Genomic DNA, 108,504 nt, shown 5'->3' on the forward strand with positions numbered 1-108,504 from the left:
GGCTTGCTCGCGAATGCGGTGTGTCAGTCGCCAGAAATATTGACTGATCTACCGCATTCGCGAGCAAGCCCGCTCCCACTTTTGATCGGAGTGATCTTAAGGGAGATGTTCTACTTTTGCGTCCCGTCATCATGCTGCAGATTCGCCTGGGTCAGGTTCGCCCCCGCCGGCACACTGCGCGTCAGCCACACGTTGCCGCCAATGGTCGAACCCTTGCCGATCGTAATCCTCCCCAGAATCGTCGCCCCGGCGTAGATCACCACATCATCCTCGACAATCGGGTGCCGTGGATGGCCCTTCTGCAACTGCCCATCCTCATCCGCCGGGAAGCGCTTGGCGCCAAGCGTCACGGCCTGATAGATACGCACCCGCTCGCCGATGATCGCCGTCTCGCCAATCACCACACCCGTCCCGTGGTCGATAAAGAAGCTCGGCCCGATCTGCGCACCCGGGTGAATATCGATCCCGGTCGCCGAATGAGCGATTTCCGCGCTGATGCGCGCCAGCAACGGCAGGCCCGCACGATACAAGTGGTGAGCCAGGCGATGGTGAATCACCGCCAGAATCCCCGGGTAGCACAACAGCACTTCATCCACACTGCGCGCCGCCGGGTCGCCGTGGTAGGCGGCGAGCACGTCGGTGTCCAGCAGGCCGCGCAACGTTGGCAACGCCAGGGCGAAATCCTGGATCAGGTGGATGGCATGGGCGTCCACCTCACTGTCATCCTGGCCGCCTTGCCGCGCGGCATACCGCAGCTCCAGCCGCGCCTGGGCGAGCAACGCATTCAGCGCCACATCCAGGGTGTGGCCGACGTAAAAATCTTCACTTTCTTCACGCAGGTCCACCGGGCCCAAACGCATGGGGAACAGCGCACCGCACAACGCCTCAAGAATCTGCGCCACGGCTTCCCGTGAAGGCAGCTCACGGCCGCCCTGCTCGCCGCTGACCCGACCGTTGCGGGTGCGCCACTGGTCCCGGGCGCTGCGCAGCTGGCTGACGATGGTCTGTAATTGCCAATGACTGGAACGCTCACTCACGGTCTTCACTCCTGACGAAATGCCCATCACTTTACGGCAAGGCACGTGAGCGGCCTTAAGAACCAATAGTGCAATGCTAATAACCCACCGACATAAGCGATTGCCGGTTGCCCACGCAAAAGTGCCTGCCTATAGTCCCTGCATCTCTGACCACCCGTGCGTAGCCATGATCAAACAACAGCTCGACCGCTTTAACCGTCTGGAACTGCTGGGCGGCGCCACCGCCCTGGAAAAACTCGAGCGGCTGTCGGCCTGGCTGGGCCGTGACATCTACGTCAAACGCGACGACACCACACCGCTGGCCATGGGTGGCAACAAGCTGCGCAAACTCGAATACCTCGCCGCCGATGCCCTCGCCCAAGGCGCCGACACCCTGGTGACCGCCGGCGCGATCCAGTCCAACCACGTGCGCCAAACCGCAGCCCTGGCCGCCAAGCTGGGCCTGGGCTGCGTCGCCCTGCTGGAAAACCCGACCGGCACCGAAGACCCCAACTACCTGGCCAACGGCAACCGCCTGTTGCTGGAACTGTTCGACGCCAAGGTTGAGCTGGTAGAGAACCTGGACAACGTCGACGCCCAACTCGACGCCCTCGCCGACCGCCTGCGCAGCAACGGCAAGAAGCCCTACCTGGTGCCCATCGGCGGCTCCAACGCGCTGGGCGCCCTGGGCTATGTGCGCGCCGGGCTGGAGCTGGCCGGGCAGATTGAAGACAGCGGTATCAAGTTCTCCACCGTGGTGCTGGCCTCCGGCAGCGCCGGTACCCACAGCGGCCTGGCATTGGCGTTGAGCGAAGTGCTGCCCGACCTGCAGGTGATTGGCGTCACGGTGTCACGTACCGACGAAGCCCAGCGACCCAAGGTGCAAGGCCTGGCCGAACGCACCGCCGAATTGCTCGGCGTGCCGGTGCCGGACGCGTTCAAGGTGATCCTGTGGGATGAATACTTCGCCCCCCGTTATGGCGAGCCGAGTGCCGGCACGCTGGCGGCGATCAAGCTGGTGGCCAGCCAGGAAGGCCTGCTGCTGGACCCGGTCTACACGGGCAAGGCCATGGCCGGCTTGCTGGATGGCATTGGTCGCCAGCGCTTTGAAGACGGGCCGATCATCTTCCTGCATACCGGTGGCGCACCGGCGTTGTTTGCTTATGATTCGAGCTTTTGATATTCATAAAGGAAATATCAATCAGATTTTATATTATTTTCAAGTCTTAAAACCCGGCTTTATAGTCGCGCCGTAGGCGAATTTGCTGGCGATGCCCACAACTCGGTAAAACTTCACCACCGAGTTGATGCATTCGCGAGCAAGCCCGCTCCCACATACCGCGCTTTTAAGGCAGGATACGACTACCGCGTCACCTGCATCGCTCAACATAAAAAACACAGGGGCTCTTCATGACTATTTCCGTATTGCGTCGCACGTTACTGGTTGGCACGTTGGGGCTGGCGCTTGGCGCCGGGTGGCTCGGTCAGGCAGTTGCCGGCGAGCAGTTGGCTAACATCAAGAAAGCCGGCGAAATCAAGATTGGCCTGGAAGGCACCTACCCGCCGTTCAGCTTCGTCGACGAAAGCGGCAAGCTCAGCGGTTTCGAGGTCGAGTTGTCTGAGGCGCTGGCCAAGAAGCTGGGCGTCAAGGTCAAGCTGCAAGCCACTCCGTGGGATGGCATCCTCGCCGCCCTGGAATCCAAGCGCCTGGACGCGGTCGTCAACCAGGTGACCATCTCCGACGCGCGCAAGGAAAAGTACGACTTCTCCAAGCCTTACACCGTTTCCGGGATCCAGGCGCTGACCCTGGCGAAAAACGTCGACACCATCAAGACCGCCGACGACCTGGCCGGCAAGAAAATCGGTGTGGGCCTGGGCACCAACTACGAACAATGGCTTAAGGAAAACCAACCGAAGGCCATCGTCAAAACCTACAACGATGACCCTACCAAGTTCCAGGACCTGCGCATCGGCCGTGTCGACGCCATCCTGATCGACCGCCTGGCAGCGCTGGAATACGCCAAGAAAGCCAAGGACACCGCCGCCGCAGGTGCTGCTTTCTCCCGTCAGGAAGCCGGTATTGCCCTGCGCAAAGGCGAGCCTGAACTGCTGGCCGCGGTGAACAAGGCTCTCGACGAACTGCGCGCCGACGGTACCTTGAAGAAGCTGTCCGAGAAGTACTTCAACGCTGACGTTACTCAATAATGGAAGCAGGTTTCCAACTCGCGCTGGACTCCGCGCCCTTTCTGCTCAAGGGCGCGTACTTCACAGTAATTCTTAGCCTTGGCGGGATGTTTTTCGGCTTGCTGCTGGGCTTCGGCCTGGCCTTGATGCGCCTGTCGCGCTTCAAGTTGTTGAGCTGGACCGCCCGAGTCTACGTGTCGTTCTTTCGCGGCACGCCCTTGCTGGTACAGCTGTTCCTGATCTACTACGGCTTGCCGCAAGTGGGCATCGAGCTGGATCCGATCCCGGCGGCCATGATCGGCTTCTCGCTGAACATGGCCGCTTACGCCTGTGAAATCCTGCGTGCCGCCATCGGTTCCATCGAGCGCGGCCAGTGGGAAGCTGCAGCCAGTATCGGCATGACCCGTGCGCAAACCCTGCGCCGGGCCATCCTGCCGCAGGCCATGCGCACGGCCTTGCCGCCGTTGGGCAACAGCTTTATTTCCCTGGTCAAGGACACCGCGCTGGCAGCCACCATCCAGGTGCCGGAGCTGTTCCGCCAGGCGCAATTGGTCTCGGCCCGTACCTTCGAAATTTTCACCATGTACCTGTCCGCCGCCTTGATCTACTGGGTTCTTGCCAGCGTTCTGGCGCACGTGCAAAACCGCCTGGAAGCACGAGTCAACCGGCATGACCTGGAGTCTTGAAGCATGATCGTGGTTGAAAAACTGACCAAACAATTCAAGGGCCAGGTGGTGCTTAACGGGATCGACCTTGAGGTCAAGGCAGGCGAAGTCGTCGCCATCATCGGCCCCAGCGGTTCCGGCAAGACCACCTTCCTGCGCTGCCTGAATTTCCTCGAAGAACCCACCAGTGGCCGGATCAAGGTCGGTGACATCGAGATCGACAGCAGCCGCCCGCTCAACCAGCAGCAAAGCCTGGTGCGGCGCCTGCGCCAGCACGTGGGTTTTGTGTTCCAGAACTTCAACCTGTTCCCGCACCGCACCGCCCTGGAGAACGTCATCGAAGGCCCGATCGTGGTCAAGAAGATGCCCCGGGCCGCCGCAGATGCTCTCGGTCGCAAGCTATTGGCCAGGGTTGGCCTGGCGGGCAAGGAAGACGCCTACCCACGGCGCCTGTCCGGTGGCCAGCAGCAACGGGTCGCGATTGCCCGGGCACTGGCGATGGAGCCGGAGGTGATCCTGTTCGATGAACCCACCTCGGCCCTGGACCCGGAGCTGGTAGGCGAAGTGCTGGCGACTATCCGCAGCCTGGCGGAAGAAAACCGCACCATGGTCATCGTGACCCACGAGATGAGTTTTGCGCGGGATGTGGCTAACCGGGTGATCTTCTTCGACAAGGGCGTAATCGTTGAACAAGGCGAAGCGAAGGCGCTGTTTGCCAATCCTCGGGAAGAACGTACCCGGCAGTTTCTCAGCAAGTTCATCAACAACTAACTTGCCCCCATCGTTTGTAAGAAACTTCGCCTTATAGAGTTGCCGAAAGGCAACTCACCTCTTCAGTGTTTTTTGGGAAAAGCCCTTTATTCATTGAGTAAAATTCACCTTGAAACTCGCACTTTCAGCGCCCCTCCAGTAAGACCCTTCTGAATAATCCATAACGCCCCGTTTGCCCCGCCCAGCCTCTTGACGCCAACTAACCAAGCCTCTTATCTAACGCCCAGAGGATTGGATCCATTCTGGTTTTTCATTACATCGTTCCTTTCGGACTACGCCGCCTGCCCGCGACTAATGCCCGGAACGATTGCTGCTGGCTGCATCAAGGAGATTATTTATGAAGCGTATTTCCATCCAGGCGCTGCTCACTGCCCCGACGTTGCCCCAGGCTCATCGAGAAGGCGTCAATGCCCTCGCCGCAACAAACTTGCAAGTCGATATCGCGCCCTACTGCGGCATGGACGAGGGCGACCTGATCGAGTTGTTCTGGAACAACTGCTTTGCCGCCTCCCGGCGCGTCACCGCCGGCAAAATCGGCCTGTACACCCGCCTGCGGGTGCCGGAAAGCTTTGTGCAAAACGGCCCGGCGCGGGTTCATTACCGGGTCATGCAGGTCGGCCACGGCCCGGCGCGTTCGGCCATCACCCGGGTGCAGGTCAAGACCGAGTACCCCGGCGGCATGCCCTCGCCACTGAGCGTTGATGAAAACCAGAACCTGGCCACCGTCGGCCTGCCCGAGACCATTCGCCGCCACGGCGTCAACAGCAGCCAGATCCGTCGCGGCGTGCCGCTGACCATCGAGCCGTACCTGAACATGGAGACCGATGACGAGATCACCCTGCGCTGGGGTGACGTGCGCCTGGACCTGCCAAGAATCCAGGCCTGCGATGTCGGCAAGGCAGTGCAGGTGTGGGTGCCGTCGGCGATCATCGTCGAGGCCGGGGACGACCATCGCCTCGAAGTGACCTACTGCATTCTCGACCGGGTCGGCAACAATTCACGCTGGGCGCCAGCCCGCACCCTACGCATCGCCGCGCTCGTTCCTCAGGAACCGACCAGCCCCGACAAGGCCCCGCCGGTCTACCAACCCCGCCGCCCCGGTTCACCGTGTGAACCCGGGTGACAGACCTTCTATGCATATTCCTAAAAGTTAGTTTATTAAAAAATTTAACACGCTTAGGGTATATGCACCGGACCACCGGACATTCCTGATTTTTTTATCTTTTCAACGGATGTGAGGTAGGTATGGTCAAAATTACCCCGGTGCGTAACGCCAGGGCATTGCGTGCAGCCAAGGAGCGGCGCTGATGTCTAACTTGGCACAAACACCCCCCCAGAGTGATCTGGACGTCGCCCCGCTGTTGTTGCCCGCCAAAGTGCTGCGCAATGACGCCGAGGCCCTGAGCGCAGCTCATGAGTTGGCACAGGTCGCGCGCCTGCAAGCGGCCAAGCGTGATCAACAACGCAAACTGCCTTGGGCTGAAATCGAACACTTCACCCGCAGCGGCCTGGGCAGTATTTCCATTCCCCGTGTGTACGGCGGCCCGCAAGTGTCCTTCGTGACCCTGGCCGAAGTGTTCGCGATCATCAGCGCGGCCGACCCGGCGCTGGGGCAAATCCCGCAGAACCATTTCGGCATCCTGCACGTGCTGCAAGGTGCGGCCAGCGAGCGCCAGAAAAAACAGCTGTTCCAGAGTGTGCTGGACGGTTGGCGCATCGGTAACGGCGGCCCGGAACGCGGCACCAAGAACACCCTGGACCTCAAGGCACGCATCACCGCCAAGGACGACGGCTACGTCATCAGCGGCCAGAAGTTCTACTCCACCGGCGCGCTGTTCGCCCACTGGGTGGCGGTCAAGGCGCTGAACGATGACGGCAAAGTCGTCATGGCGTTCGTGCGGCGTGGCACCGAAGGGCTGCGTATCGTCGATGACTGGTCCGGCTTTGGCCAACGCACCACGGCCAGTGGCACGGTACTGCTCGATCAGGTGGCGGTAGACGCCGAACTGGTGGTGGAGACCTGGCGCCTCGGCGAATCGCCGGGTATCCAGGGTGCGGTTTCGCAATTGATCCAGGCGGCCATCGACGCCGGCATCGCCCGTGGCGCAATCGACGACACCATCAGCTTTGTACGCGAACGCTCACGGCCATGGATCGACGCCAAGGTCGAACGGGCCAGCGATGACCTGTATGTGATCGCCGACATCGGCAAGCTGAAAATCGAACTGCACGCTGCCGAAGCGCTGTTGCGCAAGGCTGGCCAGGTGCTGGATCAAGTCAGTGCCGCGCCGATCACCGCGCAGTCCGCCGCACGTGCCTCGATTGCCGTGGCCGAAGCCAAAGTGCTGACCACCGAAATTTCATTGCTCGCCAGCGAAAAGCTGTTCGAACTGGCCGGCAGCCGCGCGACCCTCGCCGAATTCAACCTCGACCGTCACTGGCGCAACGCCCGGGTGCACACCCTGCACGACCCGGTGCGCTGGAAGTATCACGCGGTGGGCGCCTATCACCTGAACGGCACTTTGCCTTCTCGTCACTCCTGGATTTAACCGACCAGAACACTTTTTCTACAAGCTTCTGGAGAATACGCATGACCCTTTCTCACCACGTCGCGGTTATCACCAGCGATGAACAAGCCCTCATTGTCGCCAGTGACCTGGCCGAAGACTTGCGCCGCGACAGCGCCCTGCGCGACCGCGAACGCCGCCTGCCCCTGCCTGAACTGGACGTGTTTTCGCGCTCCGGCCTGTGGGGCATCAGCGTACCCAAGGAGTTCGGCGGCGCCGGCGTTTCCAACGTCACCCTGGCCAAGGTCACGGCACTGATTGCCCAGGCGGATGCATCCCTGGGCCAGATCCCGCAAAACCATTTTTATGCCCTCGAAGTACTGCGCGTGAACGGCAGCCCGGCGCAGCAAAAGCGCCTGTACGCCGAAGTGCTCGCCGGCCAGCGCTTCGGCAATGCCCTGGCAGAACTGGGCACCAAGACTGCCCACGACCGCATCACCAAGATCACTCGCGACGGTGACGGCTTCCGTATCACCGGCCGCAAGTTCTATTCGACCGGTGCGATCTACGCCCAACGCATCCCTACTTCTGTGGTGGATGAAAACGGCGTCCAGCAACTGGCCTTTGTCACGCGTGACAGCCAGGGCCTGACCGTGATCGACGACTGGAGCGGCTTCGGCCAGCGCACCACCGGCAGCGGTTCGGTGGTGTTCGATAACGTGTGGGTCGCGGCCCAGGACGTGATCCCGTTCCAGAGCGCCTTCGAACGCCCGACCACCGTCGGCCCTCTGGCGCAGATTCTTCACGCCGCCATCGACACCGGCATCGCCCGCGCCGCCTATGAAGATGCGCTGCATTTTGTGCGCACCAAGACCCGGCCATGGATCGACGCCACCAGCGATAAGGCCACCGAAGATCCGCTGACCCTGAAAAGCTTCGGCCACTTGAGCATCCGCCTGCACGCCACCGAGGCATTGCTGGAACGCTCCGGTGAGTTCCTCGACCGCGCCCAGGCCGACAGCAATGCCGACACCGTGGCGGCCGCGTCCATCGCGGTCGCAGAAGTACGCGCCCTGAGCACCGAGATTTCCCTGGCTGCCGGCAGCACCTTGTTCGAACTCGCCGGCAGCCAGGCGAGCCTCGCCGAACACGGCCTGGACCGCCACTGGCGCAACGCCCGCGTGCACACCCTGCACGACCCGGTGCGCTGGAAGTACCACGCGGTCGGCAATTACTACCTCAACGATGAAAACCCGCCACTGCGGGGGACTATTTGATGGCGAAGAAAAAAATCCTGCTCAATGCCTTCAACATGAACTGCATTGGGCACATCAACCATGGCCTGTGGACCCATCCACGGGACAACTCGACCCAATACAAGACCATCGAATACTGGACCGACCTGGCGCAGTTGCTGGAGCGCGGGCTGTTCGACGGGCTGTTCATCGCCGACATAGTCGGCGTGTATGACGTCTACCAGAACTCGGTGGACGTGCCGCTCAAAGAGGCGATCCAACTGCCAGTCAACGACCCGTTGCTGCTGGTCTCGGCCATGGCTGCGGTCACCAAGAACCTCGGCTTCGGCCTCACCGCCAACCTCACCTACGAGCCGCCGTATCTGTTCGCCCGGCGCATGTCCACACTGGATCACCTGAGCCGCGGCCGGGTGGGCTGGAACATCGTCACCGGCTACCTCGACAGCGCCGCCAAGGCCATGGGCCTGACCGAGCAAGTCGAGCATGACCGGCGCTACGACCAGGCCGACGAATACCTGCAAGTGCTCTACAAGCTCTGGGAAGGCAGCTGGGAAAACGACGCGGTGATCAACGATCCGCAAGCGCGGGTGTATGCCCAGCCGGAGAAGGTGCACAAGGTCGAGCACAAGGGCGAGTTCTATCAGGTGGAGGGTTATCACCTGTGTGAGCCGTCTCCACAACGCACGCCGGTGCTGTTCCAGGCGGGCAGCTCGGACCGTGGCTTGCTGTTTGCCGGGCGCCACGCCGAGTGCGTGTTCATCAGCGGGCAGAACAAGGCGTCGACCAAAATCCAGGTGGACAAGGTACGCGCCAGCGCCGTGGAAGCCGGGCGCAACCCGGATGACATCAAGGTGTTCATGGGGCTGAACGTGATCGTCGGCGCCACCGAAGACGCCGCGTGGGCCAAGCACGCCGAGTACCTGAGCTACGCCAGTGCGGAAGCCGGCGTGGCGCATTTCTCGGCCTCCACGGCGATTGATTTTTCCCAATACGAACTGGATGAACCGATCCAGTACGTGAAGAGCAACGCCATCCAGTCTGCGACCAAAAACCTGCAAAACAACGACTGGACCCGGCGCAAATTGCTTGAGCAACACGCCCTCGGCGGCCGCTATATCACCCTGGTGGGTTCGCCTGCACAGGTGGCTGACGAGCTGGAGTCATGGATCAGCGAAACCGGCCTGGATGGCTTCAACCTGACGCGCATCGTCACCCCGGAAAGCTACGTCGACTTTATCGAACTGGTGGTGCCGGAGCTGCAGCGCCGGGGCTCGTACAAGACCGCGTATGAGACCGGAACGCTGCGGGAAAAAGTGTTCCACCGCTCAGCGCACTTACCTGAACAACACACCGGTTCCACCTACCGCCACTGACCCCTGTAGGAGCGAGCTTGCTCGCGAAAATCGTTAACGATAACGCGGGGCCCCTGACACCCCGTGGCGCCCTCAAGTTTTTCGCGAGCAAGCTCGCTCCTACAATTGGAAACCCATTATGAAAAAAACATTGCTCAGCCACCCAGTCAAAGCATTGGCCCTCGCCCTCGGGCTGTTCAGCTCGGCCGTATTCGCCGCTGACGCGCCGTTGAAAGTCGGCACCACCGCCGCCTTCGCGATTCCCCTGGAAGCCGCCGTCGAAGAGGCCAGCAAGCAGGGTTTGAAAGTTGAACTGATAGAGTTCACCGACTGGATCGCGCCCAACGTCAGCCTGGCCGCCGGCGATATCGACGTGAACTACTTCCAGCACATCCCGTTCCTGGAAAACGCCAAGGCCGCCGCAGGCTTTGACCTGGTGCCATTCGCCCCAGGGATCATCAATAACGTCGGCCTCTACTCGAAGAAGTACAAAAACTTCAACGACCTGCCCCAAGGCGCCACGGTCGCCATTGCCAACGACCCGATCAACAGCGGTCGCGGCCTGCAGTTGCTGGCCAAGGCGGGCTTGATCACCCTCAAGCCGGGCGTGGGCTACAAGGCCACCGAAGAAGACATCGTCGCCAACCCGAAAAAGATCAAGATCCTGCAAGTGGAAGCCGTGCAACTGGTACGCGCCTATGACGACGCCGATCTGGTGCAGGGCTACCCAGCCTATATTCGCCTGTCCAAGACCTTCGATCCTGAGTCTGCATTGCTGTTCGACGGCATCGACCACAAGGAATACGTAATTCAGTTCGTGATCCAGCCGAAAAGCAAAACCGACCCGCGCCTGATCAAGTTCATCGACATCTACCAGCACTCGCCGGTAGTACGCGCCGCCCTGGATAAATCCCTCGGCAAGCTCTACCAAGTCGGCTGGGAAGGCTGATCATGAGCGCCGCCACAGCACAACGACGCGAGTCGCAACCACCGCAGCTGGACGCGCAGCAGACCGAGCTGCATCCGGCGCTGAACCATGCCCATGTGCGTTTTATCAACCTGGGCAAGACCTATGACGGGCAACCAGTGCCTGCGCTGCAAGGTATCGACCTGGCGATCCAGCGCGGCGAGGTGTTCGGCATCATCGGCCGTAGCGGCGCCGGCAAGTCGTCGCTGATCCGTACCATCAACCGCCTGGAACAACCGAGCAGCGGCCGGGTGTTGATTGACCAGGTGGACATCGGCGACTTCGACGAAGACCGCCTGGTCGCGCTGCGTCGGCGCATCGGCATGATCTTCCAGCACTTCAACCTGCTGTCGGCCAAGACTGTGTGGCAGAACGTCGAACTGCCGCTGAGAGTCGCGGGCGTGCCCAAGGAGCAGCGCGAGAAAAAGGTTCGCGAGCTGCTGGAATTGGTCGGCTTGCAGGATAAGCACAAGGCCTACCCGGCGCAGCTGTCCGGCGGGCAGAAACAGCGGGTGGGCATTGCCCGTTCGCTGGTGCATGACCCACAAATTCTGTTGTGCGACGAGGCCACTTCGGCGCTCGACCCGGAGACCACCCAATCGATCCTCGGCCTGCTGCGCGAGATCAACAAGCGCCTGGGCCTGACCATCGTTTTGATCACCCACGAAATGGCCGTGATTCGCGAGATTTGCGACCGCGTGGTGGTGCTGGAGCACGGCCATGTGGTCGAGCAAGGCCCGGTATGGGAAGTGTTCGGCAACCCGCAGCATGAGGTCAGCAAAACCCTGCTGGCACCGCTGCAACATGGCCTGCCCGAAGAGCTGCAAAGCCGTTTGCACGCCACTCCTACATCAAAGGACGACGCAGTGGTGCTGCGTTTGCAATTGACCGGCAGTGCCGAAGACGAACCGGATTTGGCCGCGCTGTTCAGCGCCCTCGGTGGCCGCGTGCGCTTGCTGCAAGGCGGCGTGGAACGCATCCAGGGCCATGCCTTGGGGCAATTGCTGCTGGCGGTAAGTGGCTCGTCCCTGACCGCCGAAGAACTGCGTACCCGCGCCGGGCGCTGGGCACAACAGGTGGAGGTGCTGGGCTATGTGGTTTGATCGTTTATTGCAGGGCGCCATCGACACGCTGTTGATGGTCGGTGTGTCGTCGCTGATCGCGTTGCTGGTGGGGGTCCCGCTGGCGGTGTTCCTGGTGACCAGCGACAAGGGCGGCATCTATCAGGCGCCCGCGTTGAATCGGGCGCTGGGGGCGTTCGTTAACCTGTTTCGTTCGATTCCGTTTTTGATTCTGATGGTGGCGTTGATTCCGTTCACCCGGCTGATCGTCGGCACCACCTATGGCGTGTGGGCGGCAGTGGTGCCGCTCACCATTGCAGCCACGCCGTTTTTTGCGCGGATCGCCGAGGTCAGCTTGCGCGAAGTCGATCACGGCTTGATCGAGGCGGCGCAGGCCATGGGTTGCCGGCGCTGGCATATTATCTGGCATGTGCTGTTGCCGGAGGCGCTGCCGGGGATTGTCGGGGGCTTCACGATTACCATCGTGACCATGATCAACTCCTCGGCCATGGCCGGGGCGATTGGCGCCGGCGGGTTGGGGGACATTGCCTATCGCTATGGCTATCAGCGTTTTGATACGCAGATCATGCTCACGGTGATTGTGCTGCTGGTGATCCTGGTGGCGGTGATTCAGTTGGGCGGCGATCGGTTGGCCAGGGTTCTGAACAAGAGGTGAGGTATAGTCGGGCCCTCTCAGCGCCCGGTATTGCCCGCCATGAAACTCGCCCCCGACGACCTCGACCAAATCACGTCCACCACCCTCGGCCACTACAACAAGGTGGCCGAGGATTTTCGTGAAGGCACCCGTGATCACGATGTAAGCCAGAACATTGATGCGTTGTTGCGGCATATCCAGGGCGACGCGCCGTTTACCGTGCTGGATTTCGGCTGCGGGCCGGGGCGGGATTTGCAGACGTTTACCCGTATGGGCCACATCGCAGTGGGGCTCGACGGCTCTGAACGGTTTGCGCAGATGGCCCGGGAAGACAGCGGCTGTGAAGTGCTGCAGCAGGATTTTCTGAAGCTCGATTTACCCGCCGGACGTTTCGACGGGATCTTCGCCAATGCGGTGCTGTTTCATATTCCCAAGCAGGAGTTGCCGCGCATTCTCGGGCAGTTGCATGGGGCGTTGAAGGTCGGTGGTGTGTTGTTCAGCTCAAACCCTCGGGGTGAAAACCAGGAGGGTTGGAACGGGCCGCGGTACGGCTCGTATCATGACTTGCAGGCTTGGCAAGAGTTGCTGACGGCGGCAGGGTTTGTGGAGTTGGAGCATTACTTCCGGCCAGCCGGGTTGCCTCGGGAACAGCAGCCGTGGCTGGCGAGTGTGTGGCGCAAAAGGTAGGTTTTTGTTGCCTGGGCTGACGCCTTCGCGAGCAAGCCCGCTCCCACAGGGGGAATGCATTCCAAAATGTGGGAGCGGGCTTGCTCGCGAATGTCTCACCGCCGCCACTAATCCACCTGATACACCACAACCTGCGCGCCAGGCACAAAAGCCGTAATACTCCCCTCAGCAAAGTTCGCCACCAGCCGCGTCCCATCGGCAAACGTGGTCTGCTGCACCTGTTTATCTGCCGTCAACCAGCGAAAATCCGTCATCGCCTGAGTCGCCAGCCGCTCATGCAACGGGCGGAAGAACGCGTCCTGGCGTTGAATCAACGGCAAGCGCTGCTTCACCGTCGCAGCGCTCAAGTGATACAGCGGCGGCACGTTGTAGAGCAGCTGCGTCAGCTCGTTCTCAGCCCGCACGTTGCTCAGTTTCAGGCTATCGAACAGCCAGTGGTGCGTGGTGATGACCGAGCCATGGAACACCGCCTGATACAGCGGCAGGCGCATCGCCGGGTCGAAGTAGACCGTGCGAAACGGCTCCTTCAACGGCACCGATTTGAAGAACACCGCCGGCTGTTCCGGCGGGTACCAGGCGCCTACGTAGTAAGGCGACTGCTTGTCCTGGGTCATCTGCCGATCACCCCAGCCCAGCACCGGCGTTTGCATGCCGTGGGCAAACAGAATGCCTTGGGCGGTAATCGCGTTGCCGTCCTCGGAACCTGCCGGCAGCTTGAGCACGCTACTGATCCAGCGGGAGGCGTCGATATTGCCTTCGGCGTTTTGCGCCTGGGTCATGCTGGCCCCCGTGCGATAGCTGTCGAACAGCATGCTGGTGGCATAAGCATCGAGGAACCAGGCGTTGAACCCGGACTTGGCCTGCACCGCCTTCACCCGCGCTTCCAGCAACGGCCGCACGCAGCGTGGGTCGGTGTAATGGCCGGACTGCTGGAAGCCGGTCTTGAGCTGGCCGCCCTTCAACACAATCGCGCACTCGCGGTAGGCCTTGCTGCCCAGGTGCGCGGTGGTCCAGTCGGGGTTTTCGGTGGCAGACAAGGCGGTTTCATAAGAGTCGTAGGGCGCCATCAAGTAGCCGGCATCCACCCCGGCCTTGACTGCTTCAGGATGCCAAAGCCCGCCTTCCCAGCCTTCGCCCTGGGTCACCAGCAGGCGTTTGAGCCCCGTGTCTTTCAACGCGTTGGTGACCGATAAGGTGTTGCCCCAGGTCTCGGGCGTGGCGCTCAAAACACCGGCAAAAACCACGGCCAATTCGCGACGCAATGCGCCGTACCCGTCAGCGAGTTGGGTCATGTCCGGCTCAGTGGAAGGCTGCCAGCTCTGCCGGGCTTTTTTGTTGATTGCAGCGTTCAAGCCGCGCAGGAGCACGGTTTGCTCATACGGTTGCTTGACCTGTCGAACCTGCGCCGCCTCTTTGTCCAACAAGCCATTCAGCTCAGCCGCCAACCCTTTGCCGCTGCGCAGCAGCTTGAGCAGTTGCGGCCAATCGCGCACATCGCCCGGGCCCAGCAGGTCGTTGCCCCACAGGTAGATATGGCTGGCACCCAGCAGCTTTTGCGCTTCCGGGGTTTGCCGCAATTTGTCCGCCAACGGTTCATAACGCCCCTGCTCCACCAGCCACTGGCGATAACGCTTGGCGCCGGCCAGCGGATCACTTTCGCCAAGGTGCAACAGCAGCGTCATCGGTGCAGAAGGGTCCAGCGTGGTGAACTCATGGGACGCGGACAACGCCAATCCTTTACCGTCGGCCTGCCAGTGCAAGCGATTGTTGTAAGGATTGGTCATCAGCCAATTGAGGGTAAACGCGCCATGATCGACACCCCACAGCGGCAGGCTGAGGTCCTGGGTGGTGTTGACGTCGCCCTGCTCCAGCAGGAAGTGTTGCCATACAACATTGCCCGCTGGTACGTAATGCCCTTCGGCAAGGGGCCAGATAAGGCCACTACCCATGGCGCTTGCGGGTTGCTGGAGGATCGCCAGTTCACCCGCCTCACGGGCGGTGATCGTCAGGGCGAGATCCCGTTGATCAAGGGTGGCACTCAGGCGGTAGGCGCCATCGTCCCATTCCCAGCGAGCCTGGCTGGCGCTTTGGGACAGCTGGTTGACCGCGTGCGCAGATACTCCGCTTGAAGCCTGCACGGCGGTCTTGTCGCTGGGGGTGACGTGGATCGCGAGGGTTGCAGGGTCGAGCTCAACCCGCCACAGGGCGTTCTCCAGCACCGTGCCCGCAAGGGCCACAGGTGACAGCAACAACGTACAAACCAGCAGGAAATAACGCATGGCGCAGGCCTTTGCAAACAGGATCAGGCCCGGAGGGTAAAACAATTGATCGGGTGCATGGGGCAAACAAATGTTTCAGAGAACATTCCCACGTCCGTGTAGGAATGTCATCGCGGTGGCTGTCAGGCTTGTTCTTTCTTCGGCTCGCGAATCTTGTACCAGGCCACATAAAGCGCCGGCAGGAACAGCAGCGTCAGCAAGGTAGCGATGATGATCCCGCCAATCATCGCGTAGGCCATCGGCCCCCAGAACACTTCCCGGGCGATGGGGATCATGCCCAGGCTGGCCGCCGCCGCCGTCAGCAGGATTGGCCGGCGCCGGTGCTCGGTGGCTTCCACCACTGCGTCCCACGGCGTGTAGCCGTCGCGTTCGTAGGCGTCGATCTGCGTCACCAGAATCACCGAGTTACGGATGATGATGCCGATCAACGCGAGAATCCCCAGGATCGCCACAAAACCCATGGGCGTGCCCGTGGGAATCAGCGCCAACACCACGCCAATCAACCCTAGCGGCGCGACGCTGGCCACCAGGAACATCTTCTGCACGCTGTGCAACTGAATCATCAGGAAGGTCGCCATCAAAAACAGCATCAGCGGCACCACCTTGGCAATCGGGCCCTGGGCCTTGCCGCTTTCTTCCACGGTACCGCCGGTAGCAACCTTGTAGCCCACCGGCAATGCGGCGCTGAACTTGTCGATCTCCGGCTTGAGCTGTTTCACCAGGTCGGTCGGCTGCATGTCGTCGCGCACCGCCGCCTTGATGGTGATGGTCGGCTTGCGATCGCGACGCCACACCAAAGGCTGTTCAAGCTCATAGCGCACGGTGGCAAATGCCAGCAGCGGAATCGAGGTGCCGTTGGGCGTGACGATCTGCAGGTTCTGCAAGGTCTCCGGCGTACCGCGTTCGGCGTCTTCGGCGCGGCCGACCACGTTGATCAGGTAGATATCGTCATGCACCTGGGTCACCGACGCGCCGCTGACCACGCTGTTCATCAACTGCGCCACGTCTTCCGACGACAGCCCCAGTTGCCGCGCCTTGTCCTGCGCGATGTCCACCCGCAGGACTTTGCCCGGCTCGTTCCAGTCGTAGATGATCTCGCCCATGTGGGTATTTTTATCGAGCATCGTCGCCAGTTCGATCGCATGTTTGCGCACCTGGTCGATGTCCTTGCCAGACACCCGGTACTGGATCGGACGCCCCACCGGCGGCCCCATTTCCAGCGGCTGCACGAAGCTGCCCACGCCGACAAAATCATCTCGCAGGTGTTTTTGCAGGCGGGCAATCAACGCGCCGCGTTCTTCCAGGCCTTTGCTGACAATCACCAACTGCGCGTAGTACGGGTTCTCCAGTTGCTGGTCGAGCGGCAGGTAGAAACGGATCGCACCCTGGCCGATGTAGGTGCTCCAGCGAGCAATGTCCGGGTCGGACTTGATGATCGCCTCAAGGCGGTCGACGGCCTTGCGGGTTTCATTGATCGAGGCGTTTTGCGGCAGGTTGAGGTCGACGAGGATTTCCGGACGGTCCGAAGACGGGAAAAACTGGTTCTGCACGAACTGCATGGAAAACACCGAGGCCACGAACAGCAACACCGTAATGCCGATGGCCCACCAGCGATTGCGCATCGCCCAGAGCATGCCGCCATTGAAGGCCCGGCCTACGCGGCCCGGCTCGGCGCTGTGGGGTTTTACCTTACTGCTGAGGATATGCACACCCAGCACCGGCGCAAACAATACGGCGACCACCCAAGAAACCAGCATCGCCACGGCAATCACCGCGAACAACGTAAAAGTGTACTCACCCGCCGAACTCGCGTTGAGGCCAATCGGCACAAAACCAGCCACCGTCACCAGCGTGCCGGTCAACATCGGGAACGCGGTGGAGGTGTAGGCGAAGGTTGCCGCCTGCTCCTTGGTTTCGCCTTTTTCCAGGCGCGTGATCATCATCTCCACGGTGATCATCGCGTCGTCCACCAACAGGCCGAGGGCGATGATCAAGGCGCCCAGCGACACCCGCTGCATGGTAATGCCGCTGTATTCCATGAACACAAACACCAGCGCCAGCACCAGTGGAATCGAGCACGCCACCACCAACCCGGCGCGCACGCCAAGGCTGATAAAGCTCACCACCAGCACGATGATCACCGCTTCAAACAATGCGCTGGTGAAACCACCCACGGCCTCTTCCACCACTTCGGCCTGATCGGAAACCTTGTGCACGCCCACACCTACCGGCAGGTCGGCGGTCAGCTCGTCCATGCGTTGGTGCAGGGCCTTGCCGAAGTCCTGGATGTTGCCGCCCTTCTGCATGGCGATGGCCAAGCCGATGGCGGGCTTGCCGTTGAAACGGAACATCGGCGTCGACGGGTCGACATAGCCACGGGTGATATCCGCGATATCCGCCAGCCGATAGAAACGGTCATTGAGCCGCAGGTTGACGTTGGCCAGGTCCTTCTCCGAGGCGAACTGCCCGGAGGTGCGCACCGAAATCCGCTCTGGCCCCGCCTCGATCACCCCGGCCGGGGTCACGGCGTTCTGCGATTGCAGGCTCTGCACCACTTGGCGCTGATCAATCCCCAAGGCCGCTAACTTGCGGGTGGAGAAATTCAGGTAAATCACTTCGTCCTGCTGGCCGATCATCTCGACCTTGCCCAGCCCCGGCACCGAACGAATCTCGGCGCGCGCTTGCTCAACGTAATCGCGCAACTGGCGCATCGACAGGCCATCGGCGGTAAAGGCGTAGATAGAACCGAATACATCACCGAACTCGTCGTTGAACGCCGGCCCCTGCAAGCCTTGGGGGAAGCTGCCGCGGATGTCGTCGATCTTCTTGCGTACCTGGTACCAGATCTCCGGGATAGCCTTGGCGCTGGTGGTGTCCTTGAGGAACACAAACACCGTCGACTCACCGGGCCGGGTGTAACTTTTCACGTAGTCGAGGGAGTCGAGCTCTTCGAGCTTTTTCTCGATGCGGTCAGTGACCTGCCTCAGGGTTTCTTCCTGGGTCGCACCGGGCCAGCGGGTCTGGATGATCATGGTCTTGATGGTGAACGAGGGGTCTTCCTCGCGGCCGAGGTTCATGTACGAGAACACGCCCATCAGCAGCGCGACGAACATCAGGTACCAGACGAAGGACTGATGCTTGAGGGCCCAGTCGGATAAGTTGAAGCTCCCTTTCATCGCGGGCTGTCCTCGTCGATTTTGACTTTTTGCCCGGGCTTCAGGCTGTTCACGCCGGCACTGACCACGCGCTCGCCGGGTTTGACGCCGGCGTTGAGCAAGGCGCTGTCGGCGTCACGGCTGACGATGCTGACGTCACGCGGTTGCACGGTCTGGCTTTGGGTGTCGATGACCCAGATGCGCGTTTTACCGTCCGCTTCCTGCAAGGCAGTGAGGGGCAGCTCGATACGCGGGGCAATGGCTGAACTCAGGGTCACGCTGATGGCCGTGCCGAGGCGAAACGCGGGCGGCGTGTCGGCCAGGGTCAGGCGCGCGCGACGGGTACGGGTGGCGCTTTGGGCCTGGGGTTCGATCTCACGCACGGTGGCGGTGGTGCTGACATTCGGGTCCATCTGCCCGGCGACCAGGAACACCACATCCGGCGGCAGGCGCTCGGCGAGGCCGGCGGGCAAATCAATCACCGCTTCCTTGATATCGGGCCGCGCCAGCGTCACCACTTGCTGCCCGGCGGCAACCACTTGGCCGGCCTCGGCATTCCAGGCGGTGACGATGCCCGCGTGGTCGGTGCGCAGCTCGCTGTAGTTGAGCTGGTCCTTGGCCTGGTTGACCGAGGCCTTGGCTTGATCAAGGGAGGCCTGGGTGGTTTTCAGGTCGGTCTGGGCGATGTCCAATTGGGCCTGGGCGCCGACGCCACGGTTGAACAATTCCTGCTGACGGCGCGCATTGGCCTGAGCGTTGATCCACTGCGCCTGGACGCGAGCCAGGTCGCCCTGGGCGGCGCGTAACTGGTTCTGTTGATCGGTGGGGTCGAGCACGGCCAGCAACGCGCCCTGCTCCACTTCAGCGCCCACGTCGACCGCGCGCCGGGCGATGCGGCCGGGCACACGGAAACCCAGGTTGCTTTCATAGCGGGCCTGGATGGTACCGGCGAAGCGGCCGAGGTTTTCCTGGTCTTCGGATTTCACCTCAATCGACAGCACCGGGCGCACAGGTTCCGGCGCCGGTTCTTCCTTGGAGCACGCCATCAACAACAGGCTGGCGGCGAGCACAAACGTCAGCCGCTTCATGGCTGCACTCCTTGGGCCTGGGCCTGATCCGGCGGCTGGGCGATTTCCACGATCATGCCGGGGTGCAGCAATTGCCCGCCGGCCACCACGACTTTTTCGCCACCCTTGAGGCCGTCGCTGATGATCACCTGGCCGGTGAGGTAGCGAGCCACCGTGACCTTGTGCAACTGCGCCTTGCCGTCGTCGTCAATCAACCAAACCGCTGGCGCGCTGATGTCTTTGGTCAAGGCGGCCCACGGCAATTCGATGCTGGCCTTGGCCGGCCCATTGGCGGTGGCGCTGACCACCGAACCCAATTGCATGCCCTTGGGCAGCGCGTCGAGGGCGATTTTGACTTGCACCGTGCCGGTATTCGCGGCCACAGCCGGAGTGACTTCGCGCACCTTGCCCACGGCGGTAATCTGCGGGTTTTCCAGCAGGCTGACGGTGATCGGTTTGTCCGGTGGCGGCTCCACCAGCAACGATTCATAGACGTTGAACACCGCGTCGCGCTCGCCATCCCGGGCCAGGCTGAAGATCGGCATGGTGGCCTGCACCACCTGGCCCACCTCGGCCTGGCGGGCGGTGATGACGCCCGGCGCGTCAGCGATCAACGAGGTGTAACCCAACTGCTCACGGGCATTGGCCAACTGCGCCTGGGCGGCGGTCAGCGCGCTTTGGCTGCTGCGCAACGCGGCTTGGGCAGAGTCGTATTCGCTGCGGCTGGTGTAGCCCTTGGGCAGGAGTTTTTCCTGGCGCACAAACGCGGCGGCAGTCTGTTTGACCCGCGCCTGTTCGGCGACCACCTGGGCCTGGGCGGAATCGACATTGGTCTGCAAATCTTTCGGATCGAGCTTGGCCAGTACCTGCTTGGCGCTGACGCGGTCACCGACATCCACCATGCGCTGAATGATCTTGCCGCCAACGCGGAATGACAGGTCAGTCTGCACCCGCGCCTGGATATCGCCGGTCAAGGTCACGGCAGCGGCAAAGTCGGTGGACTTCACCGTCTGCACAAACACCCGGGAATGTTCCTTGGGTTCGCCTTTTTCCTGGCCGCAACCGCTCAGCAGCGCCAGCAGGCCAAGGCCGATGATAAATGTCGAGGTGGGACCGCCCATGCAGGCTCCTTTTGCGTGATGCCGCCGTGCCAGTGTCTATGCGACTGTGAGCTTAGAACAGGGTTCCTTATCTGCATGGAGAATCCCATACTCCAAGGGTTCCCAAACCGATAATTTTTCTCATGCTCAAGACCCTCGCGGTGGCCAATTACCGCTCGATCAACAAATTGGTGGTGCCGCTGGATCGGTTGAACCTGATCACCGGCCCCAATGGCAGCGGCAAGTCCAACCTGTACCGCGCCCTGCGGCTGTTGGCGGAGACGGCCCAAGGCGGCGTGATCAACGCACTGGCCCGTGAGGGCGGACTGGATTCGACCTTCTGGGCCGGGCCGGAAAACATCAGCCGGCGCATGCTCAGCGGTGAAGTCGCAGTGGAGCCTACCGTGAGGCAAGGCGCCAAGCGTTTGCGCCTGGGGTTTGCCGGGGAAGATTTCAGCTATGCGATTTCCCTTGGGCTGCCCGAGAAGACCTTATCGTTTTTCAGCCTGGACCCGCAGATCAAGAAGGAATGCATCTGGGCCGGCCATGTGTACCGTCCGGCGAGCCTGTTGGTGCAGCGTTCCGGCCCGATGGTGCGCGCCCGCGATGGCCGCGCCTGGGATGTACTGGCCCAGCACACGCCGAACTACCACAGCCTGTTCGATCAGGTCGGCAGCCTGCGGGGTTCGCCGGAAGTGCTGCTGCTGCGCGAGAGCATTCGCGGCTGGCGCTTTTATGATCACTTTCGCAGCGACGTCGACGCCCCGGTGCGCCAGCCGCAACTGGGCACGCGTACGCCGGTGTTGCATCACGACGGGCGGGATCTGGCGGCGGCGTTGCAGACCATCCGCGAGATCGGCGACCCCGAGGCACTGCAACGGGCGATCAGCGATGCGTTTCCCGGCGCGCGGTTGAATATCGAGCCGTTGCAGGGCGGACGCTTTGCCATCGAGTTTTATCAGGAAGGGTTGTTGCGGCCATTGTCGGCGGCGGAGTTGTCGGATGGGACCCTGCGCTATTTGCTGCTGGTGGCGGCGCTGCTGACGCCGAGGCCACCGACGATGATGGTGCTGAACGAGCCGGAAACCAGCTTGCACCCGGACCTGTTGCCGGCATTGGCGCGGTTGATCATTCAGGTGTCGCAGCAGTGTCAGGTGTGGGTGGTGTCCCATGCCAGCCGCTTGATTGCGGCGTTGCAGCAAGATGAAGGGTGTAATTCGATTGTGCTGGAGAAGGTGATGGGGCAGACCCAGGTGGTGGGGCAGCGGGTGCTGGATGAGCCGGCGTGGCATTGGCCTAGTTAGGCGGCGCCTGTGAGGGCCTCTTCGCGAGCAAGCCCGCTCCCACATTCGACCGAGTTCCACCTTTGGAATGCGGGAAAATGTGGGAGCGGGCTTGCTCGCGAAGACGGTCGATCAGCCACCCAATAGCTAACTGATCAACCCTGCCACTTCCCGCCCTCAACAATCACACTTTCAGGCTTGGTGTCATCGCTCAGTTCCTTACGCACATACTGGTCATACAGCTTGAGCAAATACTTCTCCTCGCCCAGCTTGGCCAACTCGGCATTCACCCAGTCACGCAGTTCGATGTTGCCCTTCTTCACCGCCGGCGCAATCGGCGCTTCATCGCCCAGTTTCTGCTCCAGCACACGGTAGCCCGGGTTCTGCTTGGCCCAGCTGAACAGCACCAGATTGTCCTGCGCATACGCATCACCACGGCCAGCCGACAGCGCTTGCAGCGACTCGGAGTTTTTCTCGAACTTCAGCAGTTTCCAGTCCGGGTGGTTCTTGGTCAGCCAGATATCAGCCGTGGTTCCGGTGGTGACGATGGTGGTGCGGGTCGCCAGGTCGTCCAGGTTTTTCACCGGGCTGCCGTTCGCCACCAGTGCCTGCACCGCCACTTTCAGGTTTGGGTTGGTGAAGTCCACCGCTTCCTTACGCTCAGGCGTCACGGTCATGTTGGCGAGGATCAGGTCGACCTTGTCGCTTTGCAGGAACGGAATGCGGCTCGCCGGCTCTACGGCGACGAATTCAACCTTGTTCTCGTCGCCCAACAGGTCCTTGGCAAAACGACGGCCAATGTCGGTATCGAAGCCAACGTAGCGACCCGACTCATCCACAAAACCAAACGGTGGCTTGTCGGTAAATACGCCGACGATCAGCTTGTCCCGCGCCTTGATCTTGTCGATGTAGCTCACCGCAGCCGGTGCCGGGGTAGCAGCGGCAGCCGTCTTGGCGGGCTCTTCGGATTTATTGCAGCCGGCCAGCAACGCGAGGCCGAACAGGGGGAATAACAACTTGGCAGTTTTCATGACAGCTCCAGTTCCTTGGTCTTTTTGGGCAGTGTTGAAACGAAGGAGAACTTCTCCAGGAACTGCTGCGCGCGTGCGGTTTGCGGGTTCGTAAAGAATGCCTCGGGGGTGTTTTGTTCGAGGATGCGGCCGGCCTCCATGAACACCACGCGGTCGGCGACGGCGCGGGCGAAGGCCATTTCATGGGTGACGATCAGCAAGGTCATGCCGTCCCGGGCCAGGCCCTGGATCACCTCCAGCACTTCCTTGACCATTTCCGGGTCGAGGGCGGCGGTGACTTCGTCAAACAGCATGACCTGCGGGTTCATGCACAACGAACGGACGATGGCGATGCGTTGCTGCTGGCCGCCCGAGAGTTGGCGCGGGTAGGCGTCGCGTTTGTCCGACAAGCCCACCCGCTCCAGCAGTTTTTCAGCCTGGGCACGGGCTTCGCGGGGGTCGCGTTTTTGCACTTTCAGCGGGCCCAGCAAGATGTTGTCGAGCACGCTCATGTGCGGGAAAAGGTGGTAACTCTGGAACACCATGCCCACGTCCTGACGCACCTGGCGCCAGTCGGTGGCCTTGCCCAGCAGCTCCTTGCCCGCAAAGCGCAGGCTACCGCTGTGGGCCACTTCCAGGCCATTGAGGCAGCGCAGCAAGGTGCTTTTACCGCAACCGCTGGGGCCGAGGATCACCACCACCTCGCCGCTTTGCACGCTCAAGTCGATGCCCTTGAGCACCTGCTGGTCGCCGAAAAACTTGTTGAAACCCTGAAACTCGATCAATGCGCTCATGCTTGGGCCCAGCGCCGTTCCAGCACCTTGGAGGCGGCCGACAACGGGTAGCAGATAAAGAAGAAAAACAGGAACAGCGCGCCGTAGATCAACACTGACTCATAGGTGCGCTCGATGATTTGCTGGCCGACCTTGATCACGTCCACCACGCCGATCAGCACCGCCAGCGAACTGGTCTTGATGATGCGCGTGTAGACGTTGATGGTCGGCGGGGTCATGCGTTTCAGGGCTTGGGGCAGCAGCACGTAGCCGTACAGTTGCGGGTCTGACAGGCCAATCGACAGGCCGGCTTCGCGCTGGCCGCGCGGCAACGAGTGCAAGGCGCCGCGCACCACTTCGCCGACTTCACTGGCGCCCCACAACGACAACACCAACACCGCGCACCAGAAGCTTGGGATGCTCAGGCCAAAGAAAATCGGCAGGCCGAAGAACAGCAGGTACAGCCACACCAGCACCGGGATCGCGCGGAACAGCTCCAGGTAAATCCGCAGCACCAGGTTGATCGCTTTTGAATTCAGCGTGCGCAACACGCCGTACAACACGCCACCGACGGTGCTGAAGGCGATGCTCAAAAATGAGATCGACAGGGTTTGCGCAGCGCCCTTGCCCAATTGCGGCAACGACACCCAGAGTAATTCAAGACCCGAACTGGCCATGCTGGAGCCTCCTTTCAAGGCGGCTGAGCAGCAGCGACAGCGGCAGGAATAACAGCACGCAGATCAGCGTCAGCACCGCGAGCATTTCGTAGGTTTTGTAGTAGAGGGCGATGTAGCTTTTGGTGGTGTAGAGAATCTCTGGCACCGCCACCGCCGACACGATCGTGGTTTCCTTGAGCAGGAAAATAAAGTTCGCAAACAGCGCCGGCAGGCTGAGGATCCCGGCCTGGGGCAGGATCACGTAACGCAGCAGCTGCCAGTGGGACAGGCCGATGGACTTGCCCGACTCGATTTGTGCGAGCGGTACCGCCTCGACGCCGGCGCGCAGCACTTCAGTCAGATACGCGCCGCCGAGAAAGGTCATGGTGATGATCGCCGCCCAGAACCCGGAGATATTCAGCCCCAGGGCCGGCAACGCGAAGTAGACGAAAAACAGTTGGATCAGCAGCGGCGTGTTGCGCGCCAACTCGACGTACAGCGCCACCAGGCGACAGACGTAAGGCGTGCGAAACACCAGCAGCGCGGCATTGATCAAGGCCACCAGCATTGAGGTGCCTATGGCGATCAGGCCGACTTGCAAGGTCACGCCCACGGCCTTGAGAAACGCCGGCAGCGTGCTGAGGATAAATGCGTAATCGAAGGTCATCTGAAATCCCTGACGCCACAGGGGTAATGCGGCGTTGGTGCGGTACGGTTCAGCGCGGGTAACGCTGAGTAGCGCCGACTTTAAAGGTATAAAAAGTAAAATTTAAATACCGAAATAGCATATTGATATCACCCAAATAGATAACTTGAGGATTCGCGGTGCCGGCGGATGACAGCTACTGTTCTGCGGCAAGTAGGAACATTCTGTTTATCGGTGCTGCACTACAGGGATGGGCGGCGCAAGGTCAGACTGAAGGCCAATCACAAGCGAGGGAATGACAGATGGCAGAGGCAAAACCGATCGATCCGCAGGAATTGGTGAAGTGGCTGGTGGCACTGCGCAGGGCCATAAATAGCCGAAATATCTGACCTGACACAGTCCCACAGTTTTGACCGCACTCCGGCAATAAAAAACGCCGACGCTGTGTAAGCCGTCGGCGTTTAAACCTTGAAGGAGGTTTTGGGGCTCGATCAGAACGCCGGCACGACGGCGCCGTTGTATTTCTTCTCGATGAAGGCTTTCACTTCAGGGCTGGTCAGGGCTTTGGCCAGCTTCTGGATCGCGTCGCTGTTCTTGTTGTCCGGGCGGGCAACCAGGAAGTTCACGTACGGCGACTTGGCGTCTTCGATGATCAGCGCGTCCTTGGCTGGGTTCAAGCCAGCTTCCAGGGCGTAGTTGGTGTTGATCAGGTCCAGGTCAACCTGGTCCAGTACGCGTGGCAGCAGAGCCGATTCCAGCTCTTTGAATTTCAGGTTTTTCGGGTTGCTGGCGATGTCTTTCGGCGTGGCCAGGGCGTTGGTTGGATCTTTCAGGGTGATCACGCCAGCCTTTTGCAGCAGCAGCAGGGCACGGCCGGAGTTGCTGCCTTCGTTCGGGATGGCCACGGTGGCGCCATCTTTGAGCTCAGAGATATTTTTGATCTTCTTCGAGTAGCCACCGAAGGGTTCAACGTGCACACCGACCACGGTGACCAGGTTGGTGCCTTTCCCCTTGTTGAAGTTTTCCAGGTACGGCAGGGTCTGGAAGTAGTTGGCGTCCAGACGCTTCTCGGCCACCTGTACGTTCGGCTGTACGTAGTCGGTGAAGACTTTGATTTCCAGGTCCACGCCTTCTTTGGCCAGGGTCGGCTTGACCAGCTCAAGGATCTCGGCGTGCGGGATCGGGGTAGCGGCTACCACCAGTTTCTCGTTGGCCTGGGCGAAGCTTGCAGTCAGGGCAGCCGCCAGTGCGGTAAACAACAGAACCTTTTTCATGCAGTGTCCTTATCGAAAATCCGGGTCGTCTGTGACGGCCGCTTTTTAGTGGATGCCAGCGAAGTGCTATCGCGGCGTGGAGCGGACGATACCGAGGTTTTTTATTCCAGAACAATACTTTTTATTCACTTTGATATTCCATTTTTCTCATGCAGACGCCAACCCTTCCAGTAGACGCTTCAGCGCGCTGCGCTCGGCCTCGGTGCCGCTGCTGAGGATCTGCCGCGCCTGGTGTTCGATCTGCGCCACCGAAGGCAGCGGCAGGTTCAAATGCTCCGGCAAAATCTCGTCGCCACTGCTGACCAGCAGGGCAAAGTGAATCACGTTCTCCAACTCCCGGGTGTTCCCCGGCCAGGTGTGATGCTCCAGCACGCGCTGGGCTTCGTCGCTGATCAGTGGCACCGGCAGGTCGAGGCGCTGGCTGTAGATGCCGAGGAAATACTCGGCCAATGACAGGATGTCGCCCACCCGCTCGCGCAGTGCCGGCAGCTCCAGTTGGCCTTCGCTGAGGTAATGAAACAAGCGCTCGTGAAACTTGCCGGCCGTTACAGCCTGGGCGAGGTCGATGCTGGTGGCCGCCACTAGCCGCACATCCACCGGGCTCGGCTGATGGGCGCCGACGCGGGTGACTTCGTGGTTTTCCAACGCCGCCAGCAACTTGACCTGGATCGGCAACGGCAAATCGCCGATTTCATCCAGGTACAACGTGCCGCCGTTGGCCGAGCCGAACCAGCCGGCACGGCTGCTGGCCGCGCCGCTGTGGGCGCCTGCGGCATAGCCGAACAATTCGGCGTCTGCGTAAGTCGGGCTGATGGCGCCGCAATTGACCGAGACAAACAAACCGGGGCGGTCACTGCCACGGTGGATATGGCGCGCGAGCAATTCCTTGCCGCTGCCGGTTTCACCACGGATCAGCACGGGCAAGGCGCGGGGGGCGAGGTTTTCGAGGTCTTCACGCAGTTGGCGCGAACGCGGGTCGACAAACACCAGTGCCTTGGCACGGATGCTCAGGGGGCTTTTTTCGGCGTCAGGGAAGGTTAACAGGGGCTGACCGAAGGTTTCATGCAGGCTCATGGCAGACTCCCGCCCCATCCACGAAGGGGAAGGGGCGTTTAAAAAATTTTATGCACGGCGCCGGGAGTGATGTTCCAGGCGATTTTGCAGGCGATAGAGGTAAGCGAAGCCCTGTTCCCAGCGTTGATGGCCGGACTTCACATTGATGTGCCCGGCCCCCGCGAGAATCCCCGCTTCGGCGCCCCAGTGACGCGCCAGTTCCAGGGCACGCGTGGTGCTGACGGCGCTGTCGTTGTCGGAGCTGACAACCTGGCTTGGGAACGGCAACAGGTCGCTGGGGATTGGCGCGAAATTACGCAGGGCGGGGGCGCAGGCGGGGCGTTCGACATCTGCCGGGGCCACCAGCAAAGCGCCGCGTACCTGACGCAAAAACTGCACCGGTGCGGTGGCAGCCCAATGGGCAACGGTGATGCAGCCCAGGCTATGGGCAATCAGAATCACCGGGGTGCTGTCGGCGGCAATGGCTTCGGCCAGTGCTGCCACCCAGTCTTCGCGGCGCGGGGTGAGCCAGTCGGCCTGCTCCACGCGCGCACTGTTGGGCAGGCTGTTCTGCCAATGACTTTGCCAATGATCTTCTGGCGATCCTTGCCAGCCCGGCACGATCAGATAACGAATCGACTCGCTGTGCATGGGTGTGCCCTCCTGCAGCGTTTAACGTTGTGGGTCAGTATAGGCACGAGGTATATATTCGTTAAGGAATAAGAAGCTATTTATTAATAACCAAAAACAAGCACCGTTCGTTCCCACGCTCTGCGTGGGAATGCCGCCTTGGACGCTCCGCGTCCTGTGCTGTCGGTTTAAGGCTCGAACTCGATGCAATGGTGACGCGGAGCGTCACGGGAGGCATTCCCACGCAGAGTGCGGGAACGATCAGGCAAAAAAAAGGCCGCACCCTGCCAAGGAGACGGCCAAAAAATTGTCGAGGCATTTGAAACTAACGTGCGGTGATCACCGACAGCTTGGTAATCCCCGCGCGCTCGATAGACGCCATGGCTCGCGCCACTTCGCCGTAGTTCACTCCATCGTCAGCCTGCAGTTGCACCCGCACATCCGGGTCCTTGGCCTTGGCCGACTGCAAGTTGAATTCCAGCAAATCCGGCTGGATTTCATCCTTGTTGATAAACAGTTTGCCGGCAGCATCAATGCTCACCACCAGCGGGTCTTTCTGCTCCACCGGGGCCACGGCCTCGGTCTTGGGCAGGTTGATCGGAATCGCGTTAGTCAACAGCGGCGCGGTGACGATAAACACCACCAGCAGCACCAGCATCACGTCCACCAGCGGCGTGACGTTGATCTCGCTCAGTACCTCATCACTGTCTTGCGTGGAGAAGGCCATCTCAGGACGCCTCCTTCACTTTTTGCGCGCCGCCCTGGGCACCGGCCTTGTTCAGCGTCGGATGCAGCAGCACGCGGAAGGAGTTCTTCTGCGCCAGGCTGTAGAAGTCGTGGGCGAAGTCATCGAGGTCGGCGGCGGTGAGCTTCAGGCGACGCAGGAAGTAGTTGTAGACCAGCACCGCCGGCACCGCGACGGCGATACCCACACCGGTGGCGACCAGTGCGGCACCGATCGGGCCGGCCACGGTTTCGAGGCTGGCGGAACCGGCGGCGCTGATGCCTTTCAGGGCTTCCATGATGCCCCACACCGTGCCGAACAAGCCGATAAACGGCGAGGTGCTGCCGATACTGGCGACCACGGCCAGGCCGGTTTCCAGGGAGCGACGCTCACGCACAATTTGCTGGCGCAGGGCACGTTCGAGGCGGTCCTGGTGGTTGATCGCCTGGCTCAAGTCAGCAGCGTGTGGCGCCTCACCGACCTGGATCGCGGCATAGCCGGCCTGGGCCACACGGGCAGCAGCGCCTGGCCTGGTTTCAGCGAGTTCTGCGGCCGAATCAAGACTCGATGCCGCCCAGAATTGCTTGTGGAATTTGCGATCCTGGGACTTGAGGCGGCCGAACTGTACGCCCTTAAGCAAGGCCAGGCCCCAGGTGGCGACCGAAAAGACCACCAGCAGCCAGATCACCGCGCTTTCGATGGATTCAGTAGGAGATGCTAATGCCATGATGTTTTCCCTCTGTGCAGGTCGCGATGTGTCCAACACACCGCCTCCCAATAATTAATGAATCTTGAAATCGATCGGTACGCTGACCCAGCCGTCCTGGGCCACATCGCCTTGCTTGGCCGGTACAAAACTCCAGCGCTTCACGGCAGCCAGTGCGGCTTCGTCGAGTTGCTGGCGACCACTGCTTTTCTGAATCTGGATCTCACCCGGCTTGCCGGTGGCCAATACATGCACCCGCAACAACACCGTGCCTTCCCAACCCCGGCGCTGGGCCAGTGACGGGTATTCGGGCGCCGGGTTCTTCAGGTACGCGGCGTTGGCCGAGGCCGGAGTTACCGGCGCGGGCGGTGCCGGTTTTGCAGGCGCTGGAGCCGGTGGCGCAGGCACTGGCGGCGCGGGCGGCTGCTCGACTACCGGCTTCGGTGCGGGCTTGGGCTCAGGCTTTGGTACTGGCTTGGGTTTCGGAATTTTTTTCGGCGCCGGCTTGGCGGCCAACTCATCGACCACCGGTGGCGGGGGCTCGACTACAGGGGGCGGCGGCGGTGGCGGTACGGGTGGCGGTGGCTCCACAACCGGCGGTGCCGGCTGGGAAAATTCGATCGTCATCGGCGGAATTTCCGGCGGCACAATCGGCAGCACCGGGGTTGGCTTCTGGCTGACCCAATAGATCACCGCACCATGCAAGGCCAGCGCGAGAATCCCCAACAGGATCGCTTCACGCCGACTCAACACACCCTTGGGGGTTTTCTGCGTACGCAACTGCCCCAACGGCGCGCGATGCGGCCGGCCAAGGTCGACCAACTCACCACCCGGTGCCTGGCGCCACTGCGCCTCTTGTGCACTGGCGGCGGTCTGGACATTGCCCATTGATTAACTCCCCTGCGGTCTTAAGCAAAAAACCGACGGGCCTGCCTTGGCGGCCGTCGAGGGCTGAATCATCGGGGTCAGACGCTTATCTCTTAAAGTAATCTTTAAAGTTATACATAGATCCAAATTGAATAACCAAAGCATCCGGATTCGCCGAAGCCACGGCCTGCGCGGCCTGGCGCCGAGGGGCGAAATCTCAATGCTTTTAAGGCATACAAAATATTCACTGAAGGCATCGATTTGCCGCCCATTGGCAGACTGCACATACTCCGTGACCCGACGCGTAAGCAGGACGCTCTTCATGATTGACCCTCAACACGCTTCACATCGCGCCATTCCACTCGCCGGCTGGGGCTTGCTGGTAGTGCTGGGCCTGAACCTGCGGCCCATCCTCAGTTCCATCAGCCCGTTGCTGGGGGAGATTCGCCTGGCCACCGGCCTGAGTTTCCAGAGCAGCGCCCTGCTCACCAGCCTGCCGGTGATCTGCATGGGCCTGGTGGCATTGGTAGGTGTGCGCCTGGAAGCAAAGCTGGGCGAACGTCGCGGGATTGCCCTGGGTTTGATGATGATTCTGCTGGCGTGCCTCGCGCGCTGGCTGTTTGGCCAGGCGCCGGCGCTGCTGGCCACGGCATTGTTCGGCGGCGCAGGGGTGGCGCTGATCCAGGCATTGGTGCCAGCGATGATCAAGCGCCAGTTTCACCAGCGGGTACCGTTGGCGATGGGGGTTTACTCGGCGTCGCTGATGGGCGGCGGTGGCTTGGCGGCGCTGCTCAGTCCGCTCGTGGCAGGGCATTTTCAGCACTGGCAGGCCGGGCTCGGGATCTGGCTGCTACCAGCCTTGGGGGCGTTGCTGCTGTGGGCCTGGCTGCCATTGGGCGCAGCGAAAAACCCGCAGGTGACGGCGCCGTTCCAGGGCCTGCGCAATCGCCGCGCATGGTTGTTGGCGCTGTATTTCGGCCTGGTGAATTGCGGCTACATGAGCATGGTCGCGTGGTTACCGGCCTACTATCAGCAGCTGGGTTGGGACGTGCTGCCCAGTGGTTCGCTGTTGGCGTTCATGACGATCTTCCAGGTGATCGCCGCGCTGTTGATGCCCGCGCTGGCGCAACGTGGCATTGATCGTCGCCCGCTGCTGAGCATCAGCCTGCTGGCCCAGACCGTGGGTTATATCGGCCTGATGACGGCGCCGCTGCAATTCCCGCACCTGTGGGTGGCGCTGATCGGTTTCGGCCTGGGAGCGTGTTTTGCCCTGAGCCTGCTGCTGACCCTGGATCACCGCCGCGACCCTCGGGAAGCCGGCCAACTGGCCGCGTTCGTCCAGGGCGTAGGCTTTTTGATCAACGCCATCTCGCCATGGCTGACCGGTTGGCTGCGAGAGCTGACCGGCAGTTTCGTCAGCGCCTGGATGGTGCTGACGCTGACGGTGGTGGCGATGCTGATACTCACGCGGGTATTCAGCCCGGCGACTTATCGCACCCGCTCTATAGATATGCAATTTGAGTCTAGATAAAACAATAAAGCTTCGTTGACGGAATAAGCAACGCTATTAAAATCCCGGTTCCCTCCAGGACGCCGGGAAGCCCCATGGACCTTCGCCAACTGCGCTACTTCATTGCTCTGAACGAGTACCGCAGTTTCGTGCGTGCCGCCGACGCCATGGGCATTACCCAGCCGGCGTTCAGCCGTAGCATCCAGAGCCTGGAACAAGAGTTCGGCTGCGTACTGGTGGACCGCGCGCACAAGGACCTGCGCCCTACCCCCGAAGGTCAGGTGGTGTTGCAACACGCGTTGTCATTGGTACAGGGGGCGGCGCGGCTGAGCCATGAAGTCACCCGCATGACCAAGCTCGACGCCGGCGAATTGCGCTTTGGCTGCGATGCAGTGGCGGCGGTGAACCTGGTACCCGAAGCGATCGCACAGTTTGTCGGCGCTCATCCCAGGGTGCGCAGCGGTTTGCAGGTAGATAATTGGGAAAAGCTCGGCCGCAGTTTGAGCCGCGAGGAGATCGAATTTTTCATCGCCGATGTGCGCCACTTCGAGGCCGATCCGAATTTCCAGACCCAGGCCCTGACACCCCGGCGCAACGTGTTTTTTTGCCGCGCCGGGCATCCGCTACTGGCCAAGGACAGCCTCTCCACCAACGACTTGTTTGACTACCCGCTGGCGACGCCGCTGATAGCGCCAGGGGTGCGCAAGCTGCTGGCCAACCTGAGCGGGCGTATCGACTTTTCTCCCGCTATTGAGCTGGAGCAGTTTGCGGCGCTGGCGGCCATCGTGCGTCAGTCCAGTGCAATTGGGCTGGGAGCAGAGGAAGCGTTCGCCGAAGGTTTTGCCCGTGGCGAACTGACGGTTCTGCACTGGCGCAATGTGCCCCACAGCCTCGACAGCTTGAACAACCGCTGCGGGATCATCAGCCGCACCGGGTTTCGCTTGTCGCCGGCGGCCAAGGCGATGATCGAAACCCTGGTAGCGGTTGATGGCCCCTCTGTAGGAGCGAGCTTGCTCGCGAAAAACTAAAGCGCGCCGCGTTCCTCCAACCTGCCCGCGTTATCGTTGACGCCCTTCGCGAGCAAGCTTGCTCCTACAGGTTTATATCGGTTCGCCCGGGAAAACGTACCAAAGTCATTGAAGCGCACGCCCATTTCGGCCATCACCTTGTGCGCTGCCTTCACCGTCATCTGCCGAATATAAAACGGTTCCTTGACCACGAAATGATGAATCCCGTGGGTGCTGCCGAAGTTGAAGCAAAACGCCTGCAACGGCCACAACCACCAAGGGTTGAGCACCTGGGTTTGCTGGATCACATTGCCCGGTTCAATGTCGCCGTAGTAGTGCATGTTGGAGCTGACAAAGTGCAGGCAGAAGGTGCGCAGCACGTTGGGGGCGATGATCACCACGGCGGCGATGTCGATGACGTGCATCACCGCCAGCGTGTTGGCAGACCAGTCGATCGGCGCGCCCAGCAGGCTGGCGATGCCATTGGCCGCATGGAAGCAGAGGAACACGTACCACGCGCCCCAATGCAGCAGCGCCAGCGGTGCGTAGACCAACGCCGTGCGCCTGAGAATGCTCAATTTGTGCTTCCAGGACGGCGCCCGCAGCACCCGGATCAGCGCCGACATGATGTTGTCGCCGATCATCAGCAACCGTGCGAGGCCCCACGGTTCACCGTTGGTGATTGCACGCTCTTCGATGTCGGTTTCGCTGCCGGACACCTTGTGGTGATTGAGGTGAATATGGCGCCGCACCCAAGGGTTGATGGTGCTTGGCCGCGCCAGCCACACCAGGCCCATCATCAGGTTGTGGGGCAGGCGCTGCTTGCGAAAGTACATGCTGTGGATCAGGTCGTGTTCCAGCTCGTGGGTCAGTGATGCCAGGAACGCGTTGAGCAGCAGGCACACCCACCACGCCATGTGCCCGGTGATATAGAGCGCCGCCGAGCCCACCATGCCCACCAGGGCAAAGGCCAGGATGCCCGCGCCCAACGCGTCCTGATGCAGTAGCCAGGGGTGGCGCCGGCGCAATAACAGCCCCTCGGCCAGCACCACTTCACGAATATGCGCTGAACGCTGTTGCGCGTTCATCTGCCGGGGGCTTGCAGAAGTACCGTCCATGCTTCCATCCTCTGTCTTATTGATGCGTACATCCTGCCCTATGCGATCTGGCGGGACGCTAGCCCCACACGCCAACCTGTTGACCGCAAGCGCCAATCAACATGACCGAACCAACCTCCCTCGCCAGCTGGACCCGCGCCCTGCGCAAGCAGCTCGACGCCCTGGACCTCGACAGCGCCGCGCTGTGCGCCCAGGCCGGGCTCGACCCGCAGCAGATGGACGACCCCAACGCGCGCTACCCGCTGTCGGCCACCACGCGCCTGTGGGAACTGGCGGTGCAGGCCAGCGGCGATCCGGCGATTGGCTTGCGGGTGTCGCGGTTTGTCAGCCCCACCACCTTTCATGCCCTGGGTTACGCGCTGGTGGCCAGCGGCAGCCTGCGGGAAGTGTTCGAGCGGATCGTGCGGTATCACCAGGTGGTCAGCGACGCCCTGAGCCTGGAGCTTAGCCGGGAGGGCGAACGTTACCGCTTTCGCCTGCAACAACCCGCCGGCACGCCCGCGCCGGCGTTTGAAGCGATTGATGCGTTCGCGGCGATTTACGTGCGCACTTGCCGTAATCGGCTGGGCCGGGAATATGCGCCGCTGGCGGTGTATCTGAGGCGGCCCGAACCGGCTGATCCCAAGCCGTGGCATACGGTGTTTCGTGCGCCGGTGTTTTTCGCCGCCGAGGAAGACCGTTTGGAATTCGCCGCCCAGGACTTTGACAGCCATCTGGACGATGCCAACCCGGAGTTGGCCGAACACAATGAAACCGTACTCAAGCGCACCTTGGCACAACTGCGACCGCTGACCTGGGAGCGCAAGGTGCGTTCGGCCATTGAAGCGCAGTTACCCGACGGGGAGCCGAGCGCCGAGCGGATCGCCCAGGCGTTGCATTTGAGTTTGCGCAGCTTGCAGCGGCACCTGGCGGACGAGGGCTGCCGGTTTGATGCACTGCTGAATGAATGCAGGGAGAACCTCGCGCTGCTGCATCTGCGCGATCCTGAGTGTTCGCTGGCGGAGATCAGTCATTTGTTGGGGTTTGCCGATACCAGCAGTTTTAACCGGGCGTTCAAGCGCTGGACCGGGATCACGCCGGGGCAGTTTCGGGATGGGTTGAGGTAGTTGGGGGTGTGGTGGCTGTGAGGACCTCTTCGCGAGCAAGCCCGCTCCCACATTTGACCGAGTACATCCTTTGGAATGCGGTCGAATGTGGGAGCGGGCTTGCTCGCGAAAGCGAAGGTTCAAACACTACAAATACCGGATCAATCAGCGCCCCCGATCCCGCCGCAACACCTTCTTCACCCGCGCCACCAACGCCCGGGCTTCAAATGGCTTGAGCAAATAATCATCCTCGTGCAATTCCAACCCACGCAGCCGATCCTCAATCCCGTCGGGCGTGGTCAAAAACAGCATCGGCGTTTCGCCTTTCAACCGAATCGCCTGCTGCAACTTCCAGGCATTGAGCCCCGGCAGCATCACGTCCAGGATCACCAGATCGTATTCGTTGCTTTCCACAAAGCGCAGGGCCGCCATGCCATTGGCCGCCACCTCCACCGTGTAGCTGGCCTCCTCAAGACTGCGGCCCATCGCCTCGGCCGCCTCTGACTCGTGTTCCACTAGCAGGACGCGCATAACACACCTCGAATAATCGTGAACGCAGGCTACCACCCTCAGGCGTGCGCCGCCTCGCGCAAACGCTGCGGGTCGAGGATTTCGATCTCGCCATAGCCCAGCCGCACGATGCCCTGGCCTTGCAGGTCCTTGAGCAACGCGTTGGTGGTCTGGCGCGACAGGCTCAGCATCGCGGCCAGGTCTTCCTGGGGCAGTTGCAGCACCTGCCGCGCCTGCTCGATGTCGCCGTAGCCTTCGGCGATCATCAACAAGCGGTGCGCCACCCGCACCGACGCCGGCATCAGGCTCAGTTGCTCGATATTGATAAAGGTCAGGCGCAGCTTCTGGCTCATCAACAGGGCCATGTCGCGCCAGTAACGCGGCGCGTCTTCGAGGATCTGCAGCAACGCCGGTTGCGGCACCTGCAACAGCGTACACGGCCCGACGGCACAGGCGTCGTGGGTGCGGGGCAACCCGTCGAACAGGGAAATCTCGCCGAACCAATACGGCAATTCCGCCAGGCTCAACACCGCTTCCTTGCCCTGCTCGTTCACCGCGCTGATGCGCAGGGAGCCTTCCAGCACCGCGTACAACCCACACGGCGGGTCGCCGCGCTTGAACAGGTACTGCCCCGCTGTCAGCTGCCGCAACCGGGCGCTGGCCAGCAAGCTATTCTGTAAATCAGCAGGCAGATGGCTGTACCAGTGACCGGTGGCCAGCCGTGGGTGCCATTTCGCAGCATCCATGAGAACTCCGAAGATTGTCGGCCAACTGACAGTGTGTCGCAGGCCTACAGGGCATGATCAAACATCCTACAGGAGGAATAACAATGAAAAGCCTCGTCGACCATCTCAGTCAATACGCCGCTTACCACCGCGACCCACGCAATATCGCCAGCCACTTTATCGGCATCCCGCTGATTGTGGTGGCGGTGGCCGTGCTGCTGTCACGCCCCGAATGGACGGTGGCCGGGCTGTGGCTGTCGCCAGCGGTGCTGCTGGCGCTGTTCTCAGCCGTGTTCTATCTGCGTCTGGAATTGGCACTCGGTGTGCTGATGACCGTGCTGATGGGCCTGTCGGTGTGGATCGGGCATGTGCTGGCGGCGCAAAGCACGCTGGTGTGGCTGAGCAGCGGCATTGGCATGTTCGTGGTGGGCTGGGTGATCCAGTTTGTGGGGCATTACTACGAGGGCAAGAAACCGGCGTTTGTCGATGACGTGTCCGGGTTGATCGTAGGGCCGTTGTTTGTAGTGGCGGAGTTGGCGTTTCTGGTGGGGCTGCGGCATGACCTCAAGCGGCAGATTGAAGAGCGCGCGGGGCCGGTGGCCGTGCGGCACAAGAACGCCACGGCCTGAGCAACACTGGAGATCCAAATGTGGGAGCGGGCTTGCTCGCGAAAGCGGAGTGTCAGTCACCGGATGTACCGACTGAACCACCGCATTCGCGAGCAAGCTCGCTCCCACATGGGTTTTGCGGCGCTCTTAGGCTTTTTGCCAGACCTTGGGCTTGAAGAACAACGTTTCGCCCCGCGCCAAACCGGTCAGGCTGTCGTGATCCTTCACCACTTCGGCCTCGATCAGTTCGCTCTGGCCTTCGACCTTCAGGGTCACCCGGGTGGTCGCACCGAGCGGGCGAATATCGCGCACCTCAGCCGCGTGGTGGTCTTCCAGCTCATGGCGCGACAGCGACACTTCGTGGGGACGGAACAGCACGTGCTTGTCCTCACCCAGGTGCAGGCGGTTGGAGTCACCGAGGAAGTGATAAACGAAATCGCTGGCCGGGTTTTCGTAGACTTCGCCCGGTGAGCCGATCTGCTCGATCACGCCCTTGTTCATCACCACGATGCGGTCCGCCACTTCCATGGCTTCTTCCTGGTCGTGGGTCACAAACACTGAGGTCAGGTTGATGTCTTCGTGCAGGCGCGCCAGCCAGCGGCGCAGCTCTTTACGGACCTTGGCGTCCAGTGCCCCGAACGGCTCATCCAGCAGCAGCACTTTAGGCTCTACCGCCAAGGCGCGAGCCAGGGCGATACGCTGGCGCTGGCCGCCGGAGAGTTGTTCCGGGTAGCGATCAGACAGCCAATCGAGCTGCACCATGTTCAGCAGTTCGTGGACTTTTACCGCGATCTGGCTCTCGTTCGGGCGCTGGTTTTTCGGCTTCATGCGCAGGCCGAACGCGACGTTGTCGAACACGGTCATGTGGCGGAACAGCGCGTAGTGCTGGAACACAAAACCGACGTTGCGATCACGCACGTCGTGGCCTGAGACGTCTTCACCGTGGAACACGATGCTGCCAGCATCCGGGGTTTCCAGGCCTGCGATGATGCGCAGCAAGGTGGTCTTGCCGCAGCCGGAAGGGCCAAGCAACGCCACCAGCTCGCCACTCTGGATGTCCAGATTGATGCTGTTCAGGGCCTTGAAGGCGTTGAAATTCTTGCTGACATTACGGACTTCGATCGACATGACTTATTCCTCACCGCTTGCTGCGCGCAGGCGGTTAATACGGTTCTCGCTCCACTGCTTGAGCAGCAGGATGAAGAGCGCCAGGATCAGCAACAGGCTCGCGACGGCAAACGCGGCGACGTGGTTGTATTCGTTGTAGAGGATCTCGACGTGCAGCGGCAAGGTGTTGGTCACGCCGCGAATGTGCCCGGACACCACCGACACCGCACCGAACTCACCCATGGCCCGCGCGGTACACAGCACCACGCCGTAGATCAGGCCCCACTTGATGTTCGGCACGGTGACGTGCCAGAACATCTGCCAGCCGTTGGCGCCCAGCAGGCGCGCGGCCTCTTCTTCCTGGGTGCCTTGTTCCTGCATCAACGGGATCAGCTCACGGGCCACGAACGGCACGGTGACGAAGATCGTCGCCAGCACGATGCCCGGCAGGGCGAACACGATCTGGATGTCATGGTCTTGCAGCCATGGGCCGAAGAAGCCCTGGGCGCCGAACATCAGCACGTAGACCAGGCCGGCGATCACTGGCGATACCGAGAACGGCAGGTCGATCAGGGTCACCAGGATACTTTTGCCACGGAACGAGTACTTGCTCACGCACCAGGCGGCGCTGACGCCGAATACCACGTTGAGCGGTACCGAAATCGCCACGGCGATCACCGTGAGTTTCAGCGCCGACAACGCATCGGGCTCAAGGATCGCGGTGAAGAACGCACCCAGGCCATTTTTCAGGCCCTGGGACACCACGATAAACAGCGGCAGCAGCAGAAACAGCGCGAACACCAGCCAGCCAAGGCTGATCAGGATGCGTCGGGACACCGCACTGCCACGACGGGCAGCGTTGGCCGAGGACGCGGCGGAAATAGACGATTGGGACATGTTCCGCGCCTCCTTATGGGGTTTCGATACGGCGCTGCAACAAGTTGATCAGCAGCAACAGGACAAAGGAAACCACCAGCATCAGCACACCGATGGACGTGGCGCCGTGGTAGTCGTACTGGTCGAGCTTGACCATGATCAGCAGTGGCAGGATCTCGGTTTTCATCGGCATGTTGCCGGCGATGAAGATCACCGAACCGTACTCACCCACACCTCGGGCGAAGGCCAATGCAAAGCCGGTCAACCAGGCCGGCAGCAGCGCGGGCACCAGGATGTAGCGGAACACTTGCAAGGGCTTGGCACCCAGGCAGGCGGCGGCTTCTTCGATTTCCCGGGGGATATCGGCCAACACCGGCTGCACGGTACGCACCACGAATGGCAGCGTGACGAAGGTCAGTGCCAGGGTGATGCCAAGCGGGGTGTAGGCGATCTTGAAGCCCAGGTCTGCGGCGAACTGGCCTACCAGGCCGGTCGGCGTGTACAGCGCAGTAAGCGCGATACCCGCTACGGCGGTGGGCAAGGCGAACGGCAGGTCGATCATCGCATCGATAATCTTGCGGCCTGGGAAGGTGTAGCGCACCAGCACCCAGGCCAGCAGGGTACCAATCACGCCGTTGATGATCGCGGCATACAACGCAGTGCCGAAGCTCAGTTTCAACGCCGCCAGCACACGGGGTGCGGAGATGATGTTCCAGAACTGATCCCAGGTGAGTTGAGCGGCATGTACAAACATCGCCGCAAGGGGGATGAGTACGATCAGGCTGAGGTACACCACGGTGTAGCCCAGCGTCAGCCCGAAGCCGGGTATGACGGGGGAAATACGACGCGACATAAGAGTCCTTGGTTAGCGGAACGGACATGCAAAACCCGCAAACGAATGCGGGCTCCTGATCCCTGTAGGAGCGGGCTTGCCCGCGAAGAACGTCAACGATGACGCAGCGCTATCTGGTTACCCGCGTCGCCCATACGTTTTTCGCGAGCAAGCTCGCTCCTACTGGGCCGAGTAGATCTGGTCGAACACGCCACCGTCATTGAAAAATTTCGGTTGGGCAGTTTTCCAGCCGCCGAAGTCTTTGTCGATAGTCACCAGGTCCAGTTTCGGGAACTGCTGGGCGTATTTGGCGGCAACTTTTGCATCGCGCGGGCGGTAGAAGTTCTTCGCCGCAATCTCCTGGCCAGCCGGGCTGTACAGGTGCTTGAGGTATTCGGTTGCGATCTCGGTGTTGCCCTTTTTCTCGGCGTTCTTGTCGACCACGGCCACTGGCGGCTCGGCGAGGATCGACAGCGAAGGTACAACGATGTCGAACTTGTCGGCGCCGCCGTCTTCTTTCAGGGCCAGGAAGGCTTCGTTTTCCCAGGCCAGCAACACGTCACCCTGACCGTTGTTGACGAAGGTGATGGTCGAACCGCGAGCGCCGGTGTCGAGGATCGGTACGTGCTTGAACAGTTCTTTCACGTATTCCTGGGCCTTGGCTTCGCTGCCACCGGCTTTCAGGCCATAGGCCCAGGCGGCGAGGAAGTTCCAGCGGGCACCGCCGGAGGTTTTCGGGTTCGGGGTGATCACGGAAACGTCTTTCTTGATCAGGTCGCCCCAATCCTTGATGCCTTTAGGGTTGCCCTTGCGCACCAGGAACACGATGGTCGAGGTGTACGGGGTGCTGGCGTCCGGCAGGCGGGTTTGCCAGTTTTCCGGCAGGGTCTTGCCCAGTTTTGCGATTTCGTCGATGTCGCCGGCCAGAGCCAGGGTCACGACGTCGGCACGCAGGCCGTCGATTACCGCGCGGCCTTGCTTGCCCGAACCACCGTGGGATTGCTGGATCTTGACGTTGTCGCCCGGGTGCGACTGCTTCCAGAAGCTGGTGAATTCAGCGTTGTAGTCCTGGTAGAGCTCGCGGGTCGGGTCGTAAGACACGTTGAGCAGTTCGTAATCCTTGGCAACAGCGGAACCGGCAAACACGGCACTGGCCAGTGCTGCCAGGGCATAACGGCGAATCGACGACATAGAAGGCTCCTGAAATTCTGGGGTGTTGGCTTTTTTCTTATAGTTGCGGGTCTTGCAATCGAATCGCCGATCTTGCTTAGCTCGGCTTGTTGCCCGGGTTCTGCAAACGGAATTTTTCTTTGCGTTCGATCTGTACTACCTGGGCGTTGTGCACAGTGATTTCCACCGCACCAAACCGCAGATCGCGCAGGGCGCTCTGGATCTCGCGCAAAATGGCTGCTTCGTCCTGGCCGTCAACGCTGCGTAGAGATGCGCTCATGGTCGTGCTCCTGAAATGAGAAGTGCCTCGCAGTGGCGGCACTGCTTGCGGCGTGAGGGCGATAGTAGATAAGCGCGGATATTCTTAAAAATACTATTTAAGAATGTTTATATAACCAGAAAGAATTTTCTGCTGGGACGTGGGGTTGCGCGGGGTTTTGCGGGGCGACCCGTGAAATAAAGCCGTGTGGAGATCCAAATGTGGGAGCGGGCTTGCTCACGAAGGCGGTGGGTCAGTGACAGATTTGCTGACTGACACACCGCCTTCGCGAGCAAGCCCGCTCCCACATTTTGGCCCTGTTTCAAATCAGGACAGGCGGTGGTTAACGAATTGTCGGCGCTCTCGCCCAATCCAGCTCACTGGCCGGCATCGGCCGGCCAAACCAGTATCCCTGGCCCAGGTCACAACACTGTTCCAACAGAAACCGCGCCTGCTCAAGCTGCTCGATGCCCTCGGCATGCACCTGCATGCCCATGCTCTGCGCCAGCGCAATCACCACCCGCACAATCGCCGCGTCGTCTTCATCCCACGGCAACCCGGCGACAAACCCCTGATCGATCTTGAGCTTCTGCACCGGCAAGCGCTTGAGGCGCAACAACGATGAATAACCGGTGCCAAAGTCATCAATCGCCAGGCGCAAGCCGAGTTCCCGCAGGCGGTGCATTTGCTCAAGGGCGACTTCCGGGTCTTCCATCACCGCGCTTTCGGTCACTTCCAACTCCAGAAACGCCGGATCCAGCCCCGTGTCGTGCAGCACCTTGGCCACTTGCTCGTACAGCTCACGTCGGGCAAACAGGCGGCTGGACACATTCACCGCAAGAAACGTGAGCGGCGCGCCGTCCGCCAGCCATTGGCACATCTGGCGGCAGGCCTGGTCCATGACCCAGGCGTCGATATCGGCAATCAGCCCGGTGCGCTCGGCAATCGGGATGAACTCCCCCGGCGGCACCAGCCCGCGCTCCGGGTGCTGCCAGCGCACCAGGGCTTCGACGCCGATCAGGCGGCTGTTTTGCAGGTCGTGCACCGGCTGGTAATACACCCGCAGCTCTTGCTGATCCAGGGCGCGGCGCAGTTCGCCGGCCATTTCCACGCGGTGCTGGGCGTGGGCGGTGAGTTCTTCGGTGTACAAGGCGTAGCCTTCGCGGCCGGCGCTCTTGGCCTTGAACAGCGCAGAATCGGCGTTGCGCAGCAGTTGCTCGGCGCTCAGGGCATCGCTGGGGAACAGGCTGATACCAATGCTGGCGCTGATAAACAGTTGATGGCCATCGAAAATGAACGGCTCCTTCATCGCATCAATAATTCTTTGCGCCAGGGCGGCGGCCTGCACCAGATGTGGACAACTTTCCGCCAGCACCGCGAATTCGTCGCCGCCCAGGCGCGCCAGGGTCACGCCGGGGCCGAACAGGCCTTGCAGGCGCTCGCCCACGGCCTTGAGCAACTGGTCGCCGACGTTATGGCCGAGGCTGTCGTTGATGATCTTGAAGTGATCGAGGTCGAGCAGCAGCAAGGCGCAGCCGCGTTTATGGATCTGCGCCGAGGCCAGGGCCTGTTCGGCGCGGTCGGTAAACAGCAGGCGGTTGGGCAGGTCGGTCAGCGGGTCGTGGTGGGCCAGGTGCGCCAACTCGTGCTCGGAGTGCTTGATGGCGCTGATGTCGGAGAACACCGCGACGTAGTGGCTGATCGGGCCCTGCTCATCCCGAATCACCCGGATGGTCTGCCACTGGGGGTAGATTTCGCCGCCTTTACGGCGGTTCCAGATTTCGCCGCTCCATTCGCCGTCGCGTTCCAGGGCCTGGAACATTTGCTGATAGAAGCTGGCCGAGTGCCGTCCGGACTTGAACAGGCTCGGCTGGCGGCCCATGACGTCTTCGCACTGGTAGCCGGTGATTTCGATAAAGGCCCGGTTGACGTGAACAATCAGCCCCTGCGCGTCGGTGACCAACACGCCTTCACGGGTGCAGTCGAACACGGCAGCGGCCTGGCGCAGGCGCTCGCGGTTCTGCTCATGGGGCTGCTGGGCCAGCCGCGCCCGGGCAAAACCGGCACACAGCAAAAAAATCACCAAGGCACTCAGGCCCGTCCAGACATACCCGCGCAGGGTCAACCAGTGAATCAATTGCGCCGGTTCGTCGGAAAGTTTGGTCAACACGTGCTGGCTGAGCTGTATCCACACAATGGAAACCAGCAGGTACAACAGCCCCGCGCGCAGGGCACCTCGGTATGAAAACAGCATATGGTCAGTAATCCTTACTAAAAACCAGAATCGCCCTACAAAGGATCCGGATTATAGAATAGGAAACACCTTGTAAGTCTTATCTGAAACGGTCACTGGTTTTATCCGCAAAGGGAGTGATAATGCGGATGCTGTTTTTTTCTTTATCTGAGGGCCATACAGCCTATGTGGTACAACGGTTTTCTTGACTTGTCGGCCTGGCAACTGGTTGCAGTCACCCTGTTGATGACCCACGTGACCATTGTCGGGGTCACGGTCTATCTGCACCGCTATTCAGCCCACCGCTCCCTGGAGCTCAATGCTGGCCTGAAACACTTCTTCCGCTTCTGGCTGTGGCTCACCACGGCGCAGAACACTCGTGAGTGGACGGCTATCCACCGCAAACACCACGCCAAGTGCGAAACCGTCGACGATCCCCACAGCCCGGTGATCAAGGGCCTGTCTACCGTCCTGCGCAAAGGCGCCGAGCTGTACCGCGCCGAGGCCGAGAACCCCGAGACCCTGCGTATCTACGGCAAGAACTGCCCGGAAGACTGGATCGAGCGCAACCTGTACACCCGCTTCCCGCTGCTGGGTGTGGCGATCATGGGCGTGATCGACCTGCTGCTGTTTGGCACCATCGGCATCACCATCTGGGCCATCCAGATGATGTGGATCCCGTTCTGGGCCGCCGGCGTGATCAACGGCCTGGGCCATGCCATCGGCTATCGCAACTTCGAATGCCGCGACGCGGCGACCAACCTGATTCCCTGGGGCATCATCGTTGGCGGCGAAGAGCTGCATAACAACCACCACACCTACCCCAACTCCGCCAAGCTGTCGGTGAAGAAGTGGGAGTTCGACCTGGGCTGGGCCTGGATCAAAGTGTTCAGCTTCCTGCGCCTGGCCAAGGTGCAGCGGGTCGCGCCGATCGCCCATCGGGTCGAAGGCAAGGGCAACCTGGACATGGACACCGCCATGGCGATCCTCAACAACCGCTTCCAGATCATGGCCCAGTACCGCAAGTTGGTGATTGGCCCGCTGGTCAAGCAGGAACTGGAGAAGGTCGATCACTCGGTGCGCCATCAATTCCATCGCGCCAAGCGCCTGTTGTCGCGGGAAACCAGCCTGCTGGATGACCGTCACCACGTGCGCATCCAAAGCATGCTGGAACACAGCCAGGCCCTGAAAGTGATCTACGAGAAGCGCCTGGCGCTGCAACAGATCTGGCTGAAAACCAGCACCAATGGGCACGACATGCTGGCCGCGATCAAGGAATGGGTACACGAGGCCGAGGCCAGCGGGATTCAATCCCTGCGGGACTTTGCCCATCAGTTGAAGACCTATTCGCTGCGGCCTGCCGCGGTCTGATTATTGTAGGACCGAGCTTGCTCGCGAAGGGCCCAAATACACCGCGTGCATCCAGACAGCACGCGTTATCGTTGACGCCCTTCGCGAGCAAGATCGCTCCTACATGTTTCTGGCGCCATTTCTTGGTCGCCTCAAATCGACACCAATAACTGAACTTCGCTGCAAATCGCCCCTCTCAAACAACACTTCGCCATCCCGGCGGCCCTTGTTGTGACCGTTGCCCAACCCCGCGGCACGCCCAGAGAGAGTTGTGCCGATGGTCCAGGAAAAGACCTTCACCGACACCCCCGTCCATGACCAGCCACGACCGGCAGCCGCCGCTACGTTGCTGGCGCTGATGCATGCCCAGGGCGAAGTGGAACGCTTGAGTGAACGCGAGCAACTGCTGAGTTCGCTGCTGGTCAGCGTGAATGCCGTGCTTTGGGCCATGGAGTGGGACACCCGCCGCGTGCTGTATGTCAGCCCGGCCTATGAGCGGGTTTTCGGACGTACGGCGGGCATGCTGCTGACCGACCATCGGGAATGGAGCAACAGCATTCACCCCGAAGACCTCGACTACGCCGAGCACAGCCTGGCCCAAGTGCTGCACAGCGGCGCCGTGGAAGACCGCGAGTACCGCATCATCACCGCCGACGGGCAGATCCGCTGGCTCAGCGACAAGTGCTATATCAACCAGCAGGCCGAGCCAGGCCAGCCGGTGATCGTGGTGGGCATGGCCGAAGACATCACCGACAAGAAGCAGCTGGAACTGGAGCTGCACCGCCTGGCCACCACCGACGTGCTGACCCGCAGCAGCAACCGCCGGCACTTCTTCGAGTGCGCCCACCACGAGTTCGAGCGCGCGTGCCTGCAGGGCACGCCGTTGGCGTTCCTGTTGCTGGATATCGATGACTTCAAAGTGATCAACGACACCTACGGCCACCTGGAGGGCGATCAGGTGTTGCAGCGTATCGCCGAGAGCGGTCGAGGGGTTTTGCGCCGTGGCGACCTGTTCGGACGCATTGGCGGCGAAGAATTCGCCGCAGTACTGCCCGGTTGCGCGCCGGAGATGGCAATGCAGGTGGCTGAACGGCTGGGGCACGAGATTGCGCAACTGAGTTTCAGCCATCACGGTGAGAGCTACGCAGTCACCGTCAGCCAGGGCCTGGCCAGCCTGACCGCCGAAGATGCCAACGTGGACAGCCTGTTCGCCCGCGCCGACGCCGCGATGTACGAGGCCAAACGCCAAGGCAAAAACCGCGTGCTCACGGGCTGACGCTACACCTTGCGCATACGCGCCAATTCCGGAAAACCCACCTTGAGCAAGCGCGCCGTCTTGCCTTTAGCCAACGCCTCGACGCCTTCATGTTCGGTCAAGCGCGCCAGTTGCGCCGCCAGGTTCACCACCAGCGCTTCCCGGGAATACACCCCGCCCTCCAGCGAATAAATCGCCGCGATCAACTGGCGCAACTCCAGCGGCAAGCGCCAGCGTGTGCGCAATGCCGAGCCATAGGCCGCGCCGAAGGTGTAGAGGGACTCGCCAATCGCTTCGTCATCCAACTCGCCGCCGCCCTGTAGCCAGTCTTGCAAACAGCGCAACAAGGCCAGGTCGCCCAGGCGATGGAGGATGCCGGCGCTGTAGCAGCGCTCGTGATCCAGGTCGAGCATGCGCGCCAAACTGCGGGCGTAATCGGCGGTACGCTGGGACAACTGCCAGTAACGCTCGGCGTAATCCTTAAGGCTCGGGTCGGTCAGCACCACGTTGTGTTTGAGGGCGAGCCCCAGGATCAGGTTCATGCTTTGCCCGGCCGCCAGCTTGTGCAGGGCCATGGCCAATGTGTGCACCGGCGAGCCGTGATGGCCGGCGCTGTTGGCGGCGGCGATCAGCACAGCGGTGATTTGCGGGTCCATGCGCACCTGTTCTTCCAGGCGCTTGAGGTCCAGGCCTTCCGGTTCCAGGCTGTGCTGCACCGCAGCCTTCACGTCGACCCGCAGCGGCGCACCGTCGGACGCTTCGCGGCGCCGCTCCAGAAACACCGGCAAGGTCATGCCTGGCGCCAGGGCCGGGACTTCGCAGTACACCGTTTCACCTTCGTTCAGCAGCAAGTCTTGCAGGCGCTGGGTCAGGCTTTCCATGTTCAGGGGTTTGGTCAGGTACGCCGTCGGCGCCAGGGGCAAGGCTTCGCGTACGCTGGCGCTGTCGTTGCGGGTGCTCAGCAGGATAAACGGCAACAACGGCGAACGCCGTTGCTGGCGCACGCTGTGCAACAGGCTCAGGCCATCGACGCCGGGCAGCTCCCAGTCGGCGATGATCAGGTCATAGGGTTTCTCTCGCAGCAGCTCGGCGGCACGCTGGCCATCGGCACACACATCCAGCCGTGCATCACAGCGCACATTCAGCAACACCTGCTTGAGCAAATCCCGGGACCAGGGGTCGGCCTCGGCAATCAACACACGGGGTACAGCCGGTAAATCAACAGCAGTCATCCAGCACGCTCCATCGGCAATACCAGCACCTTAGACAAAGGAGCCGCGGGCGTACAATGAACAACCGCTGAATACCGTTCATCGGGCACAAAAAAACCCGCCTGGGCGGGTTTTTTGTCGATCAGGTCAACGTTCGATCACAGCTCGGAGAAGCACTCTTCGATGATCGCCAGGCCCTTGTCCAACTGCTCGTCGGGCGAGGTCAGCGGAACCAGCACGCGCAACACATTGCCGTAGGTGCCGCAAGACAGCAGGATCAAGCCCTTGTCGCGAGCCTTGGCCACCACGGATGCAACAGCAGCAGCGTTCGGCTTGTGGCTGTCGCCATCTTCGAACAGTTCGACCGCAATCATCGCGCCCAAGGCACGCACTTCACCGATCACCGGGTACTTGGCCTGGATAGCTTTCAGGCCGGTTACCAGGCGCTCGCCGACAGCCTTGCAGCGGTCCAGCAGGTGCTCTTCTTCGAACACTTCCATGACGGCCAGGGCCGCAGCGCAAGCGATCGGGCTACCGGCGTAAGTGCCGCCCAGGCCGCCTGGAGCGATGGCGTCCATGTATTCCGCCTTGCCGCACACACCGGCCAGCGGGAAGCCGCCCGCGATGGATTTGGCGAAGGTGGTCAAGTCGGCAGCAACGCCCATCTGTTCCATGGCGAAGAAGGTGCCGGTACGGCCAGCGCCGGTTTGCACTTCGTCGGCGATCAGCAGGATGCCGTGCTTGTCGCACAGTTCGCGCAGGCGCTTCATGAAGGATTTAGGCGCGACGTAGAAACCGCCCTCGCCCTGCACTGGCTCGATGATGATGGCAGCGATATCACGCGGCTCGGCATCATTTTTGAAGATGCGTTCGATGCTGGCGATGGAATCGTCATCGCTCACACCGTGCAGTTCGTTCGGGAACAGCGCACGGAACACGCCGCCTGGCATCAGGCCCATGCCCGCCGAGTACGGCACGACTTTACCGGTCAGGCCCAGGGTCATCATGGTGCGACCGTGGTACGCGCCGGTGAAGGCGATCACGCCAGCACGGCCAGTGGCGGCACGAGCGATTTTCACGGCGTTTTCTACCGCTTCGGAACCGGTGGTGACCAGCAAGGTTTTCTTGGTGAAATCACCTGGCACCTTGGCGTTGATCTTTTCGCACACTTCAACATACGGCTCGTACGCCAGCACCTGGAAGCAAGTGTGGGTCAGCTTGTTGAGTTGCTCGGTCACGGCCGCGATGATTTTCGGGTGCACGTGACCGGTGTTCAGCACGGCGATACCGCCGGCGAAGTCGATGAACTCGCGACCTTCAACGTCGGTCACGGTGGCGTTCTTCGCCGACTCGGCGAAGATCGGGTGAATCTGGCCAACACCGCGTGGTACAGCGGCTTCGCGGCGTTTCATCAGGGATGCGTTGGTCTTGCTCATAAAGTCCTCATTCGCCACTCATCGGGTGGCGCGGTCCAAGGAATACGTGGCGGGGAGGCAACTACGGCAGCATGCGATGATCGACTGCCACAGCTTTCCCGGCCACTACGAATAACGGTGTGAAGCACACAAAGGGACAGCGCTCTCGTGCCCTTTGCGTTTGCAACAATCCTTTACCCGGCTTAGATGCCCAGGCAGAGGTATTTGATTTCCAGGTAATCCTCGATCCCGTACTTGGAGCCTTCACGGCCCAGGCCCGACGCCTTGATGCCGCCGAACGGCGCCACTTCGTTGGAGATCAACCCGGTGTTGACGCCAACCATGCCGTATTCCAGGGCTTCAGCCACACGGAACACACGGCCCAGGTCGCGGGCATAGAAGTAGGAAGCCAGGCCGAACTCGGTGTCGTTGGACATCGCGATCACTTCAGCTTCGTCTTTGAAGCGGAACAGCGGCGCCAATGGGCCGAAGGTTTCTTCCTTGGCCACGGCGGCATTCTTCGGCACGTTGACCAGGATGGTCGGCTCGAAGAAGTTGCCTTCCATCACCTTGCCACCCGCCAGCAGGGTTGCGCCTTTGCTCAGGGCATCAGCGATGTGCTCCTGAACCTTGGCCACGGCCTTCTCGTCGATCAGCGGGCCAGTGGTGGTGCCTTCTTCCAGACCGTTGCCGATCTTCAGCTTGGCCACGGCCACTTTCAGCTTCTCGGCGAACGCGTCGTATACCGAATCCTGGATGTACAGACGGTTGGCGCAGACGCAGGTCTGGCCGTTGTTGCGGTACTTGGAGATGATCGCGCCTTCGACGGCCTTATCCAGGTCTGCGTCGTCAAACACGATGAACGGCGCGTTGCCGCCCAGTTCCAGAGAGACCTTCTTGATGTCCTTGGCGCATTCGGCCATCAGCTGGCGACCGATTTCGGTGGAACCGGTGAAGGACAATTTACGCACGATCGGGTTGCTGGTCAGCTCGCTGCCGATATCACCGGCGCTGCCGGAGACCACGCTGAACACGCCTTTAGGAATGCCGGCACGCTGGGCCAGTTCAGCCAGGGCGAACGCCGAGAACGGGGTTTGCGACGCAGGCTTGAGCACCATGGTGCAACCGGCGGCCAGGGCCGGGCCGGCTTTACGGGTGATCATCGCAGCCGGGAAGTTCCACGGCGTGATGGCGGCGGTAACACCGATCGGTTGTTTGATCACGATCAGGCGCTTGTCCGGCTGGTGGCCGGGAATCACATCACCGTAGACACGCTTGGCTTCTTCGGCGAACCACTCGATGAACGAAGCGGCGTAAACGATTTCGCCCTTGGCTTCGGCCAGCGGCTTGCCTTGTTCCAGGGTCATCAGGCGAGCCAGGTCTTCCTGGTTCTCGATGATCAGCTCGAACCAGCGACGCAGCTTGTTGGCGCGGTCCTTGGCGGTGAGTGCACGCCAGGCCGGCAGGGCCTTGTCAGCTGCTTCAATGGCACGACGGGTTTCGGCCGCGCCCATTTTTGGCACGGTACCGAGGATTTCGCCGGTGGCGGGGTTATTGACCTTGATCGTTTGACCGTTGTCCGCATCGACCCAAGCGCCATCAATGAAGGCTTGCTGGCGGAACAACTGGGTGTCTTTGAGCTGCATGTCGGCTTTCCTTAACAGCACCGCGCACGCGCGGAGCGAATTAGAGTTGTTGAAAGGCGCCTTGAGGGCTGCCGTCAGGGAAATCATTCACTGGGCTGAAGCACGTAAATAGCGCACGAAAAGACAAATGTGCGGTTCAGCACCCAGACAAGAGCGTTTGAAATCTCAAACGAATCCTAGGATCAATGGGGGTACAGGGCAATAGTCTGTTCGAAAAAAAGAACGAAAACGGCGCATTTGCTCCATTTTTCTGATCAGCGTATTTCAGGCGAGTTCCACCGCATTGCGTCGAGACGCCCGGCACAGGGCATCAGCGGCGCGTATTCCTACCGGCAGGCGGCCAAAAAGCGGCATGGACGCCCAAGGTCGACATGGGTATGATGTCGCCCGCACAAGCATCCGTAGCTCAGCTGGATAGAGTACTGCCCTCCGAAGGCAGGGGTCGTGGGTTCGAATCCCGCCGGGTGCACCAGATACAGATGAAAAAGCCCCAGGTCGAAAGGCCTGGGGCTTTTTTGTGGATAGAAATATTGCAATTGTGACTCGCCGGCTGATCGCCTATACCATGCGCGGGCTAGTATTTTCTGACGATCAATACGCAGGCGATGAAAAGCGCGCCGCTCGACGACCGCCGGTGAAGGTCGAAGGAATTGCCATAAGCATCGAATCGATTACGATCAATGGATTTAAAAGTGTCACGAACCTGACACTGGAACGCTTATCGCCATTCACTGCACTGGCCGGCTCGAACGGCGCAGGGAAAAGCAATATTACCGATGCTCTCGCTTTCTTTGGCGCCATCGTAAAACGAGGCGCCTCTACTGCGATTCGCGACTTTGGTGGCTTTCAACAAATCCACTGTTTCAAACATCGCAAACAAAAAAGAACAACCATCTCTTTCGAGATAAAAATTCAGATTGAACATGAAAATTTTGAGTACGCCCTCAAAATAGTTGAAATTGATAAAGCGCCTCAGGTGGTCGAAAACCTGAAAATCAACGGCACTCAATACATTGATCGCAAGCAGAATGGCGAAACAAAAGTAACGTTGACGGATTACTCGCCACTCCAGTCCTTCTTGGAATACCCCCAAGACATGACCGCGCTTATGTTATTAAGCAATTCTGCGCTGTATAAGTTTCTCACCAATATTCGCGTTTATCGCATTGATCCAATTGCCGCCAAAGAACCGGACAACTCGACTGCAGATGCAACAATGCTGGATAGCCATGGCAGAAACGTTGCAACCATGCTGTCTATTCTGGAGAAGGATAAGCACTTCCGCACTCAGGTTCTGGAGTGGATAGAGCTGATTGTTCCCGGCATGGAAAATGTCTCAACTGAAAAACAACGATTGGATAGCACCACTGTCATCACCTTCAAGGAAGAAGGGACAAGAACGCATTTCCCCGCGCGCTTAATTTCGGATGGCACTATTTACGCTTTATGCATAATGACTGCCGTGTTAAGTCGGACCTCGCAAGCCGGTTTAACTATTATCGAAGAGCCTGAACGGGGCATCCACCCAAAAGCGATTGGCGAGTTGGTTGCGCTCATGCGTGACAACGCCACCGTAGACCATCCGGTCTTTATTACTACCCACAGTGAATCAGTCGTGCGCAACCTTAACCCTGAAGAGCTCTGGCTAGTCAATAAGCTAGAAGGCCGGACGAACGTCAAGTGTGCTGCCGAATCAAGAGTCGATAAAAAACAAATCCCTCTTGATACCGCCTGGCTGACCAATCTGTTTGACGGAGGTCTACCATGGTGAGGGTAGGTTTTATTGTAGAAGGCGACTGCGAACGGATCGTAGTTGAATCTTCGAAGTTTAAAAATTATTGGGTGATGCGGGGTACGAACTCGTCACACCGGTAATCGACGCAAAAGGCGGAGGTAACCTTCTACCCCAAAATATCGAGGCGTTCACTCAGGTCCTTGAAACACGGGGCGTAGAAAAAATCTATGTGCTTACCGACTTGGAGGACGATGACTCAGTTGATGTCGTCCGTAACCGTATACAGAACCGAAAACTGGAAACTGTCTTTGTAGCCGTGAAGGCTCTTGAAGCATGGGTCCTTGCAGACACTCAAGCAATGAGTCAATGGCTGAAGCAAGGGTACAACGAACCCCAACCAGAAATGACGACCGACAAGCCTTATGATCGTCTCAAAGAAATCGCCAGAGAATTGGGCACCTCGGGGCCTGGTAACAAGCCAGCCTTTGCTAAAAAAATGATCAAGCATTTTGGATTCAGTGTGGCGCGTGCAGCCGAACACCCAGCATGCCCAAGCGCTCGCGAGCTGGTTGAATACTTCCAGGCACCCTGATACCAGTGCACACGTAACGTTGGTAAACCGAACTGAGTTCAGTTGTTCGGTTCGAACTCTCCGGGAATTCCGGAGAGTTGCCTCAACGCTGCCATCAAACACCGATACCCCACATGTTCCTGCTCCAACCTCACCCCGCCCCCCAGCCGATTGTCCCGCAGCTCATTAAACACCGAGCGCTCCTCAGACGTGAGGTAAGGCAAGTCATGGACGACCTGACGATCCTCCTGCCCCCAGAATTGTGCGTGGGCATCAAGGGTGCTGCGATCCATCAACAATGACTCGACATGCCCAAACCGGCGGCGCAACTGGTCAAGAATCGCAAACCCATGTGTATCAATATCGCCCCAGTAGTAAATCATACAACTCGATAGCCAACTCGCTTGCCCTAGAGCTTCCCAGCCATAGCCCTTACCGAACACCACAATGGAGCCCGGCACGCGTGGGAAGGCTAGAAAGTTGGTTTCGTTCTCGGTCACAAAGATCCGCCTGACGGCAATATTCAACTGAGCAAAACTGGCCGAATCAAGAGTGACATCAGGCAAGGTGGGGCCAGGCATCACGGCCAAGCGCTCATCCAGCACGCGAAAGCGGATCCCGGTGGGCTTATCAAGAAAACCATAACGGACAGAGAACTGTGTGACGCCTTTGTACTGCCGGGCGATAGCCTGCTCGGGCAGCACTTGGTCGAACAGCTCACTTAGTACTGCCTTGTGCCCTTCGATGAATTTGCTGCGAATGCCAGGTATGTCCACCTGTCGAAGGTAGATACCTGGCCGCGGATGTTCCGCCATCCAAGTCACCACATCCAGAAGCCCTGCCCAATCCCGCTCCAGTGCGATGGCCTGCAATGGCTGGCCCCTCAGCCAGTCGACAAGCAAGGGTTGACGCTGTCGGGTCAGTTCAAGCAGAACCTTGAAGTGCTGCGCCTCTCCCTCTTTGCCAATCAACGCAATAGCCTCTTCCAGCGAATCCACCCAGATGGACGTGGGCAAGCGTTGCGGCCCGACAACCCTATGATTGACCTCCCGCCATTGGATCCGAATGCCGTCGACAGCACTGAGCTGCGCCACCCAGGTCCTGACCCTATCGAAGTTCTCACTCAGTTGCACAGTATCCGGCCCTTTCAATATCAAGCGCCGTGGCTCCCAGGCCTCCTCGGTCACCAGAGGGCGCAGCAGATCGCCTCGTTGCCAGAGCCGCAATAATTGTTGTGTGAGATCCGCCTGCGAGGTCCATTTCATGACGATAAATCAGGTCGGTTCAACTGATATTCCTCAATGGAAAGATTGCGCAACCGGGACGCCTTGCCACCGTCGTTCTGCACAAAGCCCACACTGGAAACAAAAGGTTCGATGATGTGGATTTTCTGCAAAGGGGTGACGATCAGCAGCTGCAGGTTGAGCTGCTCGAACAGCCGCAAACCATACTCCGCTGAATCATCGGAGCCGCGTCCAAACGCTTCATCGATCAACACGAACCGAAACGATCGCGAACGCACCGCGCCCCACTCCAAACCAAACTGATAGGCCAAGCTCGCCGCCAAAATGGTGTAGGCCAGTTTTTCTTTTTGCCCGCCGGACTTGCCACCGGAATCCGAGTAATGCTCGTGCTCGCGATCGTCCTCGCGCCAGCGCTCGCTGGCGGCAAACAGGAACCAGTTGCGCACATCGGTGACTTTGCTGGTCCATCGCCGGTCTTGCTCGGACAATCCTTCCCGCCCACGAAAACGGTCAACGATGGTTTTGACCTGCAGAAACTTGTTTTCCGAATACTGGGCATCCTCGGATCCCGTCAATGCGCCCTCGGTACAGGCACGCAATTGCATCTGGAAATCTCGAATATCCGCATCCGGGCTCAGCTGGGACTCCAGCACGATGTAGCGACCTGGGTTGTAGTCGATCTGCCCCAGGGATTCATTGATACGGCCAATCCGCTCCTTGATGGTTTCGCGCTCCCGAGCCAATTGCCCGTTGAAGTTCGCGATCTCATTGATCGTGTTGACGTTGAGCAACTCCTTGAAGCGTTGTTCAAAACGCGGCAGATCGTCACGATTTAGTTGGTCCAACAGGTTGCGGTACTCATCGACGGCATTGAGATCGGCATCGAATTCGCTGGTCTCCAGCTTGTAGGCGTCCTTGAATGCCACCATCGCCCGAATGATCTTGTCCCGCAGCCGTTCCAACACCTTGGCCTCTGCGTCCATTTTTCCTTGCAGGCCTTCGCGCACTTCTCGCTCGGCGTTATCGCAGGACTCAACAGTAAGCAGCCGCTCGCCCAGAATTTGGGTGCGCAGTGTCTCCAATTGACCCCGGACCAACTCGTCAATATCTATTAACAAGCTGCTGGCTTCTGTGCGCAGCATAGTTGCGGCTTCATGTTTCGCCGCAACATTACCCAACTCCGTGTCCAGCCTAGACAGCTCATCCTCTGTCACTTTGAGGGCGTCTTGCACCGTTTGAAGTTGCTTCGCCAGTTGCAGCAAGGTGTCACTGGCGGCCTCCAGTTGTGCTTTTTCATCCTGTAATCGTGCCACGAGGGTCGCGCATTCGGCCCAATCGATCTCTCGGTATTCGGTAAATTCATTGAGCGCGGCCAGCGACTCCAGTTGCTGGCGCAAATAAGTACGCTGCTTTTCGGCACTCGCAATGCTTGATCCAATATCAGCCAGTTGCACTTCAAGACAGTCTTTTACCGCCTCAAGCGCAGCGATTTTTTCAGCGTTGCTCCAGCCCAGAACATAACGGCCGCGGTCGTCCAGGCGATGCCGGTCATCCTTCTCATGGCGCTCGCCAGCGCCTTTGACCTGGCCCGACAGGGACAAGGCACGTACCTCTCGACGAAACTGTTCCGGCGTCTCGCAGCAGGCGTAGTTAAAACGATAAGCCAGCTCGCGAACCAACCAAGGATATAACGTTGAATCGGGTTTGACGCTGAGTTTTGCCACCAGCGATTGCGGGTGCAAATCCGGGGTCTCAACTTGACGGGCCGAACGCACCCGAAAATACACCAGGCGCCCCGCCAGGTGAGTTCGATCAACCCAGGCAGCAACCTGAGCGTAGTTTTCGTCCGGCACAAGCAGCGCCAGGCCGAAGTTGTGCAGCACCCGTTCAATAGCGCCTTCCCAAGGGCGATGTTCCTCACGTACTTGAAGCAGCTCACCGACAAACGGCATGAATTCTTCACCCAGCCCTGTCGCCAGGCACAGCGCAGCCCGCAACTTGATCTGCGCATCTGGAATATTGCTGCGGCGTGCCCTAAGGCTGGAGATTTCCCCAGAAAGTGCATCATGCTCACGCCGCCCCACACGCAACGAAACGCCCCATTCAGTAACCTGGTTTTGCAAGTCTGCTTCCTGGGTACCGGACTGGTCGCGGCGGGCATGCAATAGTTGTCCTAGCCGGATAAATCCCGCTTCATCATCAACGGGCGACTCGCCAATAGCCGCAAGAAGCTGTACATGACGTTGCGCCCGGTGCTGACGACGCTCCCGCTCAATGTTCTGTTTGCGAATTTCGTTCGCCAATTGCTCCAGACGATCACCGCCCTGCTCGGCCACCGCCCGCCTGAGGGAGTCTACGTCCAGCCTCTGGCGATCACGTTGCTCGACCTGATGCTCCTTTTGAGAAGACAAGCGCTGTTGATCATTGGCCAGTAGCTGCAAACGTCGGTCCAGCAACCCGATTTTAAGCTCCGAGAACCATGGTTTAAGTGCTTCACGGCAATCGCGCAACCCGTCCTGTTCACCACGCAGGCCTTGGTGCTTGTCGCAGTCAGCCACTAGCGGCTCCAGCAGCAGGCGCTGTTGCTTGGCCTTGAGCACCGCCTCATGAGCTCGGTTCAAATCATCGAAATGTGCAATCAACGCCGCGATACGAGTAGCGGCATCGAACGGTTCAAGCATATGGCTACGAACAAATTCGGTCAGGTTACCCACAGACTTCATCGAAACCGTTTGATGAAACAGCTCCAGCGCCTGTTCGTTATCAATCCCCAGGCGCCGCCGAAACCAGGCACCGTACTTGGAAAAACTATCCTGGATATCCGCACCGTCGTTACGCAGTCGCTTTCGCAGTTGCGCAATGTCGGTGCCGAAGTCAGCAAAGTCCGTGGTAATACAAAGCTCACGCTCGGCGCCCACATAAAAACGCTCTGGCTGCCCCTGCCCGTCCTTCATCCAGAATACCTGGGCCAAGGTCACTGTCTGGTCATAGCCTGCGTTGTGAAAGACCCCCAGAATTACCGAATAGCTATTGTGATCGCGCAGCGCGACCGGCTTGGCAGCTCCGGTGACCTCGCTGCGTTCGGACTTGAAATGCCCCAACACATAGGAGCGCAGGCTTCGCTCCTTATTTTCAGCTCCGGCGGCTTTGTTATAGGCAATCCGCTGGGTGGGCACCAGCAACGTGGTAATTGCATCCACCAAGGTCGATTTGCCGGACCCAATATCCCCCGTCAGCAGGCTATTTTTCCCATCGGGCAACAGCGTCCAGACCCGCTGATCGAAGGTCCCCCAGTTGAATACCTCAAGGCGCTTGAGGCGAAAACCTGACAGGCTGTCATCGCCGATGAAATCCAATTCCGCAAGCAACGACTCACTCATTGTTCAATCTCCTTCCCGCCATCAGGACCTGACTCGCTTTCTCCCGAAAGACGCATCTGGTATTCCCCAAGCCGTTTATCGAAGTCAGACAACCATTGCGCATCCACAAACGCCTTGAGGATGCGCCGCACTTCATAACTCACAGGGCCGGCGGCGCTCTTGAGACGGCGTAAAAAGCCCAGTTCAACAATCTTGGTGAGGTGTGTATCAATCTGATCAACCAGTCGGGCTTCGTTACTGCTGTCGGGCAAAAACACGCGAATCAATTCGACGATTTCATCACGGGTCAGCACCAGCCGCGTTTCGCCTCCCGTGGCATCGAACTCCGCCAGTTTTTTGCGCAGCAACGCCAAGAGCAGGCTGACCGGAAATGACAGTGGCCGACGAGCAATAAGCCGTGGCATACGAACCTGCGGTTCATCCTCGCCTGACTCATCACGACTGCGCAGGAAAGCGTAGCCCTCGGCCTCGTCGAGCATCAACTCCAGACCCAGCACTGTCACGTAACCGCGGACCTGAGTCTGCCAGTTGAGTAACGTCCCCCATAGGCGCTCATCACCTTCGCGATAAATCACCCCCTTAAGCAGCAAAATCAGCAGCGTCGACAAGTCTGCTGCGGTAACGTCCATAACCATGTCCGGCGCATGTTGTTCTTCGTTCATCCTTGCCTCACAAAAATAACGCGCGCCAGCCGTGCCTGCTTCTGCACGGGATGGCCGTCGCTGGACGTAGCCGTCCACACAATCGGCTCGTTTTGGCTGTCATCGACGACGGTGGTAAATGTTTCACTGCCCAAGTGAAGATAAGCCACCAACTCAGCCAACCCCTGCTGCAACGGTTGCAACCGGGTCAACTCGCACAATGTGATTTGCGAGCGGGCCTGCAGTGCCTGGTGGATATGAGCTGCGAGCCGGGCAAGGTCAACCATCCGCTCGTTGTACAAGGCACTCACGTCGAGATCATCGTCGCCGACTTGCACGCTCATGCCGGCGAAGTCGGACTTCAGGGTCAACGTGTGCAGGGGCCGCTCCATGGGCAACTCGATACGGGCTGCAACATCAGCCATGTCCATGAAATTGCCCGCGGGTGGGTGCTCACGAGCTCCCAGAGCCTTGGCCTCCACCCCTCGCAGAATGTCCATGATCCGTCGGTTTTCGAGCCATACCCGATCATCCAGAAAACGCCGCAATTGCTGGGAAAGTTGCGCGACCATGCGCTGGGTATGTTCACCCGCCTCAAGCCAGTCGTAATGCACACGACGAGTGCGAATATCCGGTTTCAACTCCATCACCGGGGCCAGGGCCAGCACATGATCAAGCATCCGTGTCAGCTCTTCCTGACGGCTGGTCGACATCAAGAACCCCCAGAATGCCCTGAAACTGCGTCCCTGATCGGAGTCGGAAATGGCATCGCGCTCACCCATGATTTGTTCCAGCAGCGCGCCCTTGGCGCCCTCCCATAAGGCGATTCGCTCACGCACACGCCGATCCAGCAGGCGAAAGTTATGTTCAACCTCTCGAAAGTCGGCGAGTAACTCCCGCGACAACTGAGCAAATTGCTGGAAGCGATCTTTCAGGGCCGTATCGTCCAGCAGAGGTACATCGCCACCCAGAATCTGTGCGATTTCCGCGTCCAGCTCATCCCGGCGCTTGCGCAACTCGGCCACACGCTTGGCCGGATCCGTCTCACTGCCCTCGCTCATCTGCTTAAGCAACTCGAATAACGTCAGCAACCTGGACTCGGTACCGACGAACCCCCGCTCGACGAGGGTGGCTAACCAGGCAATAGCTTTCTCGGTAGACGGCGTCAGGTCGAACTGCGGCTCATCGTCGTCCTGACGGTAGAACTTGCGCAGCCAGCCCTTTTCCGGGCTGGCCCACTCATTGAGGTAGTGCAACGCCGGCCTCGGAAAAGCATCGTCGTCCAGCCGCCTGCGCAAGGCGAACAACTCGTCTTCCAGCGCCTCTGCAAGGTCAGCGGCAGCAATGATTCGCACGTTGGGTGCAACGAACACGCGGTGCAAGAAACTTGCAACCAGCGGGCCGTGGTCCGAGCGCAATAGACGCCATGCAGGATGATGCGTTCGCAGGCTTTCAAGGGTGGCGTAATCCATCACGTACCGATTGCAGAGTTAACGAACTCAAAACAATGGCGCCAAGTCCGGGGATTTTCCACTCCTAAATTGACGCACTAGCCGAACGGCTAGGTTGTTGCAAAAAGCGTCCGTCAAAAGCCCCAAATCAAGACTCGATGTTTTTGAACAGGACGTTTCAGTGATGCGACTGCAACACCTCCAACCGCGCCGGCAAGTCTTCCTTGGGAAAGCGCTTGTGCAACTCCAGCAGCTTCTCATCCGCCGCCTTCGCCTCTCCCGCCTGCCGCAACCGCAGGATTTCCTGTAACCCTTGCTCCAACGGCGGCAGCACAACAGCCGCGCGCTTGCTCATCTTCGCCACCGGCTCATCCGCCAGCGAACCCGCAACTTCTGCCTGCACCTGCGGTACGCTATCGGCCTGCGGCGCCATGGAAAACCTTGCCATCGGCGCCGCTGCCGGGGCCGGACGGGCCAGTTCCTGCGGGGCGGCAGCGTAAGTGCCTGTGGATAACTCCGGCTGCGGCACAGGCGAGCGCACCACCAAGCCAATCATCAGGGCCACACCCGCCACGGTGGCAAATGCCATCTGCCAGCGCGGCCGTTGGCATGCCTGCAACCAGCGCTGCCACAGGCTGGGCTGGCGCACCGGCGCTTCACGGTGGGCGGTGGCCAGGATGAAGGCGTCCAGGGAAGCAGGCGGCTCACCGCTGGCGTGTTGACGGAAATGCTCGATCAGCAGGTCGTCGTTTGAATCCTGGGTATGTCGGGAATCAGTCATGCGGGTACCTCCTCGGCCAGCAGTCGGCGCAGTTTCTGCTGGGCGTAACGCAAGCGGCTTTTTACCGTTTCCAGTGGGGCGCCGGTGAGCGCGGCGATTTGTGGCACTTCCAGGTCGCCGTGCAGGCGCAGCAGGAACACTTCGCGCTGATCTTCGGGCAAGCCTTGCAGTGCGGTGTCCAGGCGGGCCTGGTCGCGGCTCAGGCTCAGCAGTTGCTCGGGCCCGGCGCTGTCGTCGGGCTGGCCGTGAAGCTGCTCATCGTAGCTGTCGTGCAGCGGGTTGTGGATGCCGTGCTTGCGCCAGTGGTCGATCAGGCGGTTGCGGGCAATCTGGAACAACCAGGTGCGAAAACTCGCCCGCCCCTGTGGCTCGCTGGTGCTGCGGATCAGGCTGAGCCAGGTATCCTGGAACACTTCCTCGGCCAGTTCGGCCTTGTTGCTCAAGGACACGAGGAAACGGTACAGGCCCTGTCGATGCCGCGCATACAGGGCCTCGAACGCCGCACCGTCGCCGCTGCGGTAGCGGGACAGCAGCGCTTCGTCGCTGGGTGAATCCATCAGGTGGCGCACTCCTTTGAGGTGGATCAGTGTTTGGCCGGGGCCTGGAGGCTCTGGGCCAATTCGACCAGTTGCACAAACTCACCGCGCAAACCGAAGGGGTCGTCGCCCCGCGCGGAGCGGGCCAGTGCGGCCGTGTCCTTTAAACGCATGCTGCCAGTGTAGCGGCCATCACCCTTGAGTTGCTGGGCGAAGGCGGCCACGGCGGCAGAGAAGCGCAGGTCGGCGCTGGGCTTGGTGCTCTGCTCGCTGCTGATCGGGTGTTCGATCAGCCGGCTATTGCCGCCTTCCGCTGGCTTGTAGCGTACCCGCAGCATGGCCAATTCAGCGGTTTTACCCTCGGCCTTGGCCGGCGATGCGTAGCGCAGTGGCTCCAGCCAACCTTGCTCGCCTTTCGGGACAATTTCATACAACGCTGTCACCGTGTGCCCTGCACCTATCTCTGCGGCGTCGACCTTGTCGTTGTTGAAATCCTCACGCTTCAGGGCGCGGTTTTCATAGCCCAGCAGTCGGTATTCGCTGACCTGCGCCGGGTTGAATTCCACTTGCAGTTTCACATCCCGGGCCACCACCGCGAGGGTCGAGCTGAGCTGGTCCACCAGCACTTTGCGGGCTTCGCGCAGGTTGTCAATGTAGGCGTAGTTGCCGTCACCGGCGTCGGCCAGTTGTTCCATCAGGTGTTCGTTGTAGTTATCCACACCAAAGCCCAGGGTGGTCAGGGACACGCCGCTTTTGCGCTGGTCGACGGCCATTTGCTTGAGGCTGTCGAAGTCACTGACCCCCACATTGAAGTCACCGTCGGTGGCCAGCAGGATGCGGTTGATGCCCTTGTCGATAAACCCTTCGCGGGCCATTTGGTAGGCCATTTCGATGCCCGAGGCGCCTGCGGTAGAGCCGCCGGCGGTGAGCTGGTCGATGGCGTTGCGGATCGCCGTTTTGTCCCGGCCCGACGTGGGCTTGAGCACCACCCGCGATTCGCCGGCGTAGACCACCAGCGACACCCGGTCCTGGTCGCGCAATTGGTCTACCAGCAATTTCAGGGTGCTCTTGACCAGCGGCAGGCCTTCGCGACGGTTCATCGAGCCGGACACGTCCACCAGGAACACCAGGTTGGCCGGAGCCAGATCCGCCACGGCGCGGTCCGAGGCCTTGATGCCGATGCGCAGCAATCGGGTGTGGGGGTTCCAGGGTGACGGTGCCACTTCGGTGGTCACACCAAAGGGCGAGCCATCGGTGGGCAAGGCATAGTCGTAGGGGAAGTAATTGACCATCTCCTCAAGTCGCACAGCACCTTCGGGCGGCAGGCTGCCTTGATTGAGGAAACGTCGTACGTTGGCATAGCTGCCGGTATCAACGTCGACACTGAAGGTTGAGACCGGGGTTTCGGCAACACTGCGGATCGGGTTGTCAGGGAGGTTCTGATATTGCTCCCGGTACTCCGTGGCGACCGTATCGTTCATGACCAACCGCGAAGCCATTGGTACAGGGGCGACCATCCGTTTGACCATGGCACCCTGGACGTGGGCGGGTTCGCTTTGCAGCTCTGCAGTAGGCGCAACCTCGGCAGGCTTGGCCACATCACGGGATGAAGAAAGCCCACACCCGGCAAGCGCCACCAGCAGGGTCAAGGCAAAGCCTTGGGCGGCAGGGCGCAAAAGCAGAAGAGGACGGGACATGGGCTGAACCTCGTGAATGAATGATCCGTTCACAAGGTCAGACGCAAAGGGCTGGCGATTCGGGTTAAAGAAACTCAGCGAGATGGAATGTCGCGCAAGTCATCGACAATAAAGCGGCTCAACACACCCGTGTAAAAAGGCTCGACGCTGGTGTTGCCGGTGTTGCTGACGATCCCACCGATCGTCTTGTATTGCTGCCATTGGCCGAACAAGCCCGCGGGAACGAGGTCGTCTCGGTCCTTGGCGAAGTGCAATACCTCGGCACCGGCCTTCTTGACCTTGACCAGGTAGTTGAAATCAACACTGGTCAGAACCGTGTTGTCGTCAACAAGCACGCTGGCGATCCCGCCCTTGGAGTCCTGGAAATGGCGGACGTAGACGAGTTTCACATCCAGCAGGTAGTCGGCGCTTTCCTTGCTGGTAGCGTAGCGCTTGGCAGTGAGCAGACGGTTGACCAGGTCGACGCCCAGTTGCTCACGGACTTTTTCGTCCGGCAGAAAGCGGTCGTTTTTGCCCACCACTTCAACGTCGAAGGTGTCTAGCCAATAGGTAGCGGTGCTGGGGATCTGAACCGGGCCGGGGGAAATGTAGTAAGCAGGCTTGGAGGCGCAGCCCGCCAGAAAGCTGAATGCCAGGAGTAAAGCAAAAACGCGCATGTCTGAATTCTTCCTTGAATGATGTCACTTTGATATCATCTTACGGCGTTGCCGACGCCTTTTCGAGCCCTGTTTTAATTTGACGCAATAGCCCCGGCAGCCAGAAAGGCGATCCCCGCATACCAGCCCCAAAGGAACGGCCTGGCCTGGCGATCTTTTCTGGCATAAACGTACACATAGCAGGGGATAAACAGGCACAGCAGCGCATGCACCAGCGAGTTTTTAACGGCCACACAAAAAATGGCCAGCTGCATCAAAATCGCCAGGCCCAGTCCAATCATTACCAACGTCATTACCACGGTACGTCTCCTGCGCAGGCGCGTATTACTTCGAATTGATCACGATGGTCCTGGCCAACATATCGCCAAGGCGCCGACGAAAACCAAAGAGCACAAATACGCCGTCCAGGATGCTGAAGAGCCCCTTGGGCACATTTCGCAACGCTGATTGAAGAACGGTGCAGGAGGGTCCGTAAGGGAAGCCAACCACTGACATTTTGAGCAGACGCTTGCCCAGGCTTTGACCATTGGGAAGCGCATCGCAAAACAGGAAATACGCGAGCGCAAGCAAGGTCAGAAAGTACTCGACGCCCTGAAACAAACTCAGGCTAAACGCAGAGCTGTACCGAACGGACAGATGCATCAGAACGCTTTTCAAAAACAGAAGAAAAAACACAAACACCATGTCCACAAGGTATCCGGCCAGCCGCTTTCCGGGGCTCGCCAGATCATAAGCGGGTGTTGAAATGCTCGGTTCTACAAGACTCATGATTTCATTTTTCCATCTGCAAAATAGGGGGGCGACCCGATACCCATCAATTTGGACCATCAACCCGCCGACACGACCAATACCCACGCCAGCACCGGCCAGCGGGTGATCTTCAGCTCACCCGCTGTATCCGCCGCCAGCGTAAATACTTGATTACCGATAACAACCTTTACAGTCGCGTCAGGCTGCAACTTATGTCGCCGCCGCTACGGTCGCCACAGGGATACGCTCGTTGGGCGTGGTCACGTCATACACATGCTGCTCACAGCCCTTTCCGATAATCACGAATTCCACCAGGTAAACCTTTTGCTTCTCAGGCTTGAAGGTCGAACTCATGGGGCCGCATTCATACACATATGTTTTGACGAGGCCGACGTAGTTGGCGTTGTAGACCCGTGACTCACCGATCACTTCAAGGGGCTGCCCCGGGTCAGCCTGCACTTCCAACTGCGGGAAGCGTTTGACGACCGCGCTGTTGGTGACCTCGCTCATTTTGGCGATCCAGCCGAACACCTTGCCGCGACCGGAATCAACCACGGTCCCGAGGATTTCCGGACGCTGGTCCGCATCGGAACTACGGCGTACGGAGAACTGCACCGGGTGGGTGAAGCCGGTCGCCCGCATGATGACCTTGGCGTGTTCGGCGTCCACCTCGACCGTGTTTTGCTGCAACTGGACGCCGTCCTTGAGCAGGGTTGGCGAGGAGTTCCTGGCGGTGGAGTGGCAGCCGGCCAAAGCCAGGGCGAGGATCAGGAGTGAGGTCTTTTTCATTGGTTTTTTCCCTAAACGCGTTTAAAAAATCCGAAACTACATTCAAAGCCGCCAATACGACGGCCACAATAGGTTTGCCGAAAGAGGGATCAATTGATCCAAATGCACTCCCCGAAGGTACCTTTCTGAAACGCGGGCACGCGCCTGTGCGCCGATGCCGGCGGTGACAGAGAAGGTTTGGGGTATGAGATTCACATTAATCCTTAATGTCATTTGAAAACGCTGCAGTCCATGCAGCCCGACCGGTTGCGGGTGGGCGGGGTAAAGACACTGGAATATACAAAATGTTCAAGGTGCTGCGCGTTATGACACCCGGGCCTACTCCTCAGGCTCACGCGCTAACCGCACAAAAAGATCCGGCACATCCCGCGCGACCGGCTCGGCGTACTGGCGCTCCATGCCGATCAAGGGGATGCGCACAATGGGCATCAACGCCTCATTGGTGTCAAAGCCATAGCCTTCCCCACCGCCATCGGAGCCAAATAGAAAGATGCCCGGGGCATAGGTTTCGACCTCGTATTCGCGATTGAAGTCAGCCAGTTCCTGCGCTTCCCAGAAGACCATGTAGTGGTCGCCGATAAAGCCTTCACCGCCATCGTGCGCCTTGAGGAAATCGAGGTAGTTCTGCGCAAGCTCAACGCCCAAGGTTGTGTTGAGGCTGTCAACAAAATCAGGTTCGGCGGGGCCGTTCAGCTGGCCTTCGGTGAGGTTATAGCGCTTCATGCTGCCTCCTTTCGATCAAATCTTTTACATAAGCCAGCTGATTCAAAATGAAGCTCGAAAAGTCTTCAGACACGACTTCAACCTCATCGATTTCGGCGTCCAACTCAACGATCGCCCAATTGTTCCGAGTGTCAAAAGCGTATGAACCCTCGCAGGAATCCCCCGCGAAGACGTACAGTCCGGCATAAATGCCCGCGTCACCATCAGCTTGAGCGGCATATCTCACCGGGCCGTCACTCACATAGAACGCACAGTCAAGCTCGCCGAACCCAAAGGTAGCGAGGAACTCCAGATAGTCCTCGGGGACACCGATGCGACTCGCGGCATCCACCTTGTTCAGTATCAAGTCGACGTCGTTTATGCGGTCGCCAAAGTCCCCTTCATAGCCCACAGCCGTGGTTATTTCGCTGATCAGCTGTCGGATTTCAGATGTATTGTTCATTGTCACTCTCCTGATATTTCCTTATCTGCTCACGGAGTTACTTGAGCTCCTTCACCAGGTAACTCCCGGATATCTGCGTGATACCCGTCAACGCACGACGCAATGCCTCAGGGTCGGCGCGATGCACGATGCTCGGGCGTGAGGGGCTGGCTGACGCAGCCACCGAGGATGAGGGTGGAGAGGAGAATCAGGAGAAGGTTTTTCACATCAGTCCTTTAATGTTTGTGGTGGGTGGATGCGTTTAATCATCGCCAGGGTGTCAGCAATGGGGGTGAAGACATGAGGCATTGTGACTGGGCCAGTACTTTGCTGCCTTGCGTGGGTTTGGGTGCGGGGCTTCTAGTCCGGCCGTCGCCCACATGGCGATTCAGGTTTGGCGGCCTGACAACAGAGTGCAAAAGCTACCCGCTTCTATGCAGGTATTTTTGCGCCCGCAAAGCTGTGCATGTTATGGCGGCTGTGCGCGGGAGACCTTCGGGTCTGCCGGTTTACTCTGTTGCCGGTTCGCCAACCTGCGTACAGCTGCCACCCATTCGTTTGGCGACGAATGAGGGGTGGCTTAATCCACCAACAGAGTACTGAAAATGAATCGATACATGCCCTCACGGGCCACGACTGCACAGTCCCCGCTCTTCTCATCGACACCAGCGCCCCCCTCGACGTCCTCCACGACGCCGCTGTGTACAGGATTCGCGCCGTCACCCAACTGCTGGAAAACCTGGCCTTCCGCGAACAGCTCAGCAGCGATGCTGTGGTGCTTCAAGACTTCGCCCAATTGCTGGCTATCCCGCTGCGCGATGGGTGTGATTTGCTGGATGTCTTCAGTCGCAGGCTCAATGCTGATCCGTCCTGAGTAAGAGCCGGGCGGCGGTAGCGCCGCCCAACTTATACGCAGAACATAGAACATAGGGTTAGACCATCAATATCCGCCTTCGAATTTATCGGCCTGCAGCTTCTTTGACCCGTTCCGGCTCCGCCAGCCGCTTCAACCCTGGCCGCTCCACATGCCGCGACACCTGCGCAGTCACTTCCTGCACCCCGCCTTCCTGGTCGTTATGAATCACCAGCACGCCAGGGCGGCGCAGTTGCTCCAGGTCACCCTCCCCCAGGCTGAAGCTGTCGCTCAGGCGCTGGTCGCTCAAGGCCTTGGCCGCCGAACGCCGCTGGGCAAACCGCTTGCCACGCCGCTGCTGGTAGCGCGCCCAACTGATCAGCACCACGGCGTTGAACACGGCGATCCACAGGTAAATCTGCAAGGTATTCAGCGCGGCAAAAATCGGCGCTTCAACGCGGGGGCCACCGTGGCTGTCGAGCATCGGCACCAGCCCGCGCACCAGCAAAATGATCAGCCCGGCCCAGGCCAGCAGGGTCAGAAATACGTCGATCGCCCACATCACCGGGCGCTGTTGGGTTCGGATCAGGTTCATGGCTGCACATCCGTAGTGGGGGCTTTGATACCGCGATCCGGGCTGACCCAGCGCGCGCGTTTTTGGTGTTGGCGAAAGAGCACTTTGGGAAAGCTGACCAGGGTGGTGAACAGGCTTACCAACCAGAACACCAGCGGGTACCAGACGGTCCAGAACAGGGTTTTCCACAGGCCCTTTTCATAGCGCCGGTCGATCATGATGCTCACCGCGAACTGCACCAGGCACACCACCGCCAGCAGCAGGCCGGTGAAGGCCGGCGGCATCAGCGAATCGACGGCGATGGCGGCGGGCAGTGTCACGACTTTGCCCACGGCCCAGAAGATCACCGAGAGCAAAAAGGTGAAGGCCCAGCCGGTGGACAGGCAGTACTCGAACAGCAGCGGCCACAGGTAGCGATGGCGCCATTGCCAGATGCCCCGGATGTTCTTGAACAGCACTTCGGCGCCGCCCTGGGCCCAGCGCAGGCGCTGCTTCCACAGGCCGCCGAGGGTTTCGGGCATCAGGATCCAGCACAGCGCACGAGGCTCGTAGAAGATGCTCCAGTGGTCCAGTTGCAGCTTCCAGCTCACGTCGATGTCTTCGGTGATCATGTCGGTGCTCCAGTAGTCGACCCGGTCCAGGGCCGCCCGCCGAAACGCCACCACCACGCCGGAGACCGTAAAGATCCGCCCGAATACCCGCTGGGTGCGCTTGATCAAACCGATGATTGAAGAGAACTCGCCCACCTGCACCCGGCCGATCAAGGTGGAGCGCGTGCGGATCCGCGGGTTACCGGTTACGGCACCCAGGCGCGGGTTGTCGAGCATCGGCGCCACCAGATAGGCAGCGGTGTTCGGCGAGAGCAACGCATCGCCGTCGATGCACACCAGATATTCACTACGCGCCGCCACCGCGCCCATGCGCAGGGCCACAGCCTTGCCCTGGTTTTGCGCCAGGTGCAACACCCGCAGGCGCGGCTCTTTCAACGCCAACGCATCGAGCACGGCGGCGGTGTTATCGCTGGAGCCGTCGTTGATCGCGATCACTTCGATGTTGCGGTACTGCTGGGCCAGCGCGGCGCCGATGGTCTCGGCGGCGTTGTCACCTTCGTTGTAGCAAGGGATCAGGATCGAGATCAGCGGCTCGCCGGCAAGCGCAGGCGCCGGGGTGTCATCGGCCCACGGCCAGTGGCGTTCCCAGTGCAGCCAGAAGTACAAGCCGCCGGCAATCCACAGCCCGGACATGAACAGCGGATAGAAGAATACGAAGTCCATCAGGAACTGCCCGGTGACCAAAAAAATCAGGCCAAGGGGCACGCCCAACACCAGCGACAAGACGATTAACGCAAGGATTCTGTCGAACATGAGTCAAGGATTCCACTGGTTGGAAAGGGCCGGACGCACGGTTTTCAGATCCGGCGAATTCTCCAGGAAGTTGTCGGGGTAGTAGCCAAAACTGGTCACGCCCTGACGCTTGAGCACGCCCATCCACTCGGCCATTTGTGCGCCGGAAAGGTCCGGAGCGGCCTGGGTGCGCCAGTCCTTGGCTTGCAACTCGAAGACGGTGCGTTGCAGTGCGCCGGGGCGCGCCTTGACGGTGGCCACGAGTTTTTCCAGCCAGGCGTTGGAGCCCTTGAGGTCCTGGCCTTCCATCAACGGCATGGCCATGGGGGCGGTCCAGTCGTAGCTGGTGAGGAAGTCGTCGAGGTTCTGCGCAAACCAGGCTTCGCTGCCCGGGTTGAGCATCGGCTCGGCGAAGATATTGCGTGCGGTCTGCACTTGCGGGCCGCGCAATTTGCGGACCTTGGCCGTCAGCTCGTGGGTGAAGTCGACCAGGTAGCGGCTCTTGAAACGGGTCCAGCGCTGCATCACCGCCGGGTCGGCACGCAAGGCTTCGATGGTGTCCGGCAGGCCGTTGGCGGCGTAGGCCTTGAGCGCCAGCGGGCTGGCGTCTTCAAAGTCCGACAACACTGCATCGTCGTGGAAGAGCACGCCGTCAATGGCGCTGGTGCGGGCCAGGTCTTCGTAGATCTCGCCAATGATTTGCCGCACCTTCGGGTCAAACGGCGACAGGCGCTGGTACTGGTCCGGGTCAATGGCGACCTTGCCGGTTTGCGGGTCCCAGCGGGTGACGCGGGGCAGGTTGGAATCGAGGGCGAAACTGAGCACCGGCATCCAGGCAAAGACATTCACATGCGCCCGGGTGCGCAGTTGCCAGGTGACGCGGTTGAACAGATCGGCGCGCACCGGCAGATGACGGTTGGGGAAGTACAGCGAATGCACCAGTCCATCGCCCTTGGGGTCGGCGAACGCTTGCAGGAACACGGTGCTGGCGCCCATGTCGACCACGCGCTGGATCAGCTTGTCGAGGTTGCGCGCCTGCTGCGCAGGATCCGGGTCGTAGACGTTGTCGAGGTCCACATGCAGCACCCGCAGCGGCGCCTCGGCCTGGGTCGCGACGATGGCGTTGGCGTAGTGCTCGCCGTCCGGGTCGGAGGCCACCAGGAAGCGCGGGCTGCTCATCAGGTTGCCGAGGCTGTCGAGGCCGTCTTCCAGGGTCAGGGCCATCTGGTAGCCCTGCTCGCCCACCACCGCCAGCGACGTGCCGTCGGCAGCGCCGTAAGGCCAGACCCACACACGCGGCGCCTTGCCGGTGACAGCGCGGATCTTGTTGGAGATAGCCGCCACGTCGGTACGCATCCGCGCCTGAAACTGCGCTTCGGTTTCGTAGCGGTTGGTCGCGGGGTCAAAGCGTCGGGTGGTCGCCGCCGGTTGCAGGTTGCCCTGAGGGTTGGCCAGCACGCCCTTGTGATTGGCGTCGGTATGCGCGGCGATTTCCACCAGGCCCGACTGGGCGATTTCGCGCACCTGCTGCCAGGTCAGGAAGTCTGAACGAGGCCGTGGTGTACCGGCGAAATCCACCGGTTGGCTCAGCGGCGTATCCACCCACGAACCCACCGGCGCCAACAGCGCGTGCCAGTTGTAGCTGCGCAGGATCGGCATCACACGGGTGTAGAAGCTCGCGTAGCCGTCATCAAAGCTGAGCATGATCGCCTTGGCCGGCAGCACCGGGCCGCCGTTGCGAGCCGCCAGGATCTGGTCGACGGTGACCGGCTGATAGCCGTTCTCCCGCAACCACGCCAACTGCTCGATCAAACGTTCGGTGCGCACCGCCACCACCGCCTGGTCGGGGTCACGGTCCTCTATGTCATGGTAGGCAATACCGAGAAAATGGTTCTTCGGCCACGCGGCTTCGTTGGCCGGTTTGAGCCGCTCGGCAGGTGGAGTGAAAGGCGCGGGTTGCTGGGCGCAAGCGCTGCTCAGCATTAACCCCAGGGCCAACAGGCAACGGGACAAAACAGGCATGATCAGACTCTTCTAGAAGCGGTAGGTGAGGTCGACGATCAGGCGCAGTTCGCTTTCGCGCTCACCGTCATAAGGTCGGCTGATCCAGCTGAGGTTGGCGCCGGTTTCGAGCACGTCGTTCCAGCGAAAACGCTGGCCGTAACCCACCAGCGCAACGCCGCCGGTGCCGTAATCGCGCTGGCTGTAGGTGCCCGCCCCCACCTGGAACTGCTGGCTCCATTGGGTCTCGTAACGGTGGTACAACACATGGTTGACGGTGGCCGTGGGCAGCACGCTGAAGTCCGAGCGCGGGTTGAAGTACGGCGTGTCTTGCTTGGTGTTGCGGCTGGTGCCGACTTCCAGGCCGAGGTCAACTTGCACGCCCGGCGAGCTGTACACGCCCTGGCGACCGGTGAGCAGCGCTTCGAGGCGGTTGTTGCCGTCGCTGAAGTGGGACGGGCTCAGGGCCAGTTTCCATTCGCGGCTTTCGTTGGCGCGCCAGCGGATAAAACCGCTGCCGCCGTTGGCGGTGATGTCGGCGTTCAGCGCCCGCAACGGGGTGCTGGCGGAGAGATAGTCGAGGCTACCTCCGTACTGCCATTGGTCATTGATGTCGCGGGCAATCGCGATGCGTGCGCCCTGCTTTGAACCAAAGCCGTAGGAGTGATTGGACACCTCGGCTTCCAGGGTCATGTCACGGGTGCGCCGCTCTACACCGAGGCGCTGCCAGCGGTGTTGGCCGGTGCCTTCTTCGAAATCGGCGGTGGCATAGCCGGCACCGCCGAACACGCGCCAGTCTTCATCGATGGGCGGGCTGTAGAGCAAGGTTTCGATGCCGAAGTCGCGGCTGCCAGACACCGCGCCCGCGCCGTTATCGCCGCCGCCGTTGCTTTTGCCGGTGTAGGCCTCGACGCGCAATTCGGCCATGTCGTGCACATCCCGCAGGCGGCTGAGGCGCTGTACCTGGCGATTGTCCGGGGCGCGGTCGACCACGTCGTCGGTGAGTGCGTCGAGCTGGCGCCACTCCTGCAGATCCAGGGCGGTGTGGCCTTGGGAGACTTCCAGGCCAATGTCACGCGGGGCCTGGGCTTCGGTTTCCTTGAGGGTGTTTTCGGCGCGCCGCGGCCAGTCGCGGGCGCGGTACATATCGGCCTGGGCCAGGCGCAGGCCGATATTGCCGGGCGCCTGTTGCACCAGGGCTTCCAGGCCTTTTTCGCTGGCGGGCAGGTCGGCGCCATAGGTGCCGGCCTGGGCCGCCAATTGTTGGGCGTCCATCCAGGCGTCGTTAGGGTTGCCGATGGGCAGGCCCTTGAGTTCGACCCGGGGTTGCTGGGTGTTCGCCAGGTTGTCGGCGACTTCGCGGGCCTCCACCACTTGATCATTTTCGAGCAAGGCGTAGAACAGCGCGGTGCTGTCTTCGACGTGATCGCCTGCGTCTGCATCGCTCGCCGCAAGGGCTTGGCGATACAGCGGCGCAGCCTTTTCCGGCTGGCGCTGGTCAAGGTAGGCGGCGGCGACCCAGCGTAGCGCGTAGGTCGGCAGTTGCACGCCTTCGCCCTTCAGCACTTCGTAATCGCGGACCACCTCGGCGGTGCGCGCCCGTGATTTCAGCGCGCCCAGGCGGTCGATGCGCCAGCGCAGCACGTCATCATGGGCGCTGGCATCCGGCGTCCAGGTGGCGAGCAGTTGGTCGTAATCCTTGAGGGCGCGGTCGGCAATAACGTAGCGCTCTTTTTCACTGCGGGTCGCGAACTCAGCCAGGCGCACACGCTCGGCGGCCAGGTCGCCTTCGAGGCGGCGTTGGGTGACTGGGTCCAACAGGCCCGGGCGCCGGGCAGCCAGGCGCAGGGCGGGTTCCGGCAGGCGTGCGCGTTGCAGGGCGACGATGTATTCGCGGGCGACTTCAGGTTTGTTGCCGGCGCGGATGAACGCCTGGTCGAACTCGAACAGCGCGTCATAGGTTGAACCGGCGCGGGTCAGTGCGTAACCCAAGGCCATGCGGCGGTCGGCATCGTCGGGTTTGGCGGCCACCAGCGCGCGAGTGCGTTGCACGGCTTCTGCAGTTTGGCCGGAGTCCGCTTGGGTCAGGGCCAGGCCCAGTTGCAGGTCCGGGTTATTCGGCTCGCGTTGCAGCGCCTGGCGATACACGGCAATCGCCGGTTCCCAACGCTGCTGGTTGCGATAGGTACGGGCGACAGTGGCCAGCGCTTGGGGGGTGAGGGTGCGATTGCGGCCCTGGGCCTCGTAGACCGTCAGCACCTCGGTGTCCTGGCGCGCCCAACTGGCAATCAGCAGGTGATCGCTGACCTGCCCTGGCGTCTGGCGCTCGGCGGGCAATCGGCGCAACAGGTTGAGGGCCGGACCATAGTTGCCGCTGCGGGCCTGGTTGATCAGCGAATCATAGGCAGCATCGGCCGACGCCACGACGGGCCACAGCAGTTGGCTACACAGGGCCAGGCGGATAAAAGGATGATCATTACGCGACATGTCGTCAGCTTCCTCACCAGGGAAAGCTGTAGCGATAAGTTCACCTGCACGACACTCCAGGCGGCCGACATCTGATGACGCGGCCAAGCTTTCCCGGGGCGCAATATCCTTGAGGGGGGTACAAAAAAGGCCAATTCCGAACAATTGTTCAGAATTGGCCTACATCACTTTGCGTAGATGTTTATTGAGCGCCGCTGACCGCGCCGAACTTGCCCAGCACAAACCCAATGAATTGCTCGACGGTCATTTTCTGGCCGTTGAAGGTCACTTCATTGTTGGCGTAATGCAGCTTGGACACGATATCGGTGCCCACCAAGGTCGCCAGTTGAGTACCCACGGCCATGCCGCTGATCATCTCGCTGGCCATCTGGGATTGCTGCTCGATGGCTTTCGGGTCGGTCACACCAACGATCTGCGCTTGCAGGCCGGCGACGTCCTGAATCATCGGCTTGGACAGCGTCAGGTTGGCGTCCAGCAGCGCAACGATTTGCTTACCCAGCTCAACCGGCGGCAAGTCCATGCTCGACGGCTTGGCCAGGTCCAGCACCAGGTTGAAGCGGCTCTCGCCATTGGTGCTTTTCAGCGACAGGTTTTCTACCGCCACTTGCGGCTTGGCAGCCAGCAACTGGTCGACATTGGCCTGGGCCAACGCCTGCTCGGCTTCAGTCAGTTGCAACTCAGGCACGGGCTTGCCGGCAGCCGCAGCGGCTTGGGCCGGTTGGACTTTTTCCTGGTAGAGCTTGGTCAGCACCAGCATCGACGGGATATCGACATTCTTCATGCTCACCGCCATGGCAGCCGAACCGACGGGCTTGCCCTGGTAACCGATCTCATCGATCTTGTAGTCGACACGGCCGGCCAGGTTGTTGTCCTTGGTTTCGCTGCTGTCTTTCTGCTCAAAGTTCTTGAGGGTCAGCACCGCTTGTTGCGGGCCGAAGGTGACCTTGGTGTTGGTCAGCTCAACAGTGTTTTGCCCGGTGTAGAAACCGAAGGTGGTTTTTTCCAGGTTGCTGGCGATGGTCAGGCCACTCAACTCGGCATCCAGCTTGGCGTTGTTGGCGTCGATGACCGAGACCTTGAGGCTGTCCATGTAGCCGCTGGCCTTGACCTTCTTGCCTTCGGCAGTGGAGTCGAAGTCCAGGTTGGCGCCGGAGAAGCTCACGGACGACTTGTCGTCCTTGAGTTCCAGAGGCAGCAGTTCAACATTGCCGTTCACCGAGCGGTTGTAGCCAATGTTGGCCACGCCTTTGAGCGGCGACACGTCTTTGCTGGCAACGAACCATTTTTCGGTGGTGGGGTTTTTCTCAAGTTCGTAGTGACTGGTGGCCATAACCGGCAACCACTTCAGCGACACCAGGCGCGAGAACGGCAGCGGGCCGTGTTCGATATGGTCGACGAACAGCAGTTCGGTGTCCTGGTGGTTTTCGCCGAACACCGCGCCCTGGGCCTTGAGGCGATAGTGGGCGGTGCTGCTGAACAACTGGCGGTCGAGGGAGACCAGTTCGAGGGTCACGGTGCCGTCGACGCCGGCCATGGAGGTCTGCAGTTCCTTGTTGGCGTCCTGGATGGCGGTTTGCAGCACCGGCTCCAGTTGCTTGCCGGTGTACCAGGCACCGCCTGCGCTGATTGCACCAATGGCGACGACGATACCCAAGAGAACGACTGCTGGCTTATTCATGTAGTGACCTGATCAAATCCTGTGAAGTGGGCTGTCTTCCCTGAACCCCGAAGGGTGTCGGCTCAAGCCCGCCGAAATCCGGGGAAGATTAGCACTGGGTTGGGGGTGCGGCCCAGTCTTTCACGAGGCGCAAGCTTCAGCGGTGAACAGTAAAACGCCTTCGCGAGCAAGCCCGCTCCCACATTCGACCGCATTCCAAAGATAGAACTCGGTCGAATGTGGGAGCGGGCTTGCTTGCGAAGGCGTCAGCACAGCCAACACAAATCTCAGGAATACTCCGTTTCGATCTCATCCAGTTGATGATCAAAGCTCTTCAGCCGCGCCGTCCACGTGTACACCAACACTTCAAACTCACGGTGAATCACTGCATTGCCCGGCGTATCCGACTTGGGATCATAAAAATCCAGCTGGTAACGCTCCCGCGCCATCGCGGTGGCCACGTCGGATAATTCCCGCGCGTTATTCAGCCAATGCCGTCCGTCGGCAACCTGCCGATCGAGCATCACGCATTGTTTCTTCAGGGCTTCGAGGCTTTTTTCCAGCGGCGTGCCGGTCAATTCCCCCATGACTTCCTGGAACGTGCGCCCCGGTTGCCAATAGCTGCCCCAGAAGTAGCGGTCGAACACCGTCTCGACCCGACGCAGGGCGACTTTGGTGTCCCAGATCGCCACGCGGGTCTTGCCTTGTTCGAGCAGTCTTCGCTTGATTCGCTGGCCTTGGTAGGAGGCCCAGGCCACCACGCCGATGGACAGCACCGCGATCAGCGCACTGGCGCTGTCGAGGAACACCATGGCCTTGTCGATTTGATGGGCCAGCATGATGCCGTAGAAATAAGTCGCCGATAGCAACACCAGTGCGAAGAACACGCACCAGAAAGCGGGAGCATAAGGGTTTTTCATTATTGTAATCCCCATGATCAAACGCGAGCAGTGACAGGCGAGCCATCACCTGGACCCGCCTTTCAAAGCATAGCAATCAGCTCAGGGTTTGCTGGCTTGTGTGGCTTGCGTTCGTCCACTTTCCCAGCCGCCGCCCAATGCCAGGAACAAATCGATCTGGCTCATGGCAACCTGGGTGTTCGCGGCTGCCAGTTGCGCCCGTACATCGGTGTAGGTGCGGGTGGCTTGCAGGTCGGCCAAGAATGAGGCGCGGCCGGCCTGGAAGAACCGGTGCGTCTGCTCCGCGGCCTCTTTGGCCGACGCGCCGGCATCGGCCAGGGCGTCGCGGCGTTGCAGTTGCGCGGTGTATTGCGCCAGGCCCGTCTGGGTTTCGCGGATGGCGTTGAGCACCACGCCGTCGAAGTGCGCCAGGGCGCCCTGGGTCGCGGCTTCAGCTTCGTGAATGCGCGCGCGGGCACCGTTGGTCGGCAGGGTCCAACTGATCAGCGGGCCAAAGCCCCAACGGTTGGTGGCCGGCGTGCCGAGGTCATCCAGGATACCGACGGTGCCCACGGTGGCCCCGATGCTGATATCCGGGTACAGCGCGCCGGTGGCCACACCGATACGCGCGGTGGCAGCCGCCAGTTGGCGTTCGGCCTGGCGCACATCAGGGCGGCGCTTGAGCAGCGTGGCGCCATCGCCCACCGGCAGCAACTGCGCGATATGCGGCAGCTCGGCGCATTGAGCGGTGCCGGCCGGCAGTTGATTCAGCGGCTTGGCCAGCAACATCGACAGGCGGAACAGCCCGGCCTGGCGCAATGCTTCATAGCGCGGCATTTCGGCGCGCAGGGATTTGTACTGGGTTTGCGAACGGGTGACCTGGGTTTCATCGCCCCGGCCGGCGTCCCGCAGGCGCTGGGTCAGGTGCGTGCTCTGGGCTTGCAGGTCGAGGGACTCGTTGGCGATCGCCAGCTCTTCGTTGGCCGCGCACACTTGGGTGTAGGAACGCACCACGTCTGCCACCAAGGTGATACGCGCGATATCGGCAGCCGCCTGGGCCGCATCGGCACTGGCCTGGGAGCTTTCAATGCCACGCTGCAAGGTGCCGAACAAATCGAACTGGTAAGAGGTGCTGATGCTCGCGGCGCCGATGTTGGCCACCGGCACTTTTTCCGTCAGCAAATAGGCTTCGCCAGACTCTTGCAGGCGCTGGGCTTCAGCCTTTGCACCAACACTCCAACCCCCGGCGGATTCAGCTTGCTGCACCTGATAGCGCGAGCGCTGCAAGTTGGCCGCGACCACCCGCAGGTCGGTGTTGGAGGCCATGGCCTGCTCCACCAACTGATCCAGGCGCGGGTCTTGATAGAGCTTCCACCAATCCGCCGGCACCGGCGCCGACACCACATTGTTGCCCTCACCGGCTAACTGGCCCTGAAGGTCACCGCGGTTCACGGCAGCCTTGTCCGGCAGCTTGTAGTCGGGCCCCACCACTTGGCAGGCCGACAGCAACAACCCCAGCCCGGCGGTTGCTAAAAGCCGTTTCATGGCTTGTTCTCCGACTTGGGTTGGTCATCGATGATCGACACCGTGGCGGTGCGCCCGGCAATCATGCGGAAGTCTGCCGGCACGTCGTCAAACGCGATGCGCACCGGAATTCGCTGGGCCAGGCGCACCCAGCTGAACGCCGGGTTGACGTTGGGCAGCAGGTTGGAACCGCTGCTGCGGTCGCGGTCTTCGATGCCGGCGACGATGCTCTGCACATGCCCGCGCAGGCGGGCCTTGTCGCCGATCACGCGGATGTCGACACTTTGGCCAACGTGGATGCCGTCGAGCTTGGTCTCTTCGAAGTAGCCGTCGATGTGGAAGGAGTTGCTGTCCACCACCGACAACACCGGGCGCCCAGCCGTCACGAACTCCTGGGTACGCGGCGCACGGTCGTTGATGTAGCCGTCTACGGGGCTTCGGATCACCGAGCGGTCCAGGTTGAGCTGCGCGGCATCCACCGCCACTTGCGACTCGGCCAATGCCGATTGGGCGCGGGCAACGCGGGACTGGCTTTCTTCCAGTTGTTCGCTGGCCACCAGGTTGCCGAGGCCACGGTTACGCTTGTTCTCGCGCACGGCCTGGGCCAGGGTTTCCTGGCGGTCAGCGACAGCGGCCTGGGCTTGGCGCAGGGCCAGCTTGAAACGGTCCTGGTCGACGGAGAACAGCACCTGGCCACGCACCACCAACTGGTTGTCACGCACGTCCACTTGCTGGATCAGCCCGGACACGTCCGGGGCGATCTGCACGATGTCGGCACGGATGTGGCCGTCACGGGTCCACGGCGCGAACATGTAGTACATCACCATGCGCCACACCACGACACAGGCGAAGGTCACCACCAATAACGTCAGGACTACACGGCCGATGGTCAAAAAAGGTTTTTTCATGTCATGAGGTATCGACTGAGTGAGTCCACTGCGCCCAGCAACAGAGCGTAGAGACCCACATTGAACAATGCCCGGTGCCAGACCAGGCGATAGAAGTGGACGCGGGTCAACAGCCCGTGCACCACCAGGTACAACACATACGTAATGCCCATCAGCACCAGCAGCGTGGGCAGGAACACCCCGCTGATGTCCAGATCACCGATCATAAAGGCGCTCCATCGGGTAACGGCGCTTCCATCTCTGTACCGCCGAGAAACTCAACGCCCGGCAGCAGCGACAGGCGCAAGCCGCTCAGGGCGTGCAGCAAGTGCAAGCGGGTATCGTCCTCGCCTTGCAGGCCCTGGCCATTGAGGGCACGCCGGGTACGGTCAAGGGTCATCAGCAGACCGCTGGGGGCCGGCAGGCGTTCACCGGCTTTGAGGCACGCCTTGAAGTAACCACCGACGCCTTCCACCACCTGGTTCAGCAGCACGCGCGGTACGCCGAGGATGCGTGGCGAATAGGCCTGTAAATCCATGAGGTTCAGCGCCACACCCAATTCCCGCAGGGCAATGCCGGTGTCTTGGCCGGTCATGGCCAGACGCGGCAGGTGCTGCATCAAGCGATCCAGCATTTGGGCGCCCATGTGCCGGTGTTCGGCGAGGGTCGCAGGTTCGGTGAGGCCGACGATGTCCTGCCAACCGAAGCGGGTCAGGCGCTTGGCCGCAAGCTCAGCGCCGAACGGCCGGGCGATCAGGGTCCAGACGAAGGCGAACAACAAGCCCACGGGGCCGGCCAGGTTGGAGTTGGCGAAGGCCAGGAAGTCTGCATCGTAGGCGCCCTGGATGCTGATAAACGACGAGGTGTTGACCAGCGTCAGCAGCATGCCGAGGTAGAAGCGTGGCTGTACCGTCAGCGTGCCGATACAGATGAAGGGCACCGAAAACGCCAGCACCAGCATCGGGAAATCATGCAGGTTGGGCAGCACCAGAAACAGGTAGAGGCTGGCGAACAGCACCGACATCGCCGTCCAGAAAAAGAACCGGTAGATCTGCGGCGCCGGGTCGTCCATAGAGGCGAAGAAACTACAGGCAACTGCCGCCAGGATCACCGCGCTACCGCCGTCGGTCCAGCCCAGCAGGATCCACAATACCGAGGCGACGATGATCGCAGTGACGGTGGAAAACGCCGAGTAGAACATCAGGCCGCGGTCGAGGAACGGCGTCAGCCGGCCCAGGCGCCAGTGGCGGTACACCGCGCGCCAGCTGTCCTGGCTTTCGCACTGGATGGCGGCTTGCAGGCTGCGGCAGTCTTGCCACAAATCCACCCACTCGCCCAGGCGATACAGGGCGTTGGAGAACAGCAACTGGTGGCGATCATCCAGGGCTTCGGCGTCGGGTTGCAGGGCTTCGATCTGGTCACGCAGGGCGCGCCAGCGCTCGATGGGCGCGTCCTTTTGCGTGCTGTCCAGCCACTCGGTGGCGGCGGTCAGCAGGGGCGTAAATCGGTCGAACAATTCCGGGGCGCGGTGTTCCAGGGCGTACACGGCGTCGTCGAGGGCATCGATCACCGGCAGCAGGTGGATCATCCGCCCGCGCAGCTCCTTGGTATTGCGCACCGTTTGCGGCCGCGCGCCCTCATGAGGCAGTTGGCCAATCATCAATTCCAGGCTGTTGAAGGTGGCAACCATGCCGCTGCGCAGGGTACTGATTTCTTCGGGCTGCACGTTACGGCTAAGGAAGCGCTGGCTGTAGACCTGCGCATCGGCAAACCACTTAGCGACCGAGTCATCAAATACCGGCGCCAGGCGTCGCGGCCAGAACATCGCCCCCACCACCGCTGCTACGGCGATGCCGAGGAAGATTTCTTCGGTGCGCGCTTCAGCCACGTCCCATACCGCAAGCGGGTTATCCACCACCGGCAGGGCGATCAGCGGCAAGGTGTAGCCGGCCAGCATCAGCGCATAGCTGTTGGCAGTGCGCAGATGCAGGGACAGGAACAACAGAATCCCGGTCCACAGCGCGATCACCACCACCAGCAGGTAAGGCGTCTGCACAAACATCGGCACAAAAAACACCGCCGCGGCCGCGCCCATGAAGGTGCCGACCGCCCGGTACAGCGCCTTGGAACTGGTAGGGCCGACAAACGGGCTGGAAACGATGTACACCGTGGCCATCGCCCAATACGGACGCGGCATTTGCATCAGCATGGCGATGTACAACGCGATCATTGAAGCGGCGAATGTCCTGACGCCGTAGAACCAATCCTTGGCCGGCGGCATGCCGGTAAAAAATCCGTTCAAGAACTCACAACCATCGGATGTTGATTGGCACCTTCGAAAGCTCGCAATACACGCAGGGCGGCCTCCAGGTCATCGGGGGCGATCGTTGCCAGCACTTCGCGGCGCAGGCGCACCAGTTGCTCTTCCACCGCGTGCACCAGCTCGCGGCCACGCTCGGTGAGGCTCAAGGACTTGGCACGACGGTCGTGGATATCTTCGGTGCGGCACACATAGCCGGAACTGCACAACTGGTCCAACAGGCGCACCAAGGACGGGCTTTCCATCCCGGCGGCCTGGGCTACCTTGACCTGATGCACACCGTCGCCGAGGCGGCCGATCATCAGCAGCGGTACGGCGCAGGCTTCGGAGATGCCATAGCTGACGAGCGTGGTCTGGCAGATTTTGCGCCAGGTCCTGGCACCTACCACCATGCTGCTGCTGATGTTCATCTGGAGTTGTTCGAGGGTTTGGGACACTGGACTATTCGCATACAGTTAGTTTGCTAACTATCAATATGGTCGATGGATCCAAAACCGTCAAGTTTTGATACAAATTTTGGGATGGGTGGTGGAGGCGCGGAGATGTGGGTAAGTAAAGCGGGTTTTAAACCCCACGCCCCTCTCTCAACCACAAATTCAACTCATCCACCACCTCCGCCCAATCCGCATCCTCCAGGATTTCTTCGCGCAAAAAGGCACGCTGGCCTGGCGTCCAGAAAAACGCATCCGCCAGATGCAGTTCGGGTTTGAGTGGGGAATGCACCGCGATAAATCGCTCGATGCTCACCGGGTCATCCGGCAAACCGAGCTGTTTGAACAACGACGGCAAGCTGTGGACTGGGGATTCCATGGTGTGTTCCTGCAGAAGGGGTTCACCTGAGTCTAGCCTCCCAGGCGAACATAAACCTCTGCGCCGTGGCACCGATTAGTCGCAGCCTTCCCTGTGAACGGCCGCCGGCACGTTACACAGCACAAACAGCCGGGCCCGTGCGCCACCACCATCCTGCTGGCTGAGTTGGCGCCAGCCCAAGGGCAACGGGGCAAATTCATCCGGGCCTTCGGCGGCGCTGATCAGCCAGACACGCTGGATATCCGTCGGCAACGCCGACAGGCGATCAAGGTAGATGCGCCCGCCGTCCTGGTCCACCAACGTGCCAAAACCATAGGCATTCGGCCGGGTCGACTTGCCGGCGGCGGTCGGCGGTGTGAAGAGCTGCAACTGGGCGTCGGTCTCGTCGTAATAGACGTAGGGCAGGTACCACAGCATGTCGCTGATGACGATGCGGTCATCTTCCTGGTAGTTGCGGTTGACGAACTCCACCGCGACGTTGAATTGATCATGTTCATCAACGGTGGAGTTGATCTTCACGCCCACCAGTTCGACCCCGACAAACAGCACGAAGAGCGCCGCCCCCACGAGCGACAGGCGCTGCGACAAACGGTCGACAGCCAGCGCCACGATGATCGGCAAACTCAGTGCATAGGCGGTGAGATAACGCTCGATAAACACCGGGGAAACAAACGAAACCCCATAGACCAGCAGCACCGGCAGCATGAAAAACAGCGCCAGCAGCCAGCCAAACCGATAGCGGCTTTGATCGCGCCAGGCGGTCACGCCTACCAGCGCTATCAGCAATAACGGAAACACAACAAAGAGTGGCCGCCACAAGTGGTCGCCCGGGTCCTGAATGAGGAACTGCCACACCATCGACGGCACGGAATACAGGTTGACCGGGTCTTCCCAGCCAATATCGCCACCCACCTTGAGTTCTTCGGTGTGCTGCACCAGGCCCAGCAAATTCGGCAGCCAGGGCAGGTACAGCAACACAATGGCAACGTTGGCCAACCACCAGCCCGGACGTGTGACAAGCCGCAGGCCGCCGGCCCGTGGCAGGCGCAGCAATACCAGCCATGACCAGTGCACCAGCACGCACAAGGCAGTGAAGTAGTGGGTATAGAAGGCGGCCGTCATCAACAGCGCATAGGCCACCAGATACCGCGCCCGCTCGGGCTGGCGGACCCAATACACCAATGCCAGGGTGGCGGCCAGCAGCCACACGCCCAGCAGCGAATACATTCGCACTTCCTGGCTGTAGCGCACCGCCGTGGGCAGCAACGCCAGCAGAACCCCCGCCAGCACTGCCGCGCGGCGGGTCGCGATCAGGCGCGTCAGCCAGATCCCCAGGCCGACGGCGACCACACCGGGCAGCACACTCATGCTGCGCAGGGAGAAAACACTGTCGCCAAACACTTCGATCCAACCGCGCAGCATGAAGAAATACAGCGGCGGGTGAACGTCATGGGCGGCGTGAAACCACAGGTCTTCCAGGGAGTACTCGGCGAGCAGCAGGCTTGAACCTTCATCGCCCCAGATCGCGGAGGCGGTCAAACCATACAAACGCACGGCCACGGCCAACGCCACCAGCGGCACCCACCACAATCGAGCCAGCCAGCCGGCACTCTCCCACAGGCCAGGATTGAGCACGGGAAATGCCCCGGCCTTGTTGTCTTGTTCCGCCACAGACCGTCGCACCTCTACTTCCTCACCCACTACTGAACCTGCGCTTGCGCGAACACCCGCCACTCTAGGTGAAAAGGCCTCGATTCGCCCGCTGTTTTGCGCGCATTTGACCAACCATCCGCCAATCGGACAAATCTGAATTTTGCGCAGGGCATCTCTGATGCCTTGGTCGGATCAGGCTATGATTGCCACCTTCCATGGATTCAGGATCAAGGACACTTCATGCGCATCGGTCTTCTGTCACCCCTGGCACTGACAGTGCTCGCCACCCTTCCCTTTCAAGCCAACGCCAGCGGCGATGACTCGTGCTACCCGGACTGGCGGGTGTCGCGTAATAGCCTGGACGTGTGCAGCAACCTGCCGTTCCTGAGCCCGGGCAATGACAGCCGGGTCAACCTGCGCCTGTTGCTCGCCGACAAAAACGTCACGCCGCTGGCACCCAATGCCCTGGGCGACCAGGACTTGTCTGAAGGGTTTGGCCCGGTGCCTTTCCCGGTGTATCGGCTGACGCCGGCTGCGGATGAGCCCGACAACAAGCCCGACGACTCACGCACCGCCGAACTGGATGAACTGCTCACCCCGCTAGGCATCAAGCGCGATGACTACAAGACCGCCGGTGAAGCCTTTCTTTCCGGCGAGGGCAGCCGCTGCCGCAGCAACGCCGATGACAGCGCCGCCGCGTTTATCAGCCAGGTGGTGAAGGCCGATGTGCCGCAGGCCGAACGCCAATTACTGGCCAAACTCCGCTTGCAGATGCTCACCAGCTGTTCCTCGGACGGCGTAGCCGCAGGCGACGCCGACCAGCTCAAATCGACAGACGGCCAAGCCTTGCTGGCCTACCTGCGAGCCGCCGGCGACTTTTACAGCGGGCGCTTCAGTGACGCGCAAAAAGGCTTCGCCGCGCTGACGAGCAGCGCGTTGCCCTGGCTCAAGGAAACGGCGCTGTACATGACCGCCCGCACCGCGCTGAACGACGCCCAGCAAAATGCCTTCGATGAATACGGCACGCCGTCGCTTGAGCATGTGGATAAGTCCGCGATGCAACGGGCCGAGGCGGGTTTTGATGACTACCTGAAAACTTATCCACAGGGCGAATACGCCGCCTCCGCCCGCGGCCTGCTGCGCCGGGTGCACTGGCTGGCGCCCAACCCCGACAAACTGGCAGACGACTTTGCCTGGCAACTGACCCAGGCCACCGATGCCCAGCGCAACGTATCGCTGGATGAACTGGTACAGGAAGCCGACACCAAGCTGCTGACCAGCACCACGGCACCGGTGGGCAACCCGTTGATCCTGGCCCTCAACGACCTGATGTGGATGCGCGCCGGTGAGCCGCCGAAACTCACGCGCGAAGCCCTTGACGGGCAAAAGTCGGTATTTGCCCAGGAACCGGCGCTGTATGCCTATGTGCAGGCGGCGTTTGCCGTGTACGTCGAGCATCAGCCCGACCGCGCGCTGAAGCTGTTGCCGCAAGACGTACCGTCGAACCTCGATTACTTCGCCTTCAGCCAACAGACCCTGCGCGGCTTGGCGCTGGAAGCCAAGGACGACTGGAAAGCTGCCCAAGCGCTGTGGCTGCAACTGCTGCCACTGGCCAAGCAACCGCTGCAACGCGACCAGCTTGAGCTGGCACTGGCGATGAACTACGAACGCAGCGGGCAACCGGCCAAGGTGTTCGCCGCCGACTCGCCGATCAGCGCCAAACAGGTGCGCTATATCCTGCTGCGCAATGTGGCCAGCCCTGAGTTGCTGCGCCAGCAGCTTGCCAATGCCGGTGACCCGGTGGAGCGCCAGACCGCGCAATTCACGCTGCTCTATAAAGACCTGCTGCGCGGCCAGTTCACGACCTTTGCCGAGGACCTGAAGCAACTGCCCGCCTCGGTTCCCGACGACAAGCTCGGCACCAGCCTGGGTTACGTCTATGGCGCCGGCCAGTCGTTGAATCTGTTCCGCTGGAACGGTGACAAAGCCGAATCCGGCTACACCTGCCCGAGCGTCGCGCAAATCGCCAGCACCTTGCAGGCCGACCCGAAAAACCCGCAGGGCCTGAACTGCCTGGGTGAATTCATCCTGCGCAACGGCCTGGACGGCATGCCTCTGGAACAAGCGCGCTCCGCCGGCAGCCTGGGCAGTACCGCCTCGCCCTTCAAAGGTGAAACCTTTTCGCGACTGGAAGGCTACAAGCAGGTGATCGGCAATCCCAAGGCACCGCATAACGACAAGGCCTACGCGCTGTTTCGCGCCATCAACTGCTATGGACCTTCGGGCTATAACAGCTGCGGTGGTGAAGACGTCGACAAGGCCGTGCGCAAGGGCTGGTTCCGCCAGTTGAAAACCGGGTTTGCCGATACTCAGTGGGGCAAATCGCTGCAGTACTACTGGTAAGCCGTGAAGCGTTTCTGGCTGGCCCTGCTCCTGCTGGCAAGCCCGGCCTTCGGCGCGGTGGACGCCCGCGACCATGATGCGTTCTGGCTGTGGAGCGGCGTCGCTCCCCAGCCGGTGCTCAAGCAGGCCAAAACCCTGTACATCCTCCAGGGCCAGATCAACTCGACCCGCCGCGCGCCCCAGCGTGGTGTGCAGTTCATCGCCCAGGGCATGAGTGTGCCGCGCATCACCCAAGGTGAAGTCTGGGTGGTGTACCGCGCCCACACCCTGCACTGGCCCGAGTCGATCTACAGCCAAATGCTCGGCCAGGTGCAACGCTGGCGCGACGCGGGCAACCCGGTGGTCGGCATCCAGATCGACTTCGATGCGCGCACTCAATACCTCAACGAATACGCCGACTTCCTGCGCGACCTGCGCCGGCGACTGCCCAAGGATTTGCGCCTGAGCATTACGGGGCTGATGGACTGGAGCAGCCATGCCGACCCGGCCGCCATCGCACAACTCAAGGGCGTGATTGATGAAGTGGTGGTGCAAACCTACCAGGGCCGCCACAGCATCCCGGATTACGCGGCGTATTTGCCACGGATGAACCGACTGGGGGTGCCGTTCAAGATTGGGTTGATTCAGGGTGGGGAGTGGGAGGAGCCGGGGTATTTGAAGGGGAGTGAGTGGTTTCGCGGGTATGTGGTTTTTTTGCAGAACCCTTGAATGCCTCTTGACACAATAACCACAACCATGCAAGAAATCGTCCACGGTCCATGGACAGTGGACGCTGCGAGTTTGGATCAGTATGAAAAGTCAAGATATCGTAATCCTATTCAAGCTAATCAGCTTGGACCTCCAGGCCCAGAACGATCGAGTGAAAAAGCGCGAATTCACTGTGATACTTGATATTGAGGATGCAATAGACCTCGCATCAAATGAATCCCAAAGTTATCTCGACCACTTTCTTGATCTACGCCTAACAGGGAATGTGGAGAAAATTGCCCTGTCCCACACTAAAACCTGGGAAGGATGGGAAGATATCGATGACATATTAATCGCGCCCAATATTGACAGCTACTCAGTCCGAGCGCTGTCCGGTTCACTCGCCCTAAGCAAAAGTGAGGTGTCCAACTCGCTGAACCGTTGCCGGGATATAGGCCTCCTTAATACTGACCGATTGAGCGGACAACCAGCGGTTCGAAAAGAGGCGCTGCTGGACTTGATTAAATACGGTATTCGCTACGTATTCCCCGCCAAACCTGGCCCCATCGTACGTGGCATCCCAACTGCCTTCGCTGCCCCGGTAATGGCCGGTAAGGTCATGAGCGGTGGAGACCTTATACCCGTTTGGCCTGACGCTTACGGAAAAAGCAAAGGGCAGGAAATTACGCCCTTATATAAAACTGTCCCGGGCGCGGTGAAAAAGGACGAGCTTCTCTACCACTTCCTCGCCCTTGTCGATGCTATTCGTATAGGAGGCCCACGAGAAACCAAAGTGGCCGACGCCATGCTGCGGGAGTGGATCCTGTGAACTCAAACAGAGCCATGATGCTGCACATGCTTGGAGAGGTTGCCGAGGCGCTGGGGGAAGAGCTACGCGAACAAGTGGCCTTCGTCGGCGGATGCACCACTGTCCTGCTTATCACCGATGAATTCACTCAGGAATCCATTCGTGGCACCGACGATGTCGACCTGGTCATCCACCTGACAAGTACCGCTGACTGGTATCGGCTGGAGGATCATCTCAAACCCAAGGGATTCAAGAATACCGGGCAGGACACTGTCACCTGCCGCTTGCGTCTGGGCGCCCTGAAAGTCGACTTTATGCCGACGGACGAAAAGGTATTAGGGTTTTCAAATACCTGGTTCGTGGGTGGGTTGGAAAACGCTATTTACCACGACCTGCCCAACGGCATTCGAATCAAGGTATTCGCTGCGCCGTGGTTTCTTGCCGCGAAGCTGCAGGCTTATAAGGGACGAGGAAACGGGGATGTGCTGATGTCCAACGACATTGAAGACATCATCGCACTGGTTGATGGCCGCGAAGAATTGGGTGAAGAAATGAAGCAAGCGCCGAGCGAGCTACGAGCGTTCGTCAGCCAACAACTTTCTGAACTGCTGAGGCTTACGGCGTTTCTGGACGTGGTTCAAAGTACAGCCCAGGACCCTGATCGTGAAACGTTGATTCATGAACGGCTGAACACAATGGTTGCATTCGGAGCACACGCTTGACCCTGCCTATGAGCGTGACCCGCCAAGGAGTCAATCGAGCGGAAAACAGGGACGTCGCCGGCTCGGCATACAACAGCGGTGCCTACCTCTACGTGATCGCAGACGGCACCTCAAAGCCCGAAAGTGGCGCCTTGGCGCGGGCACTGACTCAACATGTGCTGGCTTCCTTTTCCAATCTCAATCCCTCTGTCATTTCCTGCCCCGACAAAACCCTTGATCTGACGCTCACTTCACTCAACGAAGTACGCTCAACCCTTTGCTCAAACTACCCCTTCGCCTCCGCCAGCTATCTCGTATTCATGATTCATGGCCGCACAGCCATTTCCATTCACGCGGGTGACTGCTGCCTGGGGCAGCTGGAAGATGGCCGCGCGGTAAACTGGCTGAGCCAGCCCCACTGCGGCCGCAATTGGAAGAGCGATCTTAGCCACGACCTTATCGCCAGCAGCCCTACACGTAAAACACTGTGGAACTGCATGAGCTATCGCAGGCCGCATGAACCGCATATCCAATCGTTGCAAGCAGACCCTGATACGAAGTGGATCTTGGCCACCGACGGTTTTTGGGCTGAGCTCTCACCCGCAGAACAACTTAAGGCTATTGCGGGCCAAAGCCTTGATGATCTCCAAGGCGACGACGACATTACCTTCATGCTTTTGCAGCCTCAGAAGCAGCTCATCCTCTAACCCGGCGCCAGCTCAGATAACCGCAGCGCTGGCACAATCGAGAGCGCGTAAAAGCACAGCCCGATAGCGATCCAGATGAAGTTGGCCCAGGTCAGGCGCTTGTTCACCTCACCCTTCGGATCGTTCTCCACCTGGTTCACCGCATGCTGTACCTGCACCATCAGGTAGAGATGCACGATCGTCAGGCAAGCACTGATCTTCATCGCAGTCAGCGGCGCGAGGGCCCACGAGTACGCATAAGGCAAGGCACCGCAGATAACCAGCCCGATGGCCACGCTGCGTGGCTGCCATTGATACGCCGCAGCCTTGAGCTCAACTTGCCGGCGGATTTTCATGATCAGCGGATAAAGGAAAATCACCGAGAAGAACGCCCGCACAACCGGCCAGACCTTCGCGCCAGTCGCCTGCCGATAGCAAGTCCACTGCTTGTAGAACCAATAAACGAAGTACATACCCGAGGTCAGCAGAATCATGATCACCAGCTTGCGGGATGCAACCACGAAAAACGTGGATGCACCGGCGAGCGGTTGACTCAATTCGGCCTGCGGCGGCGCGTAGGGGTTGTCGATCACTGACACGGGAAAGCTCCTGGAAGGTGTTTGGCTAAAACAGATTAACGGCCGAACACTCCGAATGTTTACCGCCCTGCCGTCTGCTCCGGATACACCGACTCCCAGCCCCCGCCCAACGCCTTATACAACCCGACCATCGCCAGGGAAACACCGGCGGAGCTTTCCACCCACTGCTCCTGCGTCGCGAGCAATGCGCTTTGCACCGTCAGCACGTTGACGAAATCCACCACGCCTTCGACGTATTGATGCTGCGCCGTGGTGAGGGCGATCTGGTTCTGGCGCACCGCTTCGGCGAGGCTGTCGCGGCGCAGTTGACTGGCGTTGTAGCGGGTCAGTTGGTCGTCGATTTCATGCCAGGCCCGCAGCACGGTTTGCTGGTAGGCCAGGGCCGCTTCCTGTTGCTGGGCTTCGCGCAAATCGAGCATGCCTTGCAGTCGGCCACCGTTGAAAATCGGCAAGCTCAGTTGCGGGCCGAAAGCGAATGCGCGCGAACTCCACGAGCCGAAATCCGCCAACTGCAACGCCTGGGAGCCAACGCTGCCGGACAGGGTGATGCGCGGGTAGAAGTCGCCCTTGGCCACGCCGATGGAGGCGGTGGCAGCATGCAAGCGGGCTTCGGCCTGGCGGATGTCGGGGCGGCGCTCGGCCAGTTGCGACGGCAGGCCGATGGCGACCTGGCGCTGGGTTTGCGGTACGGCGGCGTCCTTGGACAGTTCGGTGTACAAGGCTTGCGGCCGCTCGCCCATCAGCAGGCTCAGGGCATTGATCAATTGGTCCTGGCGTTGCTGCAAGTCAGGCAGGCGCGCCTCGATGGCGGCGACTTGAGCAGCGGCTTCGGCCACGTCCAGGTTTGTGGCTACACCGTCGGCCAGGCGCAGCTGCGACAGCTTCAGGCTGTGGCGGGCGACGTCGAGGTTTTGCTCGGTGACGGCCCGGGTGTTCTGCACGCCGCGCAGTTGGATGTAGTCCTGGGCGGTTTCGGCCAGCACCGACAACAGCACGGCACGGCGGTCGTTTTCGGCGACTTGCAGGGTGGCGTCGGCGGCTTCGGTTTCACGTTTTACCCGGCCCCAGAAGTCCAGTTCCCAGGCGGCGGAGAAACCCATGTCCCACTGGTTGAAAGCCGAGCGGCCGTTCTTGCCGGAAGGGTCACTCAAGCCATCGGCGCTGTTGCGTTGGCGCAGGTAATCGCCGGTAGCGTTGACGGTCGGGTAGCGCTCGGCGGTGATCACCTGGCGCGCCGCGCGGCTCTGTTGCAGGCGGCTGCTGGCCAGTTTCAGGTCGAGGTTATCGGTGAGCGCGCGACGCGTCAGCGCGGTGAGTTGCTGGTCGTGGAACACTTCCCACCAGCGCTCTTCCAGCGGGTCATTGACCGCGCGGCTGGCGGCTTGTCGACCCTGGGGCTCGGTCCATTTGCCGAGCGGGTTTTGCGGGCGCTGGAAGTCGGGGCCGACGGTGCAGGCACTCAGGCTGAGCAGGCTCAAGGTAAACAATGCAAGGCGTCTCATTGCTGGGCCACCTCACGTTGCTGAGCGGCAGCGTGGGTGTCGACGCTGGCTTCCACCGACATACCGACGCGCAGGCGTTCGGTCAGCGCCTGGCCGGGTTCCAGGATGATTTTCACCGGAATGCGCTGCACCACCTTGGTGAAGTTGCCGGTGGCGTTGTCTGGCTTGACCGAGGCAAATGTCACCCCGGTGGCCGGCGCCAGGCTTTCAAGGTGCCCCTTGAGCACTTCGCCGTCGAGGCTGTCGACCCGCACTTCAACCGTTTGGCCGGCGTGCATGTGGGACAGTTGGGTCTCCTGGAAATTGGCGACCACGTAGGCCTCGGCCAGTGGCACAACGGCGAGGATTTTGCTGCCCGGCGTCACATAGGCGCCGACCCGCACTGCCCGCTCACCGACCATGCCGTCTACCGGCGCGACGATGCGGGTGTATGACAGCTGATAGCTGGCCATTTCCAATGCTGCCTGGGCGCGTTTCAAGCCGCCTTCAGCCGCATCACGCTGGGCGCTGAGGATTTCCACCTGCTTGCGTTCGGCCGCCAGCACCGCCGTGGCGCTGGCCAGGCGTGCGGTGGCCTGGTCGATGCGGGTCTTGGCTTGCTGGGCGTTTTGCACAGTACCGGCGCCGACGCCCGCGAGGTGGTTGTAGCGGTTCAGTTCGTGCTCGGCAAACGCCACTTCGGCGCGATCCGCCGCCACGGTGGCCTGGGCCTGGGCGATCACCGAGCTTTGGCGCTCCAAGGTCGCCGTGGCGTTTTTCAGCTGCGCTTGGGCCACCAGCGTATCGGCATCGGCCGCCTGGGCCGCGGCGCGGAAGTCACGGTCATCGATCAGCGCCAGCAACTGGCCGGCCTTGACCCGCTGGTTGTCTTCCACCAGCACTTCTTTGATAAACCCGGCCACACGCGGCGCCACCAGGGTGTAGTCGGCGGCGACGAAGGCGTCATTGGTGCTCTGGCGCTTGCTGCCGAACATGCCCGGCGCCAGCAGGTAAACCAGCACACCCACGGCGAACACGGTGATGACGGTTACAGCGATTTTGTCTTTGCGTTTCATAGCAATCCTTTTGGCTCAGTGAGCAATCAAGTCGGCGCGCGGGGCGGATAAATCCGCGTCGGCATCCAGAAAATCAGCAGGATCAACACCGCCGCGACACCGGCCATGACGTAGTAGAGATCCGAAGAAGTGAGCACCACGGCCTGCTGGTGCAGCCGGTGGGCAAGGCCTGCGGCATCGCTGTCGGCCAGGGGCGAGTTGCCCAGGCTGTCCACCAACATGGTCGAGTGGAAATGCAGGCGGTGGGTGGTCAGGGCATCGAGCACGCCGGTGGCGACCACGGCGGCGAGCCCTTTGACCGTGTTGAACCACGCAGAGGCGAACGGACCGTCTTGTGGCGTGATGCTGCCGGTGGAGAGCATCAACAGCGGCAACACCGCCATCGGCTGCCCGAAGATTTGCAGCAGTTGCAGCACATAGAAATCATCGCGAATCCAGGCCGAGGTCAGCTGCGCCCCGCCGACGCAGGACAAGATCAACAGGCTCAAACCCATCCCCAGCACCCAGCGGCAATCGACCCAACGCAGGTTGCACAGCGCCGCCACCAACGGCAGCGCGATCAACTGCGGCAGTGCCATGATCAGCATCACCGGGGCAGTTTGCAGCGGGCGGTAGCCTTGCACCTGAGCCAGGTAGCTGGACGGAATAATGGTTACCGCCAGCAGCACGATCAGCACCCCGGCGAGCACGATCAGCGCGAACGACAGGTTGCGTAACCCAAGCATCTGCAACTTGAAAAACGGCATCGGGTGCGACCACTCGTTGATCATGAACAGCACCAGCAACACCAGGCCGCCGATCAATAACGAGGTAATCAGCGGCGACTCGAACCAGTCCAGCCGATTGCCCTGCAACAGACCGATCACCAGCATGCAGATCGCCGGAAAACCCAGCAGCAGGCCACGCCAGTTGAACTGCTTGAAGCGCTCCAGGCGCACGGGGTCCTGAGGCAAGCCGTAGGCCACAGCCGCCATGGCCAGCAGGCACGGCCCGACGATCTGCCAGAACGCCCATTGCCAGCCGACGTACTCGGTCCAGAATGCGGCCAACGGTGTACCCAGGCTAGGGCCGAAGGTGGCAGTGAGGGCGTAGCCGGCCAGGCCGTACAGCTTGACGTTGGCCGGCAGGAAACGCAGGGCCACGGTCATCAGCATCGGCGGCAAGGCGCCGCCGGCCAGGCCTTGCACGGTGCGCAAGATCAGCAGGCTTTCGTAGTTCGGCGCAAACGGGCATAGCACGCCGAGCACGGTGAACAGGCCGATGGCGCAGAGGGTGAAACGGCGCAGGGAAAAGGTCACCGAGCACCAGGGCGCAAAGGCCATCGCCGAGACGGAGGTGGCGGTGTACGCAGCCACCAGCCAGGTGCCTTCGTCGAAGCCGATGTACATCGCACCGCGAATATCGGCGAGGGCGACTTTGGTCACCATCTCGTTGAGGCCGGACACCAGCACCGCGAGCAATACGCCCACCAGGCCGATGATGATGCGTGGGCCGAAGACGGGCGGGCTGAGGGCGCTTGGTTTGGCTGCGGCCAGGGGTGCGGGGGCAGCGAGGGAGGTCATGAACTGCAACTCGGAATGGGAAATACCCGAGCAGTTTAATAAGGCTTAGACATGACAAAAAGTGACTTGTAGGAAGCTTATAAGTGCACCAGACGCAACGATCAGATTGGCTGCGCTTCCTGCCACGTCGCCTCGCAGCATTCGCGCAGGGTCTCGCGCAGCCATTTGTGGGCGGGGTCCTTGTCGAAGCGCGGGTGCCAGGCCTGGGTCAGTACCAAGGTTGGCAGGGAGATTGGCAAGGTGAAAGCGCGCAGCGGCAACTTCAGGCGATTGGCGCTGTAGAGCGCTTCCTTGGGCACCGGCAGGATCAGGTCGGAGTCTGGCAGCATGAACATCGCACCGTGAAACCCCGGGGCGATCATTGCAACTCGACGTTCCAGGCCTTGGGCATTGAGCGCGGTGTCGATCGGCCCACGGGCGATGCCTCGGCGGGAGATGCTGATGTGGGAATAGCTGGCGAACCGTTCGGCGGTGATTTCTCCATCGAACAGCGGGTGCCCTTCCCGCGCCAGCCCGACGAAGGTGGTGGTGAACAGGTTCTGCACTTTCACTTCCGGGGTGATGGGCATGGTGTTGCCCACCCGCAGATCGAGCCGGCCCTCACGCAGGGCTTCATCATCGGTGTCGCCTTCAGGCACGAAGCGCAGCTCGCACAGCGGCGCCATGCGCTCCATGGTGTCGAACAGCCGACCGCCATATACCCCGACAAAAAAGTCATTGGCCCGCACGCTGAACCGTCGGCGCAGGGTGCGCAGGTCCACTTCATCCGCCGAGCGGAACAGCAGCGCCGCCTGCTCCACCACGTTACGCACCTGGCCCTGCAACTCCAGGGCCTTGGGCGTCGGCACCAGGCCGCGACCGGCGCGCACCAGGATCGGATCGCCCACCGCCTCGCGGATTCGCGTGAGGGTGCGGCTCATGGCAGCCGGGCTAAGGTTCATCCGCCGCGCGGCGCCCACCACGCTGCCTTCGTCGAGCAGGGCGTCGAGGGCGACCAGCAGGTTCATGTCCGGTAATTGCATGCCAAGCGCTCGTGATCAGTTGGGAGTGAACTTGGCGCAATCGTAGCAGGCTTCTCTGTAGGAGCGAGCTTGCTCGCGAAGGGCGTTAACGATAACGCGGGCATCCTGAAAGGACGCGTTGCCTGGGCATTTTTCGCGAGCAAGCTCGCTCCTACAGGGAGCAGCAGCTAATTAGCGTTGCATGCCCCAGCGCTTCACGGTGACGCGCTCCAGGGTATCGAACACCAGGTTCTCCACCAGCAGCCCGATCAGGATCACCACCGCCAAGCCGGCAAACACTTTGTCGGTGTACAGTTCGTTGCGGTTCTGGAAGATGTACCAGCCCAGCCCGCCCTTGCCGCTGGTGGCGCCGAATACCAGCTCGGCGGCGATCAGCGTGCGCCAGGCAAACGCCCAGCCGATTTTAAGCCCCGCAAGGATCGACGGCAGCGCAGCCGGGATCAGGATGAACAACACGAAGCGCATGCCCTTGAGGCCGTAATTGCGGCCGGCCATGCGCAGGGTTTCCGAGACACCGAGAAACCCTGAATAAGTGTTGAGCGCCAGCGCCCACAACACCGAATGCACCAGCACAAAAATCAGGCTGTTCTGCCCCAGGCCAAACCACAGCAGCGCCAGCGGCAGCAGGGCAATTGCCGGCAACGGGTTGAACATCGAGGTCAGGGTGCTCAGCAGGTCGCGGCCCAGTTGGGTCGACACCGCCAACGTGGTCAGGGCGAACGCCAGCACAATGCCGATCAAATAGCCTTTGATCAGCACCACCAGCGAGATGCTGACCTTGCTCAACAACTCACCACTGGCCATCCCGTCGTAGAACGCGCTCAGCGTCTGCAAGAAGCTCGGCAGCAGCAGGTCATTGTTCTGATATCGAGCGGCCGCTTCCCAGAGGATCGCCAGCACGATCAGGATCAGGCTTTTACGCAGCCAGCCCTGTTGCCACAACCGCTGACGCCACGGCAACTCGCGCTCTACGCGAACACCCGGCAACGGTTCGAGAGTGATTTCATATTCCTGGCGCATGGTGAAAACCCTTCAATAAGCGATGCGGATATCGGCGAAACCCAACTCGGTTTCCGCCTCGGGCGCTTCATCAAACAACAGCCGATGAATGCGCCGCGCCGAAGCCTGGAACTCCACACCGCCGAGGCTGTGCAGGTCGTATTGATGGCTGTGGATTTCCGCCCGCACCCGCCCCGGATGCGGCGACAGCAACAGGATGCGATTGCCCACCACCAACGCTTCTTCGATGGAGTGAGTGACGAACAGCAGGGTGAAACGCACCTCTTCCCAGAGCAGCAATAATTCTTCCTGCATCTTGCGTCGGGTCAAGGCGTCGAGGGCAGCGAAGGGTTCGTCCATCAGCAGGATTTTTGGTTGCATGGCCAACGCACGGGCGATCGCCACGCGGGCTTTCATGCCGCCGGACAAGGTGTGCGGGTAGGCGTCGGCAAACGCCGTCAGGCCGACTTTTTCCAGGTAGTACAGCGCCCGCTCTTCGGCTTCGCGACGCTTGAGGGTCTTGGAGGCGAGCAGCGGGAACATGACGTTCTGCTTGACGGTTTTCCAGGGCGGCAGTTGGTCGAATTCCTGGAACACCACGATGCGGTCGGGCCCCGGCTGCTCGACTTTTTTCCCAAGCAAACGGATCTCGCCCTCACAGGGTTTGATAAAGCCGGCGATGGATTTCAGCAGCGTGGATTTGCCGCAGCCCGAAGGCCCCAGCAGCACGAAGCGGTCTGCCGGGTCGATCTCGAAACTGACCTGGTGGGTGGCCCGCACGACCCGTTCAGGCGTGCGGTATTCAAGGCTGACTTTGTCCACCGCCAGCAGCGCTTCGGTGGTTTTCAGGTTGCTGGCCGTGTGGCCTTGCAAGGGCGCGTTCATGTCAGCTCCCTTGCAGTGGTTTGGCGTCCTGGAAGAAGTAATCCTTCCACGATTCGGGTTTATTTTTGATCGCGCCGACGCGGTAGAGGAATTCCGCCAGCGGGTAGGTGTTTTTTGGCGTGACGCTGAATTCGAACTGCGGGTTTTCGATGATTTTCAGCAGCTCGGCGCGGTCAATCTTGGCCTTGGTCACGCGGATGTAGGTGTCGGCGGCGGCGCCTTTGTCGTTCTGGGCGAACTGCGCGGCTTCGGTCAGTGCCTCGACGAATGCCTTGTAGGTTTTCGGGTTGTCGTTGCGGAATTTCTCGGTGGCGAACAGTACCGTCGGCGAGTTCGGCCCGAGGATGTCATAGGAGTTGAGCACCACATGCACGTTCGGGTTGGTCAGGGCCTGTTCCTGGAACGGCGGGTTGGAGAAGTGCCCGGTCAGTTCAGTGCCGCCGGCAATCAGCGCAGCGGTCGCATCAGGGTGCGGGACGGCCACGGTGTACTTGTCGAGGCGATTGAATTCCTTGTCGCCCCACTGCTTGGCCGCGGCGTATTGCAGGAAGCGCGACTGTACAGAGACGCCTACCGCCGGTACGGCGATGCGGTCTTTTTCGGTGAAGTCCGCAATGGTTTTGACCTTGGGATTGTTGCTCACCAGGTAGTACGGAAAGTTGCCCAGCGAAGCGACGGCTTTCACGTTCTGCTTGCCGTGGGTGCGGTCCCAGATGGTCAGCAGCGGGCCAACACCAGCGCCAGCGATGTCGATGGAGCCGGAGAGCAACGCATCGTTGACGGCTGCGCCGCCGGACAGCTGGGTCCAATCGACCTTGATGTCGATGCCTTCCTGCTGGCCGTATTTCTCGATCAGGTTCTGGTCGCGCACCACGTTGAGCAACAAGTAGACGATGCCGAACTGCTCGGCGATGCGAATCTCGCCTTCAGCCTGGGCGGCGGCCGGTGCAACGAGGCTGCCGGCCAACAGGCTGACGCCCAGGCCGACCGTGCCGGCCAGGCGCGCAAATGGAATTTTCTTGGACATGGTCATGCTCCGGGTCAGAAAGGCGCGTCGCCCTGGATGGTGGTGCGGTACAGCTTGCGCCGCAGGTGGCTTGGGCAGCCGGCTGCCAGATGGATCAGAGAGCGGTTGTCCCAGAACACCAGGTCGTGGGGCTGCCACTGATGGCGGTGGATGTTTTCCGGCAGCACGCTGTGGGCGTAGAGTTGGGCCAGCAGGTCGCGGCTTTCGTCCTCCGGCAAGCCGACGATGCGGGTGGTGAAGCCCTCACTGACGAACAGCGCCTTGCGGCCGTTTTCCGGGTGGGTGCGCGCGATGGGGTGCACCACTTCCGCCACTTGGGCGAGTTGCTCGGGCGTAAGGGTTGGGCGCCAATTGCCTTCGAATTTGGTTTCGCTGTAGCGTGCGGTGTACGAATGCGCAGCGCTGCGTCCTTCTACGGCCTTGCGCAGAGGCTCGGGCAGGTTGTCCCAGGCTTTGTGCATGTCGGCGAACAACGTGTCGCCACCCTCGGACGGCAGCTCCTGGGCATGGAGCATCGAACCCAGGCTCGGCAGCTCTTTATAGGAGAGGTCCGAGTGCCAGAATTTGCCGGCGTCTCCCAGGCCGATGGATTGGCCGTTTTCGATAATGTTGGAGACGATCAGGATTTCCGGGTGGTTGGCCAGCAGAAATTGTTTGAGCACATGGATTTGCAGCACACCGAAGCGGCGGCTGAAGGCAATCTGTTGTTCGGGGGTGATGCGTTGGTCGCGGAAGACCACGACGTGATGGTCCAGGTGCGCGCGGTGAATGCGCGCGAAGTCCTGGTCGCTGACCGGGCGGGCCAGGTCCAGGCCAATGATCTCGGCGCCGACGCTGCCGGGGAATGGACGGATCTCGATGGTTTGTGTGGTGTCGGTCGCTGTTGGAACAGTAGAGGTGGCAGACATGAGTTCACTCCCGGTCAGTCAGGAGAGTGACTTTATAGTCATAAGAACGGCATTTTAAATACCGTTAGTGAATATCTATATGCAGCAATACCGCTGTAGCCTCGGCGTCCGGGAATAAACTGTGCTTCTCAGACGTTTAGCCTGTAAGACCTGACAAATGGGGGCTGTGGGCCTGTGGAACGCGCTGTTGAGTCGCTTACAAGCCGAAACCTTGCCCGTTTGACAAGCTTGTGGACAATCTCTAGTGTGCATTGGATCCAATTAGCCGCCTCACCCTGAAAAGGAGGATAGCGTAGTCGTGACGCAGAAGCCGAACCCTTTGAGCAGCATCCAGATCAGCGGGCCTATCCCCGCCCATCTCGCCCGCTCCGTGATTGAAGAAACATTGCGCAACGCCATCCTGGATGGTCGCTTGCCCTGCGGCACCGCCATGCGCCAACAGGAGTTGGCCAGCTTGTTCGGGGTCAGCCGGATGCCGGTGCGCGAGGCATTGCGTCAACTGGAAGCCCAGTCGCTGCTGCATGTGGTTACCCATAAAGGTGCGGTGGTGGCGCCGCTGATTGAAGACCATTCGGCGGAAACCTACGCCCTGCGCATACTCCTGGAATCCGAAGCACTGCGCTTGTCGATTCCCCTGCTCACTCCCGATGACATTGCCCAGGCCGGCGCCTTCATTGATGCGCTGGAACGGGAAAGCGACTACACCGAAATTGGCCGGCTCAATCGCCTGTTCCACATGGCGCTGTATGGCAAGGCGGCCAATCAGCGGCTGCTGAAGTTGGTGGAACACGGCTTGAACGAAGAGGAGCGCTTCCTGCGCTTCAACCTTGAGGCCATGGGCCTGGGCAAGACGTCCCAGGAAGACCACCGGGAATTGCTGGACCTGGTGGCGAAAAAGAAGATCGATGAAAGCATCCTGACGTTGCGTAACCACCTTACCCGCGGCATGGAAGTGATTACGGCTTACCTCAAGAGCCTTGAGCAGGGCGACGATAAAACGTCGTTGTGAAGCCTCCAGGGAACTGAACCTACCCCTTCGACCACATAGCGCTGCGAAGCTGTCTTGGTCGGGGGAGTCAGTGCAGCATATCGAAAAAGCTCTTGCACGCCGAAACATCCAGCGCAAAACAACTACGCCAGTTTAATAGTTAACACCCAAGGAAACTTCCCACACTCCATAGAGCACTCCAACGACGGCAACATTCTTATTTGCAAACACTTATAAAACTAAAAAACGCTGAACTTCCAATCAGATTATTGTTTTTTATTACCACTATCCCAAATCTCCCAAACCAATAGCGTGAACCCATGCTCGGGCGTCACTGTGAGTGGCGTTCCTTTAAATAAAGTCTTGGTGTTTTGTCACAGCGTGCTGCTTGTTGAATAACGGCGCCAGCCTCGTGCCTGGCCACCTGTTATCACGGCACCTACGCATCCGTGAAACCAATGTTTATTTGTCGCTAACGCAAAACGCTTTTATCAGGGAAGAGACACGACTTATAGGCATCAACCATGTTCCAGCACTCACACCTGCTTAAACAAAAAAAACAGAAGCTACACAGCCACCCACTCTTTAAACAAATAAATACGCGTCCAAAGTTGCAGTACTTTATGGAGAACCACGTCTTCGCAGTTTGGGACTTCATGAGCCTGACCAAGCGCCTGCAGCATGACCTCACCGGTATGCGCTTGCCCTGGTTGCCGCCAACGGACCCACAGGCAGCACGCCTGATCAATGAGATCGTGTTGGGTGAGGAGTCGGACGCGTATCCCGGCCACGGACACGGTAGCCACTTCGAGCTGTACCTGGAGGCCATGCGTGAAGTCGGCGCGAGTACGGCGACCATCGAGCGGTTCGTCAGCCTGCAACGTGTTGGCAGCGATGCAGAAACGGCCCTGCAAAAAGTCGATATCCACCCAGCCGTGGCCCGGTTCGTCAGAAGCACGTTGCAGGTTGCCCTGAATGCACCGACTCACTGCGTAGCGGCAGCCTTTCTGCATGGCCGCGAGAGTGTCATCCCGAGGATGTTCAAACGCGTCCTGGAGGGATGCGAGACCCTCCACCGCCAGGCGCCGACCTTCTGCTACTACCTCAAGCGACACATGGAAGTCGACGCCGAGGAGCATGGCCCGGCGGCAGAGCAATTGCTGCAACGCCTCACCCTCGCCGACCCGAGTCGCGAGCAGCAAGCCAGCAGTGCCGCCCTCAGCGCCGTGGACAGCCGCCTGGCCTTATGGGACGGCTTGCACCAGCGCCTCCCGGAGGTGAGCGTATGAACCCTGCCGATTACCGCTCATTTGCCGACGACTGGGAGCGCCGCGCGACCATCCGCACGCGCCCACGCCGCCTGCTGGAAAATGACCACAAGCTGATCTATCCCCTGAGCCGACAACCCATGGTGCTGAGCGCGACCTTTGTCGATCAATGCCCGCAGTGCCGCGACTTTATCTTGTTGCAGACGTTCTACAAGTTCATCAATGACGTGGTGATCTTTGAAACCGAGATCGTCGACAAGACCGCACGCAGCATCGCCAAGAATCGCTTTTCGGTGCCCTTCCCGCTCGCCTGCCGCTACGACGCCATGACCGTGGTGGTGGACGAGGATTACCACGCCCTCGTCGCGCTCGACTTCATGCAACAGGCCGTCGAGATGACGGGCATCCCGCCCCTCGAGTTGCCCGGGCAAATCGAGCTGAACCGCGCCTTGCCTGCCGCGTTGGTGCTGGCTCCCGAACACCTGCGCGATGCCGTGGAGTTGATCGCCGTGGCCATCGCCGAGAACACCGTGACCCATGACGTGGCGGCGTTTTCCAAGGACGACAGCGTCAAGCAATCCATCCGTGGATTGATGGCCGACCACTTGTTTGACGAAGGTCGTCATGCGGTTTTCTGGACGCGCCTGGTGCGTATCTATTGGCACTCTGCGAACGCCGAAGACCGCGACTGCATCGCCCGGATTCTGCCGGTATTCCTCCAGCATTACCTGACCAACGACCTGCAAAAAAACTTCGACCTGCAACTGATCAAACACCTGGATATCCGCGCCAGCACGCGCTCTGCACTGCGCGCTGAAGTGCAGGCGATGGACTTTCCCATTACCCGCCAACACCCGCTGCTCGGCAATATCATGGGGTTCCTGAATCACAGCGGGCTGTTGCAAACGCCTAGTGTGGCCCAGGCGTTGGACGCCTTTCTTCCGGCGCCAGGAGCACACCCATGAGGCGCCTGAAGATTGGGTTGGCGGGCTTCAGCGCGGCGTTGAATGAAGTCAGGCAGGCGCTTGAGCAATACGGTCATACGTTGATGCCGGCAGACGATGTAATGGACGTCGATCTGCTGATTGATGACGGTAGCGAGGAGATTCCGTCGGGCTTGGCCTACACGGCCTTGATGAGCCTGCGGTTGGGCATCGGAGCGCTGAGCGACTGCGCGCTGCCGACACTGGAGTTCAGGTGCTACGCCCGCGCACGACGACTGCTGGCGACCATGGACATTGCCGGCGAGCCCAGCGGCAACGGCCAACGGTTGCGGCAACAGGCGGTTAGTGGCCTGGTGGAATGGGTGGCCCAACACGTCAGCGGCTTCTCCCGGGACGCGGGCTATTTCTCGCAAACCGCGATCGCCTCCAATGCTCCCGAGCACGGCCTGCAAGCGCTCGCATCGTTGGCGTACCTGCATCGCTTTAACCAGACCACCGACTTGGCGCTGCAACAACAAGCCCAGGTGCCGATGATCGAGCGGCTGGAAGGCAGCCTTCAAACCTTCGCCGAACGGCCGGCGCTGAACATCGCCGGTGGCGTGCTGAGTTATCGACAGCTGCATCGCAAGAGCCTGGCAATCCAGCAGCGCTTATGGCCTCTGCTTGGGGCCAGCAACACGCCACCGGTGATCGGCGTCTGCCTGGGCAAGTCCCTTGATCTGTACGCCAGCATTCTCGCGGTGTTGGGCTGCGGCGCGGTGTACCTGCCGCTGGAGCCGGGCCACCCGCTGCAACGTCAGCAAGCCATGCTGGAAAACGCCGGCGTCTCGGTGCTGCTGGATGATGGCAAGCATCCACTGCGGGGCGGTTTTTCTGCATTGGATGTCAGTACCCTCGACACTCACGACACCCACCCGCTAATGCGCCAGCGCCCGCCTATGGACGCCCCCTGCATGGTGCTCCATACCTCGGGCACCACTGGCCAGCCCAAAGCCGTGCTGCTTAGCCAGCACAACCTGGCCCACTTCACCGCCTGGTTCGGCGGCCACGTGCAACTGAGCGAACAGAGCCGGGTCTTGCAGTTCTCGCCCTTGAGCTTTGACTCCTCGCTGATTGATATCTTCGCAGCCCTGATCGCGGGCGCCGAGTTGATCGTGCCCGGCGAAGACCAGCGGCGCGACCCGCAGCAACTGGTAGAACTGATCCATCAACAGCACATCACCCACGCCTTCCTGCCGCCGGCACTGCTGAGCATCCTGCCTCTGGATCAACCCCTGGGCCTGGCGCACCTGATGACCGGAGGTGATGTATGCGAGCCCTGTGTCATCGAGCGGCTGGCGGGGCAGTGTCACTTGCACAACTTCTATGGGCCGACCGAAGCCACCGTACTGGTGACCCACCGCACGTTGCTGCCAAGCGACAGTAATCGCAACCTCGGCACGCCCATCGCCAACAGCCAGGTACTGATCCTCGACGAACAACTGCAACCGGTGGATGAGCAGATGATGGGCGAGCTGTACATCATCGGCCCCGGTGTCAGCCTGGGTTACCTCAACCAGCCGCAGCAGACTGCCGAGCATTTCGTAGAGCTGGCGTTGCCCGACGGCCAGACCTTGCGGGCTTACCGCAGCGGCGATCTGGCGAAATGGACGGAAGACGGCATCGAGTTGGGCGGTCGCAGAGACGAGCAAGTGAAGATCCGTGGCTTTCGGGTAGAGCCGCAAGAGATCGAACACTGCCTGCGCAGCAGCCAGCTGTTTCGCCAGGTGGCAGTGGTGATCGACCGTGATCAGCGGGTCCTGGCCTTTGTCGCACAGCCCGAGGCCCAAGGCGCCCTGGCTGCACTCCAGCAACATGCCCGGCAAGCGCTGCCGGACTATTTGCAGCCAACTCTGTGCACGGAGCTTGCGCGCATGCCGTGCACCCCCAATGGCAAGGTCGACCGTCAGGCCTTGCTGGCGTTGCCGATTCAACCGGTGCCAGCCATCAACCGCTGCTCGCCGCAAACGCCGGTGCAAGCGCAGTTGCTGAACCTGTGGAGCGAGTTGCTGGGCGTGCCGCTCACGCAACTGTCGACGGACGACAGCTTCTTCAATCTCGGCGGTCATTCCATCCTGTTGTCGACGATGCTGCTGCGTATCCGCGAGCAGTTTGGTCGCAGCCTCTCCCTTAACCGATTTTTTGAAACGCCCACCGTCCGCACCCTGGCCGCGCTGATGGATAACGGTGTGCCCCCTGAAGCACCGACCGGCCAGGCGACCCGGGATGCGCTGCGTGAACTGGACGTGCAGGCATTGCCAGCGAACCTGGCGGGCGAGCGCCGCAAGGTGATCGTGACCGGGGCCAACAGTTTTCTCGGGGTACATATTGTCGAGGCGTTACTGGCCGGGGGCGCGCTTGAAGTGGCGTGCCTGGTGCGCGAACGCCCCGGACAATCGGCGGCTGCACGGTTCACCGAGGCGCTGCGTGAGTACCACCTGCAACACCTGGACCTGAGTCGGGTGCGGGTGTACGCCGCCGAAATCAGTCAGCCTCGGCTGGGCTTGGCCAGCGAGGCGTATGAGTACCTTGCCGGAGAGTTCGGCGTGTTGGTGCACAACGCCGCCCACGTCAACCATGTGATGGATTACGCCACGCTGGCCGGGGACAACGTCGAGCCGGTGCGCGAATGCCTGCGCCTGTGTGAAACCCGGTGCAAGAAGGTCTTCAATTTTATATCGACGCTGTCGGCCGCCAGCAGCATCGACGCGCAAGGCCAGGTACTCGAAACGCCCGCCGCCGCTACACCGCCGCTCTACCTCCAGAATGGCTACAACCTGTCCAAATGGGTCGCGGAACGTCTGCTGGGGCGTGCCGCCGAGCAAGGCGCCTGGGTCAATATCCACCGCCCCGGGAACATCAGTTTCAACAGCCAAAGTGGTGTCTGCGAGCCACAGAAAAATCGCCTGATGTTGATGCTCAAGGGTTCACTGCAACTGGGCCGGGTGCCCAGCCTGGGGTTGAACTTTGACCTGATGCCGGTGGATTTTCTCGCCCGCTTTATTGCCTTTCATGGGGGCCGCTTCCATGCCGGAGGGACCGTGTTCAATCTGCACAATCCGCAACCCTTGAGCTGGGAATCCTACGTCGATGCATTTCGCCAGGCAGGCCATGCATTCGAGCTGGTGAGCGTCGCCGATTGGCAACGTCATCTGCACACAGTGGACAGCCGCAACGCGCTGTTCGGCGTGCTGGGTTTTTACCTCAATGGCCTGGGGGAGGACATCGGCGATACCTCGATGATCCTCCATGACAACGCACGGCGCGGCGTCGAGCAGATGGGCGCGCACTACCCCGAAAAAAGCCCGGTGCTTTTACGCAAGGGCTGCGCGTACCTCAAGAGCATCGGCTTCCTGTGATCAGGAGCTCAACCGAAGGAAAACCATATGAAACCCGATACGTTGATTCGCAACCCTTGCGCCAAGCCCGTGGTGTCGTCAGTGGTGGTTGCCAGTGACGCCGCCCGTGTGTGGGCGGTGGTGGGTGACTTTGCTGGATTTGATCGGTTCATCCCCGCGTTGTCGCACATCGAAATAACCGGCGCGGGCACAGGGTCGTTGCGCAAGAAATTCTTCCACGATGGAAATCTGGTAGTGGAGCAACTCAACAGCCGCGACGAGCAGGCCATGCAGATGACCTGGACAACCATTTACAACACGTTGGGCGTGGCCCGGCTGTGGGCGGCCATGAGGGTGGAGGTTTTGGAGGAAGGCTGTTCAAGGGTGACCTGGACCATCATCGCCGAGCCGATTGAACTTGGTATGGAGGGGTTTGAGGCATTTGTGCAGGTATTCGCCGACAGCGCGCTGGAGAATGTGCGGCAGATGTTTGGCTGACCTTAACTACTGTAGGAGCGAGCTTGCTCGCGAAAAACGTCAACGATAACGCAGTGCTATCAGATAGCCCGCGTCGCCTATTCGTTCTTCGCGAGCAAGAACTAGGCGTCCCCCTCGCTCCTACAGGTTCATCATCAGATTTTGAAACTGTCGACCAACTGCTTCAGCCGGTTGGCTTGTTGAGACAACGCGTCGCAATCCTTCAAGGTTTCGTTGAGGTTGGCCACGCCCTGCTGGTTCAGCAGGTTGATCTGGTTGATGTCGACGTTGAGGGTTTCCACCACGGCGGTCTGCTCCTCGGTGGCTGCCGCTACCGACTGGTTCATCCCGTCGATCTCGACGATCCGCTGAGTCACGCTGACCAGACGCTCACCGGCCTGGTTGGCGACCTCGACGCTTTCTTCGCTGGAGGTCTGACTGGCGTTCATCGTGGTCACGGCCTCACGCGAGCCAATCTGCAGCGAGGTGATCATCTTGTGGATCTCTTCCGCCGACTCCTGGGTGCGGTGCGCCAGGTTGCGCACCTCATCCGCCACCACGGCAAACCCACGTCCGGCTTCACCCGCACGCGCTGCTTCAATCGCGGCGTTGAGGGCCAGCAGGTTGGTTTGCTGGGAGATGCCTTTGATTACATCCAGGATGTGGCCAATGTTATCGGTGCTGGCGTTCAGGGTCTCAATCTGCGTGCAGGACAGGCTGATTTTTTGCGACAACTCCGACATCGCCAGGATGGTTTTCTCCACCACCTTGCGACCGTCATCGGCCTGCTCGCTGGCGCCGCTGGCGTGTTGCGAAGCATCGGCGGCGTTACGCGCGATTTCCTGAGTGGCGGCCCCCAGTTCGTTGATTGCCGCGGCCACGCTGTTGGTTCGGGCGCTTTGCTCGTCGGAGCCGATGATCGATGCGTTGGAGGAGGCCATCACGCGCTGGGACAGGTCGTGCACCTGGCGGGTTGCCGAGGAAACTTCGGAAATTGACGCGTGAATACGCTCGACGAATTGGTTGAACGCGCTACCCAAGTCTCCGAATTCATCTTTGCTCTCCACTGTCAGGCGGCGGGTCAAATCACCCTCGCCCTGGGCGATGTCCTGCATGGCGCGGCCCATGGTGGTCAGCGGACGCATCAAGACCTGGATCAGCAGGCTCAAGAACACTGCAATGGCGGCGACCGCAATGAACATGGCGATCAATGCCGAGGTGCGGAACTTGCCCAATGGTGCGTAGGCTTTGTCTTTGTCGATCGACAGGCCGATGTACCAGTCTGCATTCGGCAATCCGCTGATCGGGGTGAAGGACAGAATCCGTTCTTGCCCATTGAGCACCACTTCCTGGTTGATCTTCTCGATGCGCACATTGGTGCCGGGGTAGATGTCCTTGAGGTTTTTCATCACCTGGTCCTGGTCCGGGCTGACAATTACCTGGCCGTCACCGCTGACCAGGAATGCATGGCCGATGCCACCGAAATCCACCGAGTTGATGATCTTCACCAGGGTTTGCAGGCTCAGGTCGCCGCCGACCACGCCGAGCAGTTCGCCATTCTTTTTCACAGGCATCGCGATGGTCACGATCAGCCCACCCACCGCTGCCATGTACGGCGGCGTGAGCATGGTTTTGTCAGCGGCCACGGCTTGCTTGTACCAGGGGCGCTGACGCGGGTCGTAACCGTCGGGCATTTTGGCGTCGGGCCGTTGGGTGAACACACCGTTGGTGGAACCGACGTAGGTGAACTGGAAGTTGGAGGTCAATGCCGACTGGTCGACCAACCCCGGAAGATCGGCAGCGCTGCCTTGATGGGCCACGTTTTGCGCCAGGCTTTCCAGCACCAGTACTCGGCCACTGAGCCAGTTCTGCACACTGCTCGCGGTCAGCTCACCGGATTGCTGAATGGACGACTCCAGGTTTTGCCTGATGGTGTTGCGCTGCAGGTAGTCGTTGTAGAACGTGAATAACGCGAAGGCCAGAACCACTACGCCTGACGCGGCCAACAGAATTTTATGACTGAACTTGAGATTCATTTCATTGACTTCTTTTTGCCAAAAGGGGATGAGCGTGCCGGATGCAACATTCCATGTAACGAGATAGGCAGACTCTTCGACTGCTCCATTTCGGTGCACGCATGGCTCGTCAGGCTTTCGGCCAAATCAGGATAAATCTTAGGATTTTGTAAGAAGCATCCGCTTTTAACGTCAGAAGCCGACCGGCGGTAGACATCTGAGGTCGGAAGCTTGCCAGGCCGTGTGAATGCCCTCTTCCGAGTACGCAGTACAGACGCTTTACAGCAACTATCATGGTTGGCTGAACACGTGGCTGCGCAGGCGCCTGGGTAATTCGGCGGATGCGGCGGACCTGGCGCAGGACACGTTCGTGCGCCTGCTGCAAAAAACCGAACGCTTCGAACTCAAGGCTCCTCGCGCCTTCCTGCGCACCATCGCCCGCGCCTTGGTGATCGATCACTGGCGCCGCAAAGAGATCGAGCGCGCCTATCTGGAATCTATCGCCCATTTGCCTGAGGCTCTGGCACCGAGCGCCGAGGAGCGTGCGTTGATTCTGGAATTACTGGAGTCCATCACGCGGCTTCTGGACGGGCTCAAGCCCAAAGTGCGTAAAGCGTTTTTACTGGCCCAGTGCGACGGGCTGACTTACAAGCAGATTGCGCAGCAGATGGGCGTGTCTTTGCGCTCGGTAGAGCTGAATCGCCCCGGATTCTCCCGCCACCTTTGGATATGGATGCCGGGGCTTGGGCGGATTGTTTGATCGTCACCGGCAACATGCGTCTTGCCGACTTCCTGGCGGAGGTGGGGCGCTATCGCCATGGCTACCTGGGCTGTTCAAGCGATATTGCAAACTTGCGTCTGTCCGGTGTTTTTCGCCTGGAAGACACCGAGAAACTGTTGTCGATCCTTGCGCAGACATTGCCTGTGCGCCTGCGCTATCGCACCCGCTGGTGGGTGAGCCTGGAGCGTCAGACCTGATTATTGTTGTAGCGCCTGATTTATTTTTGGCGGCTTTTTTCCGTGAGTCCGGCTTAGACAGTAAGCAATTCAATCTGCTTTCAGCGACCTCTACGGATCTCGATAATGACTGTGTGTTTTTTCAGTAACTCACACTCTTCCTACCCTTTGCTCGGTAAAGCCGTACGTGCAGCGTTGCTGTCGACCACGATGGGCATCGGACTGTTGCCGGTGTCGCAGCTGATGCCGGAGTCGAGTGTGTGAGCCAGCGCTATGACATCCCTGCTGGCGCGCTGAGCGATGTGCTCAACCAGTTTGCCCGTCAGGCAGGTATCACCCTTTCCAGCACGCCTGCGCAGACTCAGGGCCGCCAGTCTGCCGGGCTGCACGGTGAGTACTCCGCCGAACAGGGCTTGAGCCAGTTGCTCAGTGGTTCAGGCTTGCAGGCACAGGCTCAGGACGAGGTGAGTTTCGTGTTGCAGGCGCAGCCCGAGAGCGACGCGCTGACCTTGCCGGCCACCGACATCAAAGGCTTCGCCCTGGGTAACGCCTTGGGCAGCATGGACGGCTATAACGCGACCCACAGCAGATCGCCACCAAGACCAGTACCGCGCTGCTGGAGACATCCCAGACGGTTTCAGTGGTAACTCGCGAGCAGATGGACGACCAGGGCTCGCAAACCGTTGCCCAGGCCATGCGTTATACCCCTGGCGTACTGACCAACCCTTATAGCGCCACTCACCGTTATGACTATGTGGCGATGCGCGGATTCAACGACGGCTCGGTGGACAACATCTGGTTCCAGTTCTTTGCCCAGCCCTTAAACGACAAAACCCCTGATTGCGTCAGCAATCAGGGGTTTCGGAATTTAATCTTGACGATGACCTACTCTCACATGGGGAAACCCCACACTACCATCGGCGATGCATCGTTTCACTGCTGAGTTCGGGATGGGATCAGGTGGTTCCAATGCTCTATGGTCGTCAAGAA

The 108,504-nt window shown here is 60.5% G+C and carries 96 protein-coding genes, 1 tRNA gene, 1 rRNA gene and 3 pseudogenes; 37 read left to right on the forward strand and 64 right to left on the reverse strand.

Annotated elements, in window-relative coordinates:
- Nucleotides 1-110 precede the first annotated feature (110 nt).
- Nucleotides 111-1,037 carry a serine O-acetyltransferase EpsC gene (gene epsC, locus CEC48_RS12065; protein WP_088423951.1) on the reverse strand — a complete coding sequence of 309 codons (927 nt, stop codon included), beginning with the start codon at nucleotides 1,035-1,037 and terminating at the stop codon, nucleotides 111-113.
- 166 nt (nucleotides 1,038-1,203) lie between these two features.
- Between epsC and CEC48_RS12070 the strand changes: the two genes are divergently transcribed.
- The 13 genes and pseudogenes from CEC48_RS12070 to CEC48_RS12125 all read left to right on the forward strand — a co-directional run bounded on the left by CEC48_RS12070 (nucleotide 1,204) and on the right by CEC48_RS12125 (nucleotide 13,121).
- Nucleotides 1,204-2,196, forward strand: coding sequence for a D-cysteine desulfhydrase (locus CEC48_RS12070; protein ID WP_088423952.1), 993 nt, complete (start codon nucleotides 1,204-1,206; stop codon nucleotides 2,194-2,196).
- Nucleotides 2,197-2,426: 230 nt separating this feature from the next.
- A complete protein-coding gene (tcyJ, locus tag CEC48_RS12075) occupies nucleotides 2,427-3,221 on the forward strand; it encodes a cystine ABC transporter substrate-binding protein (RefSeq protein ID WP_088423953.1) in 795 nt (264 codons plus the stop codon).
- On the forward strand, nucleotides 3,221-3,886 hold the full coding sequence (tcyL, locus tag CEC48_RS12080) for a cystine ABC transporter permease (RefSeq protein WP_088423954.1): 666 nt from the start codon (nucleotides 3,221-3,223) through the stop codon (nucleotides 3,884-3,886). The genes tcyJ and tcyL overlap by 1 nt, the downstream gene beginning before the upstream one ends.
- 3 nt (nucleotides 3,887-3,889) lie before the next feature.
- On the forward strand, nucleotides 3,890-4,636 hold the full coding sequence (gene tcyN / locus CEC48_RS12085; RefSeq protein ID WP_088423955.1) for an L-cystine ABC transporter ATP-binding protein TcyN: 747 nt from the start codon (nucleotides 3,890-3,892) through the stop codon (nucleotides 4,634-4,636).
- A gap of 337 nt (nucleotides 4,637-4,973) precedes the next feature.
- The gene (locus CEC48_RS12090; protein WP_088423956.1) at nucleotides 4,974-5,759 is read left to right on the forward strand and encodes a hypothetical protein; all 786 of its coding nucleotides are present in this window, start codon (nucleotides 4,974-4,976) and stop codon (nucleotides 5,757-5,759) included.
- Nucleotides 5,760-5,943: 184 nt separating this feature from the next.
- Nucleotides 5,944-7,185 carry an SfnB family sulfur acquisition oxidoreductase gene (locus CEC48_RS12095; protein ID WP_088423957.1) on the forward strand — a complete coding sequence of 414 codons (1,242 nt, stop codon included), beginning with the start codon at nucleotides 5,944-5,946 and terminating at the stop codon, nucleotides 7,183-7,185.
- Nucleotides 7,186-7,226: 41 nt separating this feature from the next.
- Nucleotides 7,227-8,420 carry an SfnB family sulfur acquisition oxidoreductase gene (locus CEC48_RS12100; protein WP_088423958.1) on the forward strand — a complete coding sequence of 398 codons (1,194 nt, stop codon included), beginning with the start codon at nucleotides 7,227-7,229 and terminating at the stop codon, nucleotides 8,418-8,420.
- Complete coding sequence (locus tag CEC48_RS12105) at nucleotides 8,420-9,772, forward strand: LLM class flavin-dependent oxidoreductase (RefSeq protein ID WP_088423959.1); 1,353 nt, start codon at nucleotides 8,420-8,422, stop codon at nucleotides 9,770-9,772. The genes CEC48_RS12100 and CEC48_RS12105 overlap by 1 nt, the downstream gene beginning before the upstream one ends.
- A gap of 17 nt (nucleotides 9,773-9,789) precedes the next feature.
- Nucleotides 9,790-9,879, forward strand: a pseudogene (locus CEC48_RS31835) (outer membrane lipoprotein carrier protein LolA); the annotation flags it as partial.
- Nucleotides 9,880-9,890: 11 nt separating this feature from the next.
- Nucleotides 9,891-10,700, forward strand: a complete 810-nt coding sequence (locus CEC48_RS12110) for a MetQ/NlpA family ABC transporter substrate-binding protein (protein ID WP_088423960.1) — start codon at nucleotides 9,891-9,893, stop codon at nucleotides 10,698-10,700.
- A gap of 2 nt (nucleotides 10,701-10,702) precedes the next feature.
- On the forward strand, nucleotides 10,703-11,821 hold the full coding sequence (locus CEC48_RS12115) for a methionine ABC transporter ATP-binding protein (RefSeq protein ID WP_088423961.1): 1,119 nt from the start codon (nucleotides 10,703-10,705) through the stop codon (nucleotides 11,819-11,821).
- A complete protein-coding gene (locus tag CEC48_RS12120; protein WP_088423962.1) occupies nucleotides 11,811-12,455 on the forward strand; it encodes a methionine ABC transporter permease in 645 nt (214 codons plus the stop codon). Before CEC48_RS12115 ends, CEC48_RS12120 begins: the two co-directional genes overlap by 11 nt.
- A gap of 39 nt (nucleotides 12,456-12,494) precedes the next feature.
- Nucleotides 12,495-13,121 carry a bifunctional 2-polyprenyl-6-hydroxyphenol methylase/3-demethylubiquinol 3-O-methyltransferase UbiG gene (locus CEC48_RS12125; RefSeq protein ID WP_088423963.1) on the forward strand — a complete coding sequence of 209 codons (627 nt, stop codon included), beginning with the start codon at nucleotides 12,495-12,497 and terminating at the stop codon, nucleotides 13,119-13,121.
- Nucleotides 13,122-13,228: 107 nt separating this feature from the next.
- Here the strand turns inward: CEC48_RS12125 and CEC48_RS12130 are convergent, their stop codons facing one another.
- The 4 genes from CEC48_RS12130 to CEC48_RS12145 all read right to left on the reverse strand — a co-directional run bounded on the left by CEC48_RS12130 (nucleotide 13,229) and on the right by CEC48_RS12145 (nucleotide 20,743).
- Nucleotides 13,229-15,400, reverse strand: coding sequence for a glycoside hydrolase (locus CEC48_RS12130; RefSeq protein ID WP_088424037.1), 2,172 nt, complete (start codon nucleotides 15,398-15,400; stop codon nucleotides 13,229-13,231).
- A gap of 122 nt (nucleotides 15,401-15,522) precedes the next feature.
- Nucleotides 15,523-18,576: an efflux RND transporter permease subunit gene (locus tag CEC48_RS12135; protein ID WP_088423964.1), complete on the reverse strand. Its 3,054-nt coding sequence runs from the start codon at nucleotides 18,574-18,576 to the stop codon at nucleotides 15,523-15,525.
- Nucleotides 18,573-19,643, reverse strand: coding sequence for an efflux RND transporter periplasmic adaptor subunit (locus tag CEC48_RS12140; RefSeq protein ID WP_088423965.1), 1,071 nt, complete (start codon nucleotides 19,641-19,643; stop codon nucleotides 18,573-18,575). The genes CEC48_RS12135 and CEC48_RS12140 overlap by 4 nt, the downstream gene beginning before the upstream one ends.
- Nucleotides 19,640-20,743 carry an efflux RND transporter periplasmic adaptor subunit gene (locus CEC48_RS12145; RefSeq protein WP_088423966.1) on the reverse strand — a complete coding sequence of 368 codons (1,104 nt, stop codon included), beginning with the start codon at nucleotides 20,741-20,743 and terminating at the stop codon, nucleotides 19,640-19,642. Before CEC48_RS12145 ends, CEC48_RS12140 begins: the two co-directional genes overlap by 4 nt.
- A gap of 122 nt (nucleotides 20,744-20,865) precedes the next feature.
- Here CEC48_RS12145 and CEC48_RS12150 point away from each other — a divergent pair, with 122 nt between their 5' ends.
- Nucleotides 20,866-22,026, forward strand: coding sequence for an AAA family ATPase (locus CEC48_RS12150; protein WP_088423967.1), 1,161 nt, complete (start codon nucleotides 20,866-20,868; stop codon nucleotides 22,024-22,026).
- Nucleotides 22,027-22,160: 134 nt separating this feature from the next.
- Here CEC48_RS12150 and CEC48_RS12155 read toward each other — a convergent pair whose 3' ends face one another.
- From CEC48_RS12155 to CEC48_RS12200, 10 genes are all read right to left on the reverse strand, one after another.
- On the reverse strand, nucleotides 22,161-23,036 hold the full coding sequence (locus CEC48_RS12155) for a transporter substrate-binding domain-containing protein (RefSeq protein ID WP_088423968.1): 876 nt from the start codon (nucleotides 23,034-23,036) through the stop codon (nucleotides 22,161-22,163).
- A complete protein-coding gene (locus CEC48_RS12160) occupies nucleotides 23,033-23,809 on the reverse strand; it encodes an amino acid ABC transporter ATP-binding protein (protein WP_088423969.1) in 777 nt (258 codons plus the stop codon). The genes CEC48_RS12155 and CEC48_RS12160 overlap by 4 nt, the downstream gene beginning before the upstream one ends.
- On the reverse strand, nucleotides 23,806-24,465 hold the full coding sequence (locus CEC48_RS12165; protein WP_063033610.1) for an amino acid ABC transporter permease: 660 nt from the start codon (nucleotides 24,463-24,465) through the stop codon (nucleotides 23,806-23,808). Before CEC48_RS12165 ends, CEC48_RS12160 begins: the two co-directional genes overlap by 4 nt.
- Nucleotides 24,446-25,111, reverse strand: coding sequence for an amino acid ABC transporter permease (locus CEC48_RS12170; RefSeq protein ID WP_088423970.1), 666 nt, complete (start codon nucleotides 25,109-25,111; stop codon nucleotides 24,446-24,448). Before CEC48_RS12170 ends, CEC48_RS12165 begins: the two co-directional genes overlap by 20 nt.
- 470 nt (nucleotides 25,112-25,581) lie before the next feature.
- On the reverse strand, nucleotides 25,582-26,364 hold the full coding sequence (locus tag CEC48_RS12175) for a MetQ/NlpA family ABC transporter substrate-binding protein (RefSeq protein WP_088423971.1): 783 nt from the start codon (nucleotides 26,362-26,364) through the stop codon (nucleotides 25,582-25,584).
- A gap of 147 nt (nucleotides 26,365-26,511) precedes the next feature.
- The gene (locus CEC48_RS12180) at nucleotides 26,512-27,438 is read right to left on the reverse strand and encodes a sigma 54-interacting transcriptional regulator (RefSeq protein WP_088423972.1); all 927 of its coding nucleotides are present in this window, start codon (nucleotides 27,436-27,438) and stop codon (nucleotides 26,512-26,514) included.
- Between the two features lie 48 nt (nucleotides 27,439-27,486).
- Complete coding sequence (locus CEC48_RS12185) at nucleotides 27,487-28,068, reverse strand: alpha/beta hydrolase (RefSeq protein ID WP_088423973.1); 582 nt, start codon at nucleotides 28,066-28,068, stop codon at nucleotides 27,487-27,489.
- 304 nt (nucleotides 28,069-28,372) lie between these two features.
- Nucleotides 28,373-28,774 carry a biopolymer transporter ExbD gene (locus CEC48_RS12190; RefSeq protein WP_003218118.1) on the reverse strand — a complete coding sequence of 134 codons (402 nt, stop codon included), beginning with the start codon at nucleotides 28,772-28,774 and terminating at the stop codon, nucleotides 28,373-28,375.
- 1 nt (nucleotide 28,775) lies between these two features.
- Nucleotides 28,776-29,501, reverse strand: a complete 726-nt coding sequence (locus CEC48_RS12195; RefSeq protein WP_088424038.1) for a MotA/TolQ/ExbB proton channel family protein — start codon at nucleotides 29,499-29,501, stop codon at nucleotides 28,776-28,778.
- Between the two features lie 51 nt (nucleotides 29,502-29,552).
- Complete coding sequence (locus tag CEC48_RS12200; RefSeq protein WP_088423974.1) at nucleotides 29,553-30,365, reverse strand: energy transducer TonB; 813 nt, start codon at nucleotides 30,363-30,365, stop codon at nucleotides 29,553-29,555.
- Nucleotides 30,366-30,666: 301 nt separating this feature from the next.
- On the opposite strand from CEC48_RS12200, the gene CEC48_RS12210 reads away from it, so the two are divergent.
- Together CEC48_RS12210 and CEC48_RS12215 are read left to right on the forward strand one after the other, a co-directional pair.
- A complete protein-coding gene (locus CEC48_RS12210; RefSeq protein WP_088423976.1) occupies nucleotides 30,667-31,875 on the forward strand; it encodes a CynX/NimT family MFS transporter in 1,209 nt (402 codons plus the stop codon).
- 74 nt (nucleotides 31,876-31,949) lie between these two features.
- Nucleotides 31,950-32,882 carry a LysR family transcriptional regulator gene (locus CEC48_RS12215; RefSeq protein ID WP_088423977.1) on the forward strand — a complete coding sequence of 311 codons (933 nt, stop codon included), beginning with the start codon at nucleotides 31,950-31,952 and terminating at the stop codon, nucleotides 32,880-32,882.
- Here CEC48_RS12215 and CEC48_RS12220 read toward each other — a convergent pair.
- Nucleotides 32,879-33,979 carry a fatty acid desaturase gene (locus CEC48_RS12220; RefSeq protein WP_256579706.1) on the reverse strand — a complete coding sequence of 367 codons (1,101 nt, stop codon included), beginning with the start codon at nucleotides 33,977-33,979 and terminating at the stop codon, nucleotides 32,879-32,881. The two genes, CEC48_RS12215 and CEC48_RS12220, sit on opposite strands and share 4 nt — an antisense overlap.
- Before the next feature lie 101 nt (nucleotides 33,980-34,080).
- On the opposite strand from CEC48_RS12220, the gene CEC48_RS12225 reads away from it, so the two are divergent.
- On the forward strand, nucleotides 34,081-35,085 hold the full coding sequence (locus CEC48_RS12225) for an AraC family transcriptional regulator (RefSeq protein WP_088423978.1): 1,005 nt from the start codon (nucleotides 34,081-34,083) through the stop codon (nucleotides 35,083-35,085).
- Between the two features lie 144 nt (nucleotides 35,086-35,229).
- Here the strand turns inward: CEC48_RS12225 and CEC48_RS12230 are convergent, their stop codons facing one another.
- Nucleotides 35,230-35,595, reverse strand: coding sequence for a response regulator (locus CEC48_RS12230; RefSeq protein ID WP_088423979.1), 366 nt, complete (start codon nucleotides 35,593-35,595; stop codon nucleotides 35,230-35,232).
- 38 nt (nucleotides 35,596-35,633) lie between these two features.
- Nucleotides 35,634-36,320, reverse strand: a complete 687-nt coding sequence (locus tag CEC48_RS12235; RefSeq protein ID WP_088423980.1) for a Crp/Fnr family transcriptional regulator — start codon at nucleotides 36,318-36,320, stop codon at nucleotides 35,634-35,636.
- 83 nt (nucleotides 36,321-36,403) lie between these two features.
- Here CEC48_RS12235 and CEC48_RS12240 point away from each other — a divergent pair, with 83 nt between their 5' ends.
- Nucleotides 36,404-36,928 carry a DUF962 domain-containing protein gene (locus CEC48_RS12240; RefSeq protein WP_088423981.1) on the forward strand — a complete coding sequence of 175 codons (525 nt, stop codon included), beginning with the start codon at nucleotides 36,404-36,406 and terminating at the stop codon, nucleotides 36,926-36,928.
- Between the two features lie 126 nt (nucleotides 36,929-37,054).
- On the opposite strand, the gene CEC48_RS12245 is transcribed toward CEC48_RS12240, so the two are convergent.
- The 6 genes from CEC48_RS12245 to dibA form a co-directional block, all read right to left on the reverse strand.
- A complete protein-coding gene (locus tag CEC48_RS12245; protein ID WP_088423982.1) occupies nucleotides 37,055-38,035 on the reverse strand; it encodes a sulfate/molybdate ABC transporter ATP-binding protein in 981 nt (326 codons plus the stop codon).
- 3 nt (nucleotides 38,036-38,038) lie between these two features.
- Complete coding sequence (gene cysW / locus CEC48_RS12250) at nucleotides 38,039-38,911, reverse strand: sulfate ABC transporter permease subunit CysW (protein WP_088423983.1); 873 nt, start codon at nucleotides 38,909-38,911, stop codon at nucleotides 38,039-38,041.
- Between the two features lie 13 nt (nucleotides 38,912-38,924).
- Nucleotides 38,925-39,743 carry a sulfate ABC transporter permease subunit CysT gene (cysT, locus tag CEC48_RS12255; RefSeq protein WP_088423984.1) on the reverse strand — a complete coding sequence of 273 codons (819 nt, stop codon included), beginning with the start codon at nucleotides 39,741-39,743 and terminating at the stop codon, nucleotides 38,925-38,927.
- Between the two features lie 159 nt (nucleotides 39,744-39,902).
- A complete protein-coding gene (locus CEC48_RS12260; RefSeq protein WP_088423985.1) occupies nucleotides 39,903-40,913 on the reverse strand; it encodes a sulfate ABC transporter substrate-binding protein in 1,011 nt (336 codons plus the stop codon).
- 76 nt (nucleotides 40,914-40,989) lie between these two features.
- Nucleotides 40,990-41,172 (reverse strand): sulfur starvation response protein OscA, encoded by a 183-nt coding sequence (gene oscA, locus CEC48_RS12265; protein ID WP_003170956.1) that lies wholly within the window; start codon nucleotides 41,170-41,172, stop codon nucleotides 40,990-40,992.
- Nucleotides 41,173-41,494: 322 nt separating this feature from the next.
- Nucleotides 41,495-43,405 (reverse strand): phosphodiesterase DibA, encoded by a 1,911-nt coding sequence (gene dibA, locus CEC48_RS12270; RefSeq protein WP_088423986.1) that lies wholly within the window; start codon nucleotides 43,403-43,405, stop codon nucleotides 41,495-41,497.
- A gap of 165 nt (nucleotides 43,406-43,570) precedes the next feature.
- Here dibA and desA point away from each other — a divergent pair, with 165 nt between their 5' ends.
- Entirely contained in the window at nucleotides 43,571-44,755 is a 1,185-nt protein-coding gene (gene desA / locus CEC48_RS12275) for a delta-9 fatty acid desaturase DesA (RefSeq protein WP_088423987.1), read from the forward strand.
- A gap of 256 nt (nucleotides 44,756-45,011) precedes the next feature.
- On the forward strand, nucleotides 45,012-46,010 hold the full coding sequence (locus CEC48_RS12280) for a sensor domain-containing diguanylate cyclase (protein WP_088423988.1): 999 nt from the start codon (nucleotides 45,012-45,014) through the stop codon (nucleotides 46,008-46,010).
- Between the two features lie 2 nt (nucleotides 46,011-46,012).
- Here CEC48_RS12280 and CEC48_RS12285 read toward each other — a convergent pair whose 3' ends face one another.
- From CEC48_RS12285 to gabD, 3 genes are all read right to left on the reverse strand, one after another.
- Entirely contained in the window at nucleotides 46,013-47,221 is a 1,209-nt protein-coding gene (locus CEC48_RS12285) for an HDOD domain-containing protein (RefSeq protein ID WP_088423989.1), read from the reverse strand.
- Between the two features lie 137 nt (nucleotides 47,222-47,358).
- A complete protein-coding gene (gene gabT / locus CEC48_RS12290; RefSeq protein ID WP_088423990.1) occupies nucleotides 47,359-48,636 on the reverse strand; it encodes a 4-aminobutyrate--2-oxoglutarate transaminase in 1,278 nt (425 codons plus the stop codon).
- A 182-nt stretch (nucleotides 48,637-48,818) separates the two neighbouring features.
- Nucleotides 48,819-50,261, reverse strand: a complete 1,443-nt coding sequence (gene gabD / locus CEC48_RS12295; protein WP_088423991.1) for an NADP-dependent succinate-semialdehyde dehydrogenase — start codon at nucleotides 50,259-50,261, stop codon at nucleotides 48,819-48,821.
- 395 nt (nucleotides 50,262-50,656) lie between these two features.
- On the opposite strand from gabD, the gene CEC48_RS12300 reads away from it, so the two are divergent.
- From CEC48_RS12300 to CEC48_RS12310, 3 genes are all read left to right on the forward strand, one after another.
- A tRNA-Arg gene (locus tag CEC48_RS12300) sits at nucleotides 50,657-50,733 on the forward strand.
- Between the two features lie 45 nt (nucleotides 50,734-50,778).
- A complete protein-coding gene (locus tag CEC48_RS12305) occupies nucleotides 50,779-52,032 on the forward strand; it encodes an AAA family ATPase (protein ID WP_256579708.1) in 1,254 nt (417 codons plus the stop codon).
- Between the two features lie 67 nt (nucleotides 52,033-52,099).
- Nucleotides 52,100-52,588, forward strand: a complete 489-nt coding sequence (locus tag CEC48_RS12310) for a DUF4276 family protein (RefSeq protein ID WP_256579709.1) — start codon at nucleotides 52,100-52,102, stop codon at nucleotides 52,586-52,588.
- A 38-nt stretch (nucleotides 52,589-52,626) separates the two neighbouring features.
- Here CEC48_RS12310 and CEC48_RS12315 read toward each other — a convergent pair whose 3' ends face one another.
- From CEC48_RS12315 to CEC48_RS12375, 13 genes are all read right to left on the reverse strand, one after another.
- On the reverse strand, nucleotides 52,627-53,832 hold the full coding sequence (locus CEC48_RS12315) for a DUF3322 domain-containing protein (RefSeq protein ID WP_088423992.1): 1,206 nt from the start codon (nucleotides 53,830-53,832) through the stop codon (nucleotides 52,627-52,629).
- A complete protein-coding gene (locus CEC48_RS12320) occupies nucleotides 53,829-57,191 on the reverse strand; it encodes an ATP-binding protein (RefSeq protein ID WP_088423993.1) in 3,363 nt (1,120 codons plus the stop codon). The genes CEC48_RS12315 and CEC48_RS12320 overlap by 4 nt, the downstream gene beginning before the upstream one ends.
- A complete protein-coding gene (locus tag CEC48_RS12325) occupies nucleotides 57,188-57,853 on the reverse strand; it encodes a DUF4194 domain-containing protein (protein WP_088423994.1) in 666 nt (221 codons plus the stop codon). The genes CEC48_RS12320 and CEC48_RS12325 overlap by 4 nt, the downstream gene beginning before the upstream one ends.
- A complete protein-coding gene (locus tag CEC48_RS12330; RefSeq protein ID WP_088423995.1) occupies nucleotides 57,850-59,304 on the reverse strand; it encodes a DUF3375 domain-containing protein in 1,455 nt (484 codons plus the stop codon). Before CEC48_RS12330 ends, CEC48_RS12325 begins: the two co-directional genes overlap by 4 nt.
- A gap of 157 nt (nucleotides 59,305-59,461) precedes the next feature.
- Nucleotides 59,462-60,064, reverse strand: coding sequence for a hypothetical protein (locus tag CEC48_RS12335; protein WP_088423996.1), 603 nt, complete (start codon nucleotides 60,062-60,064; stop codon nucleotides 59,462-59,464).
- Nucleotides 60,061-60,621 carry an RNA polymerase sigma factor gene (locus CEC48_RS12340; protein ID WP_088423997.1) on the reverse strand — a complete coding sequence of 187 codons (561 nt, stop codon included), beginning with the start codon at nucleotides 60,619-60,621 and terminating at the stop codon, nucleotides 60,061-60,063. The genes CEC48_RS12335 and CEC48_RS12340 overlap by 4 nt, the downstream gene beginning before the upstream one ends.
- Nucleotides 60,622-60,647: 26 nt before the next feature.
- Nucleotides 60,648-62,297, reverse strand: a complete 1,650-nt coding sequence (locus CEC48_RS12345; protein ID WP_088423998.1) for a VWA domain-containing protein — start codon at nucleotides 62,295-62,297, stop codon at nucleotides 60,648-60,650.
- Nucleotides 62,298-62,371: 74 nt separating this feature from the next.
- Nucleotides 62,372-62,953, reverse strand: a complete 582-nt coding sequence (locus CEC48_RS12350) for a hypothetical protein (protein ID WP_088423999.1) — start codon at nucleotides 62,951-62,953, stop codon at nucleotides 62,372-62,374.
- 74 nt (nucleotides 62,954-63,027) lie between these two features.
- Complete coding sequence (locus CEC48_RS12355) at nucleotides 63,028-63,246, reverse strand: hypothetical protein (RefSeq protein WP_256579711.1); 219 nt, start codon at nucleotides 63,244-63,246, stop codon at nucleotides 63,028-63,030.
- Between the two features lie 31 nt (nucleotides 63,247-63,277).
- Entirely contained in the window at nucleotides 63,278-63,721 is a 444-nt protein-coding gene (locus CEC48_RS12360; RefSeq protein ID WP_088424001.1) for an RDD family protein, read from the reverse strand.
- Nucleotides 63,722-63,913: 192 nt separating this feature from the next.
- On the reverse strand, nucleotides 63,914-64,492 hold the full coding sequence (locus tag CEC48_RS12365) for a hypothetical protein (protein ID WP_088424002.1): 579 nt from the start codon (nucleotides 64,490-64,492) through the stop codon (nucleotides 63,914-63,916).
- Nucleotides 64,493-64,810: 318 nt separating this feature from the next.
- Nucleotides 64,811-65,215, reverse strand: a complete 405-nt coding sequence (locus CEC48_RS12370; RefSeq protein WP_088424003.1) for an SMI1/KNR4 family protein — start codon at nucleotides 65,213-65,215, stop codon at nucleotides 64,811-64,813.
- Entirely contained in the window at nucleotides 65,202-65,657 is a 456-nt protein-coding gene (locus CEC48_RS12375; RefSeq protein WP_088424004.1) for an SMI1/KNR4 family protein, read from the reverse strand. Before CEC48_RS12375 ends, CEC48_RS12370 begins: the two co-directional genes overlap by 14 nt.
- Before the next feature lie 547 nt (nucleotides 65,658-66,204).
- Here CEC48_RS12375 and CEC48_RS12380 point away from each other — a divergent pair.
- On the forward strand, nucleotides 66,205-66,510 hold the full coding sequence (locus tag CEC48_RS12380; RefSeq protein WP_088424005.1) for a hypothetical protein: 306 nt from the start codon (nucleotides 66,205-66,207) through the stop codon (nucleotides 66,508-66,510).
- Between the two features lie 85 nt (nucleotides 66,511-66,595).
- Here CEC48_RS12380 and pgaD read toward each other — a convergent pair whose 3' ends face one another.
- The 13 genes from pgaD to CEC48_RS12445 form a co-directional block, all read right to left on the reverse strand.
- Nucleotides 66,596-67,084: a poly-beta-1,6-N-acetyl-D-glucosamine biosynthesis protein PgaD gene (gene pgaD / locus CEC48_RS12385; protein WP_088424006.1), complete on the reverse strand. Its 489-nt coding sequence runs from the start codon at nucleotides 67,082-67,084 to the stop codon at nucleotides 66,596-66,598.
- Complete coding sequence (gene pgaC / locus CEC48_RS12390) at nucleotides 67,081-68,427, reverse strand: poly-beta-1,6-N-acetyl-D-glucosamine synthase (RefSeq protein ID WP_088424007.1); 1,347 nt, start codon at nucleotides 68,425-68,427, stop codon at nucleotides 67,081-67,083. The genes pgaD and pgaC overlap by 4 nt, the downstream gene beginning before the upstream one ends.
- Nucleotides 68,428-68,430: 3 nt before the next feature.
- Nucleotides 68,431-70,428, reverse strand: coding sequence for a poly-beta-1,6-N-acetyl-D-glucosamine N-deacetylase PgaB (pgaB, locus tag CEC48_RS12395; RefSeq protein WP_088424008.1), 1,998 nt, complete (start codon nucleotides 70,426-70,428; stop codon nucleotides 68,431-68,433).
- 12 nt (nucleotides 70,429-70,440) lie between these two features.
- Nucleotides 70,441-72,894 carry a poly-beta-1,6 N-acetyl-D-glucosamine export porin PgaA gene (gene pgaA, locus CEC48_RS12400; protein WP_088424009.1) on the reverse strand — a complete coding sequence of 818 codons (2,454 nt, stop codon included), beginning with the start codon at nucleotides 72,892-72,894 and terminating at the stop codon, nucleotides 70,441-70,443.
- 181 nt (nucleotides 72,895-73,075) lie between these two features.
- On the reverse strand, nucleotides 73,076-74,572 hold the full coding sequence (locus CEC48_RS12405) for a YdgA family protein (protein ID WP_088424010.1): 1,497 nt from the start codon (nucleotides 74,570-74,572) through the stop codon (nucleotides 73,076-73,078).
- A 266-nt stretch (nucleotides 74,573-74,838) separates the two neighbouring features.
- On the reverse strand, nucleotides 74,839-75,471 hold the full coding sequence (locus tag CEC48_RS12410; protein ID WP_003218188.1) for a hypothetical protein: 633 nt from the start codon (nucleotides 75,469-75,471) through the stop codon (nucleotides 74,839-74,841).
- Nucleotides 75,472-75,552: 81 nt separating this feature from the next.
- Nucleotides 75,553-76,995, reverse strand: coding sequence for an efflux transporter outer membrane subunit (locus CEC48_RS12415; protein ID WP_088424011.1), 1,443 nt, complete (start codon nucleotides 76,993-76,995; stop codon nucleotides 75,553-75,555).
- Complete coding sequence (locus CEC48_RS12420) at nucleotides 76,992-77,882, reverse strand: efflux RND transporter periplasmic adaptor subunit (RefSeq protein WP_088424012.1); 891 nt, start codon at nucleotides 77,880-77,882, stop codon at nucleotides 76,992-76,994. Before CEC48_RS12420 ends, CEC48_RS12415 begins: the two co-directional genes overlap by 4 nt.
- On the reverse strand, nucleotides 77,879-78,088 hold the full coding sequence (locus tag CEC48_RS12425) for a DUF1656 domain-containing protein (RefSeq protein ID WP_003218193.1): 210 nt from the start codon (nucleotides 78,086-78,088) through the stop codon (nucleotides 77,879-77,881). The genes CEC48_RS12420 and CEC48_RS12425 overlap by 4 nt, the downstream gene beginning before the upstream one ends.
- Nucleotides 78,085-80,163, reverse strand: coding sequence for an FUSC family protein (locus CEC48_RS12430; protein ID WP_088424013.1), 2,079 nt, complete (start codon nucleotides 80,161-80,163; stop codon nucleotides 78,085-78,087). The genes CEC48_RS12425 and CEC48_RS12430 overlap by 4 nt, the downstream gene beginning before the upstream one ends.
- Nucleotides 80,160-80,591 carry a MarR family winged helix-turn-helix transcriptional regulator gene (locus CEC48_RS12435; RefSeq protein ID WP_088424014.1) on the reverse strand — a complete coding sequence of 144 codons (432 nt, stop codon included), beginning with the start codon at nucleotides 80,589-80,591 and terminating at the stop codon, nucleotides 80,160-80,162. The genes CEC48_RS12430 and CEC48_RS12435 overlap by 4 nt, the downstream gene beginning before the upstream one ends.
- A 154-nt stretch (nucleotides 80,592-80,745) precedes the next feature.
- The gene (locus tag CEC48_RS12440) at nucleotides 80,746-80,991 is read right to left on the reverse strand and encodes a DUF2789 domain-containing protein (protein ID WP_088424015.1); all 246 of its coding nucleotides are present in this window, start codon (nucleotides 80,989-80,991) and stop codon (nucleotides 80,746-80,748) included.
- 75 nt (nucleotides 80,992-81,066) lie between these two features.
- The gene (locus tag CEC48_RS12445; protein WP_088424016.1) at nucleotides 81,067-82,662 is read right to left on the reverse strand and encodes a glycosyltransferase family 39 protein; all 1,596 of its coding nucleotides are present in this window, start codon (nucleotides 82,660-82,662) and stop codon (nucleotides 81,067-81,069) included.
- Between the two features lie 222 nt (nucleotides 82,663-82,884).
- Here CEC48_RS12445 and CEC48_RS12450 point away from each other — a divergent pair, with 222 nt between their 5' ends.
- The 5 genes from CEC48_RS12450 to CEC48_RS12470 all read left to right on the forward strand — a co-directional run bounded on the left by CEC48_RS12450 (nucleotide 82,885) and on the right by CEC48_RS12470 (nucleotide 87,950).
- On the forward strand, nucleotides 82,885-85,047 hold the full coding sequence (locus CEC48_RS12450; RefSeq protein WP_088424017.1) for an outer membrane assembly lipoprotein YfiO: 2,163 nt from the start codon (nucleotides 82,885-82,887) through the stop codon (nucleotides 85,045-85,047).
- A gap of 3 nt (nucleotides 85,048-85,050) precedes the next feature.
- Nucleotides 85,051-85,755, forward strand: a complete 705-nt coding sequence (locus tag CEC48_RS12455) for a DUF3142 domain-containing protein (protein ID WP_088424018.1) — start codon at nucleotides 85,051-85,053, stop codon at nucleotides 85,753-85,755.
- Between the two features lie 82 nt (nucleotides 85,756-85,837).
- Nucleotides 85,838-86,563 (forward strand): hypothetical protein, encoded by a 726-nt coding sequence (locus CEC48_RS12460; protein WP_088424019.1) that lies wholly within the window; start codon nucleotides 85,838-85,840, stop codon nucleotides 86,561-86,563.
- Nucleotides 86,564-86,580: 17 nt separating this feature from the next.
- Nucleotides 86,581-87,264, forward strand: coding sequence for a hypothetical protein (locus tag CEC48_RS12465; protein ID WP_371917764.1), 684 nt, complete (start codon nucleotides 86,581-86,583; stop codon nucleotides 87,262-87,264).
- Nucleotides 87,261-87,950 carry a serine/threonine protein phosphatase gene (locus CEC48_RS12470; RefSeq protein ID WP_088424021.1) on the forward strand — a complete coding sequence of 230 codons (690 nt, stop codon included), beginning with the start codon at nucleotides 87,261-87,263 and terminating at the stop codon, nucleotides 87,948-87,950. Before CEC48_RS12465 ends, CEC48_RS12470 begins: the two co-directional genes overlap by 4 nt.
- Here CEC48_RS12470 and CEC48_RS12475 read toward each other — a convergent pair.
- The 9 genes from CEC48_RS12475 to CEC48_RS12515 form a co-directional block, all read right to left on the reverse strand.
- Nucleotides 87,947-88,528: a hypothetical protein gene (locus tag CEC48_RS12475; RefSeq protein WP_088424022.1), complete on the reverse strand. Its 582-nt coding sequence runs from the start codon at nucleotides 88,526-88,528 to the stop codon at nucleotides 87,947-87,949. The two genes, CEC48_RS12470 and CEC48_RS12475, sit on opposite strands and share 4 nt — an antisense overlap.
- Nucleotides 88,529-88,587: 59 nt before the next feature.
- Complete coding sequence (locus tag CEC48_RS12480) at nucleotides 88,588-90,030, reverse strand: efflux transporter outer membrane subunit (RefSeq protein WP_088424023.1); 1,443 nt, start codon at nucleotides 90,028-90,030, stop codon at nucleotides 88,588-88,590.
- The gene (locus tag CEC48_RS12485; protein ID WP_088424024.1) at nucleotides 90,027-91,085 is read right to left on the reverse strand and encodes an HlyD family secretion protein; all 1,059 of its coding nucleotides are present in this window, start codon (nucleotides 91,083-91,085) and stop codon (nucleotides 90,027-90,029) included. Before CEC48_RS12485 ends, CEC48_RS12480 begins: the two co-directional genes overlap by 4 nt.
- 26 nt (nucleotides 91,086-91,111) lie before the next feature.
- Nucleotides 91,112-92,647, reverse strand: coding sequence for an MFS transporter (locus CEC48_RS12490; protein ID WP_088424025.1), 1,536 nt, complete (start codon nucleotides 92,645-92,647; stop codon nucleotides 91,112-91,114).
- 101 nt (nucleotides 92,648-92,748) lie between these two features.
- Entirely contained in the window at nucleotides 92,749-93,669 is a 921-nt protein-coding gene (locus CEC48_RS12495) for a LysR family transcriptional regulator (RefSeq protein ID WP_088424026.1), read from the reverse strand.
- Between the two features lie 171 nt (nucleotides 93,670-93,840).
- Nucleotides 93,841-94,689: an ABC transporter permease gene (locus tag CEC48_RS12500; RefSeq protein WP_003218225.1), complete on the reverse strand. Its 849-nt coding sequence runs from the start codon at nucleotides 94,687-94,689 to the stop codon at nucleotides 93,841-93,843.
- A 12-nt stretch (nucleotides 94,690-94,701) separates the two neighbouring features.
- Entirely contained in the window at nucleotides 94,702-95,553 is an 852-nt protein-coding gene (locus CEC48_RS12505) for an ABC transporter ATP-binding protein (RefSeq protein ID WP_088424027.1), read from the reverse strand.
- A 1-nt stretch (nucleotide 95,554) separates the two neighbouring features.
- Complete coding sequence (locus CEC48_RS12510) at nucleotides 95,555-96,580, reverse strand: ABC transporter substrate-binding protein (protein WP_088424028.1); 1,026 nt, start codon at nucleotides 96,578-96,580, stop codon at nucleotides 95,555-95,557.
- 14 nt (nucleotides 96,581-96,594) lie between these two features.
- Nucleotides 96,595-97,488 carry a TauD/TfdA family dioxygenase gene (locus CEC48_RS12515; protein WP_088424029.1) on the reverse strand — a complete coding sequence of 298 codons (894 nt, stop codon included), beginning with the start codon at nucleotides 97,486-97,488 and terminating at the stop codon, nucleotides 96,595-96,597.
- Nucleotides 97,489-97,786: 298 nt separating this feature from the next.
- Between CEC48_RS12515 and CEC48_RS12520 the strand changes: the two genes are divergently transcribed.
- The 5 genes from CEC48_RS12520 (at nucleotide 97,787) to CEC48_RS12540 (ending at nucleotide 104,563) form a co-directional block, all read left to right on the forward strand.
- A complete protein-coding gene (locus CEC48_RS12520; protein WP_088424030.1) occupies nucleotides 97,787-98,497 on the forward strand; it encodes a GntR family transcriptional regulator in 711 nt (236 codons plus the stop codon).
- 503 nt (nucleotides 98,498-99,000) lie between these two features.
- Complete coding sequence (locus CEC48_RS12525; RefSeq protein ID WP_088424031.1) at nucleotides 99,001-99,765, forward strand: DUF3050 domain-containing protein; 765 nt, start codon at nucleotides 99,001-99,003, stop codon at nucleotides 99,763-99,765.
- Nucleotides 99,762-100,709 carry a diiron oxygenase gene (locus tag CEC48_RS12530; protein WP_088424032.1) on the forward strand — a complete coding sequence of 316 codons (948 nt, stop codon included), beginning with the start codon at nucleotides 99,762-99,764 and terminating at the stop codon, nucleotides 100,707-100,709. Before CEC48_RS12525 ends, CEC48_RS12530 begins: the two co-directional genes overlap by 4 nt.
- Nucleotides 100,706-104,086, forward strand: coding sequence for an amino acid adenylation domain-containing protein (locus CEC48_RS12535; RefSeq protein WP_088424033.1), 3,381 nt, complete (start codon nucleotides 100,706-100,708; stop codon nucleotides 104,084-104,086). The genes CEC48_RS12530 and CEC48_RS12535 overlap by 4 nt, the downstream gene beginning before the upstream one ends.
- A 27-nt stretch (nucleotides 104,087-104,113) precedes the next feature.
- Nucleotides 104,114-104,563: an SRPBCC family protein gene (locus CEC48_RS12540; protein ID WP_088424034.1), complete on the forward strand. Its 450-nt coding sequence runs from the start codon at nucleotides 104,114-104,116 to the stop codon at nucleotides 104,561-104,563.
- A 134-nt stretch (nucleotides 104,564-104,697) separates the two neighbouring features.
- Here CEC48_RS12540 and CEC48_RS12545 read toward each other — a convergent pair whose 3' ends face one another.
- Entirely contained in the window at nucleotides 104,698-106,578 is a 1,881-nt protein-coding gene (locus tag CEC48_RS12545; protein WP_088424035.1) for a methyl-accepting chemotaxis protein, read from the reverse strand.
- A gap of 226 nt (nucleotides 106,579-106,804) precedes the next feature.
- Here CEC48_RS12545 and CEC48_RS12550 point away from each other — a divergent pair, with 226 nt between their 5' ends.
- The 3 genes and pseudogenes from CEC48_RS12550 to CEC48_RS32190 all read left to right on the forward strand — a co-directional run.
- On the forward strand, nucleotides 106,805-107,317 hold the full coding sequence (locus tag CEC48_RS12550; RefSeq protein ID WP_256579710.1) for a sigma-70 family RNA polymerase sigma factor: 513 nt from the start codon (nucleotides 106,805-106,807) through the stop codon (nucleotides 107,315-107,317).
- Nucleotides 107,269-107,535 (forward strand): annotated as a pseudogene (locus tag CEC48_RS12555) (peptide ABC transporter substrate-binding protein); the annotation flags it as partial. The gene CEC48_RS12550 and the pseudogene CEC48_RS12555, both read left to right, overlap by 49 nt.
- Nucleotides 107,536-107,640: 105 nt before the next feature.
- Nucleotides 107,641-108,313, forward strand: a pseudogene (locus tag CEC48_RS32190) (TonB-dependent receptor plug domain-containing protein); the annotation flags it as partial.
- Nucleotides 108,314-108,386: 73 nt separating this feature from the next.
- Here the strand turns inward: CEC48_RS32190 and rrf are convergent.
- Nucleotides 108,387-108,502, reverse strand: a 5S ribosomal RNA gene (gene rrf / locus CEC48_RS12570).
- Nucleotides 108,503-108,504: the final 2 nt, after the last annotated feature.

Source organism: Pseudomonas sp. K2I15, from assembly GCF_002204795.1.
Classification (GTDB): Bacteria; Pseudomonadota; Gammaproteobacteria; order Pseudomonadales; family Pseudomonadaceae; genus Aquipseudomonas.

Coding starts and splice junctions, on each gene's coding strand:
- CEC48_RS12435 (WP_088424014.1), bottom strand. CDS start 80,591: ATGAACATCAGCAGCAGCATGGTGGTAGGTGCCAGGACCTGGCGCAAA.
- pgaC (WP_088424007.1), bottom strand. CDS start 68,427: ATGTTCGACAGAATCCTTGCGTTAATCGTCTTGTCGCTGGTGTTGGGC.
- CEC48_RS12235 (WP_088423980.1), bottom strand. CDS start 36,320: ATGGATGCTGCGAAATGGCACCCACGGCTGGCCACCGGTCACTGGTAC.
- CEC48_RS12115 (WP_088423961.1), top strand. CDS start 10,703: ATGAGCGCCGCCACAGCACAACGACGCGAGTCGCAACCACCGCAGCTG.
- CEC48_RS12135 (WP_088423964.1), bottom strand. CDS start 18,576: ATGAAAGGGAGCTTCAACTTATCCGACTGGGCCCTCAAGCATCAGTCC.
- CEC48_RS12220 (WP_256579706.1), bottom strand. CDS start 33,979: ATGGACGGTACTTCTGCAAGCCCCCGGCAGATGAACGCGCAACAGCGT.
- CEC48_RS12460 (WP_088424019.1), top strand. CDS start 85,838: ATGAAAAGTCAAGATATCGTAATCCTATTCAAGCTAATCAGCTTGGAC.
- CEC48_RS12145 (WP_088423966.1), bottom strand. CDS start 20,743: ATGGGCGGTCCCACCTCGACATTTATCATCGGCCTTGGCCTGCTGGCG.
- CEC48_RS12105 (WP_088423959.1), top strand. CDS start 8,420: ATGGCGAAGAAAAAAATCCTGCTCAATGCCTTCAACATGAACTGCATT.
- pgaA (WP_088424009.1), bottom strand. CDS start 72,894: ATGTCGCGTAATGATCATCCTTTTATCCGCCTGGCCCTGTGTAGCCAA.
- CEC48_RS12330 (WP_088423995.1), bottom strand. CDS start 59,304: ATGGATTACGCCACCCTTGAAAGCCTGCGAACGCATCATCCTGCATGG.
- CEC48_RS12510 (WP_088424028.1), bottom strand. CDS start 96,580: ATGTCCAAGAAAATTCCATTTGCGCGCCTGGCCGGCACGGTCGGCCTG.
- CEC48_RS12415 (WP_088424011.1), bottom strand. CDS start 76,995: ATGAAACGGCTTTTAGCAACCGCCGGGCTGGGGTTGTTGCTGTCGGCC.
- CEC48_RS12450 (WP_088424017.1), top strand. CDS start 82,885: ATGCGCATCGGTCTTCTGTCACCCCTGGCACTGACAGTGCTCGCCACC.
- dibA (WP_088423986.1), bottom strand. CDS start 43,405: ATGCTGTTTTCATACCGAGGTGCCCTGCGCGCGGGGCTGTTGTACCTG.
- CEC48_RS12410 (WP_003218188.1), bottom strand. CDS start 75,471: ATGAAAAACCCTTATGCTCCCGCTTTCTGGTGCGTGTTCTTCGCACTG.
- CEC48_RS12100 (WP_088423958.1), top strand. CDS start 7,227: ATGACCCTTTCTCACCACGTCGCGGTTATCACCAGCGATGAACAAGCC.
- CEC48_RS12170 (WP_088423970.1), bottom strand. CDS start 25,111: ATGACCTTCGATTACGCATTTATCCTCAGCACGCTGCCGGCGTTTCTC.
- CEC48_RS12370 (WP_088424003.1), bottom strand. CDS start 65,215: ATGAAGCGCTATAACCTCACCGAAGGCCAGCTGAACGGCCCCGCCGAA.
- CEC48_RS12545 (WP_088424035.1), bottom strand. CDS start 106,578: ATGAATCTCAAGTTCAGTCATAAAATTCTGTTGGCCGCGTCAGGCGTA.
- tcyL (WP_088423954.1), top strand. CDS start 3,221: ATGGAAGCAGGTTTCCAACTCGCGCTGGACTCCGCGCCCTTTCTGCTC.
- pgaD (WP_088424006.1), bottom strand. CDS start 67,084: ATGAACCTGATCCGAACCCAACAGCGCCCGGTGATGTGGGCGATCGAC.
- CEC48_RS12375 (WP_088424004.1), bottom strand. CDS start 65,657: ATGAACAATACATCTGAAATCCGACAGCTGATCAGCGAAATAACCACG.
- CEC48_RS12175 (WP_088423971.1), bottom strand. CDS start 26,364: ATGAAAAAGGTTCTGTTGTTTACCGCACTGGCGGCTGCCCTGACTGCA.
- CEC48_RS12420 (WP_088424012.1), bottom strand. CDS start 77,882: ATGAAAAAACCTTTTTTGACCATCGGCCGTGTAGTCCTGACGTTATTG.
- CEC48_RS12505 (WP_088424027.1), bottom strand. CDS start 95,553: ATGAACGCGCCCTTGCAAGGCCACACGGCCAGCAACCTGAAAACCACC.
- CEC48_RS12150 (WP_088423967.1), top strand. CDS start 20,866: ATGCTCAAGACCCTCGCGGTGGCCAATTACCGCTCGATCAACAAATTG.
- CEC48_RS12230 (WP_088423979.1), bottom strand. CDS start 35,595: ATGCGCGTCCTGCTAGTGGAACACGAGTCAGAGGCGGCCGAGGCGATG.
- CEC48_RS12120 (WP_088423962.1), top strand. CDS start 11,811: ATGTGGTTTGATCGTTTATTGCAGGGCGCCATCGACACGCTGTTGATG.
- CEC48_RS12225 (WP_088423978.1), top strand. CDS start 34,081: ATGACCGAACCAACCTCCCTCGCCAGCTGGACCCGCGCCCTGCGCAAG.
- CEC48_RS12215 (WP_088423977.1), top strand. CDS start 31,950: ATGGACCTTCGCCAACTGCGCTACTTCATTGCTCTGAACGAGTACCGC.
- CEC48_RS12495 (WP_088424026.1), bottom strand. CDS start 93,669: ATGCAATTACCGGACATGAACCTGCTGGTCGCCCTCGACGCCCTGCTC.
- CEC48_RS12535 (WP_088424033.1), top strand. CDS start 100,706: ATGAGGCGCCTGAAGATTGGGTTGGCGGGCTTCAGCGCGGCGTTGAAT.
- CEC48_RS12365 (WP_088424002.1), bottom strand. CDS start 64,492: ATGAAAAAGACCTCACTCCTGATCCTCGCCCTGGCTTTGGCCGGCTGC.
- CEC48_RS12140 (WP_088423965.1), bottom strand. CDS start 19,643: ATGAAGCGGCTGACGTTTGTGCTCGCCGCCAGCCTGTTGTTGATGGCG.
- CEC48_RS12345 (WP_088423998.1), bottom strand. CDS start 62,297: ATGTCCCGTCCTCTTCTGCTTTTGCGCCCTGCCGCCCAAGGCTTTGCC.
- CEC48_RS12245 (WP_088423982.1), bottom strand. CDS start 38,035: ATGTCGATCGAAGTCCGTAATGTCAGCAAGAATTTCAACGCCTTCAAG.
- CEC48_RS12285 (WP_088423989.1), bottom strand. CDS start 47,221: ATGACTGCTGTTGATTTACCGGCTGTACCCCGTGTGTTGATTGCCGAG.
- CEC48_RS12190 (WP_003218118.1), bottom strand. CDS start 28,774: ATGGCCTTCTCCACGCAAGACAGTGATGAGGTACTGAGCGAGATCAAC.
- CEC48_RS12500 (WP_003218225.1), bottom strand. CDS start 94,689: ATGCGCCAGGAATATGAAATCACTCTCGAACCGTTGCCGGGTGTTCGC.
- CEC48_RS12200 (WP_088423974.1), bottom strand. CDS start 30,365: ATGGGCAATGTCCAGACCGCCGCCAGTGCACAAGAGGCGCAGTGGCGC.
- CEC48_RS12095 (WP_088423957.1), top strand. CDS start 5,944: ATGTCTAACTTGGCACAAACACCCCCCCAGAGTGATCTGGACGTCGCC.
- CEC48_RS12380 (WP_088424005.1), top strand. CDS start 66,205: ATGAGGGGTGGCTTAATCCACCAACAGAGTACTGAAAATGAATCGATA.
- CEC48_RS12525 (WP_088424031.1), top strand. CDS start 99,001: ATGTTCCAGCACTCACACCTGCTTAAACAAAAAAAACAGAAGCTACAC.
- CEC48_RS12480 (WP_088424023.1), bottom strand. CDS start 90,030: ATGAGACGCCTTGCATTGTTTACCTTGAGCCTGCTCAGCCTGAGTGCC.
- CEC48_RS12240 (WP_088423981.1), top strand. CDS start 36,404: ATGAAAAGCCTCGTCGACCATCTCAGTCAATACGCCGCTTACCACCGC.
- CEC48_RS12465 (WP_371917764.1), top strand. CDS start 86,581: ATGCTGCACATGCTTGGAGAGGTTGCCGAGGCGCTGGGGGAAGAGCTA.
- CEC48_RS12210 (WP_088423976.1), top strand. CDS start 30,667: ATGATTGACCCTCAACACGCTTCACATCGCGCCATTCCACTCGCCGGC.
- CEC48_RS12260 (WP_088423985.1), bottom strand. CDS start 40,913: ATGTCGTCGATTCGCCGTTATGCCCTGGCAGCACTGGCCAGTGCCGTG.
- CEC48_RS12540 (WP_088424034.1), top strand. CDS start 104,114: ATGAAACCCGATACGTTGATTCGCAACCCTTGCGCCAAGCCCGTGGTG.
- pgaB (WP_088424008.1), bottom strand. CDS start 70,428: ATGCCTGTTTTGTCCCGTTGCCTGTTGGCCCTGGGGTTAATGCTGAGC.
- CEC48_RS12090 (WP_088423956.1), top strand. CDS start 4,974: ATGAAGCGTATTTCCATCCAGGCGCTGCTCACTGCCCCGACGTTGCCC.
- gabT (WP_088423990.1), bottom strand. CDS start 48,636: ATGAGCAAGACCAACGCATCCCTGATGAAACGCCGCGAAGCCGCTGTA.
- cysW (WP_088423983.1), bottom strand. CDS start 38,911: ATGTCCCAATCGTCTATTTCCGCCGCGTCCTCGGCCAACGCTGCCCGT.
- CEC48_RS12490 (WP_088424025.1), bottom strand. CDS start 92,647: ATGACCTCCCTCGCTGCCCCCGCACCCCTGGCCGCAGCCAAACCAAGC.
- tcyJ (WP_088423953.1), top strand. CDS start 2,427: ATGACTATTTCCGTATTGCGTCGCACGTTACTGGTTGGCACGTTGGGG.
- CEC48_RS12110 (WP_088423960.1), top strand. CDS start 9,891: ATGAAAAAAACATTGCTCAGCCACCCAGTCAAAGCATTGGCCCTCGCC.
- CEC48_RS12485 (WP_088424024.1), bottom strand. CDS start 91,085: ATGAAACGCAAAGACAAAATCGCTGTAACCGTCATCACCGTGTTCGCC.
- CEC48_RS12425 (WP_003218193.1), bottom strand. CDS start 78,088: ATGATCGGTGATCTGGACATCAGCGGGGTGTTCCTGCCCACGCTGCTG.
- CEC48_RS12160 (WP_088423969.1), bottom strand. CDS start 23,809: ATGAGCGCATTGATCGAGTTTCAGGGTTTCAACAAGTTTTTCGGCGAC.
- CEC48_RS12315 (WP_088423992.1), bottom strand. CDS start 53,832: ATGAAATGGACCTCGCAGGCGGATCTCACACAACAATTATTGCGGCTC.
- CEC48_RS12440 (WP_088424015.1), bottom strand. CDS start 80,991: ATGGAATCCCCAGTCCACAGCTTGCCGTCGTTGTTCAAACAGCTCGGT.
- CEC48_RS12185 (WP_088423973.1), bottom strand. CDS start 28,068: ATGCACAGCGAGTCGATTCGTTATCTGATCGTGCCGGGCTGGCAAGGA.
- CEC48_RS12515 (WP_088424029.1), bottom strand. CDS start 97,488: ATGTCTGCCACCTCTACTGTTCCAACAGCGACCGACACCACACAAACC.
- oscA (WP_003170956.1), bottom strand. CDS start 41,172: ATGAGCGCATCTCTACGCAGCGTTGACGGCCAGGACGAAGCAGCCATT.
- cysT (WP_088423984.1), bottom strand. CDS start 39,743: ATGTCGCGTCGTATTTCCCCCGTCATACCCGGCTTCGGGCTGACGCTG.
- CEC48_RS12360 (WP_088424001.1), bottom strand. CDS start 63,721: ATGAGTCTTGTAGAACCGAGCATTTCAACACCCGCTTATGATCTGGCG.
- CEC48_RS12530 (WP_088424032.1), top strand. CDS start 99,762: ATGAACCCTGCCGATTACCGCTCATTTGCCGACGACTGGGAGCGCCGC.
- CEC48_RS12350 (WP_088423999.1), bottom strand. CDS start 62,953: ATGCGCGTTTTTGCTTTACTCCTGGCATTCAGCTTTCTGGCGGGCTGC.
- CEC48_RS12125 (WP_088423963.1), top strand. CDS start 12,495: ATGAAACTCGCCCCCGACGACCTCGACCAAATCACGTCCACCACCCTC.
- CEC48_RS12280 (WP_088423988.1), top strand. CDS start 45,012: ATGGTCCAGGAAAAGACCTTCACCGACACCCCCGTCCATGACCAGCCA.
- CEC48_RS12550 (WP_256579710.1), top strand. CDS start 106,805: ATGCCCTCTTCCGAGTACGCAGTACAGACGCTTTACAGCAACTATCAT.
- CEC48_RS12320 (WP_088423993.1), bottom strand. CDS start 57,191: ATGAGTGAGTCGTTGCTTGCGGAATTGGATTTCATCGGCGATGACAGC.
- CEC48_RS12165 (WP_063033610.1), bottom strand. CDS start 24,465: ATGGCCAGTTCGGGTCTTGAATTACTCTGGGTGTCGTTGCCGCAATTG.
- CEC48_RS12155 (WP_088423968.1), bottom strand. CDS start 23,036: ATGAAAACTGCCAAGTTGTTATTCCCCCTGTTCGGCCTCGCGTTGCTG.
- CEC48_RS12340 (WP_088423997.1), bottom strand. CDS start 60,621: ATGGATTCACCCAGCGACGAAGCGCTGCTGTCCCGCTACCGCAGCGGC.
- CEC48_RS12070 (WP_088423952.1), top strand. CDS start 1,204: ATGATCAAACAACAGCTCGACCGCTTTAACCGTCTGGAACTGCTGGGC.
- gabD (WP_088423991.1), bottom strand. CDS start 50,261: ATGCAGCTCAAAGACACCCAGTTGTTCCGCCAGCAAGCCTTCATTGAT.
- tcyN (WP_088423955.1), top strand. CDS start 3,890: ATGATCGTGGTTGAAAAACTGACCAAACAATTCAAGGGCCAGGTGGTG.
- CEC48_RS12180 (WP_088423972.1), bottom strand. CDS start 27,438: ATGAGCCTGCATGAAACCTTCGGTCAGCCCCTGTTAACCTTCCCTGAC.
- CEC48_RS12130 (WP_088424037.1), bottom strand. CDS start 15,400: ATGCGTTATTTCCTGCTGGTTTGTACGTTGTTGCTGTCACCTGTGGCC.
- CEC48_RS12405 (WP_088424010.1), bottom strand. CDS start 74,572: ATGAATAAGCCAGCAGTCGTTCTCTTGGGTATCGTCGTCGCCATTGGT.
- CEC48_RS12335 (WP_088423996.1), bottom strand. CDS start 60,064: ATGACTGATTCCCGACATACCCAGGATTCAAACGACGACCTGCTGATC.
- desA (WP_088423987.1), top strand. CDS start 43,571: ATGTGGTACAACGGTTTTCTTGACTTGTCGGCCTGGCAACTGGTTGCA.
- CEC48_RS12325 (WP_088423994.1), bottom strand. CDS start 57,853: ATGAACGAAGAACAACATGCGCCGGACATGGTTATGGACGTTACCGCA.
- CEC48_RS12355 (WP_256579711.1), bottom strand. CDS start 63,246: ATGACGTTGGTAATGATTGGACTGGGCCTGGCGATTTTGATGCAGCTG.